Source organism: Paraburkholderia sp. BL10I2N1 (assembly GCF_004361815.1).
Taxonomy (GTDB): Bacteria; Pseudomonadota; Gammaproteobacteria; order Burkholderiales; family Burkholderiaceae; genus Paraburkholderia.
Genome location: NZ_SNWA01000003.1, coordinates 625,508 through 729,489 on the forward strand (window position 1 = coordinate 625,508; position 103,982 = coordinate 729,489).

The window sequence follows — 103,982 nt, forward strand, 5'->3', positions numbered from 1 at the left end:
GCGGAGACCAGAAGCACGTCGGCGCTGTCGCCGTGCAGGACGACGCCTTTGCGACCGTTCAGCACGTAGCCTGTACCGGATGCTCTCGCCATCGTGGTCACGTTCCACAGATCGAACCGCGCGCCCGGTTCGAGCGTCGCGAGCGCGGTCTTCAGGGTGCCCCCGGCGAGACTATTGAGCCATGAGGCCTTATGAGTCTCATGGGCGGCGCGGCCAATCAGTCTCGTACCCAGCACAGCCGATGAAAGGTATGGCTCAAGCACAAGTCCCCGGCCAAACGCTTCCATCACGATCATGGTTTCGGCCGGCGACGCTGCAAGGCCGCCGTACTGCTCGGGCACGTTCAACGCCAGCAGACCCATTTTGGCAAGCGTCGACCAGTGCTCAGCAGACCAGCCTTGTGGCGTTGCGGCCAGCCGCCGGCGCGCTTCGAAGCCGTATTCGTTGTCGACGAAACGGCCAACCACGTCGGCCAGCATCTGTTGCTCTTCGACGAGCGTAAAGTCCATGACGTATCCTCAGATGCCGAGCGCCAGTTTGGCGATAATGTTTTTCTGCACCTCGGTCGAGCCGCCATAGATCGAGATCTTGCGCCAGTCGAGGTAGTGTGCGGCGAGCGCGTTGAGCAACTCGCCGTTGGCCGTTTCTCCGCTCCAGTCCGCGTTCAGCGCTTCACCGACGAACGGCACAGCGTAAGGGCCGGCGCATTCCATAATCAGTTCCGTCAGTTCCTGCTGGATCTCCGAGCCGCGAATCTTCAGCACGGACGCTTCGGGACCAATCGTCTGCCCCGCCGATTCAGCGGAAGCTACCCGCAACAGCGACCACTCGTGCGCGATCAGGTCGATCTCTACCTTCGCGATCCTGTCGCGAAAGCGAACGTCGTCGATTAGCGGCTTGCCGTGCTTGACCTCGGTCCGCGCAATTTCCTTCAAGCGGCGCATGAAGCGTTTGCAGTTGCCAAGCCCGGCGATGTTGGTGCGCTCATGGCCGAGCAGATATTTCGCGATCGTCCAGCCACGATGCTCTTCACCGACGAGATTGCGAATCGGTACTTCGACGTTCTCGAAGAACACCTCGTTGACGTCATGCCCTCCGTCGAGTGTCTTGATCGGCCGCACGGTAATGCCGGGCGTCTTCATGTCTATCAACAGGAACGAGATGCCTTCCTGTGGACGACCGTCACTATGCGTGCGCACGAGACAGAAAATCCAGTTGGCCCACTGCGCGAACGACGTCCAGATCTTCTGGCCGTTGACGATATAGAACGGTTCGCCGTCACGCGGAACGCACTCGGCGCGGGTCTTCAGAGACGCCAGATCGGAACCGGCCCCGGGCTCCGAATAGCCCTGACACCACCAGTCCTCCATCGACACAATGCGAGGAAGAAAATAGTTGCGTTGCGCGGGCGTACCGAACTTTTGCAGCACCGGTCCGACCATCGACAGGCCAAAGGGCATCTGGCGCGGCGCCCCCGCGGTGAAGCATTCTTCATCGAAGATATTGCGCTGCGTGGCGTTCCATCCCGCGCCGCCGTATTTGACTGGCCACGCGGGCGCGCCCCAGCCGTTGGCCGCGAGGATGCGCTGCCAGCGCACGTAGTCTTCACGTGGCACATGGCGAAAATTCAGCACGCGATCGCGGATATCCACGGGTAACCGGGCCGCCACGAATTCCCGAACCGATGCGCGAAAGGCCTTGTCTTCGAGACTTTCTCGCAAATCCATAAACACACTCCTTTGACCTTCCACCTGCGCACGACAAATGCCCGGGCCTTTGTTCAGCTGATTTCGACGATACCGTTGTTCAACACCACCACATCGCGCGCATCGACTCGCGCGCGCAAATGCAAACGTGTGTCACTCTCGCGCCAGAACTGGAAGCGGATGGTTTCGCCTGGATAGACCGGCGACGTGAGCCGAAGCGCAAGCCGCTTCAGCCGTGCGGCATCGTTACCCGCGCAGTTGCGGATCGCCGCGTAGCCCGCGATGCCGTATGTCGCAAGTCCGTGCAGTATCGGTTGCCTGAAGCCCGCTTTCGCGGCGACTTCGGGGTCGGCATGCAGCGGATTCGAATCGCCGGACAGCCGATAGATCAACGCGCCCTGAGTGGATGTCGAGAACACGAATTCTCTGTCTGGCGCGCGCTCGGGAACCGGTGGCAGCGCCTCGGGCGGTGGGTCGCTCATACCAGATTCCGCACTAAAGCCGCCGTCGCCTCGCAGAAACGACACTTGCCGTACTTCCGCGAGCCGTTCGCCGCTCGCCTCTTCGACCAGATCGCGCTTCAGTTCGACAATTGCGCCCTTGCCCGCCCCCTTGTCCGAAACCAGGCTCACGCGCGTCTTGCTGACGATGGTAGCCGCCGACGGCATCGGATGAAGGAAACGAACATCCTGTTCGCCGTGCACCAGCTTCAGATAATCGACGCCCGCGCGCGGATCGCGCATCCATGACTTGGGCCAGGCAAACGCAGCGGCACAGGTCGGCATCGCCTGCAACTGCTTCTCGTAGACATAGCGAAGCTGCTGAGCGTCCAGCGGATCGCTGCCGATGCCAAGGCCAAGTGCGTACAGCATGACGTCGCGCGCAGTGTAGGTCTGGGTGACGTCTTCTATCGGCCAGTTCTTGACGACTTCGTAGTTCAGCATGACTTTGCCCCGTAACGTATCAATCGTCGGCGAAATTCGGCTTGCGCTTCTCCAGGAAGCTCGCGATGCCTTCCTTGTAGTCATCGCACTGATTGGCGATGGGCATGTCCAGCCCGGCGGACATGATCGCTTCATGCGGCGTCTGGAATGGCACCTCCCACAACTGCGCCTTCATGACGCGCATCGAGCGGGGCGAGCAGTTCTCGGCCAGGTCGCGTGCATAGGCATAGGTCTCGTCGGCCAACGCGCTCGACGGGAACGCGCGGTTCACAAGGCCCATCCGTTCAGCTTCGAGCCCCTTGATCTTGCGTGCCGACAACAGGAGATCAAGCGCGCGGGCATGTCCGACGTGGTGCGAGAGGATCCACGCCATGCCATACTCAGCCGTCAACCCGCGACGCGCAAACGCAGTAGTAATCGTGGCGTCCTCGGCGGCGAAGCGGATGTCGCAGAACAGCGCGTGAATCAGCCCGATGCCGACTGTCGCGCCGTTTAGCATGGCGATGACGGGCTTCGGTATCGCCGGGTAGTACGAACAGCGCGTTTGCCAGTCGGCGCGTTTGCGCATGTCGAAGGGACGCGGCAGCTTGGTCATCAGCGCGTGTGGATCGCCACCAAAGCTGTGAATGTCGCCTCCGGCGCAGAAAGCCTTGCCCGCTCCTGTGAACACGATCACGCGCACGCCGCGGTCCGCGCCCGCCGCCTGCATGGCCTCGTAAACCTCGGTGGCCACCTGGTCGTTCCAGGTGTTCATGTGTTCCGGACGGTTCAGCGTGACGGTGGCAATACGGTCCTTCACGTCGTACAGGATGGTCTCGTAGCGCATGAGTATCTCCCTCGAAGGTGCGCGGCTCAGAACGAGCGCGGCATGTCCAGCACGTGTTCGGCGATGTACGACAGGATCAGGTTGGTCGAAATGGGCGCTACCTGATACAGACGGGTTTCGCGGAATTTGCGCTCCACGTCGTATTCGCAAGCAAAACCGAAGCCGCCGTGCGTTTGCAGGCACGCGTTAGCGGCCTTCCATGAGGCGGTGGCAGCCAGATGCTTGGCCATGTTCGCTTCGGCACCGCACGGCTGGTGGTCGTCGAATAGCTCGCATGCCTTGTAACGCATCAGATCTGCGGCCCGCACGTCGATATAGGCCTCGGCGATGGGGAACTGCACCCCCTGGTTCATGCCGATGGGCCGGTCGAACACCTGCCGCTCGGAGGCGTACTTCGACGCGCGATCGACGAACCAGTAGCCATCGCCGATACATTCCGCGGCAATTAGTGCGCGCTCTGCATTCAGTCCATCGAGGATGTACTTGAAGCCCTTGCCTTCCTCGCCAATCAGGTTCTCTTCCGGGATCTCGAGGTTGTCGAAGAACAGTTCATTGGTTTCATGGTTGACCATGTTCGGAATCGGACGCACGGTCAGACCGTTGCCGATCGCCTGATGCAAGTCGACCAGAAAGCATGACAGGCCTTCGGATTTCTTCTTGACCTCGGCGAGCGGCGTGGTGCGCGCCAGCAGGATCATCGTGTCCGAATGCTGTACGCGAGAAATCCATACTTTCTGGCCATTGACGACATAGCGGCCGTCCTTCTTCACCGCCATCGTTTTCATTTTGGTGGTGTCCGTACCGGTGGTCGGTTCGGTCACAGCCATCGACTGCAGACGCAGTTCGCCACTAGCGATCTTCGGCAGGTACGCCCGCTTTTGCTCCTCGGAGCCGTTGCGCAGCAGCGTGTTCATGTTGTACATCTGCCCGTGGCAAAAGCCCGAGTTGCCGCCGTTGCGATTGATCTCTTCCATGATGACGGACGCCTCGGTCAGTCCGAGCCCTGAACCGCCGTATTCCTGCGGAATCAGCGCGGCCATCCAGCCCGCGCGCGTCAATGCATCGACGAATGCTTCCGGATAGACCCGCTCGTGGTCGATGCGGCGCCAGTACTCGTCAGGGAATTCTTTCGACAGCTCGCGCAACGCGTCGCGCAGTTCCCGATACGGATCGGAGGGGGAGAGTCTGCTCATCTGAATGGTTCCGGTCACATAACAAGGCGACGCACTTACGCAGCCGCGTCGATCAGTCCGCCCGCGCGGGCGAGCTGGGCCAAATGGTGTTCGGCAGCGCCGAACAGGATGTCGATCACGCTCAGGCGGCGCAGGTAGTGGCCAACCTTGCATTCCTCGGTCATACCGATGCCGCCATGCAGTTGCACGCCCTGCTGGCCCACAAAGCGCGCAGCCCGGCCAATCTGCACCTTGGCCGCCGCGATGCTGCGTTCGCGCTCCGCTACGTCCTGCTCCCCGCTCATCATCGTGGCAAACAGCGCCATGCTGCGTGCCTGCTCGACCATGACCAGCATGTCCACCGCGCGGTGCTGCAATGCCTGGAAGGAACCGATGGCGACGCCAAACTGCTTGCGCACCTTGAGGTACTCGACGGTTTCCTCGTACGCCGCCGCCATCGCCCCGACCGCTTCGGCGCATAGCGCGGCAATCGCCTGCGCGACGACCGATTCGATCAGCGGCAGCGCCGCGCCGGCAACGCCGATGACATCGGCGTCGGTCACGCGCACGCCCGCCAGGTCGATATCCGCCGCGCGCAGTCGATCCTGCGTCGGGTACTCGCGGCGCGTGAGACCCGGAGCGTTCGCATCGACCAGAAACAGCGCGATTCCATCGCGAGCGCGGCGTGCGCCTGAAACGCGAGCTGACACGATCAGCCGGTCCGCGCTGCCGCCGTGTACGACAACGCGCTTCGCGCCGTCCAGGATCCAGCCGTCGCCGTCGCCGTCGCCGTTGCGGCGTGCGGTCGTGGCGACGTCGGCGAGGTCGTAGCGCGACTGTGACTCGGCGTACGCGAATGCCATTAGCAACGAGCCGTCGGCAATGCCCGGCAGGATCGCTTCGCGCTGCGCGACGCTGCCGCCAAGACGGATACAGCCGCCGCAGAGCACTACCGTCGCAAGATAGGGCTCGACAACGAGCCCGCGTCCGAACGCTTCCATCACCATCATCGTTTCGACCGGGCCGCAACCGCTGCCGCCGAAGTCTTCATCGAACGTCAGGCCCAGCAGGCCCATGCCGGCGTAGCGGGCCCACTGAGTCCGGCTGAACCCTTCCGGCTCAGCCAGGTAGCGTGCACGCTGTTCAAAGCTGTACTCGTCCATCACGAGTCGCTCGACGCTGTCCTTGAGCATGCGTTGCTCGTCGGTGAAATCAAAGTCCATGGCCGATGCTTCTCCGCGTTTCGATAGACGCTCAGAGTCCGAGAACGGACTTGGCGAGAATGTTTTTTCTGGATTTCGTTCGATCCGCCCACAATCGAAACATGACGCGCGAAATAATGGTTCGGTGCGATGGTCAGCGCCCATTCCGGGTCGCGGATCGGGTCAGCGAGTCCGCGCAGGAAGTCGAGATCGAGCGGTAACGCGTCGAGCCCCGCCACTTCCAGAAGAAGCTCAGCTGCCATCTGCTGCAACTCCGAACCCTTGATTTTCAGGATCGAAGTCTTGGGATCGGGCACATGGCTAGCCCGCGCTGTGCTTTCGGCAATGACACGCATCTGGGTAATCTCCAGCGCCTTCAGTTCGACCTCGATCGCCGCGACCCGCTCGCGAAAATGAGGGTCGTCCCAAAGCACGCCGTCGCCGCACGGCACGCGTTTCGCGAGGTCTTTGGCGTGCCGGATCCGCATCTTCGACACACCCACGCGTGCGATCCCGCTGCGCTCGTTGCCGAGCAGATACTTGGCGTAATCCCACCCCTTGTTTTCTTCGCCGATCCGGTTCGTCACGGGCACGCGCACGTTATCAAAGAACACCTCGTTGGTTTCATGATGACCATCGATCGTGATGATCGGGCGCACCGTCAAGCCGGGCGTCTTCATGTCGATCAGCAGGTACGTGATGCCCTGCTGTTTCTTCGCGCTCGCGTCGGTGCGCACGAGGCAGAACATCCAGTCCGCGTGATGGGCTGTCGAGGTCCACAGCTTCTGTCCGTTGATCACATAATGATCGCCTTCGCGAACAGCCTGCGTGCGCAGCGCCGCCAGGTCAGACCCGGCGCCAGGCTCCGAAAAGCCCTGACAGAACCAGTATTCGAGACTTGCGATACGCGGCAGAAAATCGCGCTTCTGCTCGTCGCTGCCGAATGCGATCAGCACCGGGCCGATCATGTTGACGTTGAACGACAGCGTTTCCGGCGCGGGCGTCATATGCAGCTCTTCCTTGAAGATGTACTGCTGCACCGCGCTCCAGCACGTTCCACCCCACGCCTTGTCCCACGCCGGTGTCGCCCAGCCGCGTTCGTACAGGATGCGCTGCCAGCGACGCAAATCATTCGCGGAGTAGCGCTGTCCCAGCGCTGCCTTGCGACGGATGTCTTCGGGCAACGCTTCCCTGAAAAAGGCTCTCACCTCATCGCGGAAAGCCAGTTCTTCATCGGTGTATCGCAGATCCATGAGTGTCTCGTCTCGATTCGTTGCCGCGGCGCGGATCGCCGTCCATTCCTTTTATCCCGCTCATCGGTCTCTCAAGCCAGAGTCCCTGCCTGTTTCAGTTCATTGATTCTCTGAGTGTCGAGCCAGACCGACAGCGCGGCATCGACAGTCGCGGGATCAGGTGCTTCGGGTGGCGTCGGCGTCGCGGGCACCGTTGCGGAAAAGCGCGGCGCGGGCGCGGGCTGCACGATCCCGTCGATTTCGATGAAGGTTCCGCGCGCCTTCAGATGAGGATGCTCAGGCGCTTCGCACCACGATAGAACAGGGGCGAAGCATGCATCCGAATGCTCCAGCAAGGTGGTCCACTGAGCCCGGCTGCGGGTTTTGAACCTGAGCGCGAACACGGCACGCGCGGCCGGCCAGTTGTTCTGCTCGAGCTGGGCACCGAGCGTGTCCGGCGAGATATCGAGCAGACGCAGCAGTTCCCGATAGAACTTGTCTTCAATCGGACCCACCGTAATCCACTTGCCGTCGGCGCATTCGTAGACGTCGTAGAAATGCGAGCCCGAATCGGTGATATTGGTGCCTCGCTGGTCACGCCAGATACCCGCCGCCTGCATGCCGAAAAAGGTCGTGGCCAGATTCGCAGTGCCATCGACGATTGCCGCGTCCACCACCTGCCCCGTGCCGCCCTCACGGGCGTGAAGGATGGCGGAGAGCAGACCCATTGCCAGATACAGCGAGCCGCCTGCGTAGTCGCCGATCAGGTTCAAAGGGATCGATGGCGGTTGATTGCGACGGCCAATCGCGTTCAGCACGCCCGTGATCGCGATGTAGTTCAGATCATGACCCGCATATGGTGCGAGCGGCCCCTCCTGCCCCCAACCGGTGATGCGACCGTAGGCCAGCTTTGGATTGCGTTCCAGGCACACTTGCGGCCCGAGGCCCAGGCGCTCGGTCACGCCCGGGCGAAAACCTTCGATCAGCGCGTCTGCCCCCTCCACCAGCGTCAGCACGAGGTCGATGGCGGCAGGATCCTTCAGATCCAGTGCGATCGTCCTGCGATTGCGCAGCAGCAGGTTGTAACGCAACGGACGCTCGATGCCGAGCCTGACGGGTTGCCGCCGTTCGATACGCAACACCGTTGCACCGAGGTCCGCGAGCAGCATTGCGCACATCGGGCCCGGCCCGATACCGGCCAGTTCGATGATCTTGATGCCAGCGAGCGGTCCCATGCTCAGCTCTTCCTCGCGTGAGCACGCATGGCGTCCCACTGCTCGTCGCTCCAGTCCTGCATCGCACGAAACGTGGGACCACCCACGCCCTGCATCCAGCGGCCCCCGTCGATCACGATCATGTCGCCAGTGATGTATCCGGAGCCATCGGAAGCCAGGTACGCGTACAGATCAGCCAGTTCGATATGGTCGCCAAAGCGCCGCAGCGGCACGCTGCGATCCTGCGGTTCCACCTGTGAACCTGGTGGGTAGAGCTGTTCCCAGGCGCCTTCGGTCGGGAACAGGCCCGGCGCCACGGCGTTCAGCCGAATTCCCTTCGGCCCCCATTCGACCGCGAGACTGCGTGTCATCGCGAGCACGCCGGCCTTCGCAGCCGCGGACGGCACGGTGAAAGCCGAACCCGTGATGGTCGGTGTTGATACTGTGCTGATCACGTTGCCCTTGCGCCCGGCGTCGATCCAGCGCCTCCCCGCGGCGATCGTGCAATAAAAGCTGCCGTGCAGCACGATGTCCAGCACCGCATCGACCGCACGCGCCGAGAGCGTTTCGGTGCGCGCGATGAAATTGGCTGCTGCGTTGTTGAGCAGCAGGTCCAGCGGACGATCACGCCAGATGGTGTCCATCATCGCTTCGACCGACTCGGCGTCGCGCACGTCAGCGGTGATCGTGGTGACACGGGACCCGCTGATAGCGCTGCGAAATTCATTGGCGGTAGCGTCGAGCACTTCCTTGCGGCGTCCGCAAATCACCAGTTCCGCTCCGAGTTCCAGATAGCGCCGGCCAATACTTTTGCCAAGGCCGGTGCCACCGCCGGTGATCAGAATCTTTTTGTCCTTAAGCAGGTCGGGTGTGAACATGGTCTGTGTACTTCCGTAAATTCCATTGACTGGAGACATGGCGAATCGAGGGGGTATCGCGACGAGCGCCGGGACGCTCAACTGCCGGTAAAAACGGGTTTGCGCTTCTCCATGAAGGCCGCCACGGCTTCCGTGTGGTCACTGGTCTGACGCGTCAGCGGGTTCAGATCCACCTCCAGCCGCCACGCGTCTTCGATCGAATTGCCGGAGTTGACGAGACTCGCTTTCAGCAACGCGAGCGTAACGGGCGGATAGCTGGCGAAGCGCGTGGCAAGTTCAAGTGCGGCATCGAGCGCGCCGCCAGGCTCAGCAGTCTGATTGACGAGGCCAATGCGCAGCGCGGTAGCCGCGTCGATCACGTCCGCTTTCAACATCAATTCACGCGCCTTGCCGCCGCCGACCTTCTGCGGCAGTGTCCAAAGAAGGCCGGTGTCAGGCAGCAAACCCACCTTGGCGAAGGCACAGCAATATTTCGCAGCACTGGAGCTCACCGTGAGATCGCACGCGGCAGCCAGCGACAGCCCGGCGCCAAAACAGGTGCCCTCTACCGCCGCGACGACCGGCTTGGTGCCCGTGTAGATCAAGCGGAACAGGCGCACGCCGACGGCTATGCGTTCGCGCAGTTCGAGCAGCGGCGGCGTACCGGCCTGCATTTCGGACAAGTCGCCGCCCGCGCAGAAATGGCCGCCGGTGCCGGTCAGCACGATCGCCCGTGTGGCGGCATCCTCGTGAAAAAGGCGCTGGAACGCATCCGTCAACGCAACGCGCATCTTCATCGAGAAGGCATTGCGGCGTTGCGGATAGTTCATCGCGACGACAGCCACATCACCCTCGTGGCGCACCTGCACGATCTCATTCGCATCGTCTGCGCCCGGCTCGCCATCCGCGCCATGCAGCGCTTCATTTTTCTCGACACTCATCGGAGATTCCCCAACGTTCATTGACCGGTAAAGACCGGCTTGCTCTTGTCGAAAAACGCATGACATGCGGCCTGATGATCTCTGGACTGACGCAGTACCGGCTGATAGTCGATCTCAGCGCGTAATGCCGCATCCATCGTGGTAGCGCCGTCGGTCAGTGCGGCCTTGAGCAGCGCGACGCCAAGCGGCGGATGTTCAGCGAGGCCGCAGGCCACTTCGATCGCAGCCGCGCGCGCAGCTCCGGGCGCGACGACCTGGTTCGCCATACCCATCTCGCCCGCCTTGACGCCGTCGATTTCGGCCGCGAGCGACAGCATTTCTCTCGCGCGCGCCATGCCGATTTTTTCCGGGAGCGTCCACAGGATGCCGGTATCGGGAATCAGCCCGACACGCAGAAACGCCGCGCAAAAGCGCGCATTCGACGCCGCCACCACGTAATCGGTTGCCACGGCCAGCGACAGCCCCGCGCCAAACGCCACGCCTTCGACGGCGGCGACAACCGGCTTTGCTCCCGCCAGCATGTCGCGCACCACGACGCACGATTCAGCCAGAATCTCGCGGCTTTGCAGGATGGTCCGCTTCGTCATTTCGGAGATGTCGGCTCCCGCGCAAAAGTGCTCGCCCGCGCCAGTCAGCACGATGGCGCGCGATTCGGGGTCGGCCCACATCAGGCGGTGCATCGTGTCGCGCAACAACTGACGCATCTGCCGCCCCATCGCATTGCGGCGACCAGGATTGTTCAGCGTAACGACGGCCACAGGACCTTCCCGGGTCACCTCGATCAACGCTGATGCACTGCCCGTGTCCTTTTCCTTATCCGTATGCTGTTCGCTCATGATGTGCTTTCCCTAGTCGGCCACGAATACCGGTTTGCGCTTTTCCATGAAGGCGCTGACGGCCTCTTGGTGTTCACGGCTGCGGCGCAGGATAGGCTGCACATTGACTTCGGTTTCGATCGCATCGTCGAGCGTGCGGATACCTGTAGCCAGCGCCGCCTTGAGATGCGCCGTGGCCACTGCCGGCAGCGCCGCATACTGGCGAGCGACTTCCAGCGCGGCAGCGAGCGCCTGCCCGGGCTCGGCAACCTGATTGGCAAAGCCCATCTCCAACGCTTCGACGCCATTGAATTCACGCGCGCTCAGCATCAGTTCACGCGCCCGTCCGCCGCCGATGCGCTGGGCGAGAGACCAGTAAAGGCCGGTATCCGGCATCAAGCCGACCTTGACGAAGGCACTGGCGTAACGTGCCGTCGATGAACTGACCACCATGTCGCACGCGGCAGCCAGCGAAAGGCCAGCACCCAATGCAAAACCTTCGACGGCCGCGACGATGGCCTTCGGCCCTGACACCATCAGCCTGAAAATCTCCAGCGGCAACTGGTTGCGCTCGCGATATTCGAGCACCTTGCGCGGTTTCATCTCCGAGATGTCACCACCCGCACAAAACGTGTTGCTGGCGCCCGTCAGTACGATGGCCCGGCAGCCTTCCTCATGGTGCATCAGGTGATGCAGACGATCGTACAGCGTTTCGCGCATTTTCAGCGAGAACGCGTTACGCCGTTCAGGGTAGTTCAACGTGACGATTGCGATCGCCTCATCCTGGTGAACCTGCACGATCTGCGTCGCATCGCCGGTGGCCTGTTCCCTCATTTGCCCGTGTCTCCTGTTGAGCTGAACCGCGAGAGCGGTGCGCGATCTGAATGGCGCACTGCGCCGCCCGTTGGCACGTGTCACAACGCTTCTTCAGTGCCGAGAATAACGGTGGCCTGACTCGACAATACGCCTCCGTTGCCATGCGCGACGGCAAGCCGCGCGCCCGGCACCTGCCGCTCACCGGCACGCCCTGTGAGCTGCCGCATCGCTTCTTCCATCAGAAACAATCCGTACATGCCTGGATGCACGCAGGACAAGCCGCCCCCGTTGGTGTTGACTGCAAGACGGCCGCCCGGCGCAATCCCCCCGTCCGAGACGAAACGGCCGCCCTCGCCCTTCGGGCAAAAGCCCAGATCCTCAAGGAACAGGATCGTGTTGATCGTGAACGCGTCGTACAGCATCGCGACGTCGATGTCGGCGGCACTGACACCGGCCATCTCGTAGGCGCGCTGCCCGGATTCCCTTGCAGCGGTCACGGTCAGATCGGGCATGCTCGCAATCTCACGATGCGAAGTGGCAGAAGCCGCACCGAGCAGATACACCGGTTTGTCCGTCAGATCGCGAGCGCGGTCGGCGCGCACCATCACCACGGCAGCCGCGCCGTCGGTCACAAGACAACAATCGCGCACGGATAGCGGATCGGATACGAGGCGCGCGCCCAGCACATCGTCGATAGTCAGCGGCGCACGCACGTATGCGTCCGGGTTGAGCTGGGCCCACTTGCGTGCCGCTACCGCGACCTCGGCAAGATCCCTGCGGGTCGTGCCGTACTGGTGCATGTGACGTGCTGCGGCAAGCGCATACGACGACACCGGATTCATTGGCTTATACGGACTTTCCCACGGCGATGGGCGCGACGACTGCACCAGTTTGCCCGACGCACTGCGTTGGTTGCTGCCGTAGGCGATCAGCGCAACGTCGATCTGGCCCGTGACGAGCGCCATTGCCGCCGTGTGCGCGTAGATCTCGAATGCCGAGCCGCCGCTGCGGTTGTTGTCGGTGAACCTGGGGTGGATGCCAAGGTACTCCGCGAATGTCAGGCCAGACAACATATCGTCCGGGGTGCAGACAAACAGGCCGTCGACGTCGCCCGGAGACAGTCCGACCTGCGCCAGTGCATCGACGGATGCGCGCGCGGCGAGATCCAGCGACGACATCCCCGGCGCCTCACCGATACCGTATGTCGCGCCAGCCACCAGCGCGGTACGCCCACGTAAGTTGAATTCCATGCGATCTGTCTCTCGTCGATGCAGCAGATGCCTTGCGCGCATGCTGCCAGTTAGCTGGCCTCAGGCTGGCTCGAACACGAGCAACGGCGCGTCGTCCCTGTATACGATCCGCGCCTGAACGGGCATGCCGATGCGCACGGCGTCCGGCTCAATACCTTCGACACAGCTGATCATCCTCACCCCTTCGTCGAGGTCGATCAGCGCGACGTTGTAGCTCGGCCTGGGCGCTTTCTGCCTCACCACGGTGGTGGAATAAACCGTGCCCCGCCCGCAAGCTTCGACCCATTCGAGATCGCGAGCGCCCGTGACCGGTTCAGCCACCCGTGGATAAAACACGTGCCGGCCGCTGCCGCGGCTGCGCTGGATCATCAACCGGCCTTCCGCCAGAAACTTCTGATAGTCGACTTCAGGACAAACAGACTCCATTTCCCGCTCCTCCAATGCACTCCGCAACGGGCCACGACGCAAAACCCGGCCTTGACATCATCTTTCGACATAAACCAGTCACATAACCGAACATCGTTCCACATTTTAAACACGCGAAAGCCAACGTGTCAACCAAGGCAAATAGCCGTCTTGCGCCGCCCGACAAGGCTCTTACTACATCCGAACAACGCCCCGGACGCACTACGGGCAAACCCCTGTGCGTTCGACATCACGCTTGACGAGCCCTGAGTCATCGTTTACGTTATCGAACAGTGTTCATTATTTCGAAGAACAGAAGATATCGGAAGCAGATTCAGCGCGCGCTCTGTAGATACGTGCTTTCGAACGCTGTTTATGTATCGGGCGTGGCGCCATTCGCAAGAGACTTAAAACGTGACTTATCAACTGACAGACGACCAGATCCAGATCCGCGACCTGATCCGCCGTGTGGCAACTGAACGGGTAGCGCCGCGGGCGGACGAAATCGACCGCACCGCCGAATATCCGCATGACATGTACGCGTTGCTTAAGGAGCTGGGTCTTTTCACGCTTCCCTTTCCTGAGGCGTATGGCGGCGCAGGCAGCGTGATGTCCGCCTGCATCGCCGTCGAGGAATTGGGGCGGGTTTGCTACAACACGGGTTACCTGCTGGTGGTGCAATGGACGCCCTTCGGCGCGATTCTGGAAGGCGGCACGCAAGAGCAGAAGGCCCGCCTGCTGCCGGGCCTTGCGTCGGGCGAATTGCGCGGCGCGCTTTCCATAACGGAATCACAAAGTGGCTCGGACGTGTCGGGAATCCGCACCACGGCGCGCCGCCAGAACGACGGCTACGTGCTAAACGGCTCCAAGATCTGGTGCACCAATTCGCACATCGCCGATTTCATGCTGGTGGCGGCGAGAACGCTGGATGAAGCAGGCAACCCGCTCGGGATCAACCTCTTTATCGTAGACCGCAAGACGCCAGGACTCACGATCGGCCGCGAGGAAGACAAGATGGGTGCGCGCGGCGTGGCCTCCTGTCCGCTCTTTTTCGACGATGCCTTCGTCAGCGCCGGCAACCGTCTTGGCCCCGAGGGCGGACAGGGTTTCAAGGTCGCGATGGAAGCGCTCAATACGAGCCGCCCGATTGTGGCGGCTCGCGCGATAGGCATCGCGCAGGGCGCGATCGATCACACCATCCGCTTCATACAGGACCGCGTCGCCTTCGGACAGACGATCAGCAACTTCCAGGGCGTGCGCTGGATGGTGGCCGACATGGTCACGCAAACGGAAGCTGCGCGTCAGCTCGTCTATCGCACCGCCTCGCTGGTGGACTCCGGCGTGACAGGGCGTGAGCTGGCGCCGATGGCGGCGATGGCGAAGATGTTCGCCTCCGACGTGGCGATGAAAGTCGCCACCGACGCAGTGCAGCTGTTTGGCGCAGCGGGGATCTCGAACGAATATCCGATCAACCGCTATTTCCGCGACGCCAAGGTCGTTCAGATCATCGAAGGGACCAACCAGATCCAGCGAAATATCGTCGCGGACAGCGTCCTCGGACGCGTCAAGAAAAACTGAGCAGCGCGTCCTGACCCTGGAGACGTGCGACAACAAGAGAGAGGACAGGCAATGGAAGAGATCGAAACGGTTGGTTTGGGGATTCACTGGGAAGACCTGCCCGTCGGCCGCAAGTTCAAGACCGTCGGACGTACCGTCACCGAAGCGGATGTCGTCAATTTTGTTTCCGTGACCGGCATGCTCGAGGTGCTGTTTACCAACACCGAGTTTCTGAAAGAGACATCCGCAATCAAGGGCCGTGTCGCGCCGGGCGCGCTGGTATTTACGTTCATCGAAGGCCTGCTGACCCAGGCGACGATGCAAGGGGTCGGCTTTGCATTCCTGAACATGGAATTCGACATCAAGGGTCCAACCTTCGTCGGGGACACCATCCATGCCGAATGTGAAGTCATCGAATGCCGTGCCAGCAACGGGCGCCCGGGGCTGGGGCTGGTGCGCACCCGCAACCGCGTGTTCAAGCAGGACGGCTCGGAAGTCATGGTGTACACCCCGCTTCGACTGGTGAAGGGCAAAAACTACAAGGCGTGATCATGCACACCCCACAGCAACCTCTGGACCTGCCAACCGGCCCACTAGCTGGTGTGCGCGTCATCGACCTGACCATCAATGTGCTGGGGCCCGTCGCCACACAACTTCTCGGCGACATGGGCGCGGACATCATCAAGATCGAGCCGCCGGAAGGCGACCAGAACCGCAAGAACGGGCCCGGTCGCAACCCCGACATGGCGGTGTTCTATACGATCATGAATCGTAACAAGCGGAGCGTGTCACTGAACCTGAAACTTGCCGAATGTCGTGAAGCCGTGCTTCGGCTGGTCGAGACCGCTGATGTTTTCATTCACAGCATGCGGCCCAGCGCGGCGAAGCGTCTTGGCATCGATTACGACAGTATCAAGGCACGCAATCCGCGCATCATTTACGCGTCGGGGCTCGGATATCGTCCGGATGGTCCTTACAAGGATCGCCCGGCATTCGACGACGTCATCCAGGGCGAGAGCGGCATCGCCGCGATGAATCGCGACACCGACGGCTCACCGCGCTATTTCCCCACGGTCATCGTCGACAAGTTCTGCGGATACGTGCTTGCTTCATCCGTCAGCATGGCGCTGTATCACCGCGAACGCACCGGTCTTGGCCAGTGCGTACAGGTGCCGATGTTCGAAACGATGCTTCAGTTCAATCTGTTTGAACATTTGTGGGAGGGCGCGCTTGGCTCGACCGAAGGAAAGGGGCTTGGTTATACGCGGATGTTCTCGCCCCACCGCCGGCCCTACGCGACCAGCGACGGGCACATCTGCCTGCTGGCGGTAAACAACGATCAATGGCGGCGTGTACTGTGTGCGATCGACGCGGCCCATCTGCTCGAAGACCCGCGCTTTTGTCACATGGCCGACCGCATGCGCAATATCAACGAGTTGTACCGCTTAGTCAGCGATGCGATACAGACCCGGACCACTGCCGAGTGGAACGCCATCTTTGCGGCCGCCGACGTGCCGCACGGTCCGGTGCGCGAGTTGAACGACCTGATGCAGGACGACTACCTGAAAGAGACAGGGTTCTTCCGGCACTACGAGCACCCGACCGAAGGCGACATGGTGATGACGTCAATTCCTGTGCACTTCTCCGAGTCGCCGGGCAACGTGCGCTACCTGCCGCCGAACCTGGGCGAGCACAGCATCGAAGTACTCGTGGAGGCCGGATACACAGTGAGTGAGGCTGCGCAACTAAGCGGCCGCGCACCGGTTGAGGCGAGACGCACCCCAGAAACTGTTACGAAGGCTTGACGGGCGCCAGAGCGTCCGGCTACATCACGCGAGGAATCAAAAAATGAAAGGTCTGAAGAACAAGGTCGTGGTTGTCACAGGTGGCGCAGGCGGCATCGGCACGGCCATCAGCAAACGCTTTGGCGAAGAAGGTTCCACGGTCGCGCTATTTGATCTGAACACAGAAAGTGCCGGGCGTGTAGTAGCCGAAATCGAGTCCGCCGGCGGCAAGGCTCGCGCCTATCGCGTCGACATCACCGATCACGAAGGCGTGAATGCGGCTGTTGCGCAAGTCGAGGATGAACTCGGCCCGATCGAGATGCTTGTCAACAATGCAGGCTGGGACATGGGCGCGTTCTTTCTCCAGACGGAAAAGCCGTTCTGGGACAAGGTAGTGGCCATCAATCTGTACGGCCCGCTGAACATGCACCACGCCGTTCTGAAGCGAATGGCCGAACGCGGCCGCGGGCGAGTGGTGAACATTTCGTCGGATGCGGGGCGCGTCGGTTCATCGATGGAGGCGGTGTACTCGTTCTGCAAGGGCGGAATCATTGCCTTTTCGAAGACCATGGCGCGTGAAATGGCGCGACAGCAGATTCCTGTCAATGTCGTCTGTCCCGGCCCTACGGCAACTGCATTGCTCGACAACCTGGCGCAGGGTGAAAGAGGCGAACGTATCAAGGCGGCACTGGTCAAGGCCGTACCATTCGGGCGCATGGGCGAACCCGAAGACATTGCCGGGACAGTCGCGTTCCTTTCCAGTGACGATGCCGCGTTCATCACCGGTCAGGTGATCAGCATTTCCGGCGGACTGACGATGGCCGGCTGAACGCCGATCCAGCTTAATCAACCTGCAACTGGAACATAACCATGGAATTTCAGGACATTCTCTATCGCGAAGCCGATGGAGTCGCGACTATCACCCTCAATCGCCCGAACGTGTACAACGCGTTCAACGCCAATACCTGCGAGGAATTGATCAAGGCGTTTGGCAAGGCCGGCTGGAACAAGAATATCGGCGTCGTCGTACTGACTGGCGCGGGCGAAAAGGCCTTCTGCACCGGTGGCGACCAGTCCGGCGACGGCTACGGCGGGCGCGGTACGGTGGGGCTGCCAATCGAAGAATTGCAGAGCATTATTCGTGACATTCCCAAACCCGTTATCGCTCGCGTCAATGGCTATGCGATCGGCGGGGGTAACGTCCTCGTCACGATCTGCGACCTCGCCATTGCTTCAGAGACAGCGATTTTCGGCCAGGTCGGCCCCAAGGTCGGGTCGGTTGATCCGGGTTTCGGCACCGCGTACCTTGCGCGCATCATCGGCGAGAAGCGAGCGCGTGAGATCTGGTATCTGTGCCGCAAATACAGCGCGAAAGAAGCGCTCGATTGGGGCTTGATCAACGCGGCCGTGCCGGTCGACCAGCTCGACGCCGAAACGAAGAAATGGTGCGACGAGATCCTGCAGATGAGCCCGACCGCCATCGCACTCGCCAAGCGTTCGTTTAACATCGATAGCGAAAACATCCGCGGCATCGGTGCGTTCGCGATGCAGGCGCTGGCGCTTTACTACGACACCGATGAGTCGAAGGAAGGCGGCAATGCGTTTCGTGAAAAACGCAAGCCGGAATTCCGAAAGTATGTGAAGTAAGATCTGTCAGACCTGTACCAGGCGGTCGTCAAAGACGCCGCCTTTGCGGACTGCCCCCCGACGACGGATAAGGTAGCAGCTACACCCTGCCCATCTGGCGATCTGTCTGCCACGCCATGGGACCCTGCGCCTTGCGTTCGGCCAGCGCAGCCCTCTCGAGATCAAGCGCCTCGCCAAGCGAACCGAGTGCTCCCGTGTCGATCACGCGCTTGACGGTGCCTATCAGAACCGGCGCGCGACTGGCTATCGTGGTGGCAAGCGCACGGGCTCGATCGAGCAACGTTGCGTGTGAGATGACCTCGTTCACGAGGCCAATGCGCAGCGCGGTTGCGGCATCGACGGGATCGCTGGTAAAACTGATCTGCTTGGCCCAGCGCGGACCGACAATGTACGGTAAGCGCGCCGTCATCCCTCCTCCTGCAAGCGCGCCGATTTTAGTGTGTGTATCGGCGAAACGCGCGCGCTCCGAAGCGATGATGAAATCGCACCCCATCGCCAGTTCCAGGCCGCCGGTGACCGCCGCCCCGTTACACGCCGCAATCACGGGCTTACTCAGTCGGGGCCACATGTCGATCATGGCGGCCACTTCGCTGCGTGGCGCATCCGGGGCGGCAAAGTCACCGAGGTCGAGTCCCGCGCAAAAAGCCGGATCGGCACCGGTGACAATCAGGACACGCAGGCTGTCATCAGCCTCGAAGGCGGTCAAGGCGTCGACAAGCGCTCGCGTCAACGCGAGGTTCAAGGCATTGCGCACGTGCGGACGGTTTAACGTCAATGTCAAAACACCACCTTCGCGATGCGCAACCAGTACGTCAGATTGCTCCATGCTGTCCACCCTCGGTTCAAGCAGCCATCGCACGGGCGTCGGCCTGAATCTGCCGCGCGTAACGATTCAGGTGATACTCCATATTGCCAAACAGCGCATCAACGATCAGCACCCGCCGGTAGTGATGACCGACCTTGTACTCATCGGTGATGCCGTAGCCGCCGTGCAACTGGATACCTTGCTGCGAGACGAACTTGCCGCTGCGGATAGTCTGGGCTTTGCATCCCGACACCTCTACGCTTCGCATTGCGTCGTCGTCGGCGAGCGCACGTAGCGCCCGATGCAGCGTTGCCCTAGCCTGCATGGCGTCGATCGCCATATCGGCAATCCGGTGCTGGAGCGCCTGAAAACTGCCAATGGGCACGCCGAACTGCTTGCGCGTCTTCAGGTATTCCGACGTGAGTTCGATTGTGTCGTCGATATCCCCCACGAGCTCCGCGCAACTCGCGACGATGGCTTCGTCGACTGCTAGCTGCAGGCCCAGCAGCGTCTCACCAGGTATGCCAACCGCTGCGGTTGCTTCAACCGTCACGCCGTCGAGAACCATGTTGGCAGCGGGCGTGCCGTCGAGCAACCTGTATGGCTCGAGCATCACGCCAGCCTCATACGGATCGACTACGAAGAGCGCCACGCCTGCCTCATCGCGCACGCCACCGGCGACGCGCGCAACGACGATCAAACGATCCGCCACCGGCGCACCGACCACTAACGTCTTGCGGCCATCGAGACGCCATCTGCCGCCCGGTATCAGCCGAGCCGTCGTTGACACATGTGACACGGCACCTCGTGCTTCACGCTCGCTATGCGCGACGGCAATAACAGCTTCGCCCGAAATGATCTCCGCGAGCAACGCATCGCGTTGTCCGCCGCTCGCACAACGTGTAACCAGCGCGGCTGGGAACACGCCGCACATGACATAAGGCTCCAGCACCAACGCCCGTCCGAGTTGCTCGGCGACCAGCGCGCTCTCTACCGCCGTAAAGCCTGGGCCGCCGAATGCCTCAGGCACCGCGACCCCGAGCCATCCCATCTCGCCGAACGTGCGCCACATGTCGCGCGAAAAGCCGTCTCCACGAGAAGCCAGTTTGCGTCGATGCTCGAACGTATAATTTTTTTGCACAAAGCGCTGCACGCTATCCTGCAACATCTGCTGTTCGTCGCTCAGATCGAAGTTCATGCTGCGTCCTTTCTTGCCTGCCAGGGAAGTCATGTCATATCAATGGAACCCGCGCCGTCGGTAATGTCGGCGACCCAGGCCTTCACAGCCCGAACAGCGCCTTGGCGATGATGTTCCGCTGGATTTCCGCCGTACCGCCGTAAATCGTGCAGGCGCGCCGGTAGAACACCTCAGCCGCGAGACCCGGCGCGTAAGCTGGCCCAACGAAGGTCTGGTCCCGCAGCTCGCGATCTTCGTTTGGGTCGGCATAGAACACCGCGCCGTAATCGCCGATAACTTCCAACAGCATCTCAGTCAGCTTCTGATGCAACTCGGAGCCGCGCACCTTGAGCATCGACCCGACGGCCATGCCACCGCTGCGTTCGTCCAGACCCTGATGCAGGATCTTCTGCACCGCCATATCGATGGCGAGCACTTCGAGTTCGTATTGGGCAAGTCTCGCCGCGAACGTCGGATCTTCGATCACGGGCGTGCCGCCCGTACACTCCCGGATCGCGTAGTGCCGGATCTTGCGCAGATAGCGCTTCAGCGCCGGGGCTTCCGCGCCAAGGAAAGCGCGCTCATTGAACAGCAGAAACTTCGTGTAGCCCCACCCCTTGTTCTCTTCGCCGATCAGATTCTCGACCGGAACACGGACGTTGTCGTAAAACACTTCGGCGAGGTGGTTGCAACCGTCAAGTGTCGCAATGGGCCGCACGGTGACGCCGGGCGACTTCATGTCGAGCAGCAGAAAGGAAATGCCCTTCTGCGGTTTGGCTTCCGGATCGGTCCGCACGAGCACGAAGTTCCACTGACCATAGGTTCCAAAGCTGGTCCAGATCTTCTGACCGTTGACGATATAGTGATCCCCGTCGCGAACGGCCGTCGTGCGCAGCGACGCAAGGTCTGAACCCGATCCCGGCTCGGAAAAACCCTGAGCCCAGAACACTTCGCCGCGCTGGATAGGCGGCAGGAAGCGGCGCTTCTGCTCTTCGTTACCGAATTCGCAAATCACCGGCCCGACCAGCGACACCCCGGCCTGGTTCTGCGCAGGCGTGCCTGCCAGATAACACTCTTCCTCAAAGATATAGCGTTGCGCGGCTGTCCATCCCGTACCGCCGACGTCCTTCGGCCAGTGCGGTACTGACCAGCCGCGCGTTTCATGCAGGATGCGGGTCCAGCGCAACGCGTCGTCGTCACCCGCGAGAAAGCCTTGCTGGCCGCGCCAGGCGAGATCAGACGGCAAATGCGCCTTGAGAAAGTCCTGGACCTCTTTGCGGAAGGCTTTGTCCGCGGGATCGACGTGAAAATCCATCGTGTGGCTTCCTGTGTTTCAGTTCATCGGGTCTGGCTTGCGATGCCCGCAGCACTGGCGCTTCGGGCCACCAGCGTGCGCGCCGTGGGAACCGGTTGATACAGCTCCGCTACTACGTCGCGTCTTCGCGCAAGGACGTTGGCCTGACTGATCGCCCCTTTCGCGCTCAATTCACCGTTGTCGAGGGTGGGTTGCACGCTTTCCAGCGCAATTCGCATAATTCGGCTCGAACTACCGCCAGGGCGTATGCCCAATGTGTCGAGGCCGCTCTGGAAGTGCGCGCGCACACCGGCGCTGCCAACGATCCGGTCCACGTCCGGCATCGGCTCGAGCAGGTCGTCGCATAGTGCGCGACACGCTTCCAGGTCAGGGAAAACGAGAGCAGTGAGAAAATCCCGATCATGACCGGCAATCACGACGTCACGCGCGTAAGGTGAAAACACGTTCAACGCGACGAGTCTCAGTTCGGCCACATTCACCCAGGTGCCGGAAGACAACTTGAAGTTTTCGGCGAGGCGACCATCGAAGCGCAGGCCTTTCTCGAGATCCTGCGGATCGATGAACGCGCCGGCATCGCCCGAGCAGAAGTAGCCATCCTCGTCGAAAGATGCGGCAGTCCGTTCGGGATCCTTCCAGTAACCCGGCGTCACGCAGTCTCCCGCATAACGAATTTCCAGCTTCGAGCCAACCGGCACGACCTTGACCTTGACGCCCGGCACAGGCAGCCCCGCAATCGCTTCCCGACGCGGATCCCACGCCGCCGACATCGGCGTCGGACCCGCTTCCGTACCACCAAGCCCGGACATGATCAGCACGCGCTGACCGATTGTCTTGACGGCAAGGTCGTCGAGTGCGGCCCAGATGTATTCCGGCAAGCTGGCGCCGCCGTAGTAGATCAACGCCAATCTGCTGAAGAAATTCCGCCGCAGCGTTTCGTCAGCGCGCAAATGCGGAATCAGCGCCGCCAGTCCTTGAGGCGTATTGAGGTAGATAACGGGTGCGATTTCCCGCAATGCCTTGACTGTCGGACCAATCTGCTCCGGCGCGGGTTTGCCAGGATCCATGTAGTAGGTCCCGCCGCCGTATACGACCATGCCGAAGTTGTGCGTCCCTCCGAAGGTGTGATGCCATGGCAACCAGTCCACCAGTACCGGCGGTGCATCCTGAAGAAACGCAAAAGTCTGCGCGACCTGCTGCCGGTTGCTGCACAGCATGCGTTGCGAGTAAATCACGCCCTTCGGTGCGCCGGTCGTACCTGACGTGAACATGATCTTGCCGATCGTATCGGGACCGACCTTTTCAAACGCCTCGTCGACTGCGGCGGTAACCGGCGTGGCAAGCCAGTCCGAAAAGCGCGAAGCGGTACGTCCTTCTGGCAGCGTGCCGCTCACCAGACATTCGACGTCGCCGAATACTTCGCGCAGCGCGCGGCCGTAAAGCGCACCGTCGTCCGCAAACACCAGACCTGGCATGCACACCGCTGCGAGATGTCTTAGCTTGGAAAAGTCTTCCGACAACAACGAATAGGCCGATGTAACAGGCACATAGGGTATGCCGACATGCAACGCCGCCAGCGCCAGCAACGCATGTTCAAAACTGCGGTCCGAGAGGATCATCAACGGCCTGGCGGGCGACAGGCCCAGGGCAAGCAGAGCCTCGCCGAGCGCGCGTGCGCCATCGAGCGCCTGCCGGTACGTCAAATGCTCCCAGCTGGCGCCATCGGCTGTCCGTCGCGCAAGCAGGGACCGCTCAGGCGCGACCGTGGCCCAATGCACCAGACGCTCAGTAAGCCGCTTAGGGTAAGGATCCAATGTTTCGTCCAGCTCATAGACCACACTACCGTCAGGACGCCGCTCGACGATGGCCTTCGTACCGCCAAGGCGAAGCACTCGAAACGGCACATCCATCAAAGGATCGTGTGAAAGCGGACCTGCATTCATCTCCATCATCCTGTCGTTAGCTTTTCGCGGTCGTGTATCCACCACGTTGTGCGCCTTTTCCGAACTTCGCCGCAACGGCAAACACGAACCAATAAATGAACAACGATCAAAAACAGGAACAAGAATATCGCGAAATCCAGCATGCGTCCATCCAGCATCACCCGACGTAAGCGTCTACCAGCGCAGCGCCGGTAGTCTCCGTCAGGCAGACGACAACGGGCATCCCCGTGTGGAGAGCTTCTGGCGCCGCGCTTACAAACCGTCCATGGACATTCGGCCAGAGTTGGACTATTTTATGAACATCATTCATATTTTTAAACGATGACGTTTGTTGTTACCCACCTGTTCGGGAGAGCGGAATGCAGAGAGAAGTCGTAATTGCAAGCAGCGTTCGTACTGCGATCGGCGATTTCGGAGGCGCGCTGGCCTCTGTCGCGCCTACCCAACTCGGCGCGACTGTCGTCCGTGAAGCACTCTCGCGAGCGCACGTGGAGGGCGACGCGGTCGGCCACGTCGTGTTCGGCAACGTTATCCATACCGACCCGAGGGACATGTATCTCGCGCGGGTCGCGGCACTCGAAGGCGGGGTCAGCACGGACGCGCCGGCGCTGACGCTGAACCGCCTGTGCGGCTCGGGTCTGCAGGCGATCATCTCGGCCGCGCAGGCGATCTGGCTTGGTGACACGGACATCGCGATCGGCGGCGGTGCGGAAAACATGACGCGCGCGGCCTATCTCGCGACCGGCGCGCGCTGGGGTGCGCGCATGGGCGACATCCGGTTGATCGACATGATGGTCGGTGCACTGACCGATCCCTTTAGCGCGTGCCACATGGGAGTCACTGCCGAGAATGTTGCGGCAAAATACGGCGTCACCCGCGACGACCAGGACGCACTTGCCGTGGAGTCGCATCGCCGCGCTGGACGGGCCGTCGAAGCCGGGTATTTCAAGGAGCAAATTGTTCCAGTCGCGGTGCACTCCAGGCAAGGGACGACAATGTTCGAACTCGACGAACACATTCGCCCTACGACTACCGTCGACGAACTGGCCAAGCTGCGTCCGGCGTTTCAGAAGGACGGCACCGTCACGGCCGGCAACGCGTCAGGCCTCAACGACGGCGCCGCCGCCGTGCTGCTGATGGAGCGAAGCGCGGCCGAGGCTCGCGGTATCCGCCCGCTGGCGCGACTGGTTGCTTACGCTCATGCCGGCGTGGATCCGCAGTACATGGGCGTGGGTCCTGTGCCGGCGACCCGGAAGGTACTGAAACGGGCAGGACTTGCCGTGGCGGACCTCGACGTCATCGAAGCCAACGAAGCGTTCGCCGCACAGGCATGTGCCGTCGCAAAGGAACTGGAGTTCGACCCTGCACGGGTCAATCCGAACGGCTCGGGCATCTCGCTTGGTCACCCCATTGGCGCAACCGGTGCGATGATTACGGTCAAGGCACTCCATGAATTGCAGCGGATCGGTGGCCGCTATGCGCTCGTGACGATGTGCATCGGTGGCGGTCAGGGCATCGCGGCCATCTTCGAGCGTATCTAAATCTCAGCGCACGAGGCTGACGACTGTTTAGCGGCGACCACATCCTGAATGGCAGTACGCCCCTTGCCTAAGGGCACCCTCACTGTTAACCCAACAGCAATCGCAGCGAGAGGCGGCGTTTACCGCCCTCGTTCTGACAACGCCAGCGGGTGTCACTCCCGGACGGTCGCGACCCGTTCGCCCAACACCTCCTTGCAAGCCTTCAGCGCGATACTGACGGCGGGAAAGCCGACATACGGAATCGCATGCAAGACGACCTCTTCCAGTTCCTTCTCCGTCAGACCGTTCGCCAGCCCTATACGCACATGGTTACTGAATTCCCAAGGCGTGCGCTGTGCGATCAGCATGCCCAGCGTAACCAGGCTTCTCGAACGGCGATCGAGGCCAGGTCGCGCCCATGCATCGCCAAACGCATTTTCAAGGGCAAGCGACGCTGCGTCGGCAGCGAATCCGCCGGATGCGGCAGCTGCATCCATTGCCCCCAAAAACTCGTCGCCCAACATTTCGCGAACAACCTGACGCCCCTTTTCTCGACTCTCTGACACGGTCTGCTCCTTGTTCGTCATCGACAACTGCACTCAAATCGTCATTCAAGCCAGGCACGCTGCTTCATTGCCTGCCTTGTCCATCATGGTTACCAGCCTCCGGTGAATTAGTTCGCGCGCCTCCGCGATCATGCGGGTCACCAGTTCTTCGCAGGTGGGAATATCGTGAATCAGGCCGATGGCGAGGCCGGCGGGAAATGTACCGTCGTCCGTGTCGCCCGTTTCGTAAATGCGCTTTCCGCGTTCGCCGCTCACCAGTGGCTTCAGATCAGCGAAAGTCGTACCTTCCTGGCGTTCCAGATCGAGCACCTGCTCCGCCACGGCGTTACGAAAAATGCGCGACGTGTTTTTCAGGGTACGGAAAATCAGCGCAGTATTCAGTTCATCATACTCAAGCAACTGGCGCTTGACCTTTTCGTGAATTGGCGCTTCACGCGTTGCCATAAAGCGCGTGCCCATGTTGATGCCATCCGCACCCAGAGCGAGTGCCGCTACCATGCCACGCGCGTCGGCGATGCCACCCGATGCGAGCATCGGGATACGGAGTTTTGCAGCGGCAGCCGGGAGCAATACGAGATTCGGAATGTCGTCTTCCCCTGGATGTCCGGCACACTCGAATCCGTCGACACTGACAGCGTCGCAACCAATCGCCTCGGCCTTCAACGCATGGCGCACTGATGTGCACTTGTGAATCACCTTGATACCCGCGGCCTTGAAGGCAGGCAAATAGGACTCGGGATTACGCCCCGCTGTCTCGACAATCCTGACCCCGCTCTCGACAATCACCTGCACATACTCATCGTAGGGAACCGGCTTGATCGTCGGCAGGATGGTCAGGTTCACACCAAACGGCTCGCTCGTCATCGACCTCACCCTGTCGATTTCAACCCTCAGGGCTTCGGGCGTCGGCTGTGTCAGCGCGGTAATGGTACCGAGCGCACCAGCATTCGATACCGCAGAGGCGAGTTCAGCACGTCCCACCCACATCATGCCGCCCTGCACAATCGGATAGCGAATTCCCAGTAGTTCGGTGATGCGTGTTTTCATGCTCTACCCTCCATGAAGCAATGCATTGCTCGTGCACAACTGCAATCGACAAAAGGAAGTCGTTGGGATGGCCATCCAACATCGTTCCTATTTACGAACGATGTACAATTATATACACTTTACCATGTCTCACCAATATTCACCATGTCGCGACCCGGAGGCCAAATAGGCGTTTCGCGTGGGGAGTGCCGATCAGGTGCGGGAACGTAAGGCAGTGCACGGCTTTCAGGAGGCCTAGTGAACAAGCGTGACGGAAATGGCAACCTGTCCATCTCGGCCAGGCCCTCGCAGGCCGAGGCGGAAGAGGCAGTTCGAACCCTCATTAGATGGGCTGGAGACGACCCGCTTCGTGAGGGACTCGTGGAGACGCCAGGACGAGTCGCGCGAGCCTATACTGAGTTTTTTTCGGGCTATCTGTCAGATCCCATGCAGATTCTCGCCACGACGTTCTCCGAGGTCGATGGTTATGACGAGATGGTCGTGTTGAAGGACATCCGCTTCGAAAGCTATTGTGAGCATCATATGGTGCCGATCATTGGGCGCGCCCACGTCGCCTATCTGCCAGACCATCGGGTGGTGGGTATTTCGAAGCTGGCGCGACTTGTCGATACGTATGCGAAGCGGTTGCAGATCCAGGAGAAGATGACCGTGCAGATCGCGGATGCGCTGAATACGGTATTGCAGCCTAAAGGCGTCGGCGTGATTCTGGAAGCGGCGCACCAGTGCATGAGCACGCGCGGTGTACATAAGCCGGGAACGTCACTCGTCACAAGCAGGATGCTGGGCGCATTCCGGGACGACCCGTCAACCCGTAGGGAATTCCTGTCGATCATTGGCAACGGCACTACCGCACCGCTACCCAATACCTGAAACCGCGCGAGCATTTGGCCACCGGGCGCGATGCACCTCTGGCAATGCTCGCCGACATGCATTCAGGGCAGCATGCGCAGATGTCCGCCGGTCAACGCTGTCATCGTAATGCAACTGCCCTGATAGTACACGCAGGGTTCCGCAGACATCTGGCTGCTCGCTACTTTCTGCGCGCCCCATGTCGCACCAAGTGCTGCCGCTACGCCTACTGCGCCAAGCATTCCGATCAATCGCGCACGTCGTTTCATCGCTGTCTACTCCTACGCGGGATACCCGAAAGCCGCGGACTCTATATGTGACTCGCTGAACGCTCGGGAAAGACTACAACTGTGTCAGTTCGACATCTGGCTAAGGGACGATATAAGTCGATCAGGCCCATGTCGGTCTTCGCGAAGCGGCGCGCGAGGGGGCCTGAATCGTGCCTGTTGAGAGCGCTAATTTTCCTCGCTGCATTCCTGCAGACAGCCTGGCTCCCGCGTCTTTAGCGGCCGGTCGAATGACACATCGCTGCTATCACGTGTGCTTTTACCATTGCCCATCAGCAGCGTGCGCCAGGCAGTGGGCACGTCGGCTGGCGTCAGCTCGTCGATTGCCTCAGATATGCAAACGCGGGCGGCAATCGCCCATATTCCATCGCGCCTCTCAAAGCGGTCTATGTAGCGACCTACCGCGAGCGTGTCGGGTTTGGTGCGATTCTCACCGAAGAAGAGCCAGTATGTTTCCGTATGGGCGACGTCGCCATGTAGATCGACGCTGTGGTTGAACACCATGTGATGGTGTGACAACTGATGCTCCCGGTGGTAACCGAAGGCCCAGTCGACAAATTCCTCTGGATTCCCAACAAACGCCCCGTGGTCGTCAATTGCATCGGGATGATATGCCGACAGGGTCAACTTTCGATCCATACGGTCAACGCCGCGGCAGTAGCGGTGGACGCAATCCAGAATCGCCTGTCTGTCCAGCAATTCCTCCAAGCTTCTCTCCAGTTCCGGTTTCATGGTCTCCCGCTCAATTGAGGACAGCGACAAAGAATACGATCGCGCCGATCAGCGCACCGAGAAAGCAATAACCCTCGTTCTGCCCCTCCTCGGCACTGTGTCCGCGTCGAACAATACAACTGGCCACGCCGAAAAATGCTGCCCCGCCCAGCACGACGAAAATCATCACGACGTCGAAGATCGCCGAGCGGCCCAGTTCCTCCATCCGCCATTCCCGCGCCAGTAGATAGACGACCATCGCAAGGATCGACAGCAGCAGGAGCGGAAGCATGATCCGCCGCTCGTCGCCTGAAAGTTTGTGTGTCAGGCGGCTCATGAACGTTCTCCCTCGTACATGTCCGCCGGACTCAAAGCAGAGCCATTTCGTTGCTTGTGCACGAAGCGAAGCAAGCCGAACCTGCCACGCAGCGAGGCCCACCTCGAATGCGCCGCGACAGCGGCGGAGGATGCTACCTCGCACGCGTCTTCACATGGCAGCGACGCATCGACTCGCGGGGCTTCAGGACTGAGCGAGTAGTCTGCGAGCGCGCCGCATAAGTCGCTATACAGGAGATACATGGTTTGTCTCCGAACTGGCGAGGCCTGGTGGATGCTCATAGGGCACCTCTTGATGACCATCGTAGGCGAGGACGTTCAGTTATGCAACTATCCGTTCAATTATTCGGATCAGTGTTTTCACTACCTCTCGCATACCGCCGCTCGTGCGGCGCCGCCGCATAAAAAAATCCCCGGCACCGCGCTAACGGCACCGGGGACGAACGGACACCATGCATAGGCTTCGCATGCTGCTTACAACACGAATGAACACCGCCCGGCCAGCGGCGGCGTGCGTAATCTGCTACTTCTGAATCAGTCAGGAAACCTGAAACCCCCCATCGACGGCGAGCAGTTGACCTGTCACATAGTCGGCGGCGGAAGACGCAAAAAACAACACGGCACTCGCGATATCAGCGGCGACGCCAATGCGACCCAGCGGCATGCGGCCAGGTTGCGTGATCGGGCCGTGAGCCTGATGGACCTTCGTCGATGCTGCTGCGCCTTCGGTCGCGACGCCGCCCGGAAGCACTGCATTGACACGAATCCGGTCCGCAGCGAATTCAAGCGCCGCGACTTTCGTCAGATTGTTCACGCCAGCTTTCGACGCGCCGTAGTCGCCATTGTCGAAAATCACCGGCTGAAGCGAGGCCACAGAGGATACATTGATGATCGATCCGCCTGCCTTGCCGGCTTGCATCCATTTGACAGCTTCCCGCATGCACAGGAACGTTCCCCGCAAATTGACCCGCATCACGCGATCCCATTTCTCCGCAGACGTGTCGACGAAACTCGTCTTTGGATAGATCCCTGCGTTGTTGACGAGTACGTCGAGCCGGCCGAGCCTGGCGTGCACCGTTTCGAACATTGCGACAATTGAAGCTTCGTCGCCAATATCGACCTTCACTGCGATCGCCTTTCCCGACGCTTCTTCGATTTGCCCGACCGTCTGCTGAGCCCCACCCTCATTCAGATCCGCTGCGACGACGACCGCTCCCGCGGAGGCCAGTAATAGCGCTGTTTCCCGACCGATACCCGACCCGGCACCCGTTACCAGTGCGACCCGCCCGTCGAGATTAAACAGGCTTCCTACATTCGATGTACTCACTGCTCCTCCAAGTGTTCGTGATGTGAACGGTTATTTTATGAACGTTATTCACAAAAATAAACGCTACAGGCAGCGGTGTCAAGACAGAGAAAAACCTGTGGAAGTCCGCTGTGCGTGAGGGTGGTCGCCCCAAGATGAGTTAGTCAGGGATATGTCGACTGCGCGCGACGTCAGAGGGAGAATGGCGCTTACGGGTTGACGCCGAGTGGACAGGCGGACGGGGAGTAGCGCGAATATGCGCGATCGGTCTCCAGATTGGTCTCCAATGTGCCAGCCGTTGCGATTACGATTGAACGCCCGCAGCGGTTCATGCAGCGCGGGCGGGCCCGCTCACTTTAGCGGAAGGTCTGAAAGATCGCGAATGAGATCGAGCATCGCGCGGTGATAGGGTTTGTGCGGACGATCGGTCCACACAAGAGAAACCTCCGTATCAAACGATGGCGCAAGATCTTCAATGTCGACGAAAACCACTCCCTCCACAGGCAGGTGCCTTGCCGAATCCAGCATCAGCGCCACGCCGAGTTCATTCGCAACAAGATTAAGCATCGTATAAGGATGACGGGCCTGCTGCGTGACTTTCGGAGACACGCCGGCATCGCGCCGGGCAACCTCGAGCGCTGCAAACACTGGCTGCGAGACTTGCTGCGGGAACATGATGAGCGGATAGGCCGCGAGATCCGTCATACGGATGCAGGTCTGTTCAGCGAGCGGCCAGTTCGCAGGAACCGCGGCCACCATGCGCATCCGTTCAATGACGATACTTTCGAGTTCCGTCACATCGGCGACATTGGTGACGACCACGCCAAGATCAATGCTGCCGTTCTTGACACTGGCGACGGTTAGCGCACTGCCGCGCTCGATCAGCCGCACGTCAACTCCAGGCCATTGTTTTCGGAGCGCATGCATGGCGTGCGGCAGGATGCTCATCGCGCACATCGGCACGAACGCAATACTGAGGCTGGCCAGTTCGTCCGCGGCCTGGCGCACCCGACGCTCGGCCAGATCGGCCTGAGCAATCAACGGCTTCGCCTCTGCCATCAGCGCCGCACCAGCAGGTGTGAGCGAAACCCCACGAGACGTACGCTCGAGTAGCTTGATACCGAGCGACTCTTCAAGACGCATGATGGACTGGCTAAGCGGCGGCTGAGCCATGCCGAGCCGCGCTGCCGCACGACCGAAGTGTTGGGTTTCAGCAACCGCAACGAAATGCCGAAGGTGACGCAATTCCATGACGCGATATTGTTCTGATATTGGACGATGAGAACAGAATATCGCTTTTGCCCTATTCCGGCGAGCCTCGGTAGGGAGAGCGTGCAAAACCTGGGGAGGTCGATTTCATCAGGCTGCCCCGGCTTGCGGCAGCGCTCCACGGTCTGTTCTGTTGGTTGGTCGGTGCCGGCCCGGCGATGCTGTCCCGATGCATTTGCCGTGACGCGAGGCGGCTATCTTGAGCGCCGAGATGCGGCGGGGCGAGAATTCCCCGTTCAAAATCGCGACCCTGACCTTTCCCGAGAGCGTGAATCCGATCCCGGGTGCCGCTGAACGAAATGCCCTTGGCCAGCGGCAGCACTTCCTTGAGCATGGCCGTGGCCTGCCGGTACGGCAAATGGGCTGCCCATTTCGCCTGGAGGTATTCCAGCTCCGGCGTGGCGCGGCTGGTCAGGGCTTTGGACAAGGGATGCACCACGCGCCGCAGCGCCGACAATGGCTCTGGCCCGAGAGCCACCACTCCACCTGTTTCGATACCAGCTCGCCTTGAACCTTGGCCAGCAGCTACCGCCCCTCCGCGAGAGTCAGGCCCAGTTGCGCAAGACTACAGTCACGCCGCTCAACGACAGCCAGAACTCCGTCGCCCTCATTGACCGTGTCGCTGTCTCCGTTGGCCAACCTTGCTTCGATGATCAACCGCATGGTTTGCTCCCACCGTTGTGATATCGATCAGCCGATCAGCGTACCCCATTCGAAGCCCGTGTCGCGCCCGGATGCTCGAGCGGCCCTCCCTGGCAGCCTCCCCAACTTTTGCACACTCTCAGGTGAGCCGCGCTCTCAACGAACCGCGTCGGGCGCTGGAGGAAAACCCGCGCTACACGCTTGAGGACCTGTGGGGCCGGTATCGCGGCACACTCGTGCGCCTGTTGAAATGGGACTGGCAGGCTTTTAACCAGATTCGCGACTTCGCACAGCAGTCACGTAGCAAGCGACCGATCGCCGCTCGGACCGTCTCGACGCGCAGACGAGCGCCGTTATCGAAGATGATCTTTTCGGGATCTTTTTCGGAATAGCCGCCAGGGGCGACGGCAAGGGCAATCTGCTTTTTGCTTCTGAAAAGACGCATGACGGTTGATCCAATTGGGCCGACTCAATTGAATCAGCCCGCATGGGAAGCCAGTCATGCAAAAGGATCGTGATTTTTGGGTGCTTTTCGGGCGAGGAGATCGGCCCTCACAAAGCGCGACTAGTCCGTCAACCGGTTGACGGACTTAAGGCGAAATGATGGTTTCCTTCAGCCACGCGTACGGTTCGAAACCGCTCAGGCGAGCCGTGCCGAGCAGTGAATACATTGTGGCTGTCGCACGAGCGCCTCGCGGCGAACCTGCGAAGGTCCAGTTGACTCTTCCAAGAGCAATCGGCCTGATCTGCCGTTCCAACGCGTTGTTGTCGGGTAACAGAACACCGCTCTCTGTGTAGCGAATCAGCGCTTGCCAATGACGTAACGCGTACCCGAACGCTTTGGCGAGCGGTGCCTGAGCCGGCAAACCAATGACATTGCCTTCCAGCCATTGCCGGAACTTTGCAAGTACCGGTAACCCCTCAGTTTGCCGCGCCGCGTATTTGATGTCGGGTGTCTGATGGTTGATTCGCGACTCGATGGCATATAGCTGGACGATCCACTGCAGCGCCTGTACCGCGAGCCCAGCCTTGCTTTGGGTCTTGGAGATTTCAAAGAACCGTCGACGGCAATGCGCCCAACAACCGTCCGCGATGATGTCGCCGGTTTCATAGAGCGCCTCGTGCCCGCTGTATGCATTGGCCTGCAAGTAGCCTTTGTAAGTTCGTAGGTAATCCTGCGGATGCGAGCCTGCGCGCGACTCAGCGAACTCGAACACGACCGCCGGAGGGTGATCTACCCAGACGTCATTCTCCTCGCGTTGGCCCGCTCCCAGATAGCCCCATAATCGCGCAGTGCGGGTGGTCTTGCGGCCCTTCTCGAGCAAAGGCAGTGTCGTGTCGTCGACGTGCATGCAAGGCGCCTGCAACTGGTGTGCACGCAGCGACGGCAAAGCACGTCGAGCAATTCAGCTGCGGCCAGCTTCCATTCGCACAGCGTGGCCCGAGGCAGGTGAATACCTCGACGCGCATAGCGCATCTCTTGCCGATTCAAGGGCAGATGATCGACGTAGGTGTTGACCAGGATATTTGCGAGCAGGCTCGCGCTCGCATTACTCCTGGGCAGCGGCGAGGGCTGAGCGCTCGCTGTCACGATGGTCGACTCGCCATCCTTCTTTGCTGCATACTTGAAGCGGATGTGTTCGATGACCGTGAGCCTTGACGGCTCGCGATTAGCACCGTACACCGCCAAGCTGTCCGAGCACGAAGCGCACAATGCGTTCGGCATGCACGCCAATCAGTTCGATGCGAACGCCGGCGATCGATAACGTAACGCGATCACGCGGCGATGTTGATGGCGTATCGGCTGGCGCAGATGGTGGCGTCGCCGCAGGCTCACCTTCGAGGCGAGCAATGACAAACGTCGCGTCCGCCGTCACGGCCAGCGGACTCCCTGTGGAAGGTGTCTCGCCCGCAAACTTCTTGCGCCACAACCCGAAAGTGCTGACGGCAAGGCCTTGCCCGCGACAGAAGCGCCGAGTACCAACGCCGCTCGCCTTCCATGTCGCGTCCATTTCCCGCCAGAACGCCTCGCCCTGGCGAGGACGCCGTGCGCCCGTTCGCACAGCAGCTCGGTCGATCGCATCGTCGTCCATCCCATCACTCCAATCACTACGATGGCGAAACCTTCGCATCGTGCACGCGGACATTCAAGACGGGTTGCGCTGACGGATACCGACGGTGCAGTCGGTACCGCGCCCTCACCGCATCTGATGATCAGTCTCATTGAGCTGACAAGCTCCTCGACCGTCACGATTGCCTGGCGAGATTTGACGAGCTGTTCCTACGGCGCCCAGAAATGCGATTCGTCAGGAGAAACGGCGGCCTGGCTATCGCCAGTCAGGCGGTAGTCCCCCGAATGGAAAAAGATCATTTCCAGCCGAGCGGGTCACCGATGCAATCGGACCGGCTTCGCCTCGTCTATCGCTGATGCAAGAATCACGGCCCTGGCGTTCGCCGGTGCAGGCTTCGAAAAGCGCGGATGAAGAATTAGATCCCCCGCTTTATCCAAGCCCCGCTCATCGCACAAATACCGGAAACCCTTTGCCTTCGTGACGCTCCTTGTCGCGTTGTCCGATTGCTGTGATGACATTGGCAAGATTTGCGAATGGAATCGACTGATGCGTGACCTTTTTTCTCTTTAAGCAAGCGGACCCGTCTCCTAGAATGAGATCAGGTCATGGCGCGGTAACGATAGGCAACGAACCGATTGGAATGACTGCAGGAAAACCCATAGAGGCATTCGATCGAGCCTCTTCGCGGAGCCTCTGGGATCTTCGCGAGTTCCGGGCGTGAGAGGGAGATTTTCTAATGCAATGCCCCAATTAAATCTACTCATTGCCTAGCGGGCCCTTATGACCACCGCCAACCCATCCACAACCGGAACGGCAGAACCCAAAGAGGCGGAATCGTTGGCGCCGGTTACTGTGCGGGAGGCAGCGACGCCTCCTGTACCGCAACCCACCGCAGAAGCCACGCTACCGCTGCGCCTCGCCATTGGCCTGATTGGAATGTTGCTGGCGTCGCTACTGGCCATATTGAACGAACAGGTCACCGCGGTGGCCCTGAACGACATTCGGGGGGCGTTCTCGATCGGAGTTGACGATGGGACCTGGCTGACCGCTCTGTTCGAGGCGACGAACGTGGCCACGATGGCATTTGCTCCGTGGTTTGGGGTGACCTTCACGCTGAAGCGATTTACGACCGGCGCCGTACTGGGCGTGATGTTCATCGGATTCCTTTGTCCCTTTGCGCCGAACCTGCTTACCCTTTATGTGTTGCGTGCGCTGCAGGGGGTAGCCGGCGGATGTCTACCGCCGATGTTGATCATCGTGGCTCTGCGATATCTTCCCCCGAAAATCAAGTTATATGGACTCGCAGGGTACGCAATGACCGCAACCTTCGGGCCGGCGCTCGGCACGCCTCTCGCGGCCTTATGGACAGAATATGTCGGCTGGCAAATGGCATTCTGGCAAATCGTGCCGCTTGGTCTCGTGAGCTGTGTGGCAATCCAGCAGGGGCTGCCGCGGGATCCTTACAAACTCGAACGATTCAGATCGTTCAACTGGCGCGGATTCATACTGGGATACCTCGCCATCGCCATGCTCGTCATTGGTCTTCTGCAGGGTGATCGCCTTGACTGGCTGGATTCTCCGTTCATCTGCGCAATGCTCTATGGAGGAGCGCTGCTGCTCGTGGCGTTCCTCGTCAACGAGTGGTTTCATCCGCTGCCGTTTTTCAAGCTTCAACTGCTTGCCCGCAGGAACCTCGCGCACGGGCTACTGACACTGGTAGGCGCGGTGACGCTGCTGGTTGGCGTCGCCGCCATACCCAGCCAGTATCTCGCCCAGATCCACGCTTACAGGCCGCTGCAGACCACGCCTCTGTCCTTGCTGGTCGCCTTGCCTCTGTTGATTACGCTGCCTGCGACCGCCGCCGTCCTGAACCTGCGGCAGGTCGACCACCGCTGGGTCATGGCCATTGGACTTTGCCTGATGGCCACCACGTGCTTCTTGGGGAGTTTCGTGACCTCCGAGTGGGTTCGCGAGAACTTTTACTGGCTTCAGTCCCTACAGATCGTTGCGCAACCGATGGTGATCATGGGGATCCTGATGGGCGTCACGACAGGCTTGCCCCCCACGGAAGGTCCCTTTGCCTCGGCCATGTTCAACACGGTCAAATCCTTTATCGGCGCTGCGGCAACCGGTCTCCTTGAAGGGCTGGGTACCGCGCGCGAGCATTTTCATTCGAGCATGCTGGTGGACCGGTTGGGCAACAACGCGCTGGTGACGGGCCAAAGCATCGATGCCGTGCATGGTCTGGGTGAACTCGCGCACCGGATCCACGAGCAGGCCGTCGTGCTGACATCGGCGGATCTCTATCGCGTGATGGCAGGTATCGCCGTCGCTTTTCTTCTGGTTATTCCGGTGTTGCCCGTGCGTATTTATCCGCCCTGGAGCACTACACCGCCCCCTTCCCGCTAAGCGACGATATCTATGTCATCGGTCACCCGATTCTCTCGCAAAAGAATGATTCGTCTTGCCGCGATTGTGGTGATACTCGGCGTCGTCGTTTGGGCCTGCATCAGACTGTTTGCCGACTCAAACAGCGAGACCACCAATGATGCCTATGTGACGGCCGATTTCACGCTGGTTGCGCCGCGTGTCGCTGGCCAGCTTTCAGAGGTCCTGGTAGAGGACAACCAGCAGGTCAAGGCCGGGCAATTGATGGTCCGTATCGATGACCGCGACTTCCGGGCGGCACTGATGAGTGCGCAGGCGGACGTGGTCGCGGCAAAGGCATCGGTTGCGAACTACGAAGCCGAGATCGCGCGGCATCCCGCGCTTGTCGACCAGGCGCGCGCCACGCTTCGGTCAGACGAAGCGGCGATCGAATTTGCGCGAGAGAACGCCTCGCGCTACCGCAATCTCTCGGAAGCGGGCGCGGGAACGACGCAGGAGCAACAGCAGTCTTCGAGCGCGCTGGCCGAGCAACTCGCGCAGCAGGCCCGCGACCGGGCCGCACTCGTTGCGACCGAGCAGAACCTCGACGTTCTGCGTACCGAGCGCGACAAGGCGGCAGGCGCGCTGGCCCACGCCGAGGCCGCGCTCGAGCAGGCGAAACTCAACCTGTCCTATACGGAGATCCGCGCGCCCGTCGACGGCAAGGTTGGACGACGTTCGGCACGGGTCGGCGCATTCGTTACAACCGGCGCACCGGTGCTGGCGATTGTCCCGCTGTCGGATGCCTATATCGTCGCCAATTTCCAGGAAAACCAGCTCACCCACATGCGACCCGGCCAGACCGTGCGTATCAAGGTTGACAGCTTTCCGGGCGTGGTGATTCGAGGGCATGTCGATAGTCTTGCTCCCGCTACGGGGGTGAGCTTCGCGCCTATCGCGCCCGACAACGCAACGGGCAACTTCACCAAGGTCGTCCAGCGCGTGCCGGTCAAGATCACAATCGACCCCGGACAGCAGGCAGCGTCTGCCTTGAGCGTGGGGCTTTCTGTCGAAACGGAGGTCGCCGTTGGCAAGCGTGCCGATACGCGGATCGCAGGAGCAGACGCAAAATGAAGGCAAGCGAATTCCCGATCCGCACGCCGGCTCTGGCGGTGCTGCTGTGCTCCGCGCTCGCGGGTTGTCTCGTCGGCCCGAACTTCGAACCTCCGCAGACCACCACGCCCGACGTGTTTAACCGCACCCAGTCTGCGCAGGCGTCAAGCACAGCAGTTGAATCCGAATTCAGTCCGGAATGGTGGACGCTGTTCAATGATCCCATGCTGGACTCTTTGGAAAAACAACTGACCGACGCGAACCTTGACGTGGCGGCAGCGTCGGCGCGTCTGTGGCAAAGCCGGGCCGAGCAACGCATTGCCGGTGCCGCAGAATATCCGACGCTGAACGGCGCCGCCTCCTATTACCGCGAGCGCGGAAGTGAGAACGGCATCCTGTCCTTGCTTGGCGTCACCCCGACGGGAACCCAGACGCAGTCGGCCTCGGGCAACACGCCGCTCGGCGTGGCTGCCATGCCTGGCTCCAAGGGCTCGCCGGCTTTCAACCTCTACCAGTTCGGCTTCGATGCATCGTGGGAACTCGACATCTGGGGTCGGGTTCGACGCGGTGTCGAGGCCGCGACAGCGTTGACCGATGCCACCTACGAAGACCGGAACGCAGTCCTGTTGTCTGCGCGCGCCGAACTCGCGCGAGACTACATCCAGTTGCGTGACACGCAGGCGCTGCTGCAGATAGCAAAACTGAACCTTGAAATCGCCCGCGACGCCACAAAGCTCACGCAAACCCGGGAACGCGAAGGCGTCACGACGGATCTGGACGTCGCCAACGCTTCCGCACAGGCGGAGACGATCGAAAGCCTGATACCGACGCTCGAATCGCGTTCCGAGACCACGATCAATGCGATTGGGGTGTTGCTGGCCGAGGAACCAGGCGCGCTACGGCAAACGCTCGGCGAGCCGCACGATGTTCCGGCACTGCCTGAACGGGTGCCCATCGGCGTTCCGTCGGAGCTGGTGCAGCGCAGACCCGACATCAGAAAGGCCGAGGCGCAACTGCACGCGGCCACGGCGGAGATCGGGATGGCGAAGGCCGACTTCTATCCACGCATATCGCTGAACGGCAGCGCGGGGTTCCAGAGCCTTCAGCTCACGACCCTCGCCGACTGGGCATCCGGCCAGTTTGTCGTCGGACCGTCGATCACGCTTCCCATATTCGAAGGCGGGCGCCTCAAGGGAACACTCCAGTTGCGCGAGGCTCAGCAGCAGGAGGCGGCGATTGTCTACAAACGTACGGTACTTCAGGCGTGGCGCGAGGTGGACGATGCGCTCGTCGTCTATGACGCTGAGCAGCGTCGGCGCGATCGCCTGACAACGGTCGTCAGCCTGAACAAGCGCGCGCTGTCGATTGCGCAGCAACGGTACAAGGCAGGCGCGGTCGATTATCTCGACGTGCTGAACGTGCAGAGACAGTTGCTCGACTCGCAAAGCAGCCTTGAGCAAAGCAAGGCCGAGGCCGCTGCCAACCTCATCACGCTATGCAAGGTACTCGGCGGCGGGTGGGAGTCGGCGTATGCCAAAACGGACTCTCCTCATTGATGCGGGAATCCTGTCGATGGCCTGGCTCCGGAGCATGACCATGCACCGGAACCGCTGGCTGTAGAGTTCAAAATGCGCGAAAGCCCGAATCCCCATACATCGGCGAAATGGATGAAAGAATCGGGCTCCCTCCATTCACTGACCAAAGTAGATCGGTTTTAGACCAGGGATTTCCGCTTGGGGTGCAGCATCCTTGCTCGAGCCGGATGCGGACGACCCGTTCGTGGCGCCACCATAGTCGTTCGATGCCGTGTCCGCTTGCGAAACCCGTGCTTCTGCCCGTTGAATCTGCTCCGGGTAATTCGTCTGGTCGCCGTCCCCTAGCCGGTATCCCGCCTTTTCGAGCTGCACGAGCTCATTCCGAACCTGGGCGTGTGTAATCGAGCTGCTCGACTGAGCAAACGCGAGGGCAGGAGCGGCGAGCGCCGCGACGATTGAGAATGCCTGTACCAATACTTTCACTTTCATGATCCACCTCGATAGCTGTCATTTGCCGCGAATGGTTGTTTGCAGCAGGTGGAGCCATCTTAATCAGGCAAACACTTGAATTAAATGCATACGCGGTAACAACACATGTGTCCATTGGGAAAAAGAGGTGGCGCCAGAAATTCGAATCGTGCGTAACTCAAGGCTGCAACCATCTTCGGCCGCCTGGTCTTGCCAGGCGGGAAGCATCGGATCAACGTAACCGTGATCTGCCCGTGTGATGAGCGCGATGGGGCGCACCCCTTCCCTGCATTTGGAGCGCGGCCCCGCGAAAGCCAGGCATGAGGTAACACTAGAACTTTGAGGCACTTCCACCTGTGTTCAAGCCTGACTCCAATGTAGAACCTGTCGAGGATCTGACCGAGCCGGAACAGCGCCGCCGGCGCTCCGTTGACGAGAAGCCCGCAATAGTGCGCGAGGCCTTCGAGCGTGGGATGACCGTCTCTGGAACGGCCCGTCGCCATCAGGTCAATGCGAAGAAGCAACTCTCCCGCGCGTGACGCTTACCCCAGTTACTCGAGAGACGGAGTCCTGCGACCGCGCTGATCGCTGCACCGCTATTGCAAAACCCCACACTACCCTCCGCCGGGACGCAGACCTAGGCAGGAGCGAACACTACCGCTCCAACGTCACCGATGTGCGTAAAGCTCCGAACAAACCGGTATGACTCTTCGCCAACTGTTATCCGGTTTACGCCGGCCTGCGTCAGCTCAAGTATCTCGTCGGCCACTGCCGCCGCAATGGCTCCGTAACCAGTCAGTTCGTCGTCTTCGGCCGTTACGTGGCCGATGTAGACTGAACAGACTTCCCTATCGTGGCGCATCATGACGACGCACTTCCCCTCGTCAAGCGAGAGCTCGAGGTACCCGGCCAGCGCCAGTAATGACGCCGGCGTCTGCCCCTGCGGGCCATAAACCAAACCAGAACCGGTAGCCATCTTGACGTCCCCAATCAACGGTGTCTATCCCGAACAGAAACTGGCCCCAAGGCGACCTTGGTTCCACTATAAGCGCCCATGCTCCAATTCGGAATATATAGGAATACGTCCGCCGAAAGGCAGGTTCTCAGACGTAAGCCAACAGAGTAGCTGCTCCAGAGTCCGCGCTTCATCAGCAAGATGCTCAAAGGTGGGAACACGCTCATCAGACTGAATCTGGATACGGCGAAAACGACGTTTGCCGACTCGCATCAACGCATGCAAGACGGGCTGACGCGATGAGCTTCCGAGAGAGAGCATGCACCGCGTGTCAGGTGACGCCGGCCTCCCCGACCTGATCACGGCAAGCGCGGAACCTTGACACGGCGGCTGTCAGAGCGTCAGCAATTCTGCCTTCATCCAGTCGTGAACGGCGCGACTTAACTCCTGTTGCGACGTGTCCTGGGAAGGGAATGCGGGACCGACGATTACCTCGATGTGTCCCGCCCCGTCAGGCCACCCCTTCGCTGGCCAGACTTTTCCGGCGTTGTGGACGACAGGGACGACCGGGGCACCGGTCGCGCACGCCAGACGAATACCGCCCGACGTCAGTCTCAACGGTGCGCCGTGCGGCACTCGGGTGCCTTCCGGGAATATGACCACGACGTCGCCCTTCGCCAGCCGCTGAGCGCACTCCTGTGTCACTGCCAGATGTGCCTGGCGGGGCGAGCCACGATTCAGGCTGACCATGTCAAGGCCACGCAGCACCCATCCGAAGAACGGAATACGCAGAAGGTCTTCCTTGAACACAAAGCTGATGCGTCGTGGAAACAGCGCGAGGAATGCCAGCGTCTCCCACGTGGATTCATGACGGCACAGGATTATTGATGGCCCTTCCGGGAGATGCTCGAGTCCTTCCACTGAACAGGTGATCCCGGGTAGCCAGCGCATTACGACAACCAGTGCACGACACCACTGCACCGCAAGCCAGTAGCGTCCGGACCTCCCGACGAAGGGGTATAGCACCAATATCCCTATCGAGTACAAGGTCCCGCTGCCAAGCAGGTAGACGATGAACACCAATTTGATGAACGTGGAGCGCATGGTGAACCGAATGAAATGGATGAGGCAGCGGGAGGTTTTCGTCGCTACCAATAGAGGCCGTGCGGTAGATGATATGTTCACGCGTTGGCATCACTGCTGTGGCCTGGCGCATCAGGAATGGGTAGCCGGTCGTTGCTTCTCAGCAACCTACGCTGGGAATGGAGGACACGCCCCCTTCTTCGAGATACATGCGGTCAAGCAACGGCGCTATCCCGAACATTGAGGCTTGCACCTGGCCCCTCGCTCCCCAAAATTGAACCTGTCCGCATTGGCCGACGACAATCACTTCGCGAGCGCCACCTTCCAGATATCCTTTGACCCTCCGGTCGATGTCCTGCGTCCGGTCGCTATCGAGAAGCACCTCGACACAGAGGTCAGGCACGAACGGCACGGGGTCGTCGCGGTCGAAACCGTCCCACTTGTCGCACGGCATCCAGACAACGTCAGGGATTCTGATACCGAATGACCGGGTCGTAACGGCCACTGACATGGCGGCGAGATGACCAATCTGTTCAGTCACGTGACAGAAAATATCTGTGAGCACTATCTGGCGCCTTGCCGACGGGCGCGGGTTCATCACCAGTTCACCGTACTCGTCCAACTCGTACAACTGCCGCTGACCAGATTCTGCCTGTATGGCAAGGCGACGCCATGCGGCAAGCAATCCGGTGTGCTCCAGGAGAATCGGCACGTCCATGAGTTTCTCGCAGGGAAGATACTTAAGCGTATACCCTCTAACCGCGATTTAACAATTATGTATGTGTGCGCCGCAGCATTGCCGCGGCTTTCGCGGCCGATGCCGTCATTGGTCTGTTTTGTTCATGCGAGATGGCGGCGACCCGACCTGCGTTGGCTTTCGGACAGACGGGGATCCAGGCTCATCCTTTCTCAGACGGGCAGACCACGTCCCGATGAAGCCCGGATGTGGCCTTCGCAGCCCGGTTGCCTCTCGCCCGGGCGTGGCTGTTGCCGTGCTTTTGCTATTTTCATGACCGTGTGCGGTGAAACTGTCCATCTCCTTGCGAGGCGGGCCTTGGCGGTCTAAGGTTTAAGTGGTTTCTCAAGTTCGTTGTGCATCGCCGCATCGAGAGAGCGATGAGGAACGTCTCGCGGACTAGCGCGATGCAGATCCTGCATCGCGTGACCGCACGGAGATGTTTTACCGCATGCTGGAAGCCTGCATCGCCGACGGAGCTCAGCGCCAGCGCCTTCGACGCGATCCAGGGTCCCCGGAATGAGCAAAACGAAACGACATTTCCCGATGGCGGGGCATCTGTTGCGCTGAGCGGTCCCGGTTTTCAGAGCCAAAGGCAATGTTAGCCTTCGGCGTACCCGGCGGTAGGTACCTCACCGAGTGACCTGTGAGGCCGATTCTGGTTTCACTCGGGTAAGACGTTTTACTAGTGAGTCCTAATGAATCTTAAAACGCTTCGCCCACTATGGTGGGAAGAAGTTCGCCGCGCTTCTGTCGAAGACCGATATAGCTGACGCTCTCGTAGTTGCGGAGAGTATTCGAAACCCAATCCGTAACCTGGCAATTGAACACTTGGGCAACCCGGCTCGCGTGGTCCCCTATAAGCGCGGGGTTGACGCCCGGGTCCCGGTTCGGGGCGAGAGCGAACCGAAGGAACGACGTTGGCTTTTGAAGCGGCGCCATCCGTTGCATGTTTTACTCGAAGCCCAGCTATTGTGACGCCCGAGCCCTCATCACAAATCGTCATTCATTTAGAAGAAACCCGAAAGGCAGTCGTCGGCCGCGTCATATAACTCACGCGGAACGGACATTTTTCCAACCTGTGTTGGACACACAGCAAGCCTAACTTTCTCTCCGTTGTAACGCGCGGTAATACCAAGCAACGCCAGGTAAGCGACACATCGTGCGCGCTGCCGGTCGGCGTCCCTGTGTCAATCCCGTTTGGAGAGATCCATGAAGCGTGTCGAGAACGTCCCACGGAAACCCCTCTTGCAAGCCTTGCTGACGTGCAGCCTGGCCGCGCTCGCCGCTGGCGCGGCGCTTTACCCATCCATTTCCGCCAGTCAGCAGTCTGATGCAGCCTCCTTCCGGACGGCCTCGCCGATCAAGCATGTCATCGTGATAGTGGGCGAAAACCGTACCTTCGATCATGTGTTCGGCGCCTATACGCCGCGACGTGGGCAAACGGTGTCGAATCTGCTCTCCAAAGGCATCATCACGCAGGACGGCAAACCGGGGCCTAATTTCGCGGTAGCCGCGCAGTACACGGCCGACGCGGACAACCCCAACCGCTTCGAACTGAGCCCTGGGGGCAAGAAACTCTATACCGTACTGCCGGCACCCAACACCGGCTTTGTGGCGACCGCCGCGAGCGACACCAGTCCCCCGCCCTTCGCAACCCTTGCGGCGGCCAAGGCCGCTGAAGGGGCGACGCTCTTGCCACAGGACCTCGTGCATCTGACGACCGGCGCGTCGGGCTTGCCGCAACTGGTACCGGATACACGCTTCGGCGCGAACACCTTCAACCTGCCGAACGGCCCATACCAGATCTCGCGCGTGGGACCGAACTACGATCAGTACATGAATAGCCCGGTGCACCGCTTCTATCAGAACTGGCAGCAGTCGGACTGTAACGTCTCTCATGCGACAGACGATAATCCCAGCGGCTGCAAAATGGATCTGTTTGTGTGGGTCGAAACGTCGGTCGGCGCCAGCAAGAACGGCATGCCGAAGCCCGCCAACTTCACTGACCAGACCACGGGTGAAGGATCGACGGCACTCGGCTACTACAACGTAAATACGGGCGACATGCCCTATTTCAACGAACTCGCACGTCACTATACGATCAGCGACAACTACCACCAGCCGGTGATGGGCGGCACGGGTGCGAACAGCATCATGATCGGTACGGCCGATGCGCTCTACTACACCGACGGCAACGGTCATGCCACGACCCCGCCCGCCGATCAGATCGAAAATCCGCATCCGATGCCAGGCACCAACAATTGGTACACGCAGGACGGTTATTCGGGCGGAACCTACAGTAACTGCTCTGACCCGAAGCAGCCTGGTGTAGGCGCGATCCGCCATTACCTCGGCTCGCTGCCCTATCACCCCGATCCGAACTGCGCGGCCAATACTTACTATCTGCTCAACAACTACAACCCGGGCTATAACGGCGACGGCAGCGTGAATACAAGCAGCGCCTTCACGATTCCGCCTTCGCCGGTGCGCACGATCGCGGATTCGCTGCTGGCGAAAAACGTATCGTGGAAGTATTACGGCGAAGGCTGGAAGACCTTCGTCAGCAAATCCAAGAGCAGCGTCTACTGCAATATCTGCAACCCGTTCCTCTATGAAACCGCGATCATGAGCAATCCGGCGCTTGTCGCCGCGCACTTGCAGGACACGACCGATCTCTATTCGGATATCGCGGCCGGGACCTTGCCGGCCGTGTCATTCGTCAAACCGGGCGGTCTGCTGGACGGGCATCCGGAATCGTCGAAGTTCGGGCTGTATGAGGCGTTCGTGCACAAGCTCGTCGATGCGGTCCAGGAAAAACCGGCGCTGTGGGCATCGACGGCGATCCTGATCACCACCGACGAAGGCGGCGGCTACTACGATTCGGGATACATCCAGCCGGTGGATTTCTTCGGCGACGGTCCGCGGATTCCGCTGATCGTAGTGTCGCCGTATTCGCGCGGTGGCCGCGTAGTGCATGAATATTCGGATCATGCGTCGATCGTCAAATTCATCGATCGAAACTGGTCGCTGTCTCCGATCACGCAGCGCAGTCGCGACAATCTGCCAAATCCGGTGCAGCTCTCAAGCAACCCGTACGTACCGGTCAACGCGCCGGCAATCAGTGACCTCTTCGACTCGTTCCGATTCGACCGAGATCAGGACAATCATCACAATGGCAATGGACCGGAGTGACGGCGGCTCCGGCTGGTGGCCGTTCTGAACAGATTTGAACCAGGCGGGCAAGTGGCGAATTCCGCGGCAGTGCGAGCGGCTCTGTCGCGGAAAAATGCTGGTCCACGCGTTAGCCACTTCAGGTTCGCTTCTGGCGGATCGCGACGATCACGGTCGGTCGGATCCACCGGAACTGACCTGGCTCATGGCTTCGTGCTCGCGTGCTGGTTGCGGAACGCTGCCTCTCCGGCGTCCGACACCTCGACCCACTTTTTGTCGGGCGCTGCGTCTGCGACATAGCTGTCGTGCCAGTTCCACCACTTGTAGGTTGCGGTCTGAGGATAGCCCTCGGGCGAGTCCTCCCAGACCTCCTGCCGGCCCAGCGGTGTAATGTCGAGGTAGTTCCAGGTGCTCCCCATCTGTTCGTCGCCGCGGTTGTTGATAAAGTAGGTGCGAAACACGCGGTCGCCGTCGCGGTAGAACACGTTCGTGCCGTGCCATTCGCCGACGCCGAAATCGGTGTCGAAGCTGTCCGTGAGGGTGAACCACGGGATCTCCCAGCCCATCCGCGCCTTCAGCCGCGCGATGTCCGCCTGAGGCGCACGCGAGACGAAGACGAGCGTGGTGTCACGGGCGTTCAGGTGGGCGACATGGGCGACCTGGTCGGCCACCATGGAGCAGCCACGGCAAGCGTGGTCGGGCCAGCCGAACACGCCCGGCTCGAAGAAGGCGCGGTAGACGATCAGCTGATGCCGACCGTCGAACAGGTCGAGCAGGCTGGCCTTGCCCGCCGGCCCCTCGAACGCATACGCCGTCTCCACGGCCATCCACGGCATTCGCCGACGCTCAGCGGCCAGGGCGTCACGGGCGCGGGTCTGGGTCTTTTCCTTCACGAGCAGCTGCTCGCGGGCCGCCTCCCACGCCTGCGGTGACACCACCGGTGGTGTGCGCATGGCAGGCTGTCCGTCTTTCCGTCCGTTCCCGGCTGATGTAGTCATGTTGCAATCTCCTGATCTGGGCTAATTCCCGCACCGCGTGGCTGTAGCGCGATTTCATTCGCTGCTCATCGCTCGTTGTTGGCTGTGAGATAGCTTGTCACGGGAAATTGAACGTTGGGAGTAACAAGTGTGGCGGTATTCCGATGGAGTCGCTGACGACAGCCGCGACGCGTGGGCCCGAAGCGGGTGATCCCGCGGCGCGTTGAAGCGCGTGGCGAGTTCGTCTGCCGGAAGCGGGCGATGAGGTTCAGAGCTGCTCCGGCGCGACAGTCGACTCGCGCCAGTTCGGCGATGTCGCTCGACATTGCGGCCCTGCTGGCCGGCCCTGATCTCGTGTAGATGCCAGGACAGGTCTGATTTTTTTGCGGATCGTACCGTCATCTTTACCCCGAACCCTTTCGTGGCAGCCTATCTCAGAATGCGTCGAGTCTTCAACGCACGTATTTACTCTGTACAGCCAAGTTTCAGGTTGACGTTGTCCTGAGCGCCCGATTAAAATCCGTCCGTCTTCACAAAAGGGGCTAGTGCCTTGGACAGTTTCAGTAGTCGATCTTCGAACAGTTTGATTGCCTGACCGGCAGAACGTCCGCTAGCCTCATTCAGCCACCGTTCTGCCAGCAGGCAAACGGTGCGCGTCGCAGTAGTTTTCAGTACCGCTCCCGTACCCTCCATTTCAGCGCCGCTTCGGCACGCATGATTGCGTCCGTCCGTACGGCCAGTTTCCTGAGCCCGACTCGGGGCCATGCTCGCATGCGTCCGCAGGTTTATCCCTGCGGGCGCATGAACAGACACGCCCGTGCACAACGCACCGGAAAGGAGATGTCATGCCTGACAGTGACTTATGGTCTTTACGCCGCTTACGTTCTTTTTGCCCGATGGATTCCTGCATGCGTTCGCCGTCACTTGCCTGACTGTTTGAGCGTTGCCGTGCAGGCGCCCCGGCGACCTCAATCAATCAGTCGGGCTCTGACCCGAACGGAGAAACCGCATGTATTTCGCCCTTCTCGTACCACAACTGCCACAGGTTCGCGAGCCGCATACGTATCGCGAAGCACCGTTGGCACTCGCACCGCAAACGCCTGCCACACCGTCGGCACGATGGTGGGCAGCGGCCAAGGCTCTGCTCCGGCCAGCAGCACGTCCAGTCTGATCCCGGCGTCGACAGCGCGCCCGTCGTAGCGAAGCAATCCGGACGCTGTCGCGTTTTCAAATGTTGTCTGCTTCGTTCGGGTGGCACCGGCGTCGACCGCGCCATCCGACGGTGGCAGCCCGACAGCGGGTGCGGATCCCTGATATCTGCAGGCTTGCTGACGGGCGCGGAACACGCCGAGCCGCGCATTACCCCACCTTGAAAAACGCATGCAATTCACTGCCCGCGGAACATCAGGAAGAACCCATGCAACACGAATCCACAAATAATCAGCATACCTCCAGGAAGAAACAGAAAGGCTTTGTGTCTGGCACTGCCAGGCGCGAACAGATATCCCTCGCACATGTTGTGCGCGAAGCGAACGAATCTGTCGCCGCCACGCTAAAGCAGACGTTCAGCTCGCTCGACGGTCTTCTCAGGGACGACGCGCTGGAGCGGCTGCAGTTTGCTGGTCCCAACGAGGTCGCCCACGACAAGGCCCCGCACGCACTCGTACAGCTACTATTGGCCTTCAGGAATCCGTTCGTGCTGGTGCTGCTCGGTCTGTCCGTCATCACCTTCTTCACGGACGTGTACTTTGCTTCGCCGGACGATCGCAGCTGGACTGGACTCAGCATCCTGCTCACGATGGTGAGCGTCAGCAGCCTGCTGCGCTTCTTTCAGGAATACCGCTCGAACAAGGCCGCACAGCGACTCAAGTCCATGGTCCGTACGACAGCGACAGTGACCCGCCGCGCGACCGTGTTCGCGCATCCGGAGAAGCAGGAAATCGCGATGCGAGATCTGGTCGTCGGCGATATCGTCAGTCTTCAGGCGGGTGACATGATCCCCGCCGACGTCCGTTTGATCCAGTCGCGCGACCTGTTCATCAGTCAGGCCGCGTTGACAGGCGAGGCACTGCCGGTCGAGAAGTACGACACGCTTGGCGCCGTGACGGAAAAGTCCGTGCATGCCAGTCCCGATGATCAGGGCGATTTGCTCGACATGGCCCATATCTGCTTCATGGGAACCAATGTGATCAGCGGTACGGCAACGGCGATCGTCATTGCTACCGGTGCCGACACCTATTTCGGCACACTGGCGAAAAACGTGGTCAGTCATAAGCGCGTCCAGACCAGCTTCGATCGCGGTGTCAATAGCGTATCGTGGCTGCTGATCCGCTTCATGCTGGTGATGGTGCCGGTGGTGTTCCTGATCAACGGCTTGACCAAGGGCGACTGGCTGTCCGCGGTGACGTTCGCGCTGGCGGTAGCCGTCGGCCTGACACCGGAGATGCTGCCGATGATCGTGTCGGCGAATCTGGCCAGAGGCGCCATCGCAATGGCGCGGCGTAAGGTGGTGGTGAAACGCCTGAACTCGGTGCAGAACTTCGGCGCGATGGACGTCCTGTGTACGGACAAGACCGGCACACTCACGCAGGACAAAATCATCCTTGAACATCACCTCGACATCAACGGCAACAGGGACGAGCGGATTCTTCAACTTGCCTGGCTGAACAGCTTCCACCAGAGCGGACAGAAGAATCTGATGGACATCGCCGTCGTGGAACATGCCAATGAACCTGGCGCGCCGGCGAAGCTTACGCACTACACCAAGGTTGACGAACTGCCATTCGATTTCGTGCGCCGCAGACTGTCGGTGGTGGTCGAGGGGATGGACAGCAACCAGTTGATGGTGTCGAAGGGTGCTGTCGAAGAGATGCTGGCGGTGTCGACACACATTCAGGACGGAGACACGGTCCACGAGTTGACGGCACGCGAGCGCGACATGCTGGTCACACGGGCCGAGGAGTACAACAAGGAAGGATACCGAGTGCTGGTGGTCGCCACGCGTGAGATCGCGCCCGCCGAAGCGAAGTCCCAGTACAAGACCACTGACGAGGCGAACCTCGTGGTGCGCGGCTTCCTCACCTTCCTGGATCCGCCGAAGGATTCAGCTGCCCCCGCAATCCGTGCGCTGTACGAGCATGGCGTGGCGGTCAAGGTACTGACGGGCGACAACCCCATTGTCACGACGAAAATCTGCCGCGACGTGGGACTGGATCCGGGCACGCCGCTGCTCGGGCGCGACATCGAGGCGATGGGCGATGCCCGGCTTGCGCAGATGGTCGAACACACCACTGTCTTTGCGAAACTCACCCCGCTGCAAAAGGCAAGAGTGGTCAAAGCGCTTCAGGCTAACGGCCACACAGTCGGCTTCCTCGGCGATGGGATTAACGACGCGCCGGCGCTTCGTGATGCGGACGTCGGCATTTCGGTGGACACAGGGGCCGATATCGCGAAGGAAACCGCTGACATCATCCTGCTCGAAAAGAGCCTGATGGTGCTGGAGGAAGGGGTGATCAAGGGCCGCGAGACGTTCGGCAATATCCTGAAGTACCTGAACATGACGGCGAGCTCGAATTTCGGCAACGTGTTCTCGGTGCTGATCGCCTCCGCCTTTCTGCCATGGGAACCGATGCTGGCGATGCAGTTGCTGATCCAGAACCTGATCTACGACCTTTCGCAAATGTTTCTGCCGTGGGACCGGATGGATCCTGATTTCCTGAAAAAGCCGCGCAAGTGGGATGCAGGCAACATCGGGCGTTTCATGGTGTGGCTGGGACCCACGTCGTCGGTGTTCGACATTACGACCTATGTGCTGCTGTGGACGGTGTTCGGCGCTGGCGCGGCTTTCCATCTGCACGGCGGCGGCCAGGCCATCATGAATTCCGGCTGGTTCATCGAAGGTCTCGTCTCCCAGACTCTCGTTGTCCACATGCTGCGCACGCGCAGGATTCCGTTCATCCAGAGTACGGCGTCCCTTCCAGTGCTCCTGTCGACATCGGCTGCAATCTTCGTGGGCTGCTGGCTACCGTTTTCTCCGCTGGCCGGGGCATTGGGTTTCATTTCTCTGGATCACAGCTACTGGCTCTGGCTCGTCGCAACGATGTTCGGCTACGTGATGCTGACGCAGGTTGTGAAGACGCTGTATATCCGCCGTTACGGCCAGTGGTATTAGACCCGAGCGAAGTTCCGCGTGGGATGGGGTTCGATCCTGCGCGCGATTGCTTCGGTCGGCCTTTCCGCTTCAAACGGTTCATAACATGTCAGCAAAACAGAACAAGTTTTTCAGCATTCCAGCAACCACCGCCGCCACGCTCGCGTTCCTCAGCGCGAACGCTCACGCGCAGAGCAGCGTAACGCTATATGGCGAGCTTGATACGGGGCTCGCGTATGTGAGTAACGTGGGCGGTAACGCGCAGTACAAAACCACCACCGGCCTGATCGACGGGAGCTACTGGGGTCTTCAAGGTTCCGAAGATCTCGGCGGTGGCAACAAGGCAATCTTTAGCCTCGAACGCGGGTTTTCCGTGACGACCGGCGAGGGCTTCGACGATCACCCGTTCTATGTCGGGCTCGGCAACGAAGCCTATGGCACTGTCGCGCTCGGTCTCCAGTACGACTCGATCCACGATTACTTCGCTCCGTTCACGCTGACGGGCGGCGCTGGCGGCACTGCATTCGCGCATCCGTTCGACAACGACAACGCGAATAACTCGTACCTTGCACGCAACTCAGTCAAGTACACGAGCGCGCCGTTCGGCGGGTTCAGCTTCGGCGGCATGTACGCGTTTTCGAACGGTGCTGGCCAGTTCGCGAACAACCGCGCATACAGCATCGGCGCGAACTACCAGAACGGCCCCCTCAACGCGGGCGCGGCTTACCTGCACGTGAACGGCCGTGGCAACACGGCGGGCGGTGCGTATGACACCGTGAATCTGCCCGGCCCGAATCGCGACGTATTCGAGGCGAACGTGCGGACGCAAAACACGTATGGTGTGGGCGCGAGCTACGCGCTCGGCGATTTTACGGTGGGCACCGCCTGGTCCCGTTCGACCTACAGCGGTGTGACCGATGCCGATTCCGGTTCGGCGGTGCCTTCGGCCGGCTTCAGCAACTATGAGATCAATGGCTTGTACCAACTGACGCCGACGGTGTGGCTCGCGGGCATGTACACGTACACGAAGGGCTCAGGTGCGCACTGGAACGAAGGCGCGCTGCAGGCTGGCTACCAGTTCTCGAAGCGCACCGATACGTATGTCGAGACGGTCTATCAGCGCGCTTCGTCGGGCGCCCCTGCCGTGATCAACACATCTGATCCGTCGGCGGGCCGCGGTCAGTTGCTTGTCGCGGCCGGTATTCGCCATCGTTTCTGACCGCCCGTTCGTCCGTCGGGACGCGGCTGATGCGGGCTGGATGGAGCTTCACGCGCGCTGCTGTCGTGGATGAAGTGTGGTTCACTGCTGGCAGAACAGGCGGCGATCTACGCCCAGGCCAAGGCATCCACTCCGCAGCGCTGGTCCGGATCAACATGCAATTGGGAGTTAAGGGCTTCAACGAATGGTTTTGTGGAAAGCAGTACGACCTACTTCTTTGGATAACTAACCTCCATCCCCGCACGAGCATCCTGCTGGATTCCGTACTGCGCAAACGGATATCGAAGACCATGTTTCGCGAGGGCCTCCATACCTGCGATGGCCTGCGCCAAGGTCTCTGGAGGTAGTGCCATCAGCATCTCATCGTCCATGACCCCGCCGTATCTTCGCTCCGCATAGCAAGGAATCAACAGGCTGGGTTGCCCAGTCTTCAGTGCTCTCCCCCACGAGTCTGCACAGGATGATTCTCCGACAACACTCCAATCGAAACGCTTGTACCCCGGCCACTGCAATCCGTTGATGAAGTACATCATTGCGCCAGGTGTTGCATAGACCAATGCAATGGCCGGATCGATACGGCTTCGCGTCCGGACGCATCCATATATGTACTGAATATTGATCCTCGATTCGTCTGAAGGTATCAGACCCTTGACTGGAGCCATGAGCCTGGAACATAGCGAGCATGCAAATGCATCGTTTGCAGTGCGTGAGTCACGAAGCAAGAATGGACGCACACACCAACTCCGGAGACAGGCATGCAGCGGCAACCGGTTAATACCCAGGGATCTCATGAACTCTCCTGATACCACTTCGCTCTTCGGCCATGCACGCGGGCGCAGCCAGCCCCGCCCGGTCAGTATGCAGACCTGCGGTGAAGCGCTCGTGAGGCTGCTCGAACGGTACGGCGTCGACCTGGTGTTCGGCATTCCCGGCGTTCATACGGTCGAGTTGTATCGTGGGCTGGCGGGGTCGTCGCTGCGCCACATCACACCCCGCCATGAGCAGGGCGCGGGGTTCATGGCCGACGGCTATGCGCGCGTGACGGGCAAGCCCGGCGTGTGCTTTGTTATCACCGGGCCAGGCATGACGAATATCGCAACCGCGATGGCGCAGGCTTATGCCGACTCGATCCCGATGCTCGTCATTTCCAGCGTCAACGCCACGCGCCAGCTCGGCAGCGGCGCCGGCCGGCTGCACGAACTGCCCTCGCAGCGCGCCGTATTCGCCGGGCTCACGGCGTTTTCCCACACGCTGCTGAACGCGGACGAACTGCCGCAAGTGCTGGCCCGCGCGTTCGCGGTGTTTGCGTCCGAGCGGCCGCGACCGGTCCACATCGAGATTCCGCTCGACGTGATCGTCGCCCCCGCAGGCGATATGACTTCCAGCGCGGTGGTGCTTCCGGCGAAGCCGGCCGGCGCACCCGCCGCGCTCGATGCGACTGCCGCCTTGCTCGCCACCGCGCGACGGCCGCTGATTCTGGCAGGCGGCGGAGCGATCGAGGCCGCCGCTGAGTTGTGCTCGCTCGCTGAACGTTTGCAGGCGCCGGTGGCGCTGACGATCAACGCGAAGGGTCTGCTGCCGCGCGGCCACGCGCTATCGATCGGTTCGACCCAGTCGCTCGCCGCGACGCGCGCCCTGGTACGCGAGGCCGACGTGGTACTTGCGGTGGGCACCGAACTCGGCGAGACCGACTACGACGTGGTATTCGACGATGGATTCGCAATCGACGGCAAGCTGGTCAGGATCGACATCGACCCTCAACAGGTCATGCGCAATTTCCGGCCCGATGTGGCAATCGTGGCTGATGCGAAGCTCGCGCTCACCGCACTGGACAGCAGGCTCGCCACGCGGCCGTTGCCGCCGCGCGATCCCGGCTGGGGCGCGCCGCGTGCGCGTACCGTGCGCGCCGCGGTCAACGCCGGCTACGACGCGCCGATTCGCTCGCAGGCGGTGCTGCTGGACACGATATCGGACACGCTGCCCGAGGTGGTCATCGTGGGCGATTCGACACGCCCGGTCTACGCTGGCAATTTCGTCTTCGAGGCGGCCGCCCCCAGGTCGTGGTTCAACTCATCGACAGGCTACGGCACGCTGGGCTACGGGTTGCCGGCCGCGATCGGCGCGCGGCTCGCGTCTGGCAACCGCCCCGTGATCTGCCTGATCGGCGACGGCGGCCTGCAGTTCACGCTGCCGGAACTGGCGAGCGCCGTCGAAGCCGCCGTGCCGGTGATCGTGCTGCTGTGGAACAACCGCGGCTATGCCGAAATCAGGAGATACATGGTCGAACGCGATATCGAGCCGATTGGCGTCGACATCGGCACGCCGAACTTCCTTGCGCTCGCGCGCGGCTTCGGCTGCTGTGCCGCGTCGGCCGATACGCCAGCCGTGCTGGCGAACGAACTCAGGCAGGCCGCGGGGCGCCGCGTGCCCACTTTGATCGAGATCGATGAACAGAAGTGGTTCGACCGTGTGACGGGAGGTCCGGCATGAATGCGCCAAACGACATGTCGTTCCTCACGCAGCTCTATATCGACGGCGGTTGGCTTGACGGCGCCGAGGGCCGGCGCATTCCGGTGCTCAACCCGGCAACCGGGGCGTGGCTCGCCGATGTGGCGGCAGGCACCGCACACGACGTCGAACGGGCAGTGGCCGGTGCGGCCCGCGCGTTCCGTGCGTGGCGGCACACGACCGGCGCTGCGCGCGCACGCTACCTGCACGCCATCGCGGCGGAAGTCGAGGTGCGGCGCGAGCGTCTCGCCATGCTGCAATCGCTGAACAACGGCAAACCGCAAAGTGAGGCGCACATGGATGTCGACGACGTGATCGCGACGTTTCGCTATTACGCCCAGCTGGCCGAGCGGCTGCACCACTCAACAGGCGAAGAAGTCAGCATCCCCAGCACCGAACAACGTGCGCGGATTTGCCGCGAACCGTGCGGCGTGGCGGCGCTGATCGTCCCGTGGAATTTCCCGATGGTGACGACGGCCTGGAAGCTCGCCCCGGCGCTTGCGGCCGGCTGCACCGTCGTGCTCAAGCCGTCCGAAATCACGCCCTTGCCGGAGCTCGAGCTGGCCTCGGCAATCGCGTCGGTCGGTTTGCCGGCGGGGGTCTTTAACGCCGTGACGGGCACCGGTGCGGATGTAGGTGCGCCGCTCGTCGCGCATCCGGACGTCGCGAAAGTATCGTTTACCGGCAGCACAGGGGTTGGTCAGACGGTAATGAAGACCGCCGCTGATACGCTCAAGGGCGTGAGCCTCGAACTCGGGGGCAAGTCGTCGATCATCGTGTTCGATGACGCCGACCTTGACCTCGCGGTCGACCTGGTCGAGGCGGGCGGCTTCTTCAACAGCGGGCAGATGTGTTCCGCGACGAGCCGGGTGCTGGTGGCGCGCGAACTCGCGCCCAGGTTGCTGGCGAGGCTGGTCGAGCGTGCGGATCGGATCGTCGTTGGCGACCCGTTTGCGCCGGGCGTCCAGATGGGGCCGCTCGTGAACCGTGCGCAGTTCGAACGGGTGCTCGGCCATATCGAACAGGGCATTGCCGACGGTGCCCGGCTCGTAACCGGCGGCGGCCGACCGGCCGGCGCACCGGAGCAGGGGTTTTTCATCGCGCCGACGATTTTTGCCGATGTGCCCGCGACGAGTGCTTTATGGCGCGATGAGATATTCGGCCCGGTCCTGTGCATGCGCGTATTCGACACGGAACAGGAAGCCGTAGACGTCGCCAATGACAGCAACTACGGGCTCGTGGCGACCGTCGTCACCACCGACGAGGCTCGCGGCGAACGCGTCGCCCGCGCGCTGGAGGCCGGCGTGGTGTGGGTCAACACACCGCAAGTGATCTATCCGCAGACCTCGTGGGGCGGCTACAAGCGCAGCAGCATCGGGCGCGAACTTGGCCCATTCGGACTGGCCGCCTTCCAGGAAACAAAGCAGGTGCTGACGCTTCGTCATGCCGATTGACCGCCGGCCTGAAGGATTGGCGATGCAAATTGATCGCAGCGCGCGCTGCCCACTGAATTCTCCCGACACCCTATTTTCGAAAGAGGAACAACCATGACCACGCTTCACTCCCTCTCACGGCGCACCCAGCGTGTGTTCGCCGTGGCCGCCGCGACGCTGGCATTCACGGGCGTAGCCGCGCTGTCGGCATTCGCGCCGGCCGCCCATGCCGATGCGCTGGATTCGATTGCGAAGTCCGGCGTTGTGCGGATCGGCGTATTCGAAGACTATCCGCCATTCGGCTCGATCGGCCCGGACATGAAACCGCAAGGCTATGACATCGACGTTGCCAACCTCATCGGCAAAGCGCTTAACGCGAAGGTCGAACTGGTTCCGGTCACGGGCGACAACCGCATGGCCTACCTCGCGGACAACAAGACCGACATGCTGCTCTCCGTCGGTCAGACGCCGGAGCGCGAGAAAGTCATCGACTTCTCGCAACCGTACGCGCCGTATTACCTCGCGGTATTCGGGCCGAAGACACTGACGGTCAGGAACGCCAGCGACCTCGCCGGCAAGAGCATCTCGGTCGCCCGCGGCACGCTGGAAGATCTGAGCGTCAGCAAAATCGCGCCGCCGACCGCCGTGATCAAGCGTTTCGACGATCCGAACGGTGCGATTTCCGCCTTCCTCTCCGGACAGGCCCAGTTGATGGTGGTCGGCAACGACGTGGGGGCGACAATCCTCGCGCGTCACCCGGCGAATGATCCGGAGCAGAAATTCAAGCTGTTCAGTTCGCCCGATCACGTCGGCCTGAACAAGAACGAGCTGCAACTGCAGCAGAAGGTCAACGAGACGATTGCCCGCGCCCGCAAGGACGGCACGATGAACACGATTTCCGAGAAGTGGCTGCGCGCGCCGCTGCCAGCCGATCTTTGATGACGCGCTTTCAGGACCTGCCCTACCCGACCATGAGCGACACACCATGAGCTATGCATTCGATTTCAGCGGGTTCGGTTTTTACGCGGGCATGCTCGCGCGTGGTGTCGCCGTCACCTTGGGGCTCACTGCGGTATCGACCGTGCTCGGCGGGCTCGTCGGTATCGCGGGTGCGTGCGTCGGCGTCGCCGGGCCGCGCTGGGCCCGCACGCTGGTTGCGGCTTACGTTGAACTGATACGCAATACGCCGTTCGTCGTGCAACTGTTCTTTGTGTTCTTCGGGTTGCCGGGTCTGGGCATCCATATCGACGAAGTACAAGCGGCGATCCTCGCGATGACGGTCAATCTTGGCGCGTACGCCATCGAGATCGTGCGCGCCGGCATCGACTCGATTCCCCGCGGCCAGGTGCAGGCCGCCCACGCACTGGGCTTGCAGGGGCGTCAGGTGTTTCGCCATATAGTCCTGCCACAAGCGATCGCCAATGTGTTTCCCGCGTTGTTGAGCCAGGTGCTGATCGTCATGCTCGGTTCGGCGGTCGTGTCACAGATCTCAGTGCCCGATCTGACTTACGCGGCGAATTTCATCCAGTCGCGTAACTTCCGCTCGTTCGAGAGCTATCTGATCGTCACCGCGACGTATCTGTTCCTGTCGATCGTCTTGCGGCAATTGCTGAACCGGTTGGGCCGGGGCCTGTTTGCGGGACGCACGCCACGTACGACCGATGTGCGTCGAAACTGGATCACTCGATTCGTCTGGCGTCGCGCACAGACGCTGACCACGGAGCGCCTGACATGAACGAATTCACGTTGTGGGATATCGCGCGCAATCTGCTGCTTGCCGCGCGCTGGACCGTGCTGCTGTCGCTGATCGCCTTCGTGTGCGGCGGTGCAGTCGGACTTCTGTTGCTGGCGATGCGCGTATCGCCGTTGCCGTGGCTGCGCCGTATCGTCACGGTCTATGTGGAGCTTTTCCAGGGCACACCGTTGCTGATGCAACTGTTCCTCGCGTTCTTCGGCTTGCCGTTGCTCGGCGTGGACGTGTCGCCGTGGGCCGCTGCGACGGTAACGTTGACGCTCTACACCAGCGCCTATCTTGCCGATATCTGGCGCGGCTGCGTCGAGGCGGTGCCGCGCGGGCAGTGGGCCGCAGGCGCGAGTCTCGGCATGACGTTCAGCCAGCAGTTGCGCTACATCGTGTGGCCCCAGGCGAAGAAGATCGCGGTGGCGCCGACCGTCGGCTTTCTGGTGCAGGTGGTCAAGAGCACGGCGTTGACATCAATCATCGGCTTCATCGAGTTGACCAAGACCGGCTCGATGATCACCAACACAGCGTTCCGCCCGTTTCCAATTTACGGGATGGTCGCATTGATCTACTTTGCCATGTGCTTTCCGCTGACGTTGTACGCGCGCCGGCTGGAGCAGATGCAACACGCGCAAGGGCGCCGGTGACAATGGCCAGGATCCGACAGGTCCTGGCGGCAGCCGTTACGCGGCCTTGACGTCGTCTTGTCGTCGGCGCTGCACGGCGCGCCCTTCGTTCAATGAGCTTTTCCCTTCGTGGCTCGTTCCACGGAACTCAACCAGGAATGGATTTCACAATGATCTCAATCAACAATGTTTCGAAGTGGTACGGACAGTTCCAGGTACTGACCGACTGCTCGACGGAAGTGAAAAAAGGCGAAGTGGTCGTGGTGTGCGGCCCGTCGGGTTCGGGCAAGTCGACGCTCATCAAGACGGTGAACGGCCTTGAGCCGTTCCAGAAAGGCGACATCACGATCGACGGCCAGTCGCTCGCCGACAGGAAGACGAATCTGTCGAAGCTGCGCGCCAAGGTTGGAATGGTGTTCCAGCACTTCGAGCTGTTCCCGCATCTGTCGATTACCGAGAACCTGACGCTCGCGCAGATCAAGGTGCTCGGCCGTTCGAACGACGAAGCCAATGCGAAGGGCCTGAAACTGCTCGATCGCGTGGGCCTGCGTGCGCACGCGGACAAGTATCCGGGGCAGCTGTCGGGTGGTCAGCAGCAGCGCGTGGCGATCGCGCGTGCGTTGTCGATGGACCCCATCGCGATGCTGTTCGACGAACCGACCTCAGCACTCGATCCCGAGATGATCAACGAAGTGCTCGACGTAATGGTCGAACTTGCGCAGGAAGGCATGACGATGATGTGCGTCACCCACGAAATGGGTTTTGCGAAGAAGGTCGCGCATCGCGTGATCTTCATGGACAAAGGCCTCATCGTCGAAGACGACCGCAAGGAAGAGTTCTTCGCGAATCCAAAGTCGGATCGCGCGAAGGATTTTCTGGCGAAGATCCTGCATTAGTCCATTGAACCGGATGAATCGCACCGAATGCGTCGTGTTGGATCGGAATACTTCCATTTCAATGGGACAGCCTGCTTGTTGTATCGGCGGATGTAGCACATGAGCTTTTTGCCGAGATCCCTCGTGCTGGTGAATACCCTGCGCGTGATGACGTCGCGTTGGATGCTGGCAAACCAGTTCTCAACCTGATTCAGTCGTGACGAATACGTGGAGGTGTAATGTAGGCGTACGATAAACAGTATGGACCCGTTGGGGGAGTGCTTGATTGATGGAGAGCGACATGAGACGTCTTTATTTCCTCGTACCTGACACGACGACGGCGAAGGCGATCGTAGACGACTTGCTGCGGGCGCGGATCACATGGCGACATATCCATGTCCTCGCGAATCACAGTGTCGCACTCGAACAGCTACCTGAGGCATCCTTGCTGCAAAGCAGCGACGTCGTGCACTCGCTCGAACGCGGCGTGGCGCTCGGCGGTGCGACCGGCGCGCTTCTCGGCCTCGTGGCACTGGTGTTTCCTCCCGCGGAGCTCGCAATTGCGGGCGGAGCCGTCGTGGCATTGACGTTGGCAGGTGCCGGCTTCGGGGCCTGGACGGCCACGATGATCGGCGTCGACGAACCGAATGCACGACTCGAGCGCTTTCGTGGCGCCATACGTGACGGCCAGCTCTTGATCATGGCCGACGTGCCTGGATCGCGAGAACAAGAGATCGAGCAGATGGTCGCGCAGCATTTTCCGAAGGCCGATCTCGAAGGCGCGGAGCCCACGACACCGATCTTCCCCTGAGAAGCAGTCGAGACGAGGCCATCGGCGCCCCCTTTTGGTTGACTGCAGCCGATTGCAGAACGGCAGGGGCCGGCCAATCTATGTCGAACGCGTGAGGCAGTGATCGGCCAGGAACTGTCCTTCGCTCGCGCTAGCGCGCGGTCATTGAAACGGCTGATTGGCATTCAAATGCGGTCGGACCTTTTTTGAATAAAAAAAGGCGCGTCACGGAGTACCGGGCGGCGACCTCCCTTCGCCGCCCGTTGCGCTCATGGCAATGTGATCTGGCGGGTGTATTCGGCCGTCACGTTGGGACCCGTGGCTATGCCGAACACCGGGTACACGGTCGTGGACCCGCTAGCAGCCAGGCCCATGTAATCGCCGAGGAAATGGCCACGCGCCACCGGAGCATTCAGTATGTTGAACGAGGCTGTGGTCAGTTGCCGCTCATTGCCCCAGTTGACGGGGTTCGTACACCCTGTGGTGCAGAAGAGCGCGAAATAGTCGGTGCCCTCGAAGCCGACAGGTGTGTTCGTGTCGTTACGAAAGTCGTAGTAGGTCACCACGACCGTCTTGCCGTCGCCCGACGCCACGACTGCGGGGATGAAGGCTTGCTGACGGCATGGGTTCGTGGCATTCGCCGGCGTCTTGTTGATCATTACAGGCGTCGACCAGGTGGCCCCGCCGTTATCCGACTCGCTGAAGACGATCCCGCCGATCGCGATTGACCCAGCACCCGGCGTGGTGCAGGTAGCCGTCAAAAAGCGATTGTCCTGCCAGGCGAGATAGATTGCCCCCGTGACCGGGTTCACAGCGACACTATAGAGAATGGAGGCATCGCGTATCGGCTGGCCGGTGTCCGGGGTGACCACTCCGACCACAGAAATATCGCTGGCGAACGCCGGCCCGCTCCAGCTCGCTCCCTTATCCGTGGACTTGATATAACCGATGCTGACACCCGATGGGGTGACATTGATCCCGGTAAAGAAATCGAGCAGGGTCCCATCAGGCAACACCCGCACGATGTTGTCGATCGTCTGTGCGTTCGTGCCCGGCTGGTAGATCGGGGCGGCCGTGCTCCAGGTCACGCCATTGTCGACGGATCGCGAGAAGAAGGTCGGGCCGGTGGAGTTAAATTTGAATAAGGGGCCCCCGCCCGCTGCATCACCGATGCTGGTTAGTCACGCGGCGCCCCTGCCTCTATTGATGTGGCACAGGGCTTGCCGGCAGCGGTCAGGCACTGCATGTATGCGCTTGCCTAAGTACGGCGCCGGAGGATTGCGGCGTGAGCGTGTGTCCGGTTCGCCGTGCATCGATATATGCGCCTTCGACGGCAGAACCGGGCCTGCCACGGCTGCCTTCAAACGAAAGGTCCCGGCGGCAGGCAAAGGCAATGCCGCCCGTCTCGTAACGTCCGATTTCCTCCTCGTTGTGGGCGTTGGCGACGCAAATTTGCGAGAGGCAGCAATGGGGTTGCTGGCGCGGTTGTCGGTCAGTCTCGCGAAGCTGTTGCATCTGCCTCTTCAGCTTGCCGATCTTCTCCTGCAATCGCCGCGTCGTGGCCTCAATTCCCGGAGGCTGCGTCCTGTCGGCAGTGTCGAGGATCGCTTCATCCGATCACCTGCGCTGAATGGTTAGTCCAGTTTCTTAATCTCGCAGGCCCTCCGTGATAGACGCAGGATCATTGCTGTGTTGCCTCGCAGCATTTGAACGATCAGCAGAGGTCGTTCGGAAGTGTTCACTGATGCACAAAAACTTCAGATGGAGAAAAGTACTTGATTGCTTGCTGCACATTCAGTATCTTCAGATGGAGATTAATGGCAGAGCAGCAGCAGTGCTTGCGTGGATCAACGGGAGTTCCAGGTCTGATGGCTATCCTTTCTATCGACGATGTAACCGGAGAGCGCTCTCCGGCGAGGCTTCTCCGGCGAATCAACAGGTTGCTCAAAGCGCGAATTCAGGCGCGCTTGATCGACCGTGACTTCAACGCGGTTCAACAACACGCTGATTGTTGTCCTGGCGATCTGTGCAGCCTTAGGCTTTGTGGCCTGGGTGATCTGGGAGCTCACTGAAAGCAAGCCTGCAGTGGACTTGACGTTGTTCATGCGGCGCAATTTCTGCTTTGGTGTTCTGGCAACCTGCCTCGGATACGCGTTGATCTTTTCCAACAATGTCTTGCTGCCACTCTGGCTGCAGGAGCAGATGGGATATACCGCAACGTGGGCAGGGTGCGTTGCGGCTCCGAGCGGTCTGGTAGCGGTGTTGATGACGACGCCGGTCGGGCGGCTGAAGGTGGATCCGCGCTGGATGGCAACCGGCTCCTTCGTAGCGTACGCGGCAGGCTTCTTCTTGCGTTCTCACTACACTCCGGATGCCGCTTTCTGGACGCTCACCATGCCCCTGTTCCTGCAAGGCTTTGCCCTGAGTATGTTCTTTGTGCCGCTTCTGCATATCATGCTCGACGGAATACCGCCTGAGCGCGTCCCGTCTGCGACCGGAATTTCGAATTTTGCCCGCATCACGTCGGGGGGCTTTGCCGCATCGCTTATTACGACGTTTTGGGATCGACGCGAGGCGTTGCACCAGAGCAGGCTGGTCGAATCAAGCACCAGCTTCTCGCCTATCTATCGTCAGGCAACCGAGCAGCTTCAGGCTCAGGGCATGAATCCCTTGCAGTCCGCCGGAACCATTTTGCGACAGACCATCAATCAGGCTTACCTGTTGTCGTCGATTGACATCTTCTACGCCAGCGGCTGGCTGGCAATGGCGATGGTGCTGGTGGTCTGGATAACCCGCAAGCCTGCGCCGGCAGAGCACGTCGCGGCAGCTGATTAGTACCGCAACGGACTGAGTTCAAGCCAGGCGAATTTCTGGTCGCCGTGCGGGGCTTGACGCACGGGTCAATCGGTTTCGTCTTGATCGCCGCGGCTACCTGACTCGACAACGCGTTCCATGGAGTCATGGAGCTTCGTAAGAAGACGGATCAATTGCTCCGCCTCCTGTTTCTTGAAGTCGGCAAGAATCTCATTCCAACTGGCGACCATGATCGGTACCCTTTCAGCATGCTTTGCCTCTCCGGATTTCGTGAGCACCAAACGGACCACCCGTCGATCCGAAGAACCAAGGTCACGCTTTACGTAACCGATCTCTTCGAGACTGTCGATCAGTCGGGTAGTGGCGCCCGTCGCGATGCCAATGGACCGGGCCAACTCTCCTGCGGTCGTGGCCACGCCGTCACGGATCAGCTTTAAAGCCGTCCACTGGATGACTGTCAACTGCTCGTCATCGAAGAGCGAATCAACGCGTGTTACCAGCAGTTTGTGAATGCGGCGCAAAAGCCGCCCGGGAGAGCGTTCGCCTGTTAGATCTTCGGTTGTCAGTATCGCCATATCAGAATCTCGTTTTACCTGCCGTTGAAGATACCTTATCAGAAGAAATCGCTTTATACATTGTCTTCGTTTGAAGATAGTATGGCCGTATCGAACCAAATGATGAATCGCCGCAGGCACCCGATAGTCAGGGTCCTTTGCTCCCCTCCTGCAAAACCCGGTTCCATGGGGCGCAAGACGGATTTATCCTTGGAAAACAGGCAATGGACACGCTACACATGATGCGGATATTTGTCCGCATAGCGGAAGAGGGAAGCTTTACGGGCGCTGCTTCGCGCCTGAACATCACGACAGCCAATGCGTCACGAGCGGTCTCGCAACTGGAGTCGCATTTGCGCACCCGCCTGCTCAATCGCAGTACCCGCCGCATCGCGCTGACCGAGGCGGGCCAGCGCTATCTGGACCGATGCGAACGGATACTCGCCTATGTCGAGGAGGCCGAGGCCGAGGCGGCGGATGCGCAAGCGAGGCCTTCCGGGCGGCTGCGCATCCATGCGTCGCCGAGCTTCGGCCAGGCCTACGTGGTCCCGGCGGTCGTCCGCTATCGGGAACGGTATCCCGCGGTGTCAGTCGAGTTGACGTTGTCGCAGCATATGCCGGATATCCTCGACGAGGGGTACGACGTGATGCTTCAAGTGAGTATGACGGAGTTACCGGACTCGGGACTCGTGTCACATCGGCTCGGAGATGTGCACAGTGTGTTGTGTGCGGCGCCCGCCTATCTGCGCGAGCGCGGTACGCCGCGCACGGTGCAGGACCTTGAAGTTCACTCATGCCTGCAGATTGTCACGTCGGTTTTTCCGCACGATCGCTGGCATCTGGACGGCCCTAATGGCCGGGAGACGGTCGAGCTTCCAAAGGCGGCCTTCGAAATGAACCTTCCCGACGCGCTCAGTGTCGCACTGCGCGAAGGCGTCGGGATTGGAGCGCTGCCGATGTCGACGGTCCTGCCGGCGTTCCATAGCGGCGCGTTGGTCCGCGTGTTGCCCGAGTATCGGCTGCAAAAGCTGACCGCTTATGCGCTTTATGCGTCGCGCCAGTACCTCGACGCCAAGATCAGGACGTTCATGGATTTCTTGCGGGAGGCCGTTCCACAGGCGCTGGCCGCAGACGAGGCGGCCCTCTGTACGTCCGGTCGACCGTAGTCGGCGGTCATGTCGCTTCAAGAGGGCACACGGTGCCGGGTAACAGTGTTATGTCCACTGTTGTACCGGCACGTGATCGCCGCTGCCCTTGATCCGTTTGTTTTCGTCGACGAATACCAGATCCGGTTTCCAGCCCGCTTTCCGCTCCGCCTCGTCGACCAACATGGGATGAATGCAAACCGGCCGTTTTATCCGGATTCGGGCGATGCACGTCTCAAAAGAATGATCTTCTGTAGTTGCCTTGCCGAAGCCGCCATGCGTGTAGATGAGCTGGTCAGAGCCATGCCCAGGCAGCCACGCTAGCGCCGCGGACGTTTTCATACTCCGGCACTGCCGGGCGCGAATATGCCGTCGTGCGAAGCTGGCGAGGACGGTTGGCCCGGATGCTGGCCACCCAGGACCAGGGACATTCCTGGGGCAGTTTTTCAGTATCCAGCTTGACCTCACATATTCCTGCGTGTGAATATTCATTCACCGTAGTGAATGTCAGCAGCGTGTTCACGTCAGATCCGGATGTGCACAATGTAGCCGTTCTGCGACGTCAGATGGCTGTTCACAGCTCGCCAGCTGTTCGTGCTGCGTGGGTAGCTTTGCCATTTCATTTCCAATCAATACGTAGTACAGATCATAATGACCATCCCCTCAACTTCAACAACTGGATCGTTACACGGCTTGCGCGTTGTGGATCTGTCCCGCGTACTTGGCGGCCCCTATTGCACGCAGATTCTCGCCGATCACGGCGCAGAAGTGATCAAGATCGAACCGCCTGGCGGCGATGAAACGCGGGGCTGGGGACCACCGTTCGATGGCGGGACAGCTTCGTACTTCCAGGGCGTCAATCGCAACAAGCTGGGCGTCGTGCTGGATCTCACGCAGCCAGCGCAGCGCGAGCGTCTGCTCGCGCTGCTCGAAACCGCCGACGTCCTCGTTGAGAACTTCAAGATCGGCACGCTGGAGCGCTGGGGGCTTGGCTACGACACCGTACTGCGTGAACGCTTTCCGCGGCTCGTGCATTGCCGCGTGTCCGGCTTCGGCGCGGACGGCCCGCTCGGCGCGCTGCCCGGCTATGACGCGGCGATCCAGGCGATGACCGGTCTCATGAGCGTCAACGGCGAGGCGGGTGGTGCTCCTCTACGCGTCGGCGTGCCGATCGTCGATCTCGTGACGGGACTTAATGCGGCCCTCGGTATCCTGATGGCGTTGCGCGAGCGCGAGACGAGCGGACGTGGCCAGTTCGTCGAATCGACGCTGTTCGACTGCGCGCTCTCGATCCTGCACCCGCACACGCCCAATTACTTCTACTCGGGCAAGGAGCCGCAGCGCACTGGCAACGCCCATCCGAACATAACGCCTTACGACATGTTCCACACCGGCAGCGGCGACATCTTCCTCGCGGTCGGCAACAACGCGCAGTTCGCGGCGCTTTGCCGGCTGATCGAGGCGGCACAGCTCGCCGACGACCCACGCTTTGCCGACAACCGCTTGCGCAGCCAGCATCGCACCGCCTTGCGCGCGGAGCTGGAGCAACGCTTCGCCGCGTGGGATGGCTCGCAGCTCGCCGACACGCTTGTGCGCAATGGCGTGCCGTGTGCGCCGCTGCTGGGGCTTGGCGCGGCGCTCGCGCATCCCCACACGGCCCATCGCGCGATGAAGATCGAGATGGGTACATATCGCGGAATCGCCTCGCCGATCAAGCTGGGCCGCACACCGGCCACCTACCGGAGCGTGCCACCGGCACTCGACGAACACACTGCGCAGGTCTTCGGAGAACGATCAGGCGAGGTGTAGCCAGTGCATCAACAGGCAGTTCGACATAACCGCAACAGCGGCGCACGCAACGCCGCGCAGGAGACAACAATGACACCTGACAACCAGGCAAGAAGCCTCGCGCACAGGGAGACTGGATCATGCTCGCGCTAATCGGTACGCTGGCGATCGTCGCACTGTTCACGCTGATCATCACGAAGCGGCTCTCACCACTCGTCGCCCTGATCGCCGTACCCATCGTCGCAGCGCTCGCAGCGGGCTTCGGGCTCTCCACCGCGAAGTTCATCGTTCACGGGGTGCAGAACATCGGTCCGGTTGCGGGTATGTTCGTGTTTGCGATCCTTTTCTTCGGTATCCTCACGGATGCTGGAATGCTCGACCCGATCATCAACGGTGTGCTGCGCGTGGTGGGCTGCCATCCTCCGCGCATCGTCATGGGCTCTGCACTGCTTGCATTGCTCATCCATCTGGATGGTTCGGGTGCGGTCACGTTTCTCGTCACACTGCCCGCCATGATGCCGCTCTATACCCGCCTCGGTCTCGACCGCCGCATTCTCGCGTGCGTCGCATCGATGGCCGCGGGTGTGAACTTCCTCCCGTGGGTCGGGCCAATGCTGCGCGCTTCAGCGGCCCTGCATATTCCAGGCACCGTGATTTTCTATCCAATGATTCCCGTGCAGATCGTCGGGCTTGTTTTCGTGTTCGGCACGGCATACGTGCTCGGCAAGCGCGAGGAGAAGCGCCTCGGTCTCACGCGCGAGCATGCCGCCGGCATCGCCGCCACGCCGCGGATACTCTCGCCAGAGGAGCTTGCGCTGCGCCGGCCCCAGCGCTTCTGGATCAATCTCGTGCTCACCTTTATCGTGCTCGCCACGCTCGTGTCTGGCATCGTCGACCCGATGGTTATGTTCATGATCGGCACGGTGCTGGCGCTAGTCATCAACTATCCGGATGTGAAACAGCAGCGCGAACGCGTCAACGCGCACGCGAAGGTGGCCCTGATGATGGCGAGTGTGCTGCTTGCGGCGGGTGCCTTTACCGGCATCATGACTGGCACCGGCATGCTCAATGCGATGGCCGAAGTCGTTGTGCGCCATGTGCCTGCCGATCACGCGCGCCATATGCCATTCGTGCTGGGACTCGTTTCGATGCCGCTCAGCCTGCTCTTCGACCCCGATTCGTTTTACTTCGGCATTCTGCCTGTCCTGGCGAAGAGTGGGGAGCTGCTGGGTGTGCCACCCGTACAGATGGCGCAGGCCGCACTCCTAGGTCAGATGACTACCGGCTTCCCCGTCAGTCCGCTCACACCGGCGACGTTCCTGATTGTCGGCCTGACAGGCGTGGAGCTCGCCGAGCACCAGAAGTTCACGATTCCGTTCCTGTTCGCCGCCACTGTGCTGATGGTGTTCACCGCGGTGCTGGTCGGCGTGTTCCCGCTTTGACCACGTTTTGCTTATGCCTTGAGAGGACCTCAGCGATGAATTTCAGTCTCAATGAAGACCAGCAGTCGATCGTCGCTGCAATCGACAAGATCTGCGAGCGCTTCGACGACAGCTACTGGCTCGAACGCGACCGTGAAGGTGGCTTCCCGCACGACTTCCACCGTGCACTCGCCGACGCGGGCTGGCTTGGCATAGCGATGTCGCCAGACTACGGCGGCTCCGGGCTCGGTATGACCGAGGCGGCGCTGATGATGCGCACAATCAGTGCTTCCGGCGCGGGGCTCTCGGGTGCGTCGGCCGTACACATGAACATCTTCGGGCTCAACCCGGTGCAGGTGTTCGGCAACGAGGCGCAGAAGCGGCGGTTCCTGCCGCCGCTCATCGAGGGCCGCGACAAGGCCTGCTTTGCTGTCACTGAGCCCGACTCGGGCCTGGATACGACGCACCTGAAAACGCAGGCCGTGCGCAATGGCGATCATTATGTGCTCACGGGCCGCAAGATCTGGATCTCGACGGCGCAGGTCGCGAACAGGATGCTCATCATCGCGCGCACGACGCCCCTCGACCAGGTGACGAAGCCCACCGATGGCCTGAGCCTTTTCTATACCGATCTCGACCGCACGCGCGTCGAAGTCCGCGAGATCGAGAAGATGGGCCGCAAGGCCGTCGATTCGAACATGCTCTTCATCGACGGCCTGCGCGTACCGGTGGAGGACCGCATTGGCGAAGAGGGCAAGGGCTTCCACTATCTGCTGCACGGACTGAACCCGGAGCGCATCCTGATCGCCTCGGAAGCGGTGGGTCTCGGCCAGGCGGCGCTGCGCCACGCAACGCAGTATGCGAAGGAGCGGGTCGTGTTCGGACGTCCCATCGGGCAGAATCAGGCAATTCAACATCCGCTCGCGCAGGCGTGGATGGCGCTCGAGGCCGCGAACCTGATGGTGATGAAGGCCGCCACGCTGTACGACGCGGGCGAGCCGTGCGGCGCCGAAGCGAACGCCGGGAAATACCTTGCCGCTGAAGCCGCGTTCCAGTCGTGTCAGACGGCCATTGCGACGCTGGGCGGTATGGGTTACGCGAAGGAATACCACGTCGAACGCTATCTGCGAGAGTGTATGATTCCAAGGCTCGCGCCCGTCAGCCCGCAAATGATCATGTGCTTCATCGCGGAAAAGGTGCTCGGGCTGCCGAAGTCGTACTGATTAGCGCAAGGGGCATCGCGCCGCCTTGCGATCAACTGCCATGCCCCATGGACGTCAAACTCGTTGCCCGTACGCTCGACCTGTTCGAGCTCTTCGCCGCTGAACAGCGGCCGCTGCCACTCGCCGAAATGGCGCGGCTCCTGAACGTGCCCTCGTCAAGTTGCCTCGCGCTTGCCCGCACGCTTGTGAGCCGCGGCTATCTCTACGAAGTGCGCAAGCGGGGTGGCTACTATCCCACGCGGCGTCTGCAGTTGCTCACGAACGCAATCGACGCGGTCGATCCCGTGGTTGAAATGTTGCATCCCCGGCTTGTCGAGCTGCGCGACGCGACCGGCGAAACCATCGTGCTTGGCAAGATCCACGGCACGGCGGTCATTTATCTCGACGTGGTCGAATCGGAGAAGGCCGTACGCTATGCATGCGCGCCCGGCTCACTGCGGCCATTGCATGCGAACTCGATTGGCAAGGTGATTTTCGGCGAACTCAATCCGTCGACGCAGGAGGCACTCAGCGCAAAGCTCCATTTCGAGCGATTCACGGATGCAACTGCCCCGGATCGCGCCACGTTCATCGATCAGGTCAGCACTGCGCATGAGCGCGGCTGGTACGCGAATATCGGCGAAAGCGCGCCCGAGCTTTCGGCGGTGGCCGTAGCCCTCGATTTCGGCGGCGACCTGTACGGACTCTCGGTCGGCGGGCCGACCGAGCGGATCCGCGAGCAGTTGCACGAGCACGTGGCAACACTGGTCAAGGCGAAGCAGCAGATTCTTTTGACCTGGCGAAAGAGTGAGGCAGGCTGAGCGGTAGCGGGGCATGCGCAGCATGCCGTCGCATACCTTCCTCGAAAGCGCCCGCCATCGAATGCTTAACCGGAATTTCGAGGTATTGTGAAAGTTGGAAAGCGTGATCCGAGGCACTCTTGCGCCGCACCCTATTGCCGGAGGGGACGCTGCCTGCCAGGCGACGTCGCCCAGTCCATCGGATACAAAACACTGAGTCTCATGTTGGGCCTGCAGGGTTGAGCATGCCAATCCGAGAGGCACTCATGCCGCCAACTGGTGTTCATAGTACGGTCGATCTCTGTCATCAAGAATCGCGTATTGCGCCGCCAGATCAGAAGCATCCGGATTCAGCCATGCATCCATGTTCTCAGGTTTAATCGGAATGATGCAGCGATCGTGTCCGGCGGCGGCGATCTCCGGCGGCGGCTCATCGGTTATCGCGGCAAAAGACAGAAGGTCCGGCTCACCTTTACCTGACCAGCGAGACCACAGACACGCCACGAGCATGTCGTGAGCCGGATTCGGTCTGAACTCCAGAACGACATTTTCGTCCTTCTCGCCCTCCGCGAGTTGTCGACCTTCCATGCGCGCCCTGCTCACGTTCTCGAAAAACGCGTTGATGACGACAATGCCATGCGAATAACCGAAGAGAGATTTCCAGAACCCTTCCAGGTTGTCGCGACGCGCGTTATACGCGCCGGGGTACTTGACGTCGTATGAAGCAGGCTTGCCAGCAATGCGGCACTGATAGCGCATGGGCTTGATGACGCGTTGGCCGTTCTCCATCACCATGACCGGCGCGTAGTGTCCGGGGAAAATGCGCGAATCCTCAGCCTTCGGCGACGTACGACGGAGGTCATCGAGCCTGCCGAGGGTCCATGCGATCTTGTCGGTGGCAATGCGCCTGCTCTCCGTCGCTGCTTTCGTCACTTTCGTCTGGAGTGAGCGTTCCGCGTCAGCCAGGCGCGCGCGTTGTTTGAACAGGTCCTGCTCGAGCTTCGTCACCTGTTGCGCATTGAACCTGTCGATAAGCGCCCTGACCTCCCGTTCGTCGTCTGACTGCGGTTCCAGAAACGCATCCTCCATCGCCTTCGGAACCTTCGCCTTGCTGCTACCTTCTGCGCGCTCCCAGAAGAGTTGAATGAACTCCTTGATGCTGATGCGGGCGCCGAACATTCTGACGAACCTTCGATAATCCGCCTGAATCTGAGCCGAATAGCACATTGGGACCTCCGTTTTCCGTAGCCTCAATGAAAATTCCTGCTTATCGATGGCAACTCACCGAGCAGATGCGACATGTCCATCAGCTTGTGAGCAACAAGATGCCGGACCTCACCCTCGCACTGCCATACGCCGAGTACGCCGAGCAGTGACGCGCCCAGCACTTCCTTGCGCTGTCGCTCCAGTACCTTCGGCCAGATAATCACATTGACATTGCCGGTCTCGTCTTCAATCGTGATGAAGATGACACCCTTTGCGGTATCGGGTCGTTGACGTACCGTAACAATGCCACAGCCGCGAGCGAGCCGCCCATTTCGATAGGTCTGCAGCGTGGACGCCGGCATCAATCTGTTCGCGAGTAGTTGCGGGCGCAGGAGTTCCAGCGGGTGTCGTCCCAGCGTCAGCCCCATCGAACGGTAGTCATACACGATGTCGTCAGCTTCGGACGGCGCACCGAGCACGGGCGTCTCGTCTTCCGGCATTACCGACGCCAGCATGTCCCTGTCCGGTACCGCGGCAACCGACTGCCACAAGGCCTCCCTACGGTTGCCTGCCAGCGAGGAAAGCGCGTTGGCCGCGGCGAGCACCTGCAGGTCGTGACGATCAAGCTGCGCACGGCGGGCCATGTCGCTTACGCTCTCGAATGACCGCACCGCCCGGGCGGTCTCAATGCGTTCGGCGGACCCATCCCGCATGCCGCGCAGCAGCGAAAGACCGAGACGTACGACGGGTCTGCTGCCATCAGTCCCCTGCTCAAGCGAGGAATCCCATCCGCTGATGGTCACATCAACCGGCAGCACCACCACACCATGCCGCTTCGCGTCCTGGACCAACTGGGATGGCGAATAGAACCCCATCGGCTGGCTGTTCAGCATCGCCGCCAGAAATGCTTCCGGCTCATGCCGTTTGAGCCAGCTGCTGGCGTACACCAGCAGCGCGAAGCTCGCCGCATGGCTCTCCGGAAACCCGTACTCACCGAACCCTTTGATCTGCTGGAATATGCCGTCTGCGAACGCCTGTTCATAGCCGCGTTCTTTCATGCCATTCACAATGCGGTCGTAGTACTTTTCAAGTCCTCCCTTCCTTTTCCATGCCGCCATCGCACGACGCAACTGGTCGGCTTCGCCCGCCGTGAAACCTGCGGCCAGCATCGCAACCTGCATCACCTGTTCCTGGAAAATCGGCACGCCTAGTGTGCGCGATAGAGCGATTTTCAGCGCCTCACCGGGATAGGTGACCGGCTCGAATCCCTGACGACGCTGCAAATACGGGTGGACAGCGCCACCCTGAATCGGGCCGGGACGCACGATCGCCACTTCAATGACCAGGTCGTAGAAGATCCGTGGCTTCAGCCGGGGCAGCATGCTCATCTGGGCACGCGATTCAATCTGGAACACGCCCACCGTATCCGCGCGCGAAATCATGTCGTAGGTTTCCCGGTCTTCGGGCGGAATGTCCTGCATTTCAAAGCGTTCGCCACGCTGCTCCGAGACAAGGTCAAGCGTGCGCCGGATGGCTGACAGCATCCCGAGGGCGAGCACATCGATTTTGAGCAGCCCCAGCGACTCAAGGTCGTCCTTGTCCCACTGGATGACGCTGCGCTCGGCCATGGCAGCGTTCTCGACAGGGACCAGCCGCGTCAGCTTGCCTCGACTGACGACAAAGCCACCTGAGTGCTGCGACAGGTGGCGGGGGAAGCCCAGCAGCTGCGTGGCAAGCGACGCCCACGCCTGGATCAGAGGCGTCTCAGGGTCAAGGCCGCAGTCCGCGAAGCGCTTGAGCAGGTCCTTGCGGCCGTCGAACCAGTGATGGGATTTCGCCACCGCATCGACTATCTGCGGGTCGACACCCAGGGCCTTGCCTGTTTCCCTCAGCGCACCACGCGGACGGTATGTCGAGACGGCCGCTGCAATCGCTGCCCGGTCGCGGCCGTACTTGCGATAGATGTACTGGATGACCTCCTCGCGCCGCTGGTGTTCGAAGTCGACATCGATATCAGGTGGCTCGCCGCGCTCCTTTGAGATGAAGCGCTCGAACAGCATGTTCCCGCGTGCAGGGTCCACTTCGGTCACCCCGAGGCAATAGCAGACCGCAGAGTTGGCCGCTGACCCACGCCCCTGGCAGAGGATATGCTGACTGCGGGCAAACCGGACGATGTCGTACACAGTCAGAAAGTAAGGCTCGTATTGCAGGTCCGCGATGAGTTCCAGTTCATACTCAATCTGCTCCTGAACGTTGTGCGGAATACCAGCGGGAAATCGCCGCTGCGCGCCGATCCAGGTCTCCTGTCGCAAATAGGCCGCCGGCGTGAAGCCGTCTGGAACGAGTTCGTCGGGATATTCGTACCGCAACTCGTCGAGCGAGAATGTGCAGCGACCGGCAATGTTCACGGTCTCGGCAAGCGCATCTTCAGGATAGAGGTTTGCGAGCCGCAACCGTGAGCGCAGGTGCTGCTCGGCATTGGGCGCGAGACTGTAGCCGCACTCATGGACGGGCTTACCGACCCGGATGGCGGTCATCGTGTCCTGAAGTGGCTTGCGTGAACGGACGTGCATCACGACGTTGCCAAGCGCCACGACAGGGACGTCCTGTTTGCGGGCAATGAACTCGACCGCGCCGCGGTGAATGTCGTCCATGGCGCGCTGATGCAGCACAAGGCCGACCCATGCCCGGCCAGTGAACGTGTCATCAAGCCACTCAACCTGGGCTTCAAGCACCTCTTCCCTTGCCGGAAAATCCGGTACCAGAATCGCCAGACAGTCGGGCATGCCACGCAGGTGCCGATATTCCTTTTCAGGCCGCGAGAGATCCTGCGGGGTCAGCCGGTATTCGCCCTTCGGCGCGCGGGTGCGCGCGAGGGTTATCAGTTCGGACAGGTTGCCATACCCCTCGCGATTCCGGGCAAGCAGAATCAGCCCGAAGGCGGGCGACCCATCGGCGTTCACGAGCCGGAAGTACGAGCCGACGATGAATGGCAGCTTCGCCTCCTTCGCAGCAACGTGCGCACGGACCACGCCTGCGAGCGAACACTCATCGGTCACCGCCAGCGCGGCGTAACCCAGTTGTGCAGCGCGCTCAGCGAGCTCCTCTGCATGCGACGCGCCGTGCAGGAAGGTGAAATTCGAAAAGCAGAACAGCTCGGCGTACGCCGGTAGCGCGGTGAAGGGCGAGTCCATGGCGCATCATCCGAACAGGCCGTGCAGGAACCACTTTGGCTCTTCTTCGGCATCCCGGCTGCTGACGCGCTCGCGGTACACCCAGTAGCAGCTCTGGTCGTCGCCCTGCGCGACGAAATAGTCGCGCGTGATGAGTCCGCCGTCGTACCAGCCCGCTTCAATTCGCTCGCCAGGCGACACCATACGCAAGGGTGAGCCGTAGAACGGCCGGTGCTGCCGTATCAGCAGGCGCACGGGCTTATCCAGCATCCAGGTCGGTCGCGGCAGCCCTTCGGGAAGCTCGATATTTTTCTGCTTCTGACTGACCGGCACCCACTGGTTGGCCACCTCGGGCCGGTGGTCGGGTGTCGGCGCCGGACGAAGCACATTCTCTTCGCCCAGCCTTGCCGCCAGCAGTTCGAGAAGCCGTGCGTGGTCCTCAGGAGAGCCACCAGGCTCGGGAAAGAGAGTGTCCGATGCAGGCGCTGCGGCTTCGACCTTCGACGCATCGAGCCGCAGTGCGATGACGGGTGCTGTCAGTTCGATGCGATGCAGCCGCTCCTTGAGGAGCCGCACAAGATGGTCCTCGCGCCATGTCGGCTCGCCCAGAGCGACGTCGATGACTGTGGGTTCGATAGCGTTGCGTCCGCGCTCGTGCTCCAGCGACAGCTGAATGGCAGTCACCGCGAGTTGTTTCGCGCTCAGCCAGCCGCACAGTTGCACGATGAGCCGGTGCGCGCCGAAGACCGCGCCGTCGGCGTCTTCAAGGCGGTCGGGCATCTCGATGCGGGCCGAGAACGTGGGGGGCAACTCAAGCCAGTCGAACAGTTCGGGCGCGGTGCCGAATGCGCGGTCGAGCGAATCGAGCAGATGCTCGCCACATCGCCGCTGCAGGCCCGCACGCGGCAGGCGCCGGATGTCGGCAATGGTCTCGCAGCCGAGGCCCGTGAACCAGTCAGAGAACGGACGGACTTCGGGGACGGCCAGCATGGGCAGCGCGGACAGCCGCTCTTCGAGTGTGGCGAGCTTCAGCACGCGCCGCGCACCCGGTCCACTCGCATACTTCGCCAGCAGCCATGCGCCCTGCCCGGTGGGCGCGGCGCTGATGCGTGCGCTCAGCCCGAGTGTCGCGAGCACGGCTCTCGCCTCCCGGCACAGCGCGAGCAGTCCGCCGAAAAGACGCAGGCTTGCGCCGACGTCCACCACGACGGTCGCCTCGCCGAGCAGCGTCACTTCGGGCGCAAACCTCATCAGCGCGATACCCACTTCGCGTTGCGCCGCATCTTCGCGGCCTGCATCACGCTCGTGCATTTCCGTTTCCGGCGACAGGGTCAGCACACCGCCGCGTTTCATCCCCGGACGCACGCCAGCGGCGCGCGCCGCACTGTCCGCAATGACCACCTTGTCTTTCTCCAGTACCACACTGCCATGAGGCGGCTTAGACGACCAGTTCGGTCTGAAGACCTCGAGCGGCAACTTCGGCAAGTGGACGGCGAGAAAGACGCGCATGGCGGGAAAGCAGAACAGGTGTGGGTTGAAGGGGAATCGACAGCGGCTCCGTGCGCGTGGGCCCTCGTCGTTTCACGATATCGACGGTCAGGCCGTCCGGTGCCGGTCGCAACGCCAGCCGCAGCAGCGCAGGCGACGAGTCCTGCGCCGCAGCCAGTGGCCGGACCATGATGAACAGGGTTTCCGACGACTGCGCCGCAAGGTGGAGCCGGCGCAGCGACGAAGCCTGCGCATGCTGCGCCCAGAAGATAAGCGCGCCGCAACTGCCGGCCCGGAGAATCTGCTCTGCAGACCACAGCGCGTCCGCTGTCTTTTGTGCTTTGACCCGCAGCACCCGCTCCAGGGAAAGGCCGATATAGCTGAGCCCGAGACCGTCAGGCGTGTGCGGCGGCTGAACGAACGCGATGGGCCGCTTGTCCGCGGCGCTGAGCGCCGGTCGCAGCAGCCGCAGCTCCCCCACACCCGCCTGCTGGACCAGCAGGTCGACCAGCGCGCCGACCGGCCAGCCACCACCGGGAAGTTCGGCTGACAGGGCCGGATAACCGGTGTCAATCACCCGTCCACGGCTGCGCGCGAGCTGCGACGCCCGCCACAGGGACGGGTGAATCTCTTCTGCGCGGACGGAAGGTGCGGACATGGAATTGCAAAAGACTGTATATTTATACAGTATCCTACACTCAAATTCGGGAAGTTGAACTGACACTTTTATTTCGAGACTGCCCATGGACATGCGTCCCAGGAAACCCACTCCTCATCCGATGCCGGAGGTAGCTGCATTCATCGCCGACCTGCGTGATGCATTTGGCGACACCACCATCGATGACATCATTTGTCGCGGGAAAGCGGGTGAACCCGTCTTCTACGTGTGTGAAAATGGCACGTCCGTCGGAACGGCCAGTGCGTCGAGCACCAACGCGTGGCAGGTGGACGAATCCCTTCGCGACCGGCAGCTTTGCCCCGGCTGCGATGGCACGTGCGTGGGAGAGGCGGTCCCGTGTGCCGACTGGTTGAAGCGTCGCAATATGGGGAAGAAAAAATGAGACAGGCAGGCTGTGGGCTATTGTTGTTGGTGTGCACGTCGATGGCGTTCGCGGGTGAGCGGTATATCGAAGTCTGGAATCCGCCTGAAGCTCAAGGTGGAATCCATCAATCCAGGAACGCGTCGCAACCCTTGAAGCAAAGGCATACCGCGGCTCATGCGGTCAGGACACGAGTACCTCACATCCCAGCCCCTGTCCCGAAGCTCGCCATGATGCACCACGCCCCCGCCGACGTGACGCGCAGTCCTGCTCCGGACATGTCCCAGATTCCGCGGCAAATCACGCCGGAAGGAAATGTCCTTCGCGTTGACTCACGCCGCTACAAGGTCGAGGTTTCGCGCTGATGGAAGTTGAGAACTACAGGGGATACCGTATCTGGGGCCACGCTATCGTTCAGCAGGAAGACATCCTTCGACCAGAACGATATGCGGCAAGCGGAACGATTACCCAGAACAACAGGCTTGTTGAAGCCTCAGGTGTGCTCGGCGCCTTTGAAACAGAAGAAGAGGCCCAACTGGTTGGCCTGAGCTGGGCTCGCGCATGGGTGGACAACCACGGCTGAGTCGTTGCGGTGGCTATCGCGCAATCACATGATCACGATGCCAGGTTCACGACGCACACCCTGTGCACCCGCGTACGGGAGAGCTTGTGAGCCTTGACGGTTGTGCCCTCCAGTAACAGCGTGATCCGTTCGAGCCTGGTCCGTCTTACCGACATACTGCTATCGTCACCTACAAACTGGAAGCGATTGCGGCACACTACCGGGGCAAGGACACCCCTTCCGCTTATAGGCTAGCTGGCGAATCGGAGATTCGCAGCACGGGCTAATGACGCTAATTCAGTATATAAGATCGAGATGAATACCTTTTCCAAATGGCTGGAGCGACCGGCCGATGCGTACCGGGAATGGCAGTCGTTCGATGCCGCCGGGGCGGACCGGCGGCCATTTTCTTCGCGCTCGATCACCCAGCACGCCACGATGTTCGATCGTTTCGTGCGGCATCTCACGAACCATCGCGCTACGCTGGCCACCTTTGGCGCTGAACACCTCGAATCGTTCTTCGCCGAGGTCGATAATCGGTGTGCTCCCGGCACGACCACCCGCATCCGCTACGCAAAGCTGGTCGACCGGTTGTGCCGTCACCTGGTCGAGATAGGTGTGCGCAAGGGCAATCCCGCCGTCGACTTCGTTCGCAACGAGGCGTGGCCTGACGATGAACCGCAACCACTTTTTCTTGACCAGGACGCGGACGAGCGTCTGCAGGCGTTCGTTCAGCCTCAACCGGGCGATCCGGACCGCGAATGTCGCAACCGCGCGATAGTCGCCCTGCTGCTCGGAACGGGCATCACCGCTGCGGAGATTCGCTCAGCCTGCACTGGCCACCTGGTCACTGACGCCGTGCGGCCGCACGTTTTCGTGCCGAAGCGCGTTGCACGCGACGAGCGCAAGGTAACGCTTCCCGGCTTCGCTGTCCCCGCGTTGAAAGCCTGGCGACAAGCGACGCTTCGGGACGACGACAGCCTGTTGTTCCCGGCACCACGCGGCGGAAAAGTGATGAATGACATGCTTCTAGGGCTGACAGTGCGCGACGCACTCGAAGCGATCGACTTCAACGCCCCGGACATGAGTCCCCGTATCCTGCGCAACACCTATGCGCGCCGGCAATTGCTCGCCGGGCGCAGCAACGAGGACGTGAGCCGACTGCTTGGCCTCGTGAGCCAGCGCACGGTGATTCGCCTTCGCGCAACCCTCCCGAACGCTGCCGATCCCCTCAGCGTCGCTCACGCGACTTGACTGTGCCTCGCGCTCAGTAGAGTGGCTTCTGCCGGTTTACTCGACCGGCGTAGACCGCGTTAATTCTGTCAATCCAGATTTTCTGCCGCACAAGGAAAACGCCGATCGAATTGATAATTTTGTTTCCAGTCCGAACGAAATAAAGTCGTCAATTCGCATAAGTCGGCATTTCTCAACAACCCGTTGGGAAGGCGGCGGACGGTTCGGTCGGGCAGTCCAAAGTCAGCCTGTTGACACGCAACCTCTTCGCCACAAGATGAAGCATGAGCGTCGCTGAGCGGTAGAATCGAGCAGCTGAGGAGCAGTCACGACGGTCTGGCGCGCTGGCGCTGGGCGCACACAGGAGACTACCCATCGTGCCAGAGCAAAACGTCTCGAAACCGCGTGTCATGACGACGCTGTCCGCGCCCGTCGTGATTCCCGCCCTGCTGGCCATTGGCGGATTGCTGCTGTTGTGCGCGGTCTGGCCACACGAGGCTGACACGCTGTTCTCTGAGGCTCAGACCTGGGTAAGCCATCACTTCGACTGGTTTTATGCGCTGGCCGTCACGGTCTTTCTGGTGTTCCTACTCCTGGTCGCGGCAAGCCGTTTCGGTGATATCCGTCTGGGTCCGGACGATGCAAAGCCGGAATTCAGTTTCCTCTCATGGACAGCGATGCTGTTCGCCGCGGGCATGGGCATCGGCCTGATGTATTTCGGCGTCGGCGAACCGATGCAGCACTACCTGAAGCCACCGACTGTCCCGGGCGGCACACCCGCCGCAGCTCGCGAGGCAATGCTGATGACGTTCTTCCATTGGGGCATCCACGCGTGGGCCATATACGGCGTCATGGGCCTCGCGCTCGCGTATTTTGGTTTTCGCTACAACCTGCCGTTGACGATTCGCTCGGGCCTCTACCCGCTGCTGCGCAACCGGATCGACGGCGTGGCCGGGCATGCTGTCGATGCCTTCGCGCTCGTTGCGACTATCGCGGGCATTGCCACCACGCTAGGCTATGGCGTACTCCAGTTGGGCGCCGGTCTGCATCAGGTCGCGGGCTGGAATACAGACTCCGGCGTGTTTCGCACGGCACTCGTCCTGTCCATCGTGGCCCTTGCGGGCGCTTCAGCTGCCACGGGGCTCGACAAGGGGGTTCGCCGCCTGAGCGAACTGAATCTGGCGCTGGCCTTCCTGCTGCTCGCATTCGTCATCGTGACTGGCCCGACACTGTTCCTGCTGCGGGCATTCAGCGAAAACATCGGCAACTACCTGTCGAGCCTGGCCGGTTTGTCGCTCCGGACCTTCACCTATGATCCACCGCGCGAGTCGGGCTGGTTCGGCGGGTGGACGATCCTCTACTGGGCGTGGTGGATTTCGTGGTCGCCCTTCGTCGGCATGTTCATCGCGCGAATCTCGCGCGGGCGCACGATACGCCAGTTCGTGGTGGGGGTGCTGCTCGTTCCGACCGCCTTCAACCTGCTCTGGATGACCGCGTTCGGTAACAGTGCGATCTGGCTCGATGCCCACACGGCGAAGGGTGGCCTCGCGCAGACGGCGACCAACGTCGATGCACTGCTGTTCCAATTCTTCCAGTATTTTCCGTTGACCACGGCGCTATCGTGGCTCGCCATCGTACTGATCGCCGTGTTCTTCGTGACATCGGCGGATTCCGGGGCGTTCGTGATCGACACGATTGCGTCGCGTGGCGCGACCCGTTCGCCAATCTGGCAGCGGCTTTTCTGGACGGCCGTACTCGGTGCGACGGCAGCGATTCTGCTCGCGGCAGGCGGCCTGAAGGCATTGCAGGCGATGACCCTGGTCGCCGCGCTGCCGGTCGCGTTCATCATGCCGGCGTTGTGCTATGGGCTATGGCAAGGCATGACGGCCGACCGCGCGCACTCTTCTCAGGATCTCGCACCGTCGACAGATTTCTGGAGCGGCCTGCACTGGCGGCGGCGCCTCGCACACATGGTGCGCGAAACCACCGAACCAGAGGTCCGCCAGTTCCTGCAGGACACCGTGCTGCCGGCGTTCCGGGACGTCAGCGCGGAACTGCGTCAGACCGGCATCGAGACGGCCATCCTTCAGGACGAAAGCGACGGCTCGTTGAAACTGACCGTGCCGCACGATGGTTTGCGCGATTTCGTCTATGCCGTGCGGCCCATGCGCAAAACACTGCCGCCGTTCCTCGTTCGAAACGCTGCTGAACCCGATGCACAGGCACACATTTACGAACCCATGACGTTCTTCGAGGATGGGCGTGAGGGATACGACATTGAGTATCTTCGCCACGAGGAAGTCATTGCCGACATCCTGCGCCAGTACGAGCGTTATCTCTCACTCAACGCCGACGAGCGCACGCATTTGTTGAGCCGGGCTCCTGGTCATACGAACGCGCCCGGAGAAGAGTCGCGCTGACGTGCCAGATCGCGTGTGGCACATATGGGGCCGAACGGTTGGACCTTGGTCGGAAGCATTTCACCTCCTGACGGGGTCGGCGTTCGCGGAGAAACGCGGACGCAGCATGGCGATGCTGCACAAGGGTGAACGGTAGCGCCGTCAGGCTCTAGCGATTCCGGCCAGCGGGTGACGCCAGCTGCCGTCAGACGGCCTCGCGCAGTCGTCATCCCTTCGGTTGAAACGTAATGACAAAACTCGCCGGCGTGTTGCCGTCGACATCCCTTGGCATCGGATCCGACTTCTCGACGGCGGCCACCACAGCGCGGTCCCACCTCGGATTTCCGCTAGGACGTTGCACCGTGACACTTAGCAGCGCCCCGCTGGGGGTGCAAGTGACGGCGATTACCGCAGACGGATTGCCCTGCATATCGAACGGTGCGACCACGTTCGCGCGCACCCGACGCGCCACCTTCTCCGCATATCCTGGCGATGGGGCAACGCCGCTCTCCGGCAGCGGACTGCCGGCGATAGCCTGCAGCGCGGCGAGACGTGCTTTGCGATCCCGATCCACCAACGTGTCTGTTCTCGGAGCGATGGTCAATTCGTCCGCCCGCGGCGCCTGGGGTGCCGCGACGGCGTGTGCGATCCGCAATGCGGGCCCATGCCGACGCTGGGGCTTGACGGCGTTGCTGCGATGCCGCCCAGTGGGTGCCTGTTCGTTTCCGGCGACGAGCAAGGTAGACGCCGTCGTCACACGTGAGGCCCCTGCCTGGTTGGCCGCGCGCGGGACCGGAGCGACCAGCGGCAAAGGTGTAACCGACCCGGTGACCATCGTGTGCGGGCCGGTGGGTGCAATGTGCGGCCCCCGCATGCCGGCAAACACTAGCGCCAGCAGCACGACGTGCAGGGTCACCGCCAGTCCAAATGAACTCCCCATGCCGCGCTCGCGCGGCGGCCCAGACTGCAGGCCCGATCTCGTGCTCATGGCTGGTTAACGCCGACCCGCGCACCCAGTGAGGGCGCCGCGACCCGGTCCTCCGTTCGCTGCTGATTCCAGTTTACGCCGGTTACCGCGGTAAAGGACAACCGGCGTAAACGGCGGGCATCCGGAAGTCGTGCGAAATCGTTCGGTGTCGACGGCGGCCGGTTTTCGCTCCCCTTCAACCGTAGGGTTGCCCGAGCTTCGCTGCTCCGGCGGGCAGCGAAGCGAGCCGAACGTGATGACGGACTCTATCGGCGGAATGCACGATCGGGCCCTACCGACGTCGAGAAAAATGGAGACGGCTGCTTCGTCCGCTCAAACGATGTCTGTCCCCTTGTTCCCCAGCGGCAATATCACCCGGAAAACTGTTTCGGCCGGACGTGAACTCGCTTCGATCGTGCCGCCATGCCGGTTGACCACGATACGGTAGGCGACGTGCAGACCCATCCCCAAGCCATGCCCCTGCGCCTGACTGACCGGCTTCGACGTAAAGAAAGGCTCAAACAGGTGCTGCATGGCCTCCTGCGGAATACCAGGCCCGGTGTCGGTGATCTCGACCACCGCACGATCCGCATGGCGCCGCGTGCGGATCGTCAGTTCTCCGTGCCCGTTCATCGCCTCAACGGCATTTTCGATGATCCGGGTCCACACCTGGTTGAGTTCGCTGCCATACACCGGGAGACGCGGCAGGCTGCGGTCGAAGTCGCGCACGATCACAATGCCCGGCTTGAGTTCATGCGCCATCACGGTCAAGGTATCCTCGATGCCGTCGTGAATGTCGACTTCCTGCCGCGGTCCCTGATCCATATATGTGTAGGACTTCATCGCCTTCACAATGTCGAAGATCCGGGCCGCGCCGCGCGTCGCCTCATGCATCACCGAGCGAAGCTCCAGGACCTGGGCGATCCACGAAACGGCCGCATCGAGTTGATCCGCGTTCAGGCGGGCAGCCAGCTGCCCGAGGTCATCGGATGTGATCCCGTGCGCGACAAGGCATGGAGCAGCCAGCCACGGCTTTGCCATGCCATGGGAAGCAAGCCAGTCACCGAGCAGCGACTCCGCGTCGCTTTGCCGCAGCGCATCCGCGGCGCCCACGCCGGCCTGCGTTGCGCTGCGTGCGGCCAGAGCTCTCAGTTCGTCGACGACCTCGCGAGGGACCGCGCGCAAGCCCAGTGTCAGGGCTGAATTCTCAAGCGCCGCAAGTCCGCCACGCATGTGGTCGAGTGCCCGCGTCATGGCTGACGCGGGATTGTTCAGCTCGTGCGCGAGCCCAGCCGAAAGCTTGCCCAGGGCTGCCAGTTTCTCCCGGTTGCGCCCAGCCGTCTCGAGCGCGGTAAGCCAGTCGGTCATCACGCGGGCGACGACGCGCGTAAAGGAACCGCACGATACGAACAGATCACGGAAGGCCGCTTCCGGTAGCCGCGCAATCCTGCAATTGGTCGCGGCCCTGAGGGTCGCCGGATATGGGATTGAAGCAACCATGCACGGTGTGCCGAAGATTTCGGGTGCGACGTAGCGTTCAATGGAAAGCTCGCCTTCGGCACGTCTCATCGTCCGGACCTCTCCTTCAAGCAGAAGGAGCAGACTGGTGCTCATCTCGCCTTCCTCGAGCAGCACGTCCCCCGCCTTGGCGGCGCATTCGGCCAGGTTGTCGCACAGCCATTGCAGACGCTCACGCGGGAGGTCCGCGAAGACCGGCATCCTTCCCAGCTCATCGAGTTCGATCATGATTCGCTCCCGCCTCGCGACAGAAATACCGGCGAGGAAGCGGTGCCGTCATCCCGTTCGTTTCCGGCGAGCGCCCGCCGGAGGCCTCCAGCCTGGACGACATCCGCGCAGACCGCCCCAATGATTGCGCATCGCCACGAAGATGCGGGCGAAGGCTTCCCGTGTGCCTCCCAGATTTATTGGGTGTCGGAATCCCACGCGCCTGTACCTATCATAGGCATTCTGCCGGGTGGTCAGTGCCGGGTGCGGCGCGGGCTGCGCAGAAGCCGCGGCGCGCCCCACCCGGCTGCGAGCGGGCTGTCAGGTTACTGCGTGCCTGGTTGCACATATGTCCGAACACCGGCGAGCGGCGACCCATACGCACCGCCTTGTGGATTGTTCGGCAGGCCGTTCACGAGTTGCGCTCGCGGATCGGTCGGATTGAGGTTCATCTCTCCGGCCTGAATGTTGCCGTGTGCAGGATACTCGCTGCCGCGTGGCGCGTTGGGCATAAGTCTCGGGCTGTTAGACGGTGCCCTCATGTCGGTCACCATCGAGAGCCCCTGAGCGAGGACGGATCCTGTCGCCACGCACACGGCAGTCGCGACGACGACACGAACAATTCTGGTTGGCCGCTTCATGCTCGACTCCTTAGATACGCTGATCGACATCATCCAGTGTAGGCGACGAAGGCCCGTCGTACAGGCGCATCCACGGGCCGGCGAGACCAGATGGAATGTCTTGTGCCAACTGCTGCGTCGACACATTGGCCGCGAGCGGCCGTTGGGCTCGCGTTGCCGATTACGGCGCGCTTGCTGCCGCCCCGCTTAACCCGGCAAGGGTCAGCGGCCTGTTGATTCCCGCTCCGGCTGGCGCAGATTGCCCATCTGGTGCTTTCTCCTGGATGGACGGGCGCTCCAGTCCACGTGACATGGCCCGTCTGTCCACCTACCTGCCGAGAATGCGCTCTTCCGATTCGCCGACGATCACAATCTCCGTGCGGCGGTTGCGGGCCTGGTCTTCAGGTGTGTCGTTGCTCGCCACGGGACGGTCGTAGGCAAAACCCCTTGTCGTGATGCGAGACACCGGAATATCGCGCTCCTCAAGCGCATTGACAACGGTCGTAGCGCGTGCTTCCGACAATTGCATGTTGTACTCGTGGGTACCGACATTGTCCGTATGTCCCTCGACGATTACCGGCTTGTTGCTACGTTTGAGCAGCACAACCGCGCGAGCAAGCGCAGGCGCTGCGTCCGTGCGCAGTGTCGACTGGTCGAAATTGAAAAGCACCTTTTCGGGCAGCCGCATCTGCACGCCGTTTTCACCTTGCGTCACCTCGATGCCGGTGGCCTGGTTGAGTGCGATTTCATGGTTGCGATCGAGCCCCGAGCAGGCCGAAAGCAGCGCGAGCAGGCTGATACCGGCCCCCAGTGAAAGCAGTTTCTTCAAGTCAATTCTCCCTTGGTGAATGAAGCGCGCCGCAAAAAAGGACTTCAGCGCGCTCTGGTTGCAAAAATGTGTTTGCCGATACATCAATGCGCCAGGCAGAAAGATCTGTTCAGCCCTGCTTATGGGTGCCCGATTGCGGGGCTGGTACTGATGCCGGGCTCGGGGCCGCAGGTGCCGCCTGCTGGGGAGCTTCGTGCTTGACAGGCTGCGGATTTTCACCCACCAGCACCAGCTCGTTACCGCTGACCTCGATCTTCACGGGATCCGTGTTTTTCCACTGCTTCTTCGGGATCGCCAGCTTCCAGACCTTGTCCTGCAGCGGTGCACGAAAGAACGCGACCACACCGACCACTCGCGTGGCCTCGTTCATTGGCTCGACGATACTTGCGCTTGCGTCAGGGCGCAGCACGACATCCTTCGTGCCCAGCAGGTCCGCCTTGAGCAGATTCTGGTCATCCCGCTGCAACTGCACATAAGTCAGGTCTGCGAACGTTTTGACATCCCTGAGCTGGTAGAACCGTACCACCACTGAAAGCGACTGGCCGCCGGGAGCCGGGTTGAGGAATGCTTGCGCCGTAAGGTCGACGGTCATGGCCTTCGCATGGCGCGCAGGGTCGGACTTCGCGAGATTGGCCATGCCATCCGTGACCGCCTGCATCACGCCGCATCCGGTAGTAAGGAGCGCCACCGATGCTACGATCGCGAGGCTTGCCCGGCATGGCCATCGTTTCATATCCGCGCGTGGCCGCAACATGCCACTCGTCCCTTGGCGCCGTTTCACTCTGTTCCCTCCACATGCCAACGCACGGTAATCCTCCAGGGAGAGGGTTCACATCGCCACGGCGGTGCCAGTAGAGCCTTCCGCACGCGCTCGCGCATGGCGGCTGGAATCCACGTGGACGTCGCAGCTGATCTGATCACGAAACCTTCCCGGAGACGGGCGCCGTCAATCCTGCGGTCCAGCGCATCAAGCCTGCCGATCAGCTCAGGCATTGACTGCCTCATCGAGGACGCTTCAGGCGTAGGGTCCACTGCCATCGCTGTTACCTGTCAGATCTTGCGCCGGAGTCGTCCCCGGCGAGCAGGATCTGGTCAAGCAGCAGGAGCTTCAATGGCTTGTCCGCATCGAGTTTCTTTTTCTCAACCGCATATTTCCACCCGTTGCCGGTGCCCGGGTTCCGGTAGAGCGCGACGATGGCCACATACTTCGAGTCGGCCTTCATGGGTTGCGACAGGCTTGCAGACGCCCCCGGGTTCAGTACGGTTGACATGCTGTCCTGCAGGTCCTGTGCGAGCACGGTGCGATCATTTTTCAGAAGATCGTCGTACGACGCCCCATCGAAAAGCTTGCGGTCCTTGAGCTGGTATACGCGCACCGCGACCGAGGTCGCGCGCCCGGCATCGTCAGGATTCAGTGCATCACGCGCGGACAGATCGACGTTGAGCACCTTGACCTGCTTGAAGAAAACAGCGTGGTATGCGTTCGACGTTGTGTCGGAAACGGCCTGCCACGCGCCACAGGCCGACAGCAGCAAGGCGGATGCAACAGTAGTAATGGCCAGACGGATAAACATCAACGGTTCCTCGGTTATGCGCGTTGCGGGCTCAGGTACGGATTGGGGGGCGGCGCGGGAAAGGCTTCGCGCACACCCAATGCAATGGTGATCATGCGTTCCTCATCGGCAGGCAGCACGGTCGTCCATCCGAGTCGCGGTGCGGGGCTCGCAGGGGCTGTCCCGATCATCGGGACCGGGGCCAGGCGCGACGAAACCTCCATGCGAAGATGAACGTCAGCCTTGACGCCGACATAGAGCTGGACGAACGCCATCAGTTCGCGATGCAGCCACGCCCCAGGTAGCAGGTCGTGTGCATGCTGCGCGTTGTCGGGACGTAGCGTAACCCGCACGGCACGGCTGCGATAGGCAAGCCGCCGGCCCAGCACATAACCGCCGCCCAGACCCCTCTTTGCCCCTTCTCCCGACTGCGTGGCTGCGGGGTGTGAAGTCAGCGGCCGCGGTTGACCGACACCCGTGACTGCAGGGATAAATTCGTCGACGCACACATCGACGCCCGGCACGGCCAGCGCGATAACACCCGCCAGACCTTCTGCCGTACGGGTCTTCAGGTTCAGCAGGCCCAGCAGCGCGAGCATCCGGGAATCGGGCACCCCGGCGCGCTCAGGCTTCCTGCCCCAGCCAAACCCGACCAGGCACAGCAGGTTGCGCGAATGCGCGTCGCTCCCACCCGGGCGGAAGCTTTCCGGGTAGCGGTATTTCTTCCATGCGCGGTACAGCAGCGTGACGAAGCGATGATGGAACCGGTCGAGAAAGGCTTCGACCACCTCGTGCCCTTCTTCACGCAGAACGATGTCGTCAATCATGTGCGGCGGTACCGCCGCATCGACACCGTACAGGCCCATGAAGGTTGTCCGCACGGATGGTCGCGCCTGCGTAGCGGATTTATCCCATGCGTCACTGAATTCGACCGTGGCGACTTCACCCACCGGAAACCCGACGCGTGGCCACGACCCGAAACGCACAGGTTCGTGCTCGGGCGTGTCGCGCGTGCCAAATCCCGGACGGTCAGGCGCGCGCACCTCGAGCAGGCGGCACAGCTGCATGAAGCTCATCCTGGGTGCGCATGCAAGCAGGGCCGCGACGAGCGGCTCGACGCTGGGAAGATCGTGCGGCTTCATAGCGGAGCGCGTTGTGCCTTGCTGCGCGGCCAGACCGTACGGGTTTGCGACGGCAGGCTCACGATCGAGAGCTTCGTGAACAGGTTGATTTCCGCGTACGCTGCAAAGAAGCGGTGCAGCAGCTCGCCGAACAGCATCAGGTCGCCCTCGCCGGCGAACGCCTGCGAATCGAGTGTCACCTCGATCAGCACACCCCGCTCGACCGAGCCGCCCGATACCTCCTCGAGCAGTTCCTGCGACACCCAGAGAATGCCGGCTAGACGCCGCGCGTTTAGTTCGTCGTCGGTCCAGTCGTAAAGCGCAAGCGCGCCACGCAGCACTTCCGCGTCCATCATCGAGAGGAAGTTCGGGGCAAGGTGTGACAGCACGCGCCACTGGAACCGGTCGCCCGTGGGGGGATAGACCGGCAACGTGGGAGCGACGAGGTTGCGCACCCCCGTCACGTTCGGCGTGCTCTCAGCGAGTTCGCTGAGGTTCGCCTCGCGCAGTCCCTTGCGCGGCAACATTCCGTTGGTGCCGGTGACGCGCAGCGAAAGACTTTCTTCCGGCAGCGTTTCCATGGTTTCCCACGCGTGGCCGCCGAGGATCACCCAGGTCTCGTGCAGCCCCGCCATACCAGGGCGTACGCGCGCATGGAAATACCGCTCCGGCGCCTCGTGACGCAGCATGCCACCGCGATGCCGGAACGTGGCGAACGGCACATACTCGTAGCGCTCAGCCGTGTCGTGATCGAACGTCTCGATCGCATCGACCGAATACGTTTCGACGTGCTCGCCCTGATGTCCCGCGGGCACCACGCGATACTCCGTTTCGTGATGGTTGATTTCAACAGGTTCTGCGTCGAGTTCGAAGAGGTTGATCACCGGTGAGCAGAACAGCCTCACATTCTCCCTGCTGAAATGCTGGTCCGACGGATAAGCGTTTTTCAGGACAATTTCAAGCTCGAAACGGGTTGTTCCCGCAGGTAGCTTCGCGACGTCGAGTCCGCACAGGTCAATGAAGAGGAACTTCTCGCGGAACGAAAAGTACTCGAGCAGAAGCTGGTAGCCCGAGAATGCCGCATCCGCCTTGGGCCACAGCCGCTCTTCGGTCGAAAAGCCCGCGGGTTCGATCGTGATGCCGGCCAGTGGCACCGCCTCGCCGTCCCGCACCTCCGGAATGCGCCACAGGACGGAGTCAACCTGGCGCGTCAGCGCCAGGTGCATGGCGAACGCGACCGGCAGATCCGCATTCAGGTGCAGGCGCAGGCGCGACAGATCGGATTCCTCGCGCCGCGCCGAATGATGCAGCTCGAAGGCGAGGCGAATCACCGAGCGGCCATCGTGTCGCACGGTCGGTCCTGCGTGCGTGATGGACAGCGGCTGGAGCTGCACGGCCTGCGTAGTCCGGTACAGGCACTGCACGGTTTTCGGCGTCGTGCCTTCGGCGCCCGCCGGCGGCGGAACGCTGATCGGGGCAGAACGGACGGGCACACCCGCAGGTACCACCTCGGTTCTCTGAAGCTTTTCCCGAAGGGGGATCAGCTCGGCGACCGAGAGCGACGGAATCATGCGCAGATAGTGCGGCCACAGCAGGCTCACGAGCCCCTCTGTGAGTTCTGGCAATTCATCGTCGAGCTTCTGCTGAAGACGCCCGGTCAGGAAGGCGAAGCCCTCGTGGAGTCGCTCGACATACGGATCGCGGTCGCCCACGCGATCGAGGTTGAGCATGCGCGCCCGGTCGGGATGCGCCTTCGCGAACTCCTTGCCGGATTCGCGCAGGTAGCGCATCTCGGCTTCGTAGTAGCGCAGGATCGGATCGTCGTTTTCCATCGATATATTCTCTTAGGGTCAGCGATGAACTGTTGCCGCTCTGTCGAACGGATACGACGATTTCACGTCCCGGGGATTCGGGTAAAAGCTTGTCCGGTTAAACTCGTCCGGTCTCTCGAGGCACAACAGCAGCATGCCAATTTGCCCAAGAATCGGAATGCATGCCATGACCCACCACCAGCCACCGCCCAGTCCAATGTCATGCAACCGGCGAATCTGCGTCGCCACCAGAATCCATGCGAAAACGCAGACAAGCGCGCGGGCGGTCAGGCTGAGCACGAGACTGTCGCCAGGCAGATCACCCAAGCCGGTAGTGCTTATCGCGTATAGAACAACAACGACAACGCACGTGGTAATTGCGCATTCCCTGCGAGTGGCGCGCCCATAAAGAGTGATACGTTTCTTGAACCAGGAAATCATTCGGTAGACCTCAGAGTTAAATCAGCGTGCAACCTGCTATGTGAAAACCACGGGTAAGTTACCCGTCGACACACCCTCACGAAAGTGCCAGCGCGCGCGCCGGATCGAGCACGGTGAGTTCCGCCTGCAGTTCGCCGATGCGGCGTGTGAGCGCCGGTTTGTCCGCACCCTTGCGGTTGCTCATCGCCTTGAACGCCCGGGTCAACTGCTGCTTGACCTCGAAAACCAGTGCCGGCTCCCAGCGCGTGAGCGGCAGGGAGCGTGCGGCCGTATCGAGCTCGGTCAGCAGTGCGAGTGCCGTATCGGGGCGACCGGCATGATCAGCAAGGCGTGCCATGACAAGTCGTTGCAGGTAGCGATGGCGATCTGTTTTCATGCCAGGCAGCGCCTCTAGCCAGGCGAAGGCCGCCTCGATACCGTCGCGCCCAGCAAGGTCTCTCGCCTGTGCCTCAATCTCGGGCCAGTCGCCGGCACTGCCGTCCTCGCTCCCGGCCGAGACCGGCAGTGGCGCCACGCTCTCGCCGGCCTCCAGATCCCGCACGACCGCGTGCCGGGCAATCCACTCGAGCGTCGAATCGTCGGCGAATGGCGTGCCATCGTTGAACGCCAGCCGCTCGATGCCAGGCAGCCGCTCGAGAAAGAGCGCGAAGTCCGCACGCAGCAATTCGCGCCACGCGCTGTACGGCGCACCCACATGATCGAGCGCGACGTGCTGAAAGTACTGCAGGTCGAACCAGAGGTGATTGACGCCCTCCATGAACGCTCCCTCGACACGCTCCAGCAATTCGTGCCACTGCTTCTGCAGTACGAGCCGTTTCATCTGCGCGCGCAGCTCGGCGCGCGGCGCCATGAGCCGGGTATGCGATGCGGCGTCCGACGGGGGCACCTCGTGCAACGTGTCCCAGCGCACGGTGCGCACGAGTCGTACCGATGACAGATAGCCGTTCTCCTGATCGCGTAGCCACGTGGCCATCGTACGGGCCTGATCCAGCAGATCGCGCGTCGAGGCAATCGACCCGGACGACCCGGACAACCCGGACGATATGCGCGCCGTGGCTGGCAATGCTGGCTGGATCGAATCCGTTACTCCGCTACCCGCCATGCCGTCCCTGCGCTCGAACCTTGACACCAGCGGCTGCAGGTTCGGACGCGCGGCTTCGGTCCATTCACCGGTCAGCGTGACCAGTACATCGAGCGCCGCCAGCGCACGTTCGAGGTCCACCGGCACGAATTCACCGCGGCTCTCAAGCAGATCCAGCACGCGGGTGGTCGCCAGCATCTCAAGCGCGCCCTTCCTCGCTTCGGCACGCGCAGGCAGCACGGCCTCGCCGAACCGGTCGACGAGCGCCGCGGATAACTCCAGTCCGTCGGCAAAGCCCGCTGGCCCATCCTGGCGCAGCCGGGCGAACGCGTAGTAGCCTGCGAGACGCAGATCCTTGCCGGTCTCCTTGAGAAGCTGCTCGCACGAACGGACGATCACGCCATCGTCGATCCCTGAGAGCTTGCCTGCTTCATCCTTGAGCGTGAAGAACGCATCCTCATAACCGGGATCGCGACCAACACCCCCCTCGCCCGGGAGCGGCAGCAGCCACGACGTCCACGTATCAAGGCGTGCCCGTACGAGTTCGTCTGCGTCTTCGCGTGCCGGAAAGAGGTTCCTGAAGAGTTCTCCCAGCTTCACTCAACCTCCGGCACGGAACCGTTCGGCAAGGGCATGGCCGCGTGCTTCGCGGCGGCGATCGCGGCCGGTGGTAACGGAGGCGGACTGAACGAGGAAAGTTTGGGGCCTGCCGTTGCGCCACCGGTCACAAAGATGCGACTGGGCAATGCGAAGTGCCGAAGCTGCAGTACATCGAGCGGACCCGCACCTGCATCAGTGCGTAGCTGAACCTTGAGCGCAATCCCCTGGCTCGTATCGGGCGCCCACGTCAGCAGATAGCGTGCGTTGTCCTCCTGGGAGATCTTCGCGCGCTCCAGAAGGCGGATCAGCCCGAAACGTCCCTGTGCGTCGAGCGCGGATCGCAGGCCGCCCTGCTCCGTCTGCCATTCGATGTGCGACAGGTTCTCAAGCGACTGTCCAGGCCACTCGAACGGCACCCAGTCCTCTTTCTGGTTGAAGTAGTTGAGTTCGCGCCTGGACAGCACGACTTTCATGTCAGTCACGCCCGGCGTCGCGACGCCCCGCAGATCGAACCGGACATGCGCGTCGCCCGCCGGGAACAGCACGGTCGATACCCGCGTGAGCCGGTTCAAGCCTTCGAGAAAGCCCGGATCGAGAGTAAGCGAGCCGTGGTCTGTTCCTTGTGCGGCGACCCACCGGTCACCCTGCCGTTCGATGACGCCAGCCAGTTGCGCCGCGACGAACTGGGCGATCACCCCGTTGTCTGGCCGCATGAAGCGCGCCATCTCGGGCAACGAAGCGTCGTTTTCCGAATCCGCAAACGGATAGCGGCCGCCGAAGGTGCGGTTCCAGTTGGCCAGGATCGACGTGCGCCAGATGTCGTTCAGGCTCGCTGCTGCGGGCTGCACCACGGCCTGCCAGGTCTGGTCAAGCGGTGCCTGGAACAGTTGGCCAAATCCTGCCCATTGCTGGCCAAGGCTCGCGGCAACCCGGCTCGCGTAGTCGCGGCTTTCCGCGATATCCGATGTCTTGCCCTGCAGCACGGACTGCGCCGCGACGCGCGACATCGCATCGGTATTGGCGCTGTTCACCATCTGCTCGATCTTCAGACGCATCGCGGTTACACGTTCGAGATAGCGGGCAAGACTCAGGTCGCCAGTGGCGGCCAGTTGCGCCGCGGCCTTGCCGGTTTTGCCAGGCGCGGCAGAAACCAGGTCGCTGCCCGTCAGTCGCAGGATTGGGCCAAATGCGATCGCAAGCGGTGCGAACTGGGGCTGTGCCTGTTTTGACGGGTCTTTCTCGTCGGCGCCGACGAGTTGCTGCGCCTTGCTGATCAGCGTGTCCGAGAGCGACTGCGTGCTCGCACCCGTACTCGCCTGATACACGATCGCGTTCATCAGCGCGACCAGCGGCGAGCGTTGCGGGTCGCCCAGCAGGGTGAGCTGGTCGGCCGTGGCCGACAGCGTTGGCGCGGGCTGCCAGCGCAGGCCGTTGAGGAACTGCTCCCAGGCCCGCGCGTAATCGTCGAAATACCGCTGCCGCAGTTCGGCCTTCAGTGTCGACGGAGCCTGATTCGTTGTCTTTGCGTCAGACAGCACCCAGTCGCCGGCAACGTTACCCTTGTCGCTTGCCTCGTCGATCGCTTTCGAGATGCGGTCTTCCCAGGCTGCGCGCGTGAAGACGCCCGGCACGGTCTGCGTCGTGTTGAACAGGCCCCGTCCTGTGGTGTCGCCAAGCAGTGTGGCGAGCGTCACCGGAGGGTACTTCGGCTTGGCATCATCAAGAATCTGCTGGTAGACCGCATCGGTCGAGTTCTGGATACCGCGCACGCCGATGACGGTCTGACGCGTGGACGCGACCAGACTGCCGTCCGGTACGATGGCAAGCGAAGAACCGCTCGTGGTGACCCGATGTCCGAGGTGGTCCGAAAAAAAGTCGATCGTGTGCTGGCGCAGATCCTCCCATGTGCCCGACGAAAGCGGCGAATTGAGAGGACGTGCGGGAACCGTGGTCGCGATCAGCTGCGGCGTCAGGAAGGCTGCGACAGCGCGTTCTGGTTTTGCAAGCATCAGGTAGGCCTTGAGCGTATCGTAAGCGGCCTGTGCCTGGACGCTGCCGCCGCTCGCGATCTCTTCGTCAGACATCGACGCCAGGCGGTGCAGGCGATCCTCCAGCGTCTGGCGAATCGGGCCGACGAGGATTCGGCTCGCGGCGCCCTCGTAACCTGACCAGATTGCACCCAGCAGGGCGCTGTCACGGTTCAGTCCAAAGCGGGTCATCCACGGGGCGCCGTCACGCTGGCGGGTCTCCAGCGTGTCGATCTGCTTGCCGAGACTATCGAGCGTCTGCATCGACTGCGTATTGTCCTGGGTGCCAGCGAGCTTGGTGAGCGTGTCCCGGGCGGAGCCAATCGTCGCGCGGTTCATCATGCCGGACAGCATCGTGCCAGCGACCCAGCATCCGACAAGCGCCGTCGTCATCCACGCGGCCGTCGTCGACAGTGAGAAGCCGACACGGCGGCCGTGAATTTTGCGGCTATGGTCGGCGACCGTTTTCCAGATCGTCCTTTGCCTCGGCGGTAGGGGGGCACCATCTTCAGCGTCAGGAGCTGGAACGGGTACGGTTGCCTCCCGCTCCTTGAACAACGGAGCAAACAGCAACCCGTGGACCGCATTGCGCCAAAGGCGTGACTCCCTGGTCTGCATCACAAGGTCCGACAATGCTTCGCGAAGTTCCGAAATGTGTCGCGACAGCTCGGCCAGGTACCGGTCGTTTGGATCCTGCATGAGGCGCACGACCCCAGCGTCGGCAAGATTTGCGGAGAGTCCGTGCAGCGACGCTTCGACCTCGTCAGGACGAGTGCGCTCATTCGCCCAGGTGAAGCCGATCGCCTCGTCGGGCCCGGACTGTTCGCCGCCAAAGTCGGTAACGTTCAGCAGGTACGCGGGCGCGGCCCAGCGCAGCGCGCGGGCGTGACGTGCGAGCCGCTGGGCCGTCCTCTCGGCGTCAAACGGTGCGCTGGCTGAACTGCGGTTTCGCGTCACGGCTACGATCGCGTCAACAGGGCGTCGCCGACGCAGACGGCGGACCTGGTCGAGCCATTCGGTATCGAGCTTGTCGGTTGTCTGCTTCGCATAGAGCAGCACGGTATCGCCGGTGATCGCATAGCCGGTGTCGGCGAGCCCGGGCGCAAGACGCTTGACGAGCGGTTCATCGCCAGCGACCACGACCCAGCGATCGCGATAACGCCAGCGCCAGCCATGACGCTCGCGAAGCGCATCGCGCAGCATAACGATCTTTTCCGGTGTTGGGACATGCGCGAACGCCAAGCCTTCGTTGGCGCTTTGCGCCTGCTTCTGCGAATCGTAGCGTGCCAACCACCGCATCGCACGCATTGAAGCAATCCAGAGTAAGACGGCCTCAAAGTACTTTACAAACATCAACGCCAGGAGCAGCCCCGAGAACAGGCACAGTTCGATGATGATCCGTGTCTGGAACGGCCATCCGCGCGAGGGGCCCTCCATCCAGACGGCGAGACCCACAGCAACGAAAAGGATGCCAACCCCGATGCCCACGAAGAGCGCTACCGGCTCAGACTTTTGTTCATTCATGTTTGTTTTCTGCACACGAGCGCGATCAGGTCGCCGCCGTCCGGTGTAAGTACGAGTTGCGGGTCGCCGGTCCGCTCCGCGAGTTCAGCCGCGAGAGCGGTTGCAAGCCATCCGCCCGCCGCCCCACAGTCCCCGACCGTCGTTTTCAGGTCGATCTTTGATCTTTGTCCGTCGAGTTGGGACGCCGACTTTATTGCTACCTCTAGCTCGGGCGAAAGTCCGTGACTCCAGACAGTCTTGACGCGTGTCAACGCCGCTTTCCCCCAACGCATCGCATGTTCGAGTGTCTCTCCAACAGCATCGCCCGGGCCCCGTGCTGGACGATGCAGGCGTAGGGGCGGGTTTCCCGTCATTGTTTTGGCAAGGCTCGGGTGCGCCAATAGCAGCGCGACGCCCGCCTCCGCGACTCCGTCCTGCAGGCGCTCGCTGACCGCATTGCGCAATCGAACTGCAACTAGCAGGTGAACAACCTGCGGCCTCATGCGGTCGAACCACGCGTCCGCTTGAAACACCGACGAAGGCGCGGGGGGAGGCGTCATCGTCACACGTAGAGACGGCGATTTCGCGGAAACAAGCTGCTGCAGCAGGGCACGCACGTCAGTGTCCTCAAGTACGGACTCGATCTGGAGCGTGGTGCGCACCGGAAGGGCCATTAGTTGCGGCGCCAGGCTGTCGATCAATCGGACCAGAAGCCAATTGCAGACTGCCTGATGGCGAGCGTGTTCCGTGAGTTCGTTTCCCGCATGGAACTGCTGATCCCGGATTTCTAGCCAACGGGCACTCACGTCGGTGTTTGGCTCGGCCCGGCTCGCCCGAGGGCGCAACACCAGGCTGCCGTCAACCAGCCCCTCGATACCGTTCTCGTCGTGATCGGAGGAGAAACACCACGCATGGCCCAGCAACGCCAGCGGCTCGCTGGCAAGGGCATGGCATTTTTCGGTTTCGTGGTCGCTGACGCGATTTGCCGCGATTGCTCCACTCCGTCGTGCGTATAAATATCCAAGGCGGCAGCACAGCAAAAACGCCCATGCAAGCATCGGATAGCCGACGACACAGAACCAGAACCAAACAGTGTTTGTCGGTCGGCCTTTCGGCCACAGAAAAATCGTCAGCGCGGCACCCAGGCACTGGACGACGCCGAGGAGCACAAGCCAAACGGGTTTCGAGAGCTGCGGCGGCGCAGGTACCGGAATCCGCGGCGGTATGCGAGCAAAGTCAATCGGCATCTGGCTATCGGACCGTCGCCCCATCAGACACAGCGATGAGGACACTCCCGCACTGGGTCTTGTCTCCATCACGCGAAAGCGGCGTGCCAGCATCCCTGATGCCGCCGCCCCCTTCCACGATTTCGTTGTCGCCGTGAATCGGACAGGACACAAGGTCGCCCACGCGCGCTGCGCGGCGACCTTTAACCTTGATCCGGTCTGAACCGGTAAGGACCTTTCCGCCGTGACTCGTACTATCACCTTCGTACGCTAATTTCTTCATTTTAATATCCATGTTCAAGCTAATTTGATGAATGCGATGATCAACTTGCTAGCAAAGCCAGCAGCGCGCTTTCATATGCCGCACGCATAGGTTGACGCGCCTTTTGAAATCACCTGAAAATTTGCACTTGCGCGCTTCTTCGTATGGCCTATGTCCGCACCTACCTATTTGGATTCAATATCCTTATACCCCTCTTTCGTAATGTCGCTGTAGGCCGCCTGATGAATCGAGGCATCGTTACTGCAAATTTTCCGAGAAATTTTCTTGTTGCCGCGATACACAATTATTCCAGCCGAAAATTCTGGACCATCATCCGTCTTCACGGTCTTGTCATAGAGATAATAGGTATATCCAGCCCTCGAGAATCTAATATGTGTTTCGCCACCGCCAGCGTAAGGGACATTACTAAAATAAAAAATGTTACCTTTGTTCGAGCCGCTATCTGAAACCTCAATGTCAATTTTCTTCATTGTTCCATTGCGATACGTCAAAACGCCAGTATCTTTCATTTCACATAGAGAGGCAGTAGTCCTGTTCAATTCGCAATTAAATACAGCTTCTTCTTTCGCTCCACACATGCCTTCTGCGTGTGCCGCTGTTGTAAAATTAAAAATAATTGCCAAAAAAAATACGGGGTAAATATTCTTCACGATTTCATTCCGTCGAAAGACCCAAAATAGGAGCCACCTTATTGTACCGACTAAGGCGATCAGCATAGCCATTCTGTCCGCCATTCACAATCTGAGTGACGTCCCTAACAGTTCCGGTGTCTGATGTTCGATTCAAATTACTACGTGACCAGAAGACATATGCAGACTCGACGCCGTACTCCACGTTTGACACGACAAGTTCGGGATGCGCAATGAAGTCCTTTTGGTCATCTGGCACTCGGCGATTATGCTCATCCTGGAAAGACTGATACCCACTCTTACCAGTTATTTGAATAAACCCTCGTCCGCGATACTTGTATCCATCACCGCTTGACTCATCGCCGTTTCCCATTCTGCCTGCGTAGACATAGTTCGCTAGATGCTCTACGTTGTTAGCGTAATATGATTCATGGCTCCACAGTTTGTCTCGCAATCTACCGTGCGCACAGTCGTCACAGGAAGCATTGTAGTTATTCTTACCCCCTTTGCATCCGAAAGTTTTTCGCATATTCCGAGGGTTATAGTTCAATCCTTCTTCGGTAACCCGAAAATGTGTTTCGTGAGCGCAGTGCGACAAGAAATGTGCGATTCTTTTCGACGTGTTTACGGAATACGCTTTAGCGTATTTGTTCAAATGCGGCAGCATGCTTGTATAGTGTTCAACTGAATTAGCTGGTTCTACAGCAACAAGCATGTCGAGCGTTATCAATTGCTGTTCGCAAGCAAAGTTCCCCACCAATCCGATCGGATGGATATGAAATACATTCGACGCGGGGAAGCCAGTCAAGCCAGCCTTGACCTCATCCCACCAGACCAGCTTTTCGATCCGTTTCTGTTCCTCGGCGTGTTCGGCCCGAGGCCCGTGCGTGCCTCGATCGCGGCAATCAACTGCTTCCATTTGTCGGAATTAGCCCACTCGCTCTCGTGCTGAATGATCAGCCTCGACATACGCAGCGCATTCCACGGGTCTTTCGCCGCGTTGCACAGGTCATCGGCCGCTTGTGTCTGGTCGCCTGCCAGATGCAACACCTGGTAAATCGACGTCATGAGCGGGCTGAGCTTGTCCAGCGAACCCGGGTTCGGCACATCCGCACCGACCGAATAGTCGACGAACCCTTGCGTGGTCGCGAACATCGTATGCGTCGGATCGTGCGCGGCGTCCAAGGGCTGAAAGTCCACCCACTTCCTGTTCAAGTTAGCCCGATCAATGCGCCGCGTTAGCATCGTCGTTTCTCTACGGTTGTGGACGCCACTGGCGCAGTGCGTCTGATAACTGCTTCAGACGCATCCGGTCACGAGCCGAAACAGGATGCACGGTATGGTCCGAGTCGTTTTGCTTCACTATGCCTTTGCTTGTATCGATAACGAGCTTACCGCCTTTAAGCGTCAAATAGGTTGGGTCGTACCGGTTGTGGTCCGGGCCCTTCACCGCTTCTTCATAGTTGAAGGCCCGCACGGGTGTCGTGTCCTTGCCGTACGGCAGACGGCCCAGTACACGCGGCATCGTGAGACCAACGTAGCGCGCATCGTCGGTGTCGCGGAAGCTCTTCCACTTGATGTACTCGGCGCGGTCGAAGTAGTTGCCGATATCCTGAATAGCCGCCACTTCTTCCATCGACTGCTTGCCGAAGAATGCCGCGCCCACCGAGCCGATGAACGGCATGTGTGCGGCTGCCGCCACCTTCGAGATATTACGCAGCAGTGCGATATCCATCGGCGAGTTCGCGAATTCGAAGTCGCTGATCATGGCGCTGATCGGCTGGCCACCCGGCGTGTCGTATTCCTCGATGTACGTGAGGCGATACAGGCCGCTCTGGATCAGCTCCGGCGTATCCTCGAAATCGCGCTGCAGCGCGTCCTTCGACACGTCAAGCACTTCGATGCGCGCGTTGCGACGGAAGTCGGTGCGCGAGACGAGCATCTTGAGGCCACGCCAGCGGCCTTCGAGCGCCTGGAATTCCGGCGTGTGCATCACGGCGTCGAGCTGACGACCGATCTGCCGGTCAAGCTGGCCGATATGGAAATCGAGCAGCGACTTGTCAAGGCGGTCGACCGTCTGGCTCGATTTCGACACAAGCTCGAGGAACGCGCTCATGCCGCGCGCAATGCGCTCGTCGGCCGATGCCTCGGCGAGCATGTCGCTGTCGCGAAACGCTTCGAGCGGGCGCGCCTGGGCGATGGGCTTCAGGTTGATCTTGTCGCACAGCGAGGCATAGACGCTGTCGTGTTCGAGGACAACAGTTTCTGTTGCGCCCGGGCTGGATTGATTCTGGTTCATTGTTCGTCCTGTCTGCGTTTGTGGCGCAACCTGGTTGCGAAAGGCGGTGAAGGCCGTCTTGGGCCGTCGGCGCTCAGGCATGCCCTTCCGGTTGCGTAGCGGCCGTGGCGATCTGCCCCAGTTCGCCGCGCAGCTTGTCAGACAGCCGCTTGTCCTTCAGAATCTTCTCGAACTCGCGACGGAAGGTACCGTTGTCGAGCAGGTTCGATTTCAGGTCGCGCAGCAGGTGACGCATCGCGAGCAGCGCCTGAAGTTCCGGAATCTGGCGCGCGACCTGCTCCGGCTCGAAATCCTTCATCGAACGAAACGACAGGTTCACCGGCAGTTCGGTGCCGTCGCTGGCCAGCGTATTTTCGGCCGCAAACTTCAGGTCCGGTGCATAGTCGGCCAGCACGGCATCGAAGTTGTTCTTGTCGATATTGACTTTCTTGCGCTCGGCCAGTGGCGCGTGCTCACGGCCCGCGCTGAAGTCACCCGCGACGAGCAGCTTGAGCGGCAGTTCGACCTTCTTCTGTGCCCCTCCCGTATGAAGGTCTAGCGTAATTGATACGCGACTTTTCGGGATTTCTCGCTGAAAACTGTCCATTAAGACTCCTTATGAAGTGACGTTCGCGATCCCCCGCTGAATTCGCCCGCAGCGATAGGGTATCTGGTGTGACGCTCCTTCGATCATCAGTTGCAACCGCAACTACATAACCATGCTGACTGCACCCCATTGTGCGGTCTCCATTCATGCGGCTTGGTTTACCGCAGCGTATTAGAACGGATTATCGCCAAGGCGTCAAAGAGAATTCGCGACGGAATTACAAATCGGATCGATATTAATAAGATAAGGCATCAATTTTTCACAATGTTTGAATTTTTATGAACGTGAATCTACTCGTGCCTCGAAGTGCGCGTGACGTCCAACGCTGCTGATTTTTGGGTATATTCTTGGCTTCCACCAAGACCCAGTTAGGTTTACTAACGCACTTTCTCTGTAATGCCGCGCGCATATTAATGGTAAAAACGTTAATTGGATTTAACAAATCTTATTTCCATAAAAATATATGCATGGGGTATACAGATATCCGATATCGCGTTTAGAATCCGCCGATTGAAAGCAGTACAAAATGCGCAGACGACCAACACATGCGAATCGACAAACCACTCTGGCACGACGGCCTCATCCTCTCGCAGCAGCACTTCCAGCAACAGGACCGGTGGACGGAATTTGCCCTGCAGCAGCTCGTTGCCGCGGCTTTTGCCGACCCATGGGGAACGCTCCGGGTCGAAGTCGACGAGGAAGCACTCGCGACGGGACGGCTGAAACTTACCCGCCTCAAGGGGCCGTTTCCCCGACGGCACGCCTTTCGACACGACGGTGGCTGACGCGCTCCCGGGAGTGCGTGACCTCGGCCAGGGCATTCCCGCCGACCGCCAAAGCGTTGTCGTGTTCGCCGCGCTTGCACTCCTGGATGCCAACGGCAACAACTGCCGCCTTGATGAGACCTCACTCGCGCGTCCGCGGCGTTCGTATCGTGAATTTGCGAAGGTCATGGACCTGAACGGCACGAATGAGGTTGAAATTGCGACAGAGCGTCACGCGATCCGGCTGCTCTTCGATTTTGAGCCGCATGCCGATGACACGGTATGCGCCATCGCACGGCTCACGCGCGCGACCAACGGCCAGTTCCAGGTCGATCACCGGTTCGTGCCCCCCTGCCTGACGCTCGCCAGTCACCCGCTCCATATCGAGCGGATCAACCGCCTTGCAGACATTCTGCAGGCAAAAAGTCTCGCACTGGGCTCGCGCCGCAGCGAGCGCATCGAGCAGGTCGCGGAATACGGTGTCGCCGATGCCCAGCTCTTCTGGCTGCTGCACTGCATTCACGCGGCGTGGCCGCATCTGCGGCTTTATGCCTCGCATCCGGCCCGCCCGCCTGAGCACCTATATATCACGCTCGCCGAACTCGCCAGTGCACTGATGACGTTCTCCACCGGGGCCCGGCTCATTGATATCCCGGCATATGACCATGCAACGGGCTGACGAGGTATTCGCGAAAGCTCGAGTCGAAGATCCGCCGAAACTGCTGGATGCGATCATTCCGTCGCGTGTAGTGTCGATCGGCCCTCACGCGCAAAGGCCCGACAACCTGGACGGGCCCAGTTTCTTGACGAGCGCATCACCGCAGGGGCCGCGGGACTGGTACCTCTCGGTCAATGCGCCGATGCCGGTATTCGAACTCGTCGAACAGTTCCCGCGATTGTGCAAGATCGGTGCACCCGAATGATGTCGAGCACATCATCAATTCGGCACTGCTGGGTATTCCGCTCAATGCCGTGCAACGGGTGCCCGGCGCCATTCCGGTGCGACTGGACAATCAGTACTTCGCACTCGACTCCACGAGTACTGTGCACGCGAAGATGCTCGCTTGCCCCGGGCCTGTCCAGGTCTACCTCCCCGGCATCCGTGCCCCGACGCCACCCCTCGAACTGTATGCGGTGCTGCGCTCATGACAATCCTGACTTCCCGCCATTCCGGCGATAGTGGGCCAGCCCTGATGGGTAGCGCGCCGGCCGCCGACCGCGTCAGCAGTGCTGGAATACGCGATCTGCTGCGAGACACGGCACTGCTTGTCACGTCACTCGCGCCGGGTGGAACGGTAACGGACGCCGCGGCGTTTCGCGACCGGTGCCGGCAGCTCATCGGAAATTTTTCGGACTCGCTCACGCACCGAGGTTACCCCGAGGACGTACGGCTGGAAGCGATGGTTGCGCAGTGCGGACTGCTTGACGAAACGGCGCTGCGGGAGCTGGGTGACGAAGCCCGTTCAGGATCTCAGGATCGCCCACATCTTTTCGCTGAATCGCGCTTGTAAACTGAGTCAGGCGATGTTAACTTGCGTGTATTGCCTGTAAAACGACACGCCGTTGCCTTCCATAGACGATAACGCTGACTGGGCCGATACCGAATTCGGTGCGGCCAATCTGGGCGATGCCCGTTTGACGAGCCGACTGGTCGCGCTGGCGCGACGGTTGGCAAGTAGTCCTGATTGCCCATTCCCGCGCTCGCTCAATGCCGCCGAGCTCAAGGCAGCCTATCGTTTTTTCGACAACGAACAGGTCGATACGGATGGCGTACTTGCTCCGCACATTGAACAGACCCTGCGGCGCATGACCCGCATACCGGTCGTGCTTGCGGTGCAGGACACGACCGAATTCAACCTGAGCCACCTCAAAGCGACCGAAGGACTGGGCTACGGCACGGGCAACGCTTCGCGCGGCTTCATGCTGCACAGCCTGCTGGCCGTCACGCCAGAAGGTTTGCCGCTGGGTGTGCTGGGTATGAAGACCTGGGTGCGACCCGACGCGCAATTAGGCAAGAAGCAGCAGAGAAAGCACCTTCCGGTTGCAGACAAGGAGAGCGTCAAGTGGCTCGAAGGCATCGCGCATCTGGGCGCCCTCAAGGCACGCTGTCCCGAGACCCTGGTGATTGGAATCGGTGACCGGGAAAGCGACCTCTACGAAGTGTTCACGGCCGAGCGTCCGCGAGGCGTTGAGTGGCTGATCCGAGCCAAGTCGGATCGCAAGACCGTCAACCCCGAGCACTCCCTCTGGGAGGCCGTTGCCGCGACCGCCCCGCTGGGCGAAACGGAGTTACAGGTCCCGCCAGTGGGTAATCAACCCAGGCGCGTCGCCCGTCTGACACTGCGGTGTACGCCAGTGCGACTGAGGCCTCCGCAACGGCCTTCATCCCGGCTCGCCGAGGTCACAGTCTATGCGATCCACGCCCTTGAAACCACGCCGCCGGCGGACATCGAGCCGCTCGAATGGATGCTGCTCAGTTCCGTGCCGACGATCACGTTTGAGGACACCCTTGAACGACTCGGCTGGTATGCCCGCCGATGGACGATTGAGTCGTGGCACCGCGTACTGAAGAGTGGCTGCAGCATTGAAAAGCGTCAGTTCGGCAACCTTGAGCGGTTCGTACGGTCGACCGCGCTATTTGCGGTGATCAGCTGGCGCATCATGTACGCGACGTTGCTGGGTCGTGCCGATCCGGACCTGTCGTGCGAAGTCCTTCTGCAACCAGACGAATGGCGCGCGCTTCATAGCCGCACCCATCGCACGTCAAAACCACCGACTGCAATACCTTCACTCGGTGAGGTCGTGCTGTGGATTGCAAAACTCGGTGGGTACCTGAACCGCAAGCATGACCACCCACCCGGTCCCACCGTCATGTGGCGTGGATTTCTCGTCCTGCACGAGATCACCGAGATGTATCGCATCTTCAGGCAAGACGAATAAGTTGGCTCACGAAAAATGTGGGTGATCCTGAGCTCCTAAACAGGGCCGCCCGGCCGCGAGTGCCGGATTGCCCGGTCATATCCGTCTTCGGCACATGCCTCAATGGCACAGGGTTGTGCAGGACAACACATTCATACCGATGGCCGTACCGACCAGCGTGCCAGCCGGAAAACTCGCGAGGGTTGTCGATGA

91 protein-coding genes and 6 pseudogenes (1 of these 97 cut by a window edge) are annotated in these 103,982 nt (G+C 61.0%); 37 read left to right on the plus strand and 60 right to left on the minus strand.

Annotated features, from left to right (window positions below; genetic code table 11):
* The 14 genes and pseudogenes from B0G77_RS40890 to B0G77_RS40955 form a co-directional block, all read right to left on the minus strand.
* Window positions 1-509, minus strand: the 5' end (the start) of a protein-coding gene (locus B0G77_RS40890) for an acyl-CoA dehydrogenase (RefSeq protein ID WP_133667521.1). The gene continues 625 nt to the left of window position 1, outside the view; the window shows 509 of its 1,134 coding nt (coding positions 1-509); the start codon lies at window positions 507-509; its stop codon lies off the left edge, out of view.
* Between the two features lie 9 nt (window positions 510-518).
* The gene (locus tag B0G77_RS40895; protein ID WP_133667522.1) at window positions 519-1,727 is read right to left on the minus strand and encodes an acyl-CoA dehydrogenase family protein; all 1,209 of its coding nucleotides are present in this window, start codon (window positions 1,725-1,727) and stop codon (window positions 519-521) included.
* 53 nt (window positions 1,728-1,780) lie between these two features.
* On the minus strand, window positions 1,781-2,650 hold the full coding sequence (locus B0G77_RS40900) for a MaoC/PaaZ C-terminal domain-containing protein (protein ID WP_133667523.1): 870 nt from the start codon (window positions 2,648-2,650) through the stop codon (window positions 1,781-1,783).
* A gap of 19 nt (window positions 2,651-2,669) precedes the next feature.
* A complete protein-coding gene (locus tag B0G77_RS40905; protein ID WP_133667524.1) occupies window positions 2,670-3,476 on the minus strand; it encodes an enoyl-CoA hydratase in 807 nt (268 codons plus the stop codon).
* A gap of 26 nt (window positions 3,477-3,502) precedes the next feature.
* Window positions 3,503-4,669 (minus strand): acyl-CoA dehydrogenase family protein, encoded by a 1,167-nt coding sequence (locus B0G77_RS40910; RefSeq protein ID WP_133667525.1) that lies wholly within the window; start codon window positions 4,667-4,669, stop codon window positions 3,503-3,505.
* A gap of 35 nt (window positions 4,670-4,704) precedes the next feature.
* A complete protein-coding gene (locus tag B0G77_RS40915) occupies window positions 4,705-5,871 on the minus strand; it encodes an acyl-CoA dehydrogenase family protein (RefSeq protein ID WP_133667526.1) in 1,167 nt (388 codons plus the stop codon).
* A 31-nt stretch (window positions 5,872-5,902) separates the two neighbouring features.
* Window positions 5,903-7,103, minus strand: a pseudogene (locus tag B0G77_RS40920) (acyl-CoA dehydrogenase family protein).
* A 71-nt stretch (window positions 7,104-7,174) separates the two neighbouring features.
* On the minus strand, window positions 7,175-8,317 hold the full coding sequence (locus B0G77_RS40925) for a CaiB/BaiF CoA-transferase family protein (protein ID WP_133667528.1): 1,143 nt from the start codon (window positions 8,315-8,317) through the stop codon (window positions 7,175-7,177).
* A gap of 2 nt (window positions 8,318-8,319) precedes the next feature.
* Entirely contained in the window at window positions 8,320-9,174 is an 855-nt protein-coding gene (locus B0G77_RS40930) for an SDR family oxidoreductase (protein WP_133667529.1), read from the minus strand.
* A gap of 77 nt (window positions 9,175-9,251) precedes the next feature.
* A complete protein-coding gene (locus B0G77_RS40935; protein ID WP_243751500.1) occupies window positions 9,252-10,094 on the minus strand; it encodes an enoyl-CoA hydratase/isomerase family protein in 843 nt (280 codons plus the stop codon).
* A 17-nt stretch (window positions 10,095-10,111) separates the two neighbouring features.
* On the minus strand, window positions 10,112-10,930 hold the full coding sequence (locus B0G77_RS40940; RefSeq protein ID WP_133667531.1) for an enoyl-CoA hydratase-related protein: 819 nt from the start codon (window positions 10,928-10,930) through the stop codon (window positions 10,112-10,114).
* Window positions 10,931-10,942: 12 nt separating this feature from the next.
* The gene (locus B0G77_RS40945; protein ID WP_133667532.1) at window positions 10,943-11,743 is read right to left on the minus strand and encodes an enoyl-CoA hydratase-related protein; all 801 of its coding nucleotides are present in this window, start codon (window positions 11,741-11,743) and stop codon (window positions 10,943-10,945) included.
* A gap of 80 nt (window positions 11,744-11,823) precedes the next feature.
* Window positions 11,824-12,975, minus strand: a complete 1,152-nt coding sequence (locus B0G77_RS40950) for a thiolase (RefSeq protein WP_133667533.1) — start codon at window positions 12,973-12,975, stop codon at window positions 11,824-11,826.
* Window positions 12,976-13,035: 60 nt separating this feature from the next.
* Window positions 13,036-13,401, minus strand: a complete 366-nt coding sequence (locus B0G77_RS40955) for an OB-fold domain-containing protein (RefSeq protein ID WP_133667534.1) — start codon at window positions 13,399-13,401, stop codon at window positions 13,036-13,038.
* Between the two features lie 393 nt (window positions 13,402-13,794).
* On the opposite strand from B0G77_RS40955, the gene B0G77_RS40960 reads away from it, so the two are divergent.
* The 5 genes from B0G77_RS40960 to B0G77_RS40980 are packed head-to-tail and all read left to right on the plus strand — an operon-like array spanning window position 13,795 to window position 18,368.
* Window positions 13,795-14,958, plus strand: a complete 1,164-nt coding sequence (locus B0G77_RS40960; protein WP_133667535.1) for an acyl-CoA dehydrogenase family protein — start codon at window positions 13,795-13,797, stop codon at window positions 14,956-14,958.
* Window positions 14,959-15,009: 51 nt separating this feature from the next.
* Window positions 15,010-15,486, plus strand: coding sequence for a MaoC/PaaZ C-terminal domain-containing protein (locus B0G77_RS40965; protein ID WP_133667536.1), 477 nt, complete (start codon window positions 15,010-15,012; stop codon window positions 15,484-15,486).
* A gap of 2 nt (window positions 15,487-15,488) precedes the next feature.
* On the plus strand, window positions 15,489-16,742 hold the full coding sequence (locus tag B0G77_RS40970) for a CoA transferase (protein WP_133667537.1): 1,254 nt from the start codon (window positions 15,489-15,491) through the stop codon (window positions 16,740-16,742).
* A gap of 43 nt (window positions 16,743-16,785) precedes the next feature.
* Entirely contained in the window at window positions 16,786-17,550 is a 765-nt protein-coding gene (locus tag B0G77_RS40975) for a glucose 1-dehydrogenase (RefSeq protein WP_133667538.1), read from the plus strand.
* 41 nt (window positions 17,551-17,591) lie between these two features.
* Window positions 17,592-18,368, plus strand: a complete 777-nt coding sequence (locus B0G77_RS40980; RefSeq protein ID WP_133667539.1) for an enoyl-CoA hydratase-related protein — start codon at window positions 17,592-17,594, stop codon at window positions 18,366-18,368.
* 79 nt (window positions 18,369-18,447) lie between these two features.
* Here B0G77_RS40980 and B0G77_RS40985 read toward each other — a convergent pair whose 3' ends face one another.
* Genes B0G77_RS40985 through B0G77_RS41000 form a run of 4 tightly spaced genes read right to left on the minus strand, consistent with a single transcriptional unit; the run spans window position 18,448 to window position 23,605 of the window.
* Window positions 18,448-19,194 carry an enoyl-CoA hydratase gene (locus B0G77_RS40985; protein ID WP_133667540.1) on the minus strand — a complete coding sequence of 249 codons (747 nt, stop codon included), beginning with the start codon at window positions 19,192-19,194 and terminating at the stop codon, window positions 18,448-18,450.
* 16 nt (window positions 19,195-19,210) lie between these two features.
* Window positions 19,211-20,404 carry an acyl-CoA dehydrogenase gene (locus B0G77_RS40990; protein ID WP_243751501.1) on the minus strand — a complete coding sequence of 398 codons (1,194 nt, stop codon included), beginning with the start codon at window positions 20,402-20,404 and terminating at the stop codon, window positions 19,211-19,213.
* A gap of 49 nt (window positions 20,405-20,453) precedes the next feature.
* The gene (locus B0G77_RS40995; protein WP_133667541.1) at window positions 20,454-21,665 is read right to left on the minus strand and encodes an acyl-CoA dehydrogenase family protein; all 1,212 of its coding nucleotides are present in this window, start codon (window positions 21,663-21,665) and stop codon (window positions 20,454-20,456) included.
* Between the two features lie 23 nt (window positions 21,666-21,688).
* Window positions 21,689-23,605: an AMP-binding protein gene (locus B0G77_RS41000; protein WP_133667542.1), complete on the minus strand. Its 1,917-nt coding sequence runs from the start codon at window positions 23,603-23,605 to the stop codon at window positions 21,689-21,691.
* A 359-nt stretch (window positions 23,606-23,964) separates the two neighbouring features.
* Between B0G77_RS41000 and bktB the strand changes: the two genes are divergently transcribed.
* Window positions 23,965-25,146: a beta-ketothiolase BktB gene (gene bktB, locus B0G77_RS41005; protein WP_133667543.1), complete on the plus strand. Its 1,182-nt coding sequence runs from the start codon at window positions 23,965-23,967 to the stop codon at window positions 25,144-25,146.
* A gap of 152 nt (window positions 25,147-25,298) precedes the next feature.
* Here the strand turns inward: bktB and B0G77_RS41010 are convergent, their stop codons facing one another.
* On the minus strand, window positions 25,299-25,691 hold the full coding sequence (locus B0G77_RS41010) for a carboxymuconolactone decarboxylase family protein (RefSeq protein WP_208116597.1): 393 nt from the start codon (window positions 25,689-25,691) through the stop codon (window positions 25,299-25,301).
* A gap of 45 nt (window positions 25,692-25,736) precedes the next feature.
* Window positions 25,737-26,738: a nitronate monooxygenase family protein gene (locus tag B0G77_RS41015; RefSeq protein WP_133667545.1), complete on the minus strand. Its 1,002-nt coding sequence runs from the start codon at window positions 26,736-26,738 to the stop codon at window positions 25,737-25,739.
* A 237-nt stretch (window positions 26,739-26,975) separates the two neighbouring features.
* Here B0G77_RS41015 and folE point away from each other — a divergent pair, with 237 nt between their 5' ends.
* Window positions 26,976-27,608, plus strand: coding sequence for a GTP cyclohydrolase I FolE (folE, locus tag B0G77_RS41020; RefSeq protein WP_133667546.1), 633 nt, complete (start codon window positions 26,976-26,978; stop codon window positions 27,606-27,608).
* Between the two features lie 62 nt (window positions 27,609-27,670).
* Here folE and B0G77_RS41025 read toward each other — a convergent pair whose 3' ends face one another.
* The 8 genes from B0G77_RS41025 to B0G77_RS45660 form a co-directional block, all read right to left on the minus strand.
* Window positions 27,671-27,856 carry a hypothetical protein gene (locus B0G77_RS41025; RefSeq protein WP_133667547.1) on the minus strand — a complete coding sequence of 62 codons (186 nt, stop codon included), beginning with the start codon at window positions 27,854-27,856 and terminating at the stop codon, window positions 27,671-27,673.
* A gap of 186 nt (window positions 27,857-28,042) precedes the next feature.
* Complete coding sequence (locus tag B0G77_RS41030) at window positions 28,043-28,606, minus strand: nuclear transport factor 2 family protein (RefSeq protein ID WP_133667548.1); 564 nt, start codon at window positions 28,604-28,606, stop codon at window positions 28,043-28,045.
* A gap of 10 nt (window positions 28,607-28,616) precedes the next feature.
* A complete protein-coding gene (locus B0G77_RS41035) occupies window positions 28,617-28,922 on the minus strand; it encodes a hypothetical protein (protein WP_133667549.1) in 306 nt (101 codons plus the stop codon).
* Between the two features lie 537 nt (window positions 28,923-29,459).
* Window positions 29,460-30,248: a glucose 1-dehydrogenase gene (locus B0G77_RS41040; protein ID WP_133667550.1), complete on the minus strand. Its 789-nt coding sequence runs from the start codon at window positions 30,246-30,248 to the stop codon at window positions 29,460-29,462.
* Window positions 30,249-30,578: 330 nt separating this feature from the next.
* Window positions 30,579-31,478 carry a LysR family transcriptional regulator gene (locus B0G77_RS41045; RefSeq protein WP_133667551.1) on the minus strand — a complete coding sequence of 300 codons (900 nt, stop codon included), beginning with the start codon at window positions 31,476-31,478 and terminating at the stop codon, window positions 30,579-30,581.
* A 52-nt stretch (window positions 31,479-31,530) separates the two neighbouring features.
* On the minus strand, window positions 31,531-31,923 hold the full coding sequence (locus tag B0G77_RS41050; protein WP_133667552.1) for a hypothetical protein: 393 nt from the start codon (window positions 31,921-31,923) through the stop codon (window positions 31,531-31,533).
* An 805-nt stretch (window positions 31,924-32,728) separates the two neighbouring features.
* Complete coding sequence (locus B0G77_RS41060) at window positions 32,729-33,529, minus strand: IS66 family transposase (RefSeq protein ID WP_279571387.1); 801 nt, start codon at window positions 33,527-33,529, stop codon at window positions 32,729-32,731.
* A 279-nt stretch (window positions 33,530-33,808) separates the two neighbouring features.
* A complete protein-coding gene (locus B0G77_RS45660; protein WP_347814221.1) occupies window positions 33,809-34,231 on the minus strand; it encodes a hypothetical protein in 423 nt (140 codons plus the stop codon).
* Window positions 34,232-34,990: 759 nt separating this feature from the next.
* Between B0G77_RS45660 and B0G77_RS41075 the strand changes: the two genes are divergently transcribed.
* Genes B0G77_RS41075 through B0G77_RS41085 form a run of 3 tightly spaced genes read left to right on the plus strand, consistent with a single transcriptional unit; the run spans window position 34,991 to window position 39,246 of the window.
* The gene (locus tag B0G77_RS41075; RefSeq protein WP_133667554.1) at window positions 34,991-36,619 is read left to right on the plus strand and encodes an MFS transporter; all 1,629 of its coding nucleotides are present in this window, start codon (window positions 34,991-34,993) and stop codon (window positions 36,617-36,619) included.
* Window positions 36,620-36,631: 12 nt separating this feature from the next.
* Complete coding sequence (locus tag B0G77_RS41080) at window positions 36,632-37,711, plus strand: HlyD family secretion protein (protein WP_133667555.1); 1,080 nt, start codon at window positions 36,632-36,634, stop codon at window positions 37,709-37,711.
* Window positions 37,708-39,246, plus strand: a complete 1,539-nt coding sequence (locus B0G77_RS41085) for an efflux transporter outer membrane subunit (protein ID WP_133667556.1) — start codon at window positions 37,708-37,710, stop codon at window positions 39,244-39,246. Before B0G77_RS41080 ends, B0G77_RS41085 begins: the two co-directional genes overlap by 4 nt.
* Before the next feature lie 135 nt (window positions 39,247-39,381).
* Here the strand turns inward: B0G77_RS41085 and B0G77_RS41090 are convergent, their stop codons facing one another.
* Window positions 39,382-39,708, minus strand: a complete 327-nt coding sequence (locus B0G77_RS41090) for a DUF4148 domain-containing protein (protein WP_133667649.1) — start codon at window positions 39,706-39,708, stop codon at window positions 39,382-39,384.
* A gap of 341 nt (window positions 39,709-40,049) precedes the next feature.
* Between B0G77_RS41090 and B0G77_RS41095 the strand changes: the two are divergent.
* A pseudogene (locus B0G77_RS41095) lies at window positions 40,050-40,205 on the plus strand (IS3 family transposase); the annotation flags it as partial.
* A gap of 125 nt (window positions 40,206-40,330) precedes the next feature.
* Here the strand turns inward: B0G77_RS41095 and B0G77_RS41100 are convergent.
* The 3 genes from B0G77_RS41100 to B0G77_RS41115 all read right to left on the minus strand — a co-directional run bounded on the left by B0G77_RS41100 (window position 40,331) and on the right by B0G77_RS41115 (window position 42,449).
* Complete coding sequence (locus B0G77_RS41100; protein WP_133667558.1) at window positions 40,331-40,669, minus strand: hypothetical protein; 339 nt, start codon at window positions 40,667-40,669, stop codon at window positions 40,331-40,333.
* Window positions 40,670-41,041: 372 nt separating this feature from the next.
* Window positions 41,042-41,752, minus strand: coding sequence for a lysophospholipid acyltransferase family protein (locus B0G77_RS41110; RefSeq protein WP_133667559.1), 711 nt, complete (start codon window positions 41,750-41,752; stop codon window positions 41,042-41,044).
* Window positions 41,753-41,891: 139 nt separating this feature from the next.
* A complete protein-coding gene (locus tag B0G77_RS41115; protein ID WP_133667560.1) occupies window positions 41,892-42,449 on the minus strand; it encodes a Uma2 family endonuclease in 558 nt (185 codons plus the stop codon).
* A 1,230-nt stretch (window positions 42,450-43,679) separates the two neighbouring features.
* Between B0G77_RS41115 and B0G77_RS41120 the strand changes: the two genes are divergently transcribed.
* The gene (locus tag B0G77_RS41120) at window positions 43,680-45,662 is read left to right on the plus strand and encodes an alkaline phosphatase family protein (protein ID WP_133667561.1); all 1,983 of its coding nucleotides are present in this window, start codon (window positions 43,680-43,682) and stop codon (window positions 45,660-45,662) included.
* A gap of 182 nt (window positions 45,663-45,844) precedes the next feature.
* Here the strand turns inward: B0G77_RS41120 and B0G77_RS41125 are convergent, their stop codons facing one another.
* Window positions 45,845-46,639: a thioredoxin family protein gene (locus B0G77_RS41125; protein ID WP_133667562.1), complete on the minus strand. Its 795-nt coding sequence runs from the start codon at window positions 46,637-46,639 to the stop codon at window positions 45,845-45,847.
* Window positions 46,640-48,035: 1,396 nt separating this feature from the next.
* Here B0G77_RS41125 and mgtA point away from each other — a divergent pair.
* Together mgtA and B0G77_RS41135 are read left to right on the plus strand one after the other, a co-directional pair.
* Window positions 48,036-50,789, plus strand: coding sequence for a magnesium-translocating P-type ATPase (gene mgtA / locus B0G77_RS41130; protein ID WP_133667563.1), 2,754 nt, complete (start codon window positions 48,036-48,038; stop codon window positions 50,787-50,789).
* A gap of 85 nt (window positions 50,790-50,874) precedes the next feature.
* On the plus strand, window positions 50,875-51,987 hold the full coding sequence (locus tag B0G77_RS41135) for a porin (RefSeq protein WP_133667564.1): 1,113 nt from the start codon (window positions 50,875-50,877) through the stop codon (window positions 51,985-51,987).
* Between the two features lie 209 nt (window positions 51,988-52,196).
* On the opposite strand, the pseudogene B0G77_RS41140 reads toward B0G77_RS41135, so the two are convergent.
* Window positions 52,197-52,565 (minus strand): annotated as a pseudogene (locus tag B0G77_RS41140) (DUF169 domain-containing protein); the annotation flags it as partial.
* Between the two features lie 211 nt (window positions 52,566-52,776).
* Between B0G77_RS41140 and B0G77_RS41145 the strand changes: the two are divergent.
* The 6 genes from B0G77_RS41145 (at window position 52,777) to B0G77_RS41170 (ending at window position 59,191) form a co-directional block, all read left to right on the plus strand.
* Window positions 52,777-54,477, plus strand: coding sequence for a 5-guanidino-2-oxopentanoate decarboxylase (locus B0G77_RS41145; protein WP_133667565.1), 1,701 nt, complete (start codon window positions 52,777-52,779; stop codon window positions 54,475-54,477).
* On the plus strand, window positions 54,474-55,949 hold the full coding sequence (locus B0G77_RS41150) for an aldehyde dehydrogenase family protein (RefSeq protein WP_133667566.1): 1,476 nt from the start codon (window positions 54,474-54,476) through the stop codon (window positions 55,947-55,949). Before B0G77_RS41145 ends, B0G77_RS41150 begins: the two co-directional genes overlap by 4 nt.
* A 93-nt stretch (window positions 55,950-56,042) precedes the next feature.
* Window positions 56,043-56,867, plus strand: a complete 825-nt coding sequence (locus tag B0G77_RS41155; RefSeq protein WP_133667567.1) for a transporter substrate-binding domain-containing protein — start codon at window positions 56,043-56,045, stop codon at window positions 56,865-56,867.
* A 46-nt stretch (window positions 56,868-56,913) separates the two neighbouring features.
* The gene (locus tag B0G77_RS41160; RefSeq protein ID WP_133667568.1) at window positions 56,914-57,663 is read left to right on the plus strand and encodes an amino acid ABC transporter permease; all 750 of its coding nucleotides are present in this window, start codon (window positions 56,914-56,916) and stop codon (window positions 57,661-57,663) included.
* Complete coding sequence (locus B0G77_RS41165; RefSeq protein WP_133667569.1) at window positions 57,660-58,316, plus strand: amino acid ABC transporter permease; 657 nt, start codon at window positions 57,660-57,662, stop codon at window positions 58,314-58,316. Before B0G77_RS41160 ends, B0G77_RS41165 begins: the two co-directional genes overlap by 4 nt.
* A 149-nt stretch (window positions 58,317-58,465) precedes the next feature.
* A complete protein-coding gene (locus tag B0G77_RS41170) occupies window positions 58,466-59,191 on the plus strand; it encodes an amino acid ABC transporter ATP-binding protein (protein ID WP_133667570.1) in 726 nt (241 codons plus the stop codon).
* Here B0G77_RS41170 and B0G77_RS41175 read toward each other — a convergent pair.
* Window positions 59,188-59,421: pseudogene (locus tag B0G77_RS41175) on the minus strand (IS630 family transposase); the annotation flags it as partial. The gene B0G77_RS41170 and the pseudogene B0G77_RS41175 overlap by 4 nt on opposite strands.
* Before the next feature lie 50 nt (window positions 59,422-59,471).
* Between B0G77_RS41175 and B0G77_RS41180 the strand changes: the two are divergent.
* Window positions 59,472-59,981, plus strand: a complete 510-nt coding sequence (locus tag B0G77_RS41180; protein WP_133667571.1) for a DUF1269 domain-containing protein — start codon at window positions 59,472-59,474, stop codon at window positions 59,979-59,981.
* 248 nt (window positions 59,982-60,229) lie between these two features.
* Here B0G77_RS41180 and B0G77_RS41185 read toward each other — a convergent pair whose 3' ends face one another.
* Together B0G77_RS41185 and B0G77_RS41190 are read right to left on the minus strand one after the other, a co-directional pair.
* Window positions 60,230-61,048, minus strand: coding sequence for an exo-alpha-sialidase (locus B0G77_RS41185; protein ID WP_243751502.1), 819 nt, complete (start codon window positions 61,046-61,048; stop codon window positions 60,230-60,232).
* Between the two features lie 145 nt (window positions 61,049-61,193).
* A complete protein-coding gene (locus B0G77_RS41190; RefSeq protein ID WP_133667572.1) occupies window positions 61,194-61,508 on the minus strand; it encodes a hypothetical protein in 315 nt (104 codons plus the stop codon).
* A 429-nt stretch (window positions 61,509-61,937) separates the two neighbouring features.
* Here B0G77_RS41190 and B0G77_RS41195 point away from each other — a divergent pair, with 429 nt between their 5' ends.
* Window positions 61,938-62,795 (plus strand): MFS transporter, encoded by an 858-nt coding sequence (locus B0G77_RS41195; RefSeq protein WP_208116598.1) that lies wholly within the window; start codon window positions 61,938-61,940, stop codon window positions 62,793-62,795.
* 65 nt (window positions 62,796-62,860) lie between these two features.
* Here the strand turns inward: B0G77_RS41195 and B0G77_RS41200 are convergent, their stop codons facing one another.
* A complete protein-coding gene (locus tag B0G77_RS41200; RefSeq protein WP_133667573.1) occupies window positions 62,861-63,349 on the minus strand; it encodes a MarR family transcriptional regulator in 489 nt (162 codons plus the stop codon).
* 203 nt (window positions 63,350-63,552) lie between these two features.
* Between B0G77_RS41200 and B0G77_RS41205 the strand changes: the two genes are divergently transcribed.
* On the plus strand, window positions 63,553-64,494 hold the full coding sequence (locus B0G77_RS41205; RefSeq protein ID WP_133667574.1) for a LysR family transcriptional regulator: 942 nt from the start codon (window positions 63,553-63,555) through the stop codon (window positions 64,492-64,494).
* Between the two features lie 48 nt (window positions 64,495-64,542).
* Here B0G77_RS41205 and B0G77_RS41210 read toward each other — a convergent pair.
* Window positions 64,543-64,656: pseudogene (locus B0G77_RS41210) on the minus strand (aspartate 1-decarboxylase); the annotation flags it as partial.
* Between the two features lie 468 nt (window positions 64,657-65,124).
* Between B0G77_RS41210 and B0G77_RS41215 the strand changes: the two are divergent.
* The 4 genes from B0G77_RS41215 to B0G77_RS41230 all read left to right on the plus strand — a co-directional run bounded on the left by B0G77_RS41215 (window position 65,125) and on the right by B0G77_RS41230 (window position 69,705).
* Window positions 65,125-66,282, plus strand: a complete 1,158-nt coding sequence (locus B0G77_RS41215; protein WP_133667575.1) for a CoA transferase — start codon at window positions 65,125-65,127, stop codon at window positions 66,280-66,282.
* A 119-nt stretch (window positions 66,283-66,401) separates the two neighbouring features.
* The gene (locus B0G77_RS41220) at window positions 66,402-67,703 is read left to right on the plus strand and encodes a citrate:proton symporter (RefSeq protein WP_133667576.1); all 1,302 of its coding nucleotides are present in this window, start codon (window positions 66,402-66,404) and stop codon (window positions 67,701-67,703) included.
* A gap of 35 nt (window positions 67,704-67,738) precedes the next feature.
* Window positions 67,739-68,905, plus strand: a complete 1,167-nt coding sequence (locus tag B0G77_RS41225) for an acyl-CoA dehydrogenase family protein (RefSeq protein WP_133667577.1) — start codon at window positions 67,739-67,741, stop codon at window positions 68,903-68,905.
* 47 nt (window positions 68,906-68,952) lie between these two features.
* The gene (locus B0G77_RS41230) at window positions 68,953-69,705 is read left to right on the plus strand and encodes an IclR family transcriptional regulator (protein WP_133667578.1); all 753 of its coding nucleotides are present in this window, start codon (window positions 68,953-68,955) and stop codon (window positions 69,703-69,705) included.
* Window positions 69,706-69,948: 243 nt separating this feature from the next.
* Here B0G77_RS41230 and B0G77_RS41235 read toward each other — a convergent pair whose 3' ends face one another.
* Genes B0G77_RS41235 through imuA form a run of 4 tightly spaced genes read right to left on the minus strand, consistent with a single transcriptional unit; the run spans window position 69,949 to window position 76,209 of the window.
* A complete protein-coding gene (locus B0G77_RS41235) occupies window positions 69,949-70,911 on the minus strand; it encodes an SOS response-associated peptidase family protein (protein WP_133667579.1) in 963 nt (320 codons plus the stop codon).
* A 23-nt stretch (window positions 70,912-70,934) separates the two neighbouring features.
* On the minus strand, window positions 70,935-74,084 hold the full coding sequence (locus B0G77_RS41240) for an error-prone DNA polymerase (RefSeq protein ID WP_133667580.1): 3,150 nt from the start codon (window positions 74,082-74,084) through the stop codon (window positions 70,935-70,937).
* Window positions 74,085-74,090: 6 nt separating this feature from the next.
* Window positions 74,091-75,572, minus strand: coding sequence for a DNA polymerase Y family protein (locus B0G77_RS41245; RefSeq protein WP_208116599.1), 1,482 nt, complete (start codon window positions 75,570-75,572; stop codon window positions 74,091-74,093).
* The gene (gene imuA / locus B0G77_RS41250; RefSeq protein WP_133667581.1) at window positions 75,502-76,209 is read right to left on the minus strand and encodes a translesion DNA synthesis-associated protein ImuA; all 708 of its coding nucleotides are present in this window, start codon (window positions 76,207-76,209) and stop codon (window positions 75,502-75,504) included. Before imuA ends, B0G77_RS41245 begins: the two co-directional genes overlap by 71 nt.
* A gap of 85 nt (window positions 76,210-76,294) precedes the next feature.
* Between imuA and B0G77_RS41255 the strand changes: the two genes are divergently transcribed.
* From B0G77_RS41255 to B0G77_RS41275, 4 genes are all read left to right on the plus strand, one after another.
* The gene (locus B0G77_RS41255) at window positions 76,295-76,612 is read left to right on the plus strand and encodes a hypothetical protein (protein WP_133667582.1); all 318 of its coding nucleotides are present in this window, start codon (window positions 76,295-76,297) and stop codon (window positions 76,610-76,612) included.
* Between the two features lie 343 nt (window positions 76,613-76,955).
* On the plus strand, window positions 76,956-77,174 hold the full coding sequence (locus B0G77_RS41265) for a hypothetical protein (protein WP_133667584.1): 219 nt from the start codon (window positions 76,956-76,958) through the stop codon (window positions 77,172-77,174).
* A gap of 294 nt (window positions 77,175-77,468) precedes the next feature.
* Complete coding sequence (locus B0G77_RS41270) at window positions 77,469-78,407, plus strand: site-specific integrase (RefSeq protein WP_133667585.1); 939 nt, start codon at window positions 77,469-77,471, stop codon at window positions 78,405-78,407.
* Between the two features lie 389 nt (window positions 78,408-78,796).
* Window positions 78,797-80,806: a BCCT family transporter gene (locus B0G77_RS41275; RefSeq protein ID WP_133667651.1), complete on the plus strand. Its 2,010-nt coding sequence runs from the start codon at window positions 78,797-78,799 to the stop codon at window positions 80,804-80,806.
* Between the two features lie 205 nt (window positions 80,807-81,011).
* On the opposite strand, the gene B0G77_RS41280 is transcribed toward B0G77_RS41275, so the two are convergent.
* The 17 genes and pseudogenes from B0G77_RS41280 to tssB form a co-directional block, all read right to left on the minus strand.
* On the minus strand, window positions 81,012-81,773 hold the full coding sequence (locus B0G77_RS41280) for an energy transducer TonB (protein ID WP_133667586.1): 762 nt from the start codon (window positions 81,771-81,773) through the stop codon (window positions 81,012-81,014).
* 312 nt (window positions 81,774-82,085) lie between these two features.
* Window positions 82,086-83,498 carry an ATP-binding protein gene (locus tag B0G77_RS41285; protein ID WP_133667587.1) on the minus strand — a complete coding sequence of 471 codons (1,413 nt, stop codon included), beginning with the start codon at window positions 83,496-83,498 and terminating at the stop codon, window positions 82,086-82,088.
* A gap of 305 nt (window positions 83,499-83,803) precedes the next feature.
* Window positions 83,804-84,118: a hypothetical protein gene (locus tag B0G77_RS41290; RefSeq protein ID WP_133667588.1), complete on the minus strand. Its 315-nt coding sequence runs from the start codon at window positions 84,116-84,118 to the stop codon at window positions 83,804-83,806.
* A gap of 307 nt (window positions 84,119-84,425) precedes the next feature.
* Window positions 84,426-84,926 carry an OmpA family protein gene (locus B0G77_RS41295; RefSeq protein WP_133667589.1) on the minus strand — a complete coding sequence of 167 codons (501 nt, stop codon included), beginning with the start codon at window positions 84,924-84,926 and terminating at the stop codon, window positions 84,426-84,428.
* Between the two features lie 109 nt (window positions 84,927-85,035).
* Window positions 85,036-85,659 carry a type VI secretion system lipoprotein TssJ gene (gene tssJ / locus B0G77_RS41300; protein WP_133667590.1) on the minus strand — a complete coding sequence of 208 codons (624 nt, stop codon included), beginning with the start codon at window positions 85,657-85,659 and terminating at the stop codon, window positions 85,036-85,038.
* Window positions 85,660-85,969: 310 nt separating this feature from the next.
* Window positions 85,970-86,500, minus strand: coding sequence for a type VI secretion system lipoprotein TssJ (gene tssJ / locus B0G77_RS41305; RefSeq protein WP_133667591.1), 531 nt, complete (start codon window positions 86,498-86,500; stop codon window positions 85,970-85,972).
* A gap of 14 nt (window positions 86,501-86,514) precedes the next feature.
* Window positions 86,515-87,621, minus strand: coding sequence for a type VI secretion system baseplate subunit TssG (gene tssG, locus B0G77_RS41310; protein ID WP_133667592.1), 1,107 nt, complete (start codon window positions 87,619-87,621; stop codon window positions 86,515-86,517).
* Window positions 87,618-89,432, minus strand: coding sequence for a type VI secretion system baseplate subunit TssF (gene tssF, locus B0G77_RS41315; RefSeq protein WP_133667593.1), 1,815 nt, complete (start codon window positions 89,430-89,432; stop codon window positions 87,618-87,620). Before tssF ends, tssG begins: the two co-directional genes overlap by 4 nt.
* 18 nt (window positions 89,433-89,450) lie before the next feature.
* Window positions 89,451-89,852: a DUF805 domain-containing protein gene (locus B0G77_RS41320; RefSeq protein WP_133667594.1), complete on the minus strand. Its 402-nt coding sequence runs from the start codon at window positions 89,850-89,852 to the stop codon at window positions 89,451-89,453.
* Window positions 89,853-89,928: 76 nt separating this feature from the next.
* Entirely contained in the window at window positions 89,929-91,533 is a 1,605-nt protein-coding gene (gene tssA, locus B0G77_RS41325) for a type VI secretion system protein TssA (protein WP_133667595.1), read from the minus strand.
* Entirely contained in the window at window positions 91,530-95,084 is a 3,555-nt protein-coding gene (locus tag B0G77_RS41330; protein WP_133667596.1) for an ImcF-related family protein, read from the minus strand. Before B0G77_RS41330 ends, tssA begins: the two co-directional genes overlap by 4 nt.
* A complete protein-coding gene (locus B0G77_RS41335; RefSeq protein WP_243751503.1) occupies window positions 95,081-96,403 on the minus strand; it encodes a hypothetical protein in 1,323 nt (440 codons plus the stop codon). Before B0G77_RS41335 ends, B0G77_RS41330 begins: the two co-directional genes overlap by 4 nt.
* On the minus strand, window positions 96,315-96,584 hold the full coding sequence (locus B0G77_RS41340; protein ID WP_347814223.1) for a PAAR domain-containing protein: 270 nt from the start codon (window positions 96,582-96,584) through the stop codon (window positions 96,315-96,317). Before B0G77_RS41340 ends, B0G77_RS41335 begins: the two co-directional genes overlap by 89 nt.
* A 152-nt stretch (window positions 96,585-96,736) precedes the next feature.
* Window positions 96,737-97,222, minus strand: coding sequence for a hypothetical protein (locus B0G77_RS41345; protein ID WP_133667597.1), 486 nt, complete (start codon window positions 97,220-97,222; stop codon window positions 96,737-96,739).
* A gap of 783 nt (window positions 97,223-98,005) precedes the next feature.
* On the minus strand, window positions 98,006-98,401 hold the full coding sequence (locus B0G77_RS41355) for a hypothetical protein (RefSeq protein WP_133667598.1): 396 nt from the start codon (window positions 98,399-98,401) through the stop codon (window positions 98,006-98,008).
* 223 nt (window positions 98,402-98,624) lie between these two features.
* A pseudogene (gene tssC, locus B0G77_RS41360) lies at window positions 98,625-99,500 on the minus strand (type VI secretion system contractile sheath large subunit); the annotation flags it as partial.
* A gap of 73 nt (window positions 99,501-99,573) precedes the next feature.
* Window positions 99,574-100,086 carry a type VI secretion system contractile sheath small subunit gene (tssB, locus tag B0G77_RS41365; RefSeq protein WP_133667599.1) on the minus strand — a complete coding sequence of 171 codons (513 nt, stop codon included), beginning with the start codon at window positions 100,084-100,086 and terminating at the stop codon, window positions 99,574-99,576.
* Between the two features lie 545 nt (window positions 100,087-100,631).
* On the opposite strand from tssB, the gene tssK (B0G77_RS45425) reads away from it, so the two are divergent.
* Genes tssK (B0G77_RS45425) through B0G77_RS41380 form a run of 6 tightly spaced genes read left to right on the plus strand, consistent with a single transcriptional unit; the run spans window position 100,632 to window position 103,790 of the window.
* Entirely contained in the window at window positions 100,632-100,871 is a 240-nt protein-coding gene (gene tssK, locus B0G77_RS45425; RefSeq protein ID WP_279571390.1) for a type VI secretion system baseplate subunit TssK, read from the plus strand.
* Window positions 100,864-101,529 (plus strand): type VI secretion system baseplate subunit TssK, encoded by a 666-nt coding sequence (gene tssK / locus B0G77_RS45430; protein WP_279571391.1) that lies wholly within the window; start codon window positions 100,864-100,866, stop codon window positions 101,527-101,529. Before tssK (B0G77_RS45425) ends, tssK (B0G77_RS45430) begins: the two co-directional genes overlap by 8 nt.
* On the plus strand, window positions 101,516-101,773 hold the full coding sequence (gene tssK / locus B0G77_RS45435; RefSeq protein ID WP_279571392.1) for a type VI secretion system baseplate subunit TssK: 258 nt from the start codon (window positions 101,516-101,518) through the stop codon (window positions 101,771-101,773). Before tssK (B0G77_RS45430) ends, tssK (B0G77_RS45435) begins: the two co-directional genes overlap by 14 nt.
* Window positions 101,760-101,999 (plus strand): type VI secretion system baseplate subunit TssK, encoded by a 240-nt coding sequence (gene tssK, locus B0G77_RS45440; protein ID WP_279571393.1) that lies wholly within the window; start codon window positions 101,760-101,762, stop codon window positions 101,997-101,999. Before tssK (B0G77_RS45435) ends, tssK (B0G77_RS45440) begins: the two co-directional genes overlap by 14 nt.
* Window positions 101,996-102,361, plus strand: coding sequence for a DotU family type IV/VI secretion system protein (locus B0G77_RS41375; protein WP_243751504.1), 366 nt, complete (start codon window positions 101,996-101,998; stop codon window positions 102,359-102,361). The genes tssK (B0G77_RS45440) and B0G77_RS41375 overlap by 4 nt, the downstream gene beginning before the upstream one ends.
* A gap of 52 nt (window positions 102,362-102,413) precedes the next feature.
* Window positions 102,414-103,790: an IS4 family transposase gene (locus tag B0G77_RS41380; protein WP_133662695.1), complete on the plus strand. Its 1,377-nt coding sequence runs from the start codon at window positions 102,414-102,416 to the stop codon at window positions 103,788-103,790.
* The last annotated feature ends 192 nt before the right edge of the window (window positions 103,791-103,982 follow it).

Coding starts and splice junctions, on each gene's coding strand:
- B0G77_RS40895 (WP_133667522.1), bottom strand. CDS start 1,727: ATGGATTTGCGAGAAAGTCTCGAAGACAAGGCCTTTCGCGCATCGGTT.
- B0G77_RS40900 (WP_133667523.1), bottom strand. CDS start 2,650: ATGCTGAACTACGAAGTCGTCAAGAACTGGCCGATAGAAGACGTCACC.
- B0G77_RS40905 (WP_133667524.1), bottom strand. CDS start 3,476: ATGCGCTACGAGACCATCCTGTACGACGTGAAGGACCGTATTGCCACC.
- B0G77_RS40910 (WP_133667525.1), bottom strand. CDS start 4,669: ATGAGCAGACTCTCCCCCTCCGATCCGTATCGGGAACTGCGCGACGCG.
- B0G77_RS40915 (WP_133667526.1), bottom strand. CDS start 5,871: ATGGACTTTGATTTCACCGACGAGCAACGCATGCTCAAGGACAGCGTC.
- B0G77_RS40925 (WP_133667528.1), bottom strand. CDS start 8,317: ATGGGACCGCTCGCTGGCATCAAGATCATCGAACTGGCCGGTATCGGG.
- B0G77_RS40930 (WP_133667529.1), bottom strand. CDS start 9,174: ATGTTCACACCCGACCTGCTTAAGGACAAAAAGATTCTGATCACCGGC.
- B0G77_RS40935 (WP_243751500.1), bottom strand. CDS start 10,094: ATGAGTGTCGAGAAAAATGAAGCGCTGCATGGCGCGGATGGCGAGCCG.
- B0G77_RS40940 (WP_133667531.1), bottom strand. CDS start 10,930: ATGAGCGAACAGCATACGGATAAGGAAAAGGACACGGGCAGTGCATCA.
- B0G77_RS40945 (WP_133667532.1), bottom strand. CDS start 11,743: ATGAGGGAACAGGCCACCGGCGATGCGACGCAGATCGTGCAGGTTCAC.
- B0G77_RS40950 (WP_133667533.1), bottom strand. CDS start 12,975: ATGGAATTCAACTTACGTGGGCGTACCGCGCTGGTGGCTGGCGCGACA.
- B0G77_RS40955 (WP_133667534.1), bottom strand. CDS start 13,401: ATGGAGTCTGTTTGTCCTGAAGTCGACTATCAGAAGTTTCTGGCGGAA.
- B0G77_RS40965 (WP_133667536.1), top strand. CDS start 15,010: ATGGAAGAGATCGAAACGGTTGGTTTGGGGATTCACTGGGAAGACCTG.
- B0G77_RS40970 (WP_133667537.1), top strand. CDS start 15,489: ATGCACACCCCACAGCAACCTCTGGACCTGCCAACCGGCCCACTAGCT.
- B0G77_RS40975 (WP_133667538.1), top strand. CDS start 16,786: ATGAAAGGTCTGAAGAACAAGGTCGTGGTTGTCACAGGTGGCGCAGGC.
- B0G77_RS40980 (WP_133667539.1), top strand. CDS start 17,592: ATGGAATTTCAGGACATTCTCTATCGCGAAGCCGATGGAGTCGCGACT.
- B0G77_RS40985 (WP_133667540.1), bottom strand. CDS start 19,194: ATGGAGCAATCTGACGTACTGGTTGCGCATCGCGAAGGTGGTGTTTTG.
- B0G77_RS40990 (WP_243751501.1), bottom strand. CDS start 20,404: ATGACTTCCCTGGCAGGCAAGAAAGGACGCAGCATGAACTTCGATCTG.
- B0G77_RS40995 (WP_133667541.1), bottom strand. CDS start 21,665: ATGGATTTTCACGTCGATCCCGCGGACAAAGCCTTCCGCAAAGAGGTC.
- B0G77_RS41000 (WP_133667542.1), bottom strand. CDS start 23,605: ATGAATGCAGGTCCGCTTTCACACGATCCTTTGATGGATGTGCCGTTT.
- bktB (WP_133667543.1), top strand. CDS start 23,965: ATGCAGAGAGAAGTCGTAATTGCAAGCAGCGTTCGTACTGCGATCGGC.
- B0G77_RS41015 (WP_133667545.1), bottom strand. CDS start 26,738: ATGAAAACACGCATCACCGAACTACTGGGAATTCGCTATCCGATTGTG.
- B0G77_RS41025 (WP_133667547.1), bottom strand. CDS start 27,856: ATGAAACGACGTGCGCGATTGATCGGAATGCTTGGCGCAGTAGGCGTA.
- B0G77_RS41030 (WP_133667548.1), bottom strand. CDS start 28,606: ATGAAACCGGAACTGGAGAGAAGCTTGGAGGAATTGCTGGACAGACAG.
- B0G77_RS41035 (WP_133667549.1), bottom strand. CDS start 28,922: ATGAGCCGCCTGACACACAAACTTTCAGGCGACGAGCGGCGGATCATG.
- B0G77_RS41045 (WP_133667551.1), bottom strand. CDS start 31,478: ATGGAATTGCGTCACCTTCGGCATTTCGTTGCGGTTGCTGAAACCCAA.
- B0G77_RS45660 (WP_347814221.1), bottom strand. CDS start 34,231: ATGGACGACGATGCGATCGACCGAGCTGCTGTGCGAACGGGCGCACGG.
- B0G77_RS41075 (WP_133667554.1), top strand. CDS start 34,991: ATGACCACCGCCAACCCATCCACAACCGGAACGGCAGAACCCAAAGAG.
- B0G77_RS41080 (WP_133667555.1), top strand. CDS start 36,632: ATGTCATCGGTCACCCGATTCTCTCGCAAAAGAATGATTCGTCTTGCC.
- B0G77_RS41085 (WP_133667556.1), top strand. CDS start 37,708: ATGAAGGCAAGCGAATTCCCGATCCGCACGCCGGCTCTGGCGGTGCTG.
- B0G77_RS41100 (WP_133667558.1), bottom strand. CDS start 40,669: ATGGCTACCGGTTCTGGTTTGGTTTATGGCCCGCAGGGGCAGACGCCG.
- B0G77_RS41110 (WP_133667559.1), bottom strand. CDS start 41,752: ATGCGCTCCACGTTCATCAAATTGGTGTTCATCGTCTACCTGCTTGGC.
- B0G77_RS41115 (WP_133667560.1), bottom strand. CDS start 42,449: ATGGACGTGCCGATTCTCCTGGAGCACACCGGATTGCTTGCCGCATGG.
- B0G77_RS41120 (WP_133667561.1), top strand. CDS start 43,680: ATGAAGCGTGTCGAGAACGTCCCACGGAAACCCCTCTTGCAAGCCTTG.
- B0G77_RS41125 (WP_133667562.1), bottom strand. CDS start 46,639: ATGACTACATCAGCCGGGAACGGACGGAAAGACGGACAGCCTGCCATG.
- mgtA (WP_133667563.1), top strand. CDS start 48,036: ATGCAACACGAATCCACAAATAATCAGCATACCTCCAGGAAGAAACAG.
- B0G77_RS41135 (WP_133667564.1), top strand. CDS start 50,875: ATGTCAGCAAAACAGAACAAGTTTTTCAGCATTCCAGCAACCACCGCC.
- B0G77_RS41145 (WP_133667565.1), top strand. CDS start 52,777: ATGAACTCTCCTGATACCACTTCGCTCTTCGGCCATGCACGCGGGCGC.
- B0G77_RS41150 (WP_133667566.1), top strand. CDS start 54,474: ATGAATGCGCCAAACGACATGTCGTTCCTCACGCAGCTCTATATCGAC.
- B0G77_RS41155 (WP_133667567.1), top strand. CDS start 56,043: ATGACCACGCTTCACTCCCTCTCACGGCGCACCCAGCGTGTGTTCGCC.
- B0G77_RS41160 (WP_133667568.1), top strand. CDS start 56,914: ATGAGCTATGCATTCGATTTCAGCGGGTTCGGTTTTTACGCGGGCATG.
- B0G77_RS41165 (WP_133667569.1), top strand. CDS start 57,660: ATGAACGAATTCACGTTGTGGGATATCGCGCGCAATCTGCTGCTTGCC.
- B0G77_RS41170 (WP_133667570.1), top strand. CDS start 58,466: ATGATCTCAATCAACAATGTTTCGAAGTGGTACGGACAGTTCCAGGTA.
- B0G77_RS41180 (WP_133667571.1), top strand. CDS start 59,472: ATGAGACGTCTTTATTTCCTCGTACCTGACACGACGACGGCGAAGGCG.
- B0G77_RS41200 (WP_133667573.1), bottom strand. CDS start 63,349: ATGGCGATACTGACAACCGAAGATCTAACAGGCGAACGCTCTCCCGGG.
- B0G77_RS41205 (WP_133667574.1), top strand. CDS start 63,553: ATGGACACGCTACACATGATGCGGATATTTGTCCGCATAGCGGAAGAG.
- B0G77_RS41215 (WP_133667575.1), top strand. CDS start 65,125: ATGACCATCCCCTCAACTTCAACAACTGGATCGTTACACGGCTTGCGC.
- B0G77_RS41220 (WP_133667576.1), top strand. CDS start 66,402: ATGCTCGCGCTAATCGGTACGCTGGCGATCGTCGCACTGTTCACGCTG.
- B0G77_RS41225 (WP_133667577.1), top strand. CDS start 67,739: ATGAATTTCAGTCTCAATGAAGACCAGCAGTCGATCGTCGCTGCAATC.
- B0G77_RS41230 (WP_133667578.1), top strand. CDS start 68,953: ATGGACGTCAAACTCGTTGCCCGTACGCTCGACCTGTTCGAGCTCTTC.
- B0G77_RS41235 (WP_133667579.1), bottom strand. CDS start 70,911: ATGTGCTATTCGGCTCAGATTCAGGCGGATTATCGAAGGTTCGTCAGA.
- B0G77_RS41240 (WP_133667580.1), bottom strand. CDS start 74,084: ATGGACTCGCCCTTCACCGCGCTACCGGCGTACGCCGAGCTGTTCTGC.
- B0G77_RS41245 (WP_208116599.1), bottom strand. CDS start 75,572: ATGCGCGTCTTTCTCGCCGTCCACTTGCCGAAGTTGCCGCTCGAGGTC.
- imuA (WP_133667581.1), bottom strand. CDS start 76,209: ATGTCCGCACCTTCCGTCCGCGCAGAAGAGATTCACCCGTCCCTGTGG.
- B0G77_RS41255 (WP_133667582.1), top strand. CDS start 76,295: ATGGACATGCGTCCCAGGAAACCCACTCCTCATCCGATGCCGGAGGTA.
- B0G77_RS41265 (WP_133667584.1), top strand. CDS start 76,956: ATGGAAGTTGAGAACTACAGGGGATACCGTATCTGGGGCCACGCTATC.
- B0G77_RS41270 (WP_133667585.1), top strand. CDS start 77,469: ATGAATACCTTTTCCAAATGGCTGGAGCGACCGGCCGATGCGTACCGG.
- B0G77_RS41275 (WP_133667651.1), top strand. CDS start 78,797: ATGACGACGCTGTCCGCGCCCGTCGTGATTCCCGCCCTGCTGGCCATT.
- B0G77_RS41280 (WP_133667586.1), bottom strand. CDS start 81,773: ATGAGCACGAGATCGGGCCTGCAGTCTGGGCCGCCGCGCGAGCGCGGC.
- B0G77_RS41285 (WP_133667587.1), bottom strand. CDS start 83,498: ATGATCGAACTCGATGAGCTGGGAAGGATGCCGGTCTTCGCGGACCTC.
- B0G77_RS41290 (WP_133667588.1), bottom strand. CDS start 84,118: ATGAAGCGGCCAACCAGAATTGTTCGTGTCGTCGTCGCGACTGCCGTG.
- tssJ (WP_133667590.1), bottom strand. CDS start 85,659: ATGAAACGATGGCCATGCCGGGCAAGCCTCGCGATCGTAGCATCGGTG.
- tssJ (WP_133667591.1), bottom strand. CDS start 86,500: ATGTTTATCCGTCTGGCCATTACTACTGTTGCATCCGCCTTGCTGCTG.
- tssG (WP_133667592.1), bottom strand. CDS start 87,621: ATGAAGCCGCACGATCTTCCCAGCGTCGAGCCGCTCGTCGCGGCCCTG.
- tssF (WP_133667593.1), bottom strand. CDS start 89,432: ATGGAAAACGACGATCCGATCCTGCGCTACTACGAAGCCGAGATGCGC.
- B0G77_RS41320 (WP_133667594.1), bottom strand. CDS start 89,852: ATGATTTCCTGGTTCAAGAAACGTATCACTCTTTATGGGCGCGCCACT.
- B0G77_RS41330 (WP_133667596.1), bottom strand. CDS start 95,084: ATGAATGAACAAAAGTCTGAGCCGGTAGCGCTCTTCGTGGGCATCGGG.
- B0G77_RS41335 (WP_243751503.1), bottom strand. CDS start 96,403: ATGCTGGCACGCCGCTTTCGCGTGATGGAGACAAGACCCAGTGCGGGA.
- B0G77_RS41340 (WP_347814223.1), bottom strand. CDS start 96,584: ATGGATATTAAAATGAAGAAATTAGCGTACGAAGGTGATAGTACGAGT.
- tssB (WP_133667599.1), bottom strand. CDS start 100,086: ATGGACAGTTTTCAGCGAGAAATCCCGAAAAGTCGCGTATCAATTACG.
- tssK (WP_279571390.1), top strand. CDS start 100,632: ATGCGAATCGACAAACCACTCTGGCACGACGGCCTCATCCTCTCGCAG.
- tssK (WP_279571392.1), top strand. CDS start 101,516: ATGCAACGGGCTGACGAGGTATTCGCGAAAGCTCGAGTCGAAGATCCG.
- B0G77_RS41375 (WP_243751504.1), top strand. CDS start 101,996: ATGACAATCCTGACTTCCCGCCATTCCGGCGATAGTGGGCCAGCCCTG.